This is a genomic window from Achromobacter sp. 1011811831 (genome assembly GCF_059760905.1).
On the sequence record NZ_JCBANG010000003.1, the window covers coordinates 55,816 to 161,975 of the forward strand.

Genomic DNA, 106,160 nt, shown 5'->3' on the forward strand with positions numbered 1-106,160 from the left:
CGTGCCCATGCGCGGCGAGCTGAACCTGTGCATCACGGACTATTTCCGTCCCGGCGATGTGGCGCGCATGCTGCGCCGGCTGAACGAGCAATATCCGCAGTTGCGGCTGTACGTCAGGATCATGAAGAGCGGCGAGATCGAGAGCGCCTATGAGCGCGGCGGCATCGACGTGGGCGTGTCCATGGTCGTCCGGGAGCGCGGCGCGGAGGACGGAATTCCGGCGGGCGAGGTGCTGCGGCGCGAGCCCTTGATGTGGATGGCGGCGCAAGGCGCGCGGCCGGGACGCGACCCGCTGCCGCTGCTGGCATTGCCCGAGACCTGTGCGTTGCGCCAGTACGCCGAGCGCACGCTGACCCGTGGTGGCATCGCGTATGCCGTGGCGCACGTGGCGTCAGGCGTGGCCGGCCTGCAGCTGGCGCTGGCGGCGGGGTTGGGCGTGGCCTGCCTGAACGAGTCGGCGCTGGCGCCGGGCATCGCGCGGCTGGACGCGCCGGACCTGCCGGCGTTGCCGCAGGCGGCGTTCCGGGTGCTGCCCGCCCGGCCCGGCGAGGATGCGTTCGTCGCCAGGGCGCGCGAGGTGATCGCGCAGGCCCTGCGCTGACAGGACGCCGAAGCGGCGTCGAAGGGGCAGGCAATGCCGCCGCGAGCGGCGGCATTCGCGTACGTCAGGCCGGCAGCGAGGGCGCGTAGCGCGCGTCGGCGTTGCTGACCTGGGCGTGGAATTCCGCCACCTTGCGCACGACCTTTTGCGGATCGTCCTCGATGATGAACAGGTTCAGGTCGTGGGCGCCGATCATGCCGTTGCTCAGCAACTGCGCGCCCAGCCAGTCGACCAGGCCGGACCAGTATTCGCTGCCCACCAGCACGATGGGCGCGGGCGGCACCTTGCCGGTCTGGATCAGCGTCAACGCTTCGAAGAGCTCGTCCAGGGTGCCAAAGCCGCCTGGCATCGCCACGTAGGCGAAGCTGTGCATGAAAAAGGTGGCCTTGCGCGAGAAAAAGTACTCGAATGACAGGCTGATCGTTTGGTATTCGTTGTTGTGGGCCTCGTGCGGCAGGCTGATGTTCAGCCCGATGCTGGTGCCGCCCACTTCGAACGCGCCCTTGTTGGCCGCTTCCATGATGCCGGGGCCGCCCCCGGCGATGACCGCGAAGCCGGCCTGCGCCAGGGCCTTGGAGATGGCGACGGTGGTTTCATAGTGCGGGGAGTTGCGGCTGACGCGCGCGCTGCCGAAGACACTGACCGCGGGCCCGATGTGCGCGAGCTTTTCGGCCGCTGTCCGTATCTCTGACATAATCAGCGGAATTTGTTTGCCGGCGGGTGTACTCATATCTGCCTTTGTAACCATGAAAAAAACCTTATTGCTGGTCGACGGTTCAAGCTACTTGTACCGCGCTTTCCACGCTATGCCTGATTTGCGCAACGCGCAAGGCGAACCCACGGGGGCGCTCTACGGCGTGGTGAACATGCTGCGCAAGCTTGTATCTGACCATAAGGCAGAGTATGCCGCATGTATTTTCGACGCGCGCGGCAAGACCTTCCGGGACGACCTGTACCCGGACTACAAGTCCCACCGCCCGCCGATGCCCGAAGACCTGGCGGCGCAGATCGAGCCCATCCACCGCGCCGTGCGCGCGCTGGGCTGGCCGGTGCTGGCCATCGAGGGCGTCGAGGCCGACGACATCATTGGCACGCTGGCCTGCCGCGCGGCGGAGCAGGGCGTGGACACCATCGTCTCCACCGGCGACAAGGACCTGGCCCAGCTGGTCAACAGCCAGGTGACGCTGGTCAACACGATGAGCGGCGAAGTGCTGAACGAGGCTGGCGTGCTGAACAAGTTCGGCGTGCCGCCGGATCGTATCGTCGACTACCTGATGCTGGTCGGCGACACCGTCGACAACGTGCCCGGCGTGACCAAGGTCGGTCCCAAGACGGCCGCCAAGTGGATTTCCGAATACGGCTCGATCGACCAGCTGATCGCCGGCGCCGACGGCGTCAAGGGCGTGGCCGGCAATAACCTGCGCGAAGCGATTCCGAACTTCCCGCTCACGCGCGAGCTGTTGACCGTGAAGTGCGACTGCGACCTGACCGGTCATATCGAGAGCATCGAGGACCTGGCGCCGCGCGAGCGCGACGACGCCACGCTGGTCGAACTGTACGAGCGCTACGGTTTCCGCACCTGGCTGCGCGACCTGACCGGCGACGCCGAGCGCGTGCCGGCGGGCGATGCGCGCGTCGCCGCCGCGCCGCCCGTGGCGCCGGCGGAACTGGACTACCGCATCATCGCCGACTGGGACGCCTTCGACGCCTGGATGGCCAAGGTCGCCGAGGCGCCGCTGGTGGCGCTGGACACCGAAACCACCTCGCTGGATGAAATGCAGGCCCGGCTGGTGGGCCTGTCGATGGCGGTCGCGCCCGGCGTGGCCTGCTACATCCCGGTTGCGCATCGTGGACCTGACGGCGCGGAACAATTGCCCAAGGACGAGGTGCTGGCGCGGCTCAAGCCCTGGCTTGAAGACGCCTCGCGGTCCAAGCTGCTGCACCACGCCAAGTACGACGCCCATGTGCTCGAGAACGAAGGCATCAAGCTGGCCGGCATCGCCGAGGACACCATGCTGCAGGCCTATGTGCTGGAATCGCACCGTGGCGTGGGCCTGAACGACCTGGCGCAGCGCTACCTGGGCCGCAGCGGCGTGTCGTACGAAGACCTGTGCGGCAAGGGCGCCAAGCAGATCGGTTTCGACGAAGTGGCGGTCGACAAGGCCGGCCACTATGCCGCCGAGGACGCCGACTTCACGCTGCAGCTGCATCACGCGTTGCGGCCGCAGGTCGAGGCCGACGCCGGGCTGAACCGCATCTACCTGCTGGAAATGCAGGTGTCGGCGGTGCTGACCATCATCGAGCGCAACGGCGTCAAGGTGGACGCGGCCGAGCTGGGCCGGCAGAGCCACAAGCTGGGCCAGGAAATGTTGCTGCTGGAGCAAAAGGCCTATGAACTGGCCGGCCAGCCCTTCAACCTGAATTCCCCCAAGCAGCTGGGCGAGATCCTGTTCGGCCGCATGGCGCTGCCGGTGGTGCGCAAGACCGCCGGCGGCGCGCCGTCCACCGACGAGGAAGTGCTGACCAAGCTGGCGCAGGACTATCCGCTGCCGCAGGTGCTGCTGGAATACCGCGGCCTGTCCAAGCTGAAGTCCACCTATACCGACAAGCTCCCGCGCATGGTCAATCCGGCCACCGGGCGGGTGCACACGCACTATTCGCAGGCCGCGGTCATCACCGGCCGGCTGGCCTCGTCGGATCCCAACCTGCAGAACATCCCGGTGCGCACCGAGGCGGGCCGCCGCGTGCGCGAGGCCTTCATCGCCGAGAACGGCATGCTGCTGTCGGCCGACTATTCGCAGATCGAGCTGCGCATCATGGCGCACGTGTCCGACGACGCGAACCTGCAGCGCGCCTTCGCGGCGGGCGAGGACATCCACCGCGCCACGGCCTCCGAGGTGTTCGGCGTGACGCTGGATCAGGTCAGCTCCGAACAGCGCCGCGCGGCCAAGGCCATCAACTTCGGCCTGATCTACGGCATGGGCGTGTTCGGCCTGGCGTCGAACCTGGGCATCACGCGCGACGCGGCGCAAGCCTATATCGACCGCTACTTCGCGCGCTATCCCGGCGTGGCGATGTACATGGAAGAGACGCGCCGGCTGGCTCGCGAGCAGGGCTATGTGGAAACCGTCTTCGGCCGCCGCCTGCAGCTGCCCGAGATCCGCGGCGCCTCCGGCCCGCGCCGCCAGGGCGCGGAGCGCGCAGCCATCAACGCGCCCATGCAGGGCACGGCGGCGGACCTGATAAAGATGGCCATGGTGGCCGTGCAGGACTGGCTGCAGGCCGAGCGTCTGCAGACGCGCATGATCATGCAGGTCCACGACGAACTGGTGCTGGAAGCGCCCGACGCCGAAATCGAGGTGGTGCGCGAAGCGCTGCCGCGCCTGATGTGCAACGTGGCCGAGTTGCGCGTGCCGTTGGTGGCCGAGGTGGGCGTGGGCAAGAACTGGGAGCAGGCGCACTAGCGCGCTGGCGCATTGCCGTCTCTCGCGCAGGGGAAATGGCCGCCTTGGGCGGCCATTTCCGCTTTTTGGAGTGCAACAATATAATGTTGCGCTTCCTCTCCTTCGATTTCCGTTCCCATGTTGCTGCTCTGGATCCTGCTTGCCACCGTCACCGGCGGACTGCTCGCCGTCGTGGTCGCCAGCTGGCTGGCCTACAAGGTCTTTTCGCAGTATCTGCACCACATGGTCAGCCTGTCGGTCGGCGTGTTGCTGTCGGTGGCGCTGCTGCACCTGCTGCCCGAGGCCTTCGAGTCCGGCGTGGCCGACGCGCACGTCCTGTTCGGGCTGATGCTGGCCGCGCTGATCGGCTTCTTCGTGCTGGAGAAGATCGCGCTGCTGCGCCACAGCCATCATCATGAAGGCGATGGCCATCATCACCACAAGGGCCATGACCGCCACGAGGCGGGCCGGGGCGGCGTGATGATCCTGATCGGCAGCTCGCTGCACAACCTGTGCGACGGCGTGCTGGTGGCGGCGGCCTTTCTCACCGATCCGCTGCTGGGCGTGCTGACGGCGGCCTCCATCATCGTGCACGAGGTGCCGCACAAGCTGGGCGACTTCGTGGTGCTGCTGAACGCCGGACTGGCGCGGCGGCGCGCCTTCTCCCTGATCCTGTTCACCAGCTTGTGTTCAGCCGTGGGCGGCATAATAGGGTTCTTCCTGCTGCAACAGGCCCAAGGCCTGGTGCCGTATGTGCTGGTGGTCGCCGCGAGCAGCTTCCTGTACATCTCGGTGGCCGACCTGATGCCGCAGATGCACGAGCGCGTGTCGCTCGCCGATGCCATCCCGCAACTGCTGCTGGTCGGCGTGGGCGTGGCGCTGATCTACAGCGTCACCACCTTGATGCATCATGGTCATGAGCACGATGCCGCGCCCCAGGGCGCGCCCGTTGTGGAGCACGGCCACCGTCATTGAGGCAGCCCGCGGCCGTCCGGCGGCGCCCTGACAGGAGTACGCCATGAGCTTTTCCGCCGCCGCCGGCAAGGTCGCCCCCACCGTCATCCACACCGACGCCGCAGGGCTGGCCCACGGCGATTTCCAGCTGCCCGTGGATGACGGCGCCATCGCCGCCTACTATGCCGCGCCCGCCGGCAAGCAGAACCTGCCCATCGTGCTGGTGGTGCAGGAGATCTTCGGCGTGCACGAGCACATCAAGGACCTGTGCCGTCGCCTGGCGCACGCCGGCTACCTGGCGGTGGCCGCCAACCTGTACGAGCGCCAGGGCGATGCGTCCGCCTACACCGACATTCCCAAGCTGGTCGCCGATCTGGTCAGCAAGGTGTCCGACGAACAGGTCTACGCCGACCTGGACGCCAGTCTGGCCTGGGCCGCCCGCAATGGCGGCGATCCGGCCCGCGTGGCGGTCACCGGCTTCTGCTGGGGCGGCCGCCTGACCTGGATGTATGCCGCGCACAATCCGGCCGTTAAGGCCGGCGTCGCCTGGTATGGCAAGCTCAGCGTCGGTCACGGCCCGCTCATCAAGCGCTACGCGCTGGACGTGGCGCAAGACCTGCGCGCCCCGGTCCTGGGCCTGTACGGCGGCCGCGACGCCAGCATTCCGCTGGCCGACGTCGACAGGATGAAGGCCAGCCTGGCCGCCGGCAGCGCACCGGCGCGCCGCTCCGAGATCGTGGTCTATCCCGAGGCCGACCACGGCTTCCTGGCCGACTACCGCCCCAACTACAACGCCCAGGCCGCCCAGGACGGCTGGCGCCGCATGCTGGACTGGTTCCAGAACCACCTCTAGAGCCTGCTGGCAAGAACGCCCTTAGCGGGGCCGCGCGGAGCCGGCTTTGCCGGTCCGCAGCGGCGCCCCTTGAGGGGGGCGCGAAGCGCTCGGGGGTGGGCCTACCCCTCAGACTCTCGCAGGCGGCTCGGCAGCAGCTCGCCGTGGCGGGCCAGCAGCGGGTAGGCCGCCGCGCCCACCAGGTGGGAGTTGATGCCCTTCATGTCGCGCAGGATGTCCAGGTACAGCGCGCCCACTTCGGCGGCGTCGACTTCGCCGGCCTTGATCCGTTGCAGGTGCGTGTCCGAGGCCTGGGTCTCGATGCCGCGAAAGCGCGCCTTCTCGCCGGCCAGCGCGCGGGCCTGCCGCAGGTCGTCGTTGACGAACAGCGCGGCGGCCTGGCGCTGGTTGGTGATGAGCTGGCCCAGCGTCTCTTCCAGGCTGGCGCGCTGTTCGGCCGAGAAGACCCAGCCTTGCTTGCGCAGCTTGGCGACGTGGCCGAGCAGGCCGTGGTGGGCGATGTCGCCGGCATGGCCGACGTTGCTGATGAAGGCCAGGATGTCGTCCATGCGCTGCAGGTCTTCGCGCGTCATGTTCTCCTGGTCCAGCGTGGCCAGGTAGGTGGTGATGGCGTTTTCCAGCTTGTCCAGCGCGCCGTCCAGCTGGCGCGCCTGCACCATGCGGTGGCGGTTGTCGCGCTTGAAGCCGGCGCGCGCGTAAAGCAGCAGGGTCTGCAGCATGTCGGCCATGCGCAGCGCCTCGCGCGCCGCGTTGCCCAGGGCCACGGCTGGTACGTCGTGGGCCCATTCGTCCAGGTACTGCGGACGCGACGGATCGTTCGGATCGGCGCGCTTGGGCAGCCAGCGGGTGAGCAGCGCGGCGTAGGGCGCGAGCAGCGGCAGGAACACGAGCGCGATCACGGCGTTGAACAGCGTGTGGAAGTTGGCCACGGCGCGGGCCGGATCGGCTTCCAGCAGGTTCATCAGCGGCTGCACCAGCGGCAGCGCGACCAGCCCGGCCAGCACGCCCAGCGCGCGCGTCAGCAGATTGCCCAGCGGCAGCCGGCGGGCGGCCGGATCATCACCGGTGACGCCCTCGATCATGGGATTGATGGCGGTGCCCAGGTTGGCGCCCAGCACCAGCGCGAAGGCCACGTGCGGCGCCACCATGTGATGGCTGGCCAGCGACATGACCAGCACCACCACGGCCACGCTGGAGTGCGCGGCCCAGGTGAAGATCGCCGACAGCAGCACGGCCACCACCGGCTGGGTAGACAGGGCTTCCAGCACCATGCCCAGCATGGGCGCGTTCTGGAACGGCTCGAACAGCTGCACCAGCTGGTGCAGCGACAGCAGTAGCAGGCCCAGGCCGATGAAGACGCGGCCCAGGTCGCGGGTGCGGCCGGGCGGGTAGCGGCGGAACATCCAGACGCCGGCCAGGATCAGGATGGGCGCCAGCGAAGTCAGGTCGAAGGACAGCAGCTGGACGATCAGGGTGGTGCCGACGTTGGCGCCCAGCATGGCGGCCAGGGCCGGCACCAGGCCGACCACGCCGCCGGCGGCGAAGCCGGTGATCATCAGGCCGGTGGCGGTGCTGCTCTGCAGCGCGGCGGTGATGCCCAGGCCGGCGGCGAAGGCCCGCAGGCGGGTGCCCAGCGCCCGTCCCAGGGCGGCGCCCAGGGCCGCGCCGAAGGCGCGCTGCACGCCGGTCTGGACCATGTGCACGCCCCAGAGCAGCAGGGCGACGTAGCCGGCGAAGTCGAGCAAGGTGATGAGTGCGGACATCCTGGCGTATTCTTTCTATGACAAGTAATAATTTTGTAATGATCGCATGCCCGGAGCCAGCCGGGGCAAACCGTCCCTGATGGAGCATACGCCCGCCAGGGCCATGCTGCCCGCCGGCGGGGCTTGCGCGTATCATTGCCGCATCTTCTAGATTGCATTGGGGTGTGGGGTGGCTGTTTCCGTATTTGATCTGTTCAAGATAGGCATAGGCCCGTCCAGCTCCCACACCGTGGGGCCGATGCGGGCGGCGCTGCTGTTCGCCCAGGGCCTGGAACGCGACGGCCTGATGCCGCGCGTGGCCTCGGTGCGGGCCGAGCTGTACGGTTCGCTGGGCGCCACCGGCAAGGGGCACGGCACCGACAAGGGCGTGCTGCTGGGCCTGATGGGCGAAGCGCCAGACACGGTGGACCCGGCCGCCATTGCCGGCCTGCTGGCCTCGGTGCGCGGCAGCCGCCAGCTGTCGTTGCTCGGACGCCACACCGTGCCCTTCATCGAGAAGGAGCACATGATGTTCTACCGGCGCGAGGCGCTGGCCGAGCATCCCAACGGCATGAAGTTCCACGCCTACGACGCCGAGGGCGAGTCGCTGCGCGAATCGCGCTATCTGTCCGTGGGCGGCGGATTCGTGGTCACCGCCGGCGCGTCCAACAGCCAGGTCATCGCCGCCCATGACCAGCTGCCGTATCCGTTCCGCACCGGCCGCGAGCTGCTGACCATGTGCAAGGAAAGCGGGCTGACGGTGGCCCAGCTGATGATGAAGAACGAGCTGACCTGGCGCGACGAGGCCGAGGTCAACGGCGGCCTGGATCGCATCTGGCAGGTCATGCAGGACTGCGTGGCGCGCGGCTGCGGCATCAATTACCCCGAGGCCGACGGCGAGCTGCCCGGCCCGTTGCGGGTGCGCCGCCGCGCCCCCGAGCTGTACCGCAACCTGACCCAGCGCGCCGAGCGCACGCTGTCGGATCCGCTGTCGGTGATGGACTGGGTCAACCTGTACGCCATGGCCGTCAACGAGGAAAACGCAGCCGGCGGCCGCGTGGTCACGGCGCCGACCAACGGCGCGGCGGGCATCATCCCGGCCGTGCTGCACTATTACGACCGCTTCATTCCCGGTTCCAACCGCGAGGGCGTGCGCGCCTTCCTGCTGACCGCCGCGGCGGTGGGCCTGCTGTACAAGTACAACGCCTCGCTGTCCGGCGCCGAAGTCGGCTGCCAGGGCGAGGTCGGCGTGGCCTGTTCCATGGCGGCGGGCGGCCTGGCCGCGGCGCTGGGCGGCACGGTCGAGCAGGTCGAGAACGCCGCCGAGATCGGCATGGAGCACAACCTGGGCTTGACCTGCGATCCCGTCGGCGGGCTGGTGCAGATTCCCTGTATCGAACGCAATGCCATGGCCTCGGTCAAGGCGGTCAACGCCGCCCGCATGGCGCTGCGCGGCGACGGCCAGCACTACGTGTCGCTGGATTCGGTCATCAAGACCATGCGCGAGACCGGAGCGGACATGAAGACCAAGTACAAGGAAACCGCGCGCGGGGGGCTGGCGGTCAACATCGTCGAGTGCTGAGGCATGGCGAGCGGCAAGGGAACGGGTTCCGTCACGGTCGATGATGTGGCCGCCCAGGCGGGCGTGTCCATCAAGACCGTGTCGCGCGTGCTCAACAACGAGCCCAACACCAGCGAGAAGACGCGCGCCAAGGTCATGGCCGCGATCGAGCTGCTGAAGTACCAGCCCAATCCGTCCGCGCGCCGGCTGGCCAGCAAGCGCTCCGACCTCATCATGCTGGTCTACGACAATCCCAGCGACAACTACCTGATCAACATCCAGCAGGGGGCGCTGGACGCATGCCGGCGTTATTTCTACAGCCTGCTGCTGCAGCCCTGCGACTACCGCGCCGAGGGCCTGGCCGAGCAGATCGCGCAGGCAGCGCGCCAGCGCGCCTGCGCCGGCGTGGTGCTGACGCCGCCGGTGTCCGACGTGCCGGCGCTGATCGACGCGCTGGACCGAGGCGACATGCCCTATGTGCGGCTGGCGCCCAGCTATCCGAGCGTGAAGGGGCTGGAGGTCAGCACCGACGACCGTTCCGCTGCGCGTGACATGACCCGTTATCTGATCGGCCTGGGGCATCGACGGATCGGCTTCGTCGCCGGCCATCCGGACCACGGCGCCGCCCACGAGCGCCAGCGTGGTTATCGCGATGCGCTGGCCGAGGGCGGATTGCAGGTCGACGACAGCCTGGTCGAGCAGGGCCTGCATTCCTTCGATTCCGGCGTGCATTGCGGCGAGCGGCTGCTGGACCGCGCCGACCGGCCCAGCGCCATTTTCGCCGGCAACGACGACATGGCGGCCGGCGTGCTGTACGCGGCGCACGCGCGCGGCATCAAGGTGCCCGACGAATTGTCGGTGGCCGGCTACGACGACACGCCCTTGTCGCGCCAGACCTGGCCCAAGCTGACCACCTTGCGCCAGCCGATTCGCGACATGGCCTACGCGGCCGTGGAACAACTGGTCTCGCGCGAACCGCAGGCGCGGGTGCGCACGCTGGGCTACGAGATCGTCGTGCGCGATTCGACGCGGGCGCTGGGCTGAGTCCGCTGGCGCGCGCCCGACGCGGACCTCAACCCAACGCCAGTTGTCAGGGCGCGGCGCGCAGTCGTTCCTGCACGTCATCCTGGGGGACGTAGCCGATGCTGGCGCGTCCGCCGGCCACATCCCAGGCGCTGCCCTGGTTGGCGGAGACCCCGTTGACGATGACGCTGCCGCCTTCCCAGCCGGATGAATCCGCCGTCAGCGCGGCGATCAGCAGTCGTTCCAGGTCGCCGTTGGACAGCCACATGTCGCGGAACCAGGCCAGCGCGCGGCGGCTGGGTTCGTCCAGCGCGCCGTCCGAAGGCGCGCGCTGGTGCGCCACGCCGGAATAGGTGATGTCGCGCGGGTCGTTGCCGTCGGGCAGGATCCAGCCGATGCGCGCCGCCACCGTCGACAGGCGGCCTTCGGTCACGGCCGAATAGGCGCGGCACAGGCGCTCTCCCATCACCTTGGAGGTGCCGTAGGCCAGCGAATGCACGTCGCGCTGGCCGTCGAACCAGCGCGTGCCGGGCGCCGGCTCGGTCTGCGCGGTGAGCTTGCCGGGGCCCATGCGCGCGGCCAGCGGCTGGTCCTTGTAGCCGCCCATGGCATGGTTCGACGATGAGAACACCAGCCGGCGCGCGCCATGCGTGGCCGCCGCTGTCAGCACGTTCAGCGTCATGTTGTAGGAGCCCAGCGCCTCTTCCCAGCTGGCGTCGGGCGTGGAATGCCGGGCGGCCAGGTGCAGCACGGCATCGACGCCCTCGAAATGGCGGGTCCATGCGCCGTCGGGATCCTCGAGATCGGCGGCGACCAGCGTCAGGCGTTCGCGCAGCTCGGGCCCGAACTGGGCGTCGTCCGCGTGCAGGTCGATGCCGACCAGGTGTTCGCACCAGGCCTGGCGCGCCAGGATGGCCAGGGCCTTGCGGCCGACCTGGCCGGTGGCGCCGGTGACGATGATGCGGGCGGGAGGAAGGGATGCAGTCACGTTGAGGGTTCCCGGTTCAGGGCAGCAGGGGGCACAGGCAGACGGGCGAGCGCAGCGCGAAGGACGCGCCGGCGCGTTCGGGCATGCCGGTGACGGGGTCGATGCGCAATGCGCGAATGAGATGGTCGTCTTGCGAAGCGATCAGCAGGAAGGCGCCGTCGGGCGTGAAGGCGATGTCGCGCGGCGTGCGCCCGCCGGCGGGAAAATGGCCCAGCGGCTCCAGCCAGGGCGCGTCGCGTCGCAGGCGGAAGGCGGCGATGCTGTCGTGGCCTCGGTTGGAGACCATCAGCAGCCTGCCGTTCGGGTGCAGCCGGAGGGCCGCGGCCCAACTGGTGCCGGTCCAGCCGGGCGGCAGCGTGCTGGCGTGCGCCAGTTCGCGGGGCGGGGTTCGCGCATCCTCGGCCTGACCGTAGACGCTGAGCGTATTGGACAGCTCATTGACCGTGACGATCAGCGCGCCGGACAGGACCAGATGGCGCGGTCCCGAGCCGGGCCGCGCTTGCAGCGTCCAGTCGGGCTCCGGCGCCAGGCCGTCGGCCTGCACGCGATGGCGGACGATCGCGTCCGTGCCCAGGTCGCACAGGTATACATGCGCGCCGGAGGCATCGGGCATCGCGAAATGCGCGTGCGGGCCGTCCTGGCGGTCGGCGCGCGGCCCGGAGCCCTGGCGCGTGACGGCCTGCGGCTCGCCGGCGGGCAGGCCCTTGTCGTCCAGCGCGTAGCACAGCAGTTCGCCCGAGCTGTAGTTCGAGACGTACAGCTGGCGCGCCACTGGATTCACGCTGACGTGGCAGGGGTCGGCGCCGGGCACGGCGGCGCGGCCGATGGGCCGCAGGCGCGCGCCGCCGTCCTCGATGGCGCAGATGTCCAGTGCCGCGTCGCGGCTGCGCTCGCTGACGCTGTAGAGCCGGTCGCCCCATGCGCACAGGTATGAGGGATTGACCGGGCCGGCCAGGGCCTGGCGTTCGCGGAACGTGGCGGATTCGCCGTCGAATTCCAGCAGGTGTATGCCCAGGCCGCGCCCCTGCACATGGGGCAGGATTTCGGTATAGGTGCCTACCGCCAGCAGGCAGCTGCCCGGCGCGGAGGAGTGTTGGGGTTTATGCACGTTCGGACCTCGTCGCTACGTCTATCCAGACCGCCAGCACCAGCACGGCGCCCTTGACGATCATTTGCCAGGAAGTATCCACGTTCATCTGCTGCATGCCGTTGTCCAGGCTGGCCATGACCAGCGCGCCGATCAACGCGCCGTACACGGTGCCCGAGCCGCCGCGCATGGACGTGCCGCCGATGAAGCAGGCGGCGATGGCGTCCAGCTCGCCGCCCACGCCGGCCGATGGCGAGCCCGCCGCCGCGCGCGCCGTGGTGACGATGCCGGCGAAGGCGCACATCAGGCCCATCAGCATGAACACCATCAGTTTCACGCGTTTGACGTTCACGCCTGACAGCCGGCTGGCCTCGACGTTGCCGCCCACCGCGTAGACGTGGCGGCCGAACACCGTCTGGCTGGTGATCCATGAGAATACGCCAAGCAGCGCCAGCAGGATGAGCACCGGCAGCGGCACGCCGTGGGCCTGGTTCAGCACCAGCACGAAGCCCGCGGCCGTGGCGGCGATCGCGCCGACCTTGAGTCCGTCGGCCCAGGCCGGCGCCAGCGCCAGCCCGAGCCGGCGGCGCTGACGCCGGCGCGACAGGGCCAGGCCGCAGGCCAGCGCGACGATCAGCGCCACCATCAGCCAGGACAGCGCAGGCGGCACGAAGGCCTGGGCGATGGCGCCCAGGTCGTCGGGCACGGGGGCGATGGTGACGCTGTCCGTGCTCAGCTGCAGCAGTCCGCGATAGGCCAGCATGCCGCCCAGGCCGACGATGAAGGACGGCACGCGCAGCCGCGTCGTGAGGCAGCCGTTGACCAGGCCCAGCGCGGCGCCGGCGGCCAGCACGGTGGCCACCGCCAGCCAGGTGTTCCAGCCCAGGTTCACGGTCAGGATGGCGGCCAGGCCCCCCAGCAGGCCCAGCAGCGATCCCACCGACAGGTCGATCTCGCCGGCGATGATGACCAGCACCATGCCGCAGGCCAGCATGCCGGTGACCGACATCTGCAGGAACAGGTTGGAGATGCTGTTGGGGCGTAGGAAGGTGCCGCCGGTCTGGTGCCAGAAGAACAGCCAGATCAGCGCCAGGGCCAGCACCATCGCCAGCAGCTTGTGGCGGGCGAAGAGCAGGCGCAGGGGCGGGTGCGCGGCCTTGGGACGGGGTTCGGTATAGGAAGAGGCGAGGGTCTGCTTCATGGCGTTCAGGCGGCGTGCCGCAGCGGTTCGGTGTTCAGGGCGGCGGCCAGCACGCGTTCCTGCGTCAGGCCCTGGATGGGGAATTCGGCGGCAACGCGGCCGGCGTTCATGACCAGCACGCGGTCGCTCATGCCCAGGATCTCGGGCAGCTCGGAGGACACCATGACGATGGCCACGCCGCGGTCGGCCAGGTCGAAGATCATCTTGTAGATGTCGTACTTGGCGCCGATGTCCACGCCGCGCGTCGGCTCGTCCAGGATCAGTACCCGGGGATTCTTCAGCGCCATCTTCGCCAGCACCACTTTCTGCTGGTTGCCGCCGGACAGGCTGGCCACGGGCAGGCCGGGGCTGGCGGTCTTGATGCGCAGGCGCGCGATCTCGCGCTCGACCGCGGCCAGTTCCGACTGCGCGTCGACGCGGGTCGCGCGCGCGTGGTCGGCCAGGGTGGCCAGCGTGATGTTCTCGGCCACGCTCATCTGCGGCACGATGCCATGGCGCTTGCGGTCCTCCGGCACCAGGCAGATGCCCTGCGCGATGGCGTCGGCCGGCGAGCCGATGCGCACGGGGCGGCCCTGCACCCAGACCTGCGCCTCACTGCGGCCGGCATAGGCGCCGTAGATGGCGGACACGAGTTCGGTGCGGCCCGCGCCCACCAGGCCGGCGATGCCCAGGATCTCGCCGGCGCGCACCTGCAGGCCGGCGTCCTCCACCCGCTTGCGGCGCGGGTTGGTGACGTCCCAGCAGGTCACGCCGCGCGCTTCCAGCACCACCTCGCCGGGCTGGCGCTCGGTGCGGGGAAAGCGCGAGGTCAGCTCCCGGCCCACCATCAGGCCGATGATGCCGTCCTCGTCCAGCGCCGCGGCCGGCCGGGTGGCGACATGCTCGCCGTCGCGGATCACGGTGATGGTGTCGCAGACCCGCTTGACCTCGTCGAGCTTGTGCGAGATGTAGATGCAGGCCACGCCGGCGCGCTTCAGGTCCTCGATGATCGCCAGCAGCACCTCGATCTCCTTGGCGCTGAGCGAGGACGTGGGCTCGTCGAAGATCAGCAGGCGCGCCTGCTTGGCCAGGGCGCGGGCGATCTCGAACAGCTGCTGGTGGCCGTTGCCGTAGTGCATCACCGGCGCGCCCACGTTGACGTCGTCCAGCTTGAGCTGCGCCAGCAGCTCGGCCGCGCGGCGGTGCATGGCGGGGTAGTCCATGCGCCCGCCGGGCAGCTTCAGCTCGTTGCCGAGGAAGATGTTCTCGGTCACGCTCAGCTGCTGCACCAGCATCAGCTCCTGGTGCAGGATGACGATGCCGGCGCGCTCGCTGTCGCGCGTGGAGCGCGAGCGCAGCTCGCGGCCTTCCCAGAGGATCTGGCCTTCGTAGCTGCCGTGCGGATAGACGCCCGACAGCACTTTCATCAGCGTGGACTTGCCGGCGCCGTTCTCGCCGCACAGGCCCAGGCATTCGCCGGGACGCACGGCCAGGCTGACGCCGGACAGCGCGCGCACGCCCGAGAATTCCTTGACGATGCCGCGCATTTCAAACAGGGGCTGCTGTTCCATCACCCATCTCCTGTCGCGGCTACTTGCCCGCGATCTGTTCCGCCGTATAGAAGCCGTCCTTGACGAGGATGTCCAGGTTGTCGCGCGTCAGCAGCGTGGGCTTGAGCAGGATGCTGTCCACCTGGCCCTTGCCGTTGTCGAGCTTGGCGTTGAACGCGGGCTGCTTGCCCTGCACCAGCTCCACGGCCACCTGCGCGGCGGTGCTGGCAATGCTCTTGAGCGGCTTGTAGATGGTCATGGTCTGCGTGCCCGCCGCGACGCGGCGCACGCCGGCCAGGTCGGCGTCCTGGCCCGACACCGCGACCTTGCCGGCCAGCTTCTGGCTGGTCAGCGCCTGGATCGCGCCGCCGGCCGTGCCGTCGTTCGAGGCGACGATGGCCTGGATGTTGTTGTCGTTGGCGTTCAGCGCGTTCTCGATGATGGCCTGGGCCTTGGACGGATCCCATTCCGGCGTCCATTGCTCGCCGACGATCTTGATGTCGCCCTTGTCGGCCAGCGGCTTGAGCACGTTCATCTGCCCCTCGCGGAACAGGCGCGCGTTGTTGTCGGTGGAGGCGCCGCCCAGCAGGTAGTAATTGCCCTTGGGCACCACGTCGACCACGCCCTGCGCCTGCATCTCGCCGACCTTGACGTTGTCGAACGAGACATAGGCGTCCAGCGGCGCGCCCAGGATCAGGCGGTCGTAGGCGATGACCTTGATGCCGCTCTTGCGTGCCTTGGCGATCACGTTGCTCAGCACCTTGGAATTGAAGGGCACGATCACCAGCGCGTCCACGCCCTCGGCGATCAGGTTCTCCACCTGAGCGATCTGGCGCGCCTCGTTGGCGTTGGCGGATTGCACGCTGACCTTGGCGCCCAGGGCGGTCGCGGCCTGCACGAAGTAGTCGCGGTCGCGGGTCCAGCGCTCGACGCGCAGGTCGTCGATGGAAAAGCCGATCACCGGCGCTTCCTTGCTGGCGTGGGCGGCGGCGCCGGCATACAGGGCGGCGGGCAGCGCCAGGGCGCAGGCCAGCAGGCGGCGGAAAGATAGGGTCATGTCTGTCTCCTCGTTGCGCTCAGAAGGTGATGCCGGTCTTCAGTCCGATGATGAAGGCGTCGTGGTTGTTGGACGTGCCGCCCGGATGTCGGATGTACTGCAGGTTGGGCCGCAGGTAGATCGACGGCACCGGCGACCAGCTGTAGTAGGCCTCGGCCACGTACTCATAGCCGTCGCCCACCGTGGTCCGCGTGTCCAGCCGCTGGTCCTGCTGCCTCGCGTAGCGCGCGTAGCGGCCATTGTTGTGGGTGGCGCCGATGGCCACGCCGACCACGTCGCGCGCCTGCCCGAAAGGCCCTTTGTACTGCAGGCCCAGCGCGAGCTGGTGATCCTGCGCCGCGGTGGCGCGGTCGGCCTGCGAGAAGTTCAGGAACACCGAGGCGCCGCGCGCGCCGGCGGTGCCGCTGACCTGCTGCTCGAAGTTCAGGTAGAAGCCGTACTGGCCGTTGCGTTCGCGCGGCGCCAGCCCGGTGAGGCCACGCGCGTCGCCGTTCACGTCCTGGTACAGGTCCTTGCCCTGCGAGGTGTTGTACCAGGCGCCGAACTTGTAGGAGCCGGGCAGTCCGTTCCAGGACGGCAGCACGCCGAATTCCAGCGGGATCAGGGCGCCGGTGGTGCCGCCGGGATTGTCCAGCGACAAGCCGTGGCGGCGGGCGTAGCCGTCATCCACGTATTTCGGGTTGACCTGGTAGACGCCGGCCTGCAGATAGGTCTGTTCCGACGTGCTGACCTTCAGGCGCGTGGCCCACTGGCTGGTCGGCCAGTTGACCCAGTAGCTGCCCACCAGGTTGCCGGGCTGCGAGCCGCAGAAGGTCAGGTTCTGGAAGTCGCAGGAGAAGCTGGCGAAATCCTCGCCCACCGTCATGCGGCCGAATTTCCACTGCACCCGGTTGTCCAGGAAGGACTGGTTGAGCCAGAACTGCGTCATGTGCCAGGTCTGGCCGCGGCCGTAGACCTCCTGGATCAGCATGTTGTTGCCGATGCCGGCATCGGCGCCCAGGTTGCGGCCGTTGCGGTCGGTGATGGTCATCTGGAAGGTGCCGCCGCGCCAGCCCCAGAGCTTGTCCAGGTTCAGCGTGGCGCCGAAGACCCACTGGTCGGTGTAGCGGGTCAGCTTGTCCTTGCCGCCGCTGAAGTTGTGCGCGGCCTCGCCGGTATAGCCGAGGTTGAGGTCGATGCCGCGCTCGGACAGGCTGGTGCGCAGGCCGCCCCAGTCGCCGAACAGGTGCGGGCTGGTGGTGATGTCATAAGCCTGGGCCGCGCCGGCGCCGGTCAACAGGCCAGCCATGAGCAGCGGTCGCAGGAAGGGCAGGCGCATGAGGGTGCGATGCCGGAGGCGCGCGCCAGCGCCGTCCGCTGCCGGGGGGCAGGGAGGTGTTGCCATGACTTGTCTCCTGTCGCCGCGCGCCGCTGGTGGGCGGGTCGGCTTGTATGTCGTTGGCCGACGGCTTGTCGGCGAAGCTAGTTTCAGTGCAATTGACAGCGCTGTCAATTCACTTGGTACCTAGGGATTTCGCTAGGGGCGGGGCAGGGGGGCATCGGCGCCGCGAGTTCTGGAGGCGGGCGTATCGCAGGCGCGCCGTGGCTTGCGGGCAAGAAAAAAGCCCGCTTGCGCGGGCTTTTCTTGCGGATCGTCAGCGCCCTCGCGGGCGCCGGAATCAGGCCGGACGGGCTTGCTGCAGCGCCGCGATGCGGGCCGGGATCGGCGGGTGCGAGGCGAACATCGCGGCCAGGCCGCCCTTGCCGGTGATGCCCGAGGCCTCGAAGGACTTGGGCAGTTCGCCGGCTTCGATGCCGCCCAGGCGGGCCAGGGCGCGGATCATGGGTTCGCGGGCGCCCATCAGGTGGGCCGAGCCAGCATCGGCGCGGTACTCGCGCTGGCGCGAGAACCAGGCGACGATGATCGACGCCAGGATGCCGAAAATGATCTCACAGACCAGCACGGTCACGTAGTAGCCGATGCCCATGCCGCGCTCGTTCTTGAGCACGACGCGGTCGATGAAGTAGCCGACCACGCGCGCCAGGAACACCACGAAGGTGTTGACCACGCCCTGGATCAGGGTCAGCGTGACCATGTCTCCGTTGGCGATGTGGGCCACTTCGTGGGCCAGCACGGCGGCGACTTCCTCTTCGGTCATGCTTTCCAGCAGGCCGGTGGACACGGCGACCAGCGAGTCGTTCTTGAAGGCGCCGGTGGCGAAGGCGTTCGGCGCGCCTTCGTAGATGGCGACTTCGGGACGGCCGATGCCGGCGCGGTCGGCCAATTGGTGCACGGTATCGAGCAGCCAGGCCTCGCGCTGGTTGCGCGGGGCGTTCGGATCCAGCACTTGCGCGCCGGTGCTCCACTTGGCCATGGGCTTGCTGATGAGCAGCGAGATGATCGCGCCGGTGAAGCCGACGACGACCGAGAACACCAGCAGCGCCTGCAGGTTCAGGCCCTGCGCGGTGATGTATCTGTCCACCCCGAGGATGCGCAGCGTGGCCGACAGGACCAGCATCACAGCCAGGTTGGTGATGACGAACAGGACGATGCGTTTCATGCTTTTTATGTTCCTCTGCGAGCAGGATAGTCCGGCTTGGACTGCAAGGCGGGCCGCCAGTTCCCCGACCGCCGGCGCCGCCTCCGGTGACGGGGAGTATAGTATCGCTTTCCCTCGTTTCCCTTCACTTTTTACCTAGCGCAGGTCCCCATGCAGGCACTCTGGATGTTGGTGGCGTCAGCCATGTTCGCCATCATGGGGTCGTTCGTGAAGCTCGGCACCGAGCACGGCGCGTCGCTGCCGCTGGTGGTGCTGTTTCGCGGCCTGCCCTCGGTCATCCTGCTGCTGATCTGGGCCCGTGCCGGACGCCAGTCCATCGTGCCCACCAGCTGGAAGCTGCACCTGTGGCGCAACCTGTCCGGCGTCACCTCGATGTGGCTGGGCTTCTATGCCATCGCCCACCTGCCGCTGGCCACCGCCACCAGCCTGAACTACACCGCGCCGCTGTTCATCGCCTGCTGGATGCTGGGCTGGGGCGGCGCGCAGCGCGACGCCGTGCGCATCACCGCCGTGGCGCTGGGCTTCCTGGGCGTGATCGCCGTGCTGCGTCCCAGCATCAACGACGACCAGTGGCTGGCCGCGCTGCTGGGACTGACGGCCGGCGCCATGTCGGCCATCGCCATGATGCAGATCCGTCAGCTCGGCCGCATCGGCGAGCCCGAATGGCGCACGGTGCTGTTCTTTTCCGTGGCGGTCTGTCTGTCCAGCGCCGCCGGCCTGGGCTTCGACGGCTGGGGCCAGGCCGACTGGCCAGGCTATGCCGCGCTGGTGGGCGTGGGCGTGGCCGGCCTGTTCGGCCAGCTGGCGATGACGCGGGCCTTCGGCCTGGGCTCGGCGCTGCTGACCGCCGCCCTGCAGTACTCCACCATCATTTTCGCGGCGCTGCTGGGCATGGGCCTGTGGGGCGACCGCCTGGACGGCCTGGCCTGGGCCGGCATGGCGCTGATCATCTTCGCCGGACTGCTGTCGGTCTGGCGCACCATGCGCGATCCCAAGCCGGCCTGAGTCCCGGCCGTCCATCCGAATTCAGCTAGAGGAGTCCGACCGATGACGATGACCCTGATTTCCGCCGCCGAACTGGCCGAGCGCCTGGGTGGCGCCGACCTGCGCGTGTTCGACGTGCGCCACGACCTGATGAACCACGCCGCCGGCCGCCAGGCCTATGGGGCAGGCCATATCGCCGGCGCCCGCTACCTGGACCACGAGACCGAGCTGGCCGCCCCGCGCACGGGCAGGAACGGTCGCCACCCGCTGCCGTCGCGCGCGGAATTCGGCGCGCTGATGGCCGCCCATGGCGTCACGCCGCAAACCCTGGTGGTGGCGTATGACGCCAGCGGCGGCATGTACGCCGCCCATCTGTGGTGGATGCTGCGCTGGCTGGGCCATGAGCGCGTTGCGGTGCTCGACGGCGGCTGGCAGGCCTGGACCGCGGCCGGCCTGCCCGTTTCGACCGAGCCGGGCGTGGCGGTGCGGCCGGGCCAGCCCGTCGAGCCGGGCGCCTCGCTGGCCGCGACGGTGGACGCCGCCACGGTGCTGGCCAACATCGCCCAGCCCGCCTTCACCGTGGTCGACGCGCGCGCCGCCAACCGCTATCGCGGCGAGGTCGAGCCCATGGATCCGGTGGCCGGCCACATCCCGGGCGCGCTGAACCGTCCCAACGGCGAGAACCTGCAGACCGACGGCCGCTTCAAGGCGCCGGAGCAGCTGCGCGCCGAGTTCACGGCGCTGCTGGCGGGCCGCGATCCGGCCGCCATCGTGCACCAGTGCGGCTCGGGCATCACCGCCTGCCACAACCTGCTGTCCATGGAAATCGCCGGCCTGTCCGGTTCCCGCCTGTATCCGGGTTCGTGGAGCGAGTGGTGCAGCGACGCGTCGCGTCCGGTGGCCACGGGCGCCGCGGCCTGAGGGCAGGGCGCCGGCCTTGGCCGGCCGGCTCGAAAGAGAAAAGCCAGGGCGATGCCCTGGCTTTTTTGTTGCGTCCGGCCGGTCTTGGAGAGCGCCGACGCCGATCAGGGACGGGAGTGATCCTAGTGGATCGCCGCCAGCTTCGCCCGCGTCGACACGCTCTCGGCGATCTCCAGGTAGTGCTCCAGCGAGGGCGTGATCAGCCCGGGCACCTTGGCCATGTCGTCCCAGCGCCTCAGCCGAATCGCATCCGGCGCGCCCGGCAGGCTGGCGAAATCCAGCGCCTGGCCCGCATCGAAGCTGCCCCCCTGCAGCGCCAGGCTGCGCTTCGAGTCCTCCGAGAGCGACGCTTCATAGTGGGGTTCCAGATAGCAGAGATAGCGCTTGGCCTCGACGTGCAGCCGGATCGGCTCCAGCACGCCCGGGCCGAACAGGCCGCGCAGGAAGGGCAGCACGAAATACTGGTGCTTGTCGTCCAGGCCGCGCAGCGTGGGCGTGCCGGGCCGGTCTGCGATCAGATGGCCCAGGTCGTGCAGCAGGCAGGCGGTGATCAGTTCGGGGCCGGCATGGTGGCGCTCGGCCAGCGCGGCGGTCTGCAGCGCGTGGCGCAGGTGGCTGACGGACTCGCCGTCGTAGGAGCGGTGTCCGCGTTCAAGGAACAGCTGCTCGATGTCTTGCAAGGTCAAGGCCATGGTTGTCTCCTGAGTGGCCGCAAGGGGGAAGCGCTCGGCGGCCGGGCTCAGCCGGCGGCAGGCGCCATCTCCAGAAAGCGCGCGATCAGCTGCACCGGTTGGCGCTCGCGCAGGCAGTACAGGTATTCGTGCATCACGATCTCGGCGCCCTCGATGTCGAGCGCGGCCAGGTCCGGATGGGAAGGGATTTCGCGCGAGGGGATCAGGCTGATCCCCAGGTCGCACAGGATGGCCTGCCGGATCGACTCGCGGCTGCCGATCTCCAGCGTGCGGCGCACGCTGACGCCGGCCTGTTGCAGCGCTTGCTCGGTGAGCTGGCGCGTCATCGAGCCGGGCTCGCGCAGCAGCAGCGCGTGTTCGGACAGGTCGGACAGCGACACGCGGCCGCGCCGCGCCAGCGGGTGGTCGCGATGCGTGACCACGCGGATGGGATCGGCGGCGATCAGGCGCCGGTACAAATGCTTGTCATCCATCAGAAACGAGGACGTGGCAATCTCGATCTGATAGTCGTGCAGCGCCTGCAGCATGCTCTGCGAGTTGCCGATGACCAGCGTCAGGTCGATGCCCGGATAGCGCTGGTTGTACCGGCGCACCGTGTCCATGATGTAGAACGGCCCGGTGGCGCCGACCCGAAGGTTGCCTTCGCGCAGGTCGCTGGCGTCGCGCAGCCGGAAATCGATCTCGGTTTCCTGCTGCACCAGCTTCTCGACCATCGGCATCAGGCTGTGGCCGGCGTCCGACAGCCGCATGCCGCGCCCTTGCCGATGGAACAGCTCGACGCCGTAGCGCGATTCGAGCTGGCGCAGCTGGCCCGTCACCGTGGGCTGGCTGACGCCCAGCTGAGCGGCGGCCTTGGTGACGGTTCCGCAGCGGGCCACGGCATAGAAGGATTTGAGTTCGGCGACGAGCACGGTACAGGCGAGGGGGGAGTGACGCGGATTTCGCAGGATCGCCAGTACACCAAAATAATTTGATGTTTTTATTACTGCATTTGCGCGAAGTGTCATAAACGCACAATACGCCGCTCCCATACTGCCGCTGTTCCCATACCGGAGGCGTCATGCCCCAACACGACAGCGACTCTATTTCGGCGGCAGCGTCCCCGGAAACGCCGCCCTCGGCGCGCAGCGGCCAGCCCGGCGCGCGTGGCGGCTTCCTGACGGTACGCAACCTGGTCAAGCGCTTCGGCGCCCACACCGCATTGGCCGATGTGTCGCTGGATATCCGGGCCGGCGAGCTGGTCTGCCTGCTGGGCCCCTCGGGCTGCGGCAAGACCACGCTGCTGCGCGCCATCGCCGGGCTGGAGCGCCAGGACAGCGGCGTCATCACGCTGTCCGGTCGTGACATCTCCCATGCCGAGCCGCAGGAGCGCGACTACGGCATCCTGTTCCAGTCCTACGCCCTGTTTCCCAACCTGACCGTGGCGCAGAACGTCGCCTACGGACTGAGCGGCAAGCGCGCGCACCGCAAGCACGTGGCGGGCCGGGTCGAGGAAATGCTGACGCTGGTGGGCCTGGCCGGCGCCGCCAACAAATATCCGGGACAGATTTCCGGCGGCCAGCAGCAGCGCGTGGCCCTGGCGCGCGCGCTGGCGCCGTCGCCGTCCCTGCTGCTGCTGGACGAACCCATGTCGGCGCTGGATGCGCGGGTGCGCGAGCACCTGCGCATCGAGCTGCGCGCGCTGCAGAAGCGCCTGTCCATCACCACGCTGATGGTCACGCATGATCAGGAAGAGGCCATGGTCATGGCCGACCGCATCGCCGTCATGAACGGCGGCGTCATCGAGCAGTTCGGCACGCCGCGCGAACTCTACCGCCAGCCCGGCTCGGCCTTCATCGCCGACTTCGTGGGCGAGGCCAACTGGCTGCCGTTCGAGCGCATCGATGCGCACCGCGCCCGCGTGGGCCGCCAGGAACTGGCCGTGGACGAGGCGCTGGACGCCGCGTCCGGCCGCCTGTTCGTGCGCCCCGAGGCCGTGCGCGTCAGCGCCGTGCGGCCGGTACAGCCCAACGCCATGCTGGCCGACGTGCTCGACGGCGTGTTCCTGGGCCGAGGCTACCGCCTGGCCTTGCGCCTGGAAGGCGTGCCCGGCGCCACCGTGCATTCCATCGTGTCCCCCGAAACCGGAGACGCCCTGCTGGGCCCTCACGCTGCCAGCCGCTGCTGGGTGGAGCTGCCGCGCCATGCGATTCGCGCCTACGCTTGACGCGGGTTCCGCGCCCGACGCCGACGCCGCGCCCGCCGCCGTGAGCCAGCCACCCGTGACGCCCGTCGCCTCGTTTGCCGCGCTGGGCCGCCGCCCGCTGCCGCGCTGGGTCGGCTCCGCCGGCCTGGGCCTGGGGCAGGGCGCGCTGGTGCTGGGGCTGGCGCTGTTCCTGGCGCTGCCGCTGCTGGCCATCCTGATCAAGTCCGTGACCGACGGCGACGACGCCTGGGTCGGGCTGTCCGTGATGACCGGCATCATCGCCGGCGACGGCTTTCTCGCCATGGTCGGGCGCAGCCTGGCCGTGGGCCTGGTCACCACGCTGCTGGTGGTGCCCGTCGCCTATGCCTTCGCCTACGGCCTGACGCGCACGCGCCTGCCCGGCAAGGGCCTCTTGCGCATCACGGCGCTGCTGCCGCTGCTGGCACCGTCGCTGCTGCCCGGCATCGCGCTGGTGTACCTGCTGGGCAACCAGGGCCTGCTCAAGGGCCTGACCGGCGGCGCCACCATCTATGGCTTCTGGGGCATCGTGGTCGGCGAGGCGTTCTATACCTTCCCGCACGCGCTGATGATCCTCCTGACCGGCCTGGCCCTGGCCGACGGCCGGCTCTACGACGCCGCCCGCGCCATGGGCGCCGGACACTGGCGCACCTTCATGACCGTGACCCTGCCCGGCACGCGCTATGCCGTGTTCTCGGCCTGCTGCGTGGTGTTCACGCTGACCGTCACCGACTTCGGCGTGCCCAAGGTGGTGGGCGGCGATTACAACGTGCTGGCCATGGAGGCCTACAAGGCGGTGGTCGGCCAGCAGAACTTCTCCAAGGGCGCGGCCATCGGCCTGATGCTGCTGCTGCCCGCCGTGCTGACCTTCGTGCTGGACCGCCGCCTGCGCGCCCGTCAGGGCGCCCAGATGAGCGGCCGCGCCCAGCCCTACGCGGCGGGCCCGAATCGCCGGCGCGACGCGGCCTTCCTGGCGCTGGCCTGCGTCATGGCGGCGCTGATCCTGCTGATCGTGGGCGTGGCCGTGTGGGCCTCGTTCGTGAAGATGTGGCCGTACAACCTGTCCATGTCGCTGCGTTCCTACGACTTCGACAACATGGACGGCGGCGGCTGGCTGGCCTGGCGCAACAGCCTGGAGCTGGCGTTCTGCACGGCCCTGCTGGGCACGGCGGCGGTGTTCAGCGGCGCCTGGATGATGGAAAAGGTGCCGGCGCGCGGCGCCACCGCCCGCAGCTTGCGCGGCCTGGCCGGCATGCTGGCGCTGATGCCCATGGCGGTGCCGGGGCTGGTGCTGGGCCTGGGCTACATCTTCTTCTTCAACAGCCCGTCCAATCCGCTGAACCTGCTGTACGGCACCATGCCGCTGCTGATCCTGTGCACCATCGTGCACTTCTACACCAGTGCCCACCTGACCGCGACCACGGCGCTCAACGCGCTGGATCCGGAGTTCGAGGCCGCCTCGGCCTCGCTCAAGGTGCCGCGCCTGACCACGTTCCTGCGCGTCACGCTGCCGATGTGCCTGCCCGCGGCGCTGGACGTGGCCCGCTACCTGTTCGTGTCCGCCATGACGACGGTGTCCGCCGTGGTGTTCCTGTACAGCCCCAAGACCGTGCTGGCCGCGGTGGCGGTGCTGAACATGGACGACGCCGGCTTCATCGGCCCGGCCGCCGCCATGTGCGCCGTGATCATGGCCAGTTCGGCGGTCGCCTCGCTGGTGCTGCACCTGGCCAGTCGCGCCATGCTGGCGCGCACGCAGGCCTGGCGCCGCCCGGCCTCCGCCTGACCGCAACGATTCAAGACAAGGATGACTACATGACTGCCAAAACCCTGCCTGTCCGCCTGGAGGCGGTGATCTTCGACTGGGCCGGCACGCTGGTCGACTTCGGTTCCTTCGCGCCCACCAAGGTGTTCGTCGATGCCTTCGCGCAGTTCGGCGTGGAGATGTCGCTGGAAGTGGCCCGCGGCCCCATGGGCATGGGCAAGTGGGACCACATCCGCACGCTGTGCGACCTGCCCGTCATCGCGTCCCAGTACGAGGCGCGCTTCGGCCGCCTGCCGACCGATGACGACGTCACCGCCATCTACGAACGCTTCCTGCCCATGCAGCTGGAAAAAGTGGCGCAGTACTCGGCCGCGATTCCCGGCGCCGCGGAACAGCTGCGCGCGCTGCGCCAGCGCGGCCTGAAGATCGGCTCTTGCTCGGGCTACCCGGCCAGCGTGATGCGCCGTGTGATCGAGCGCGCCGCCACCGAGGGGCTGGAACCCGAATGCATCGTCGCCAGCGACGAGGTGCCGCGCGCGCGCCCCGCGCCGGCCATGGCGCTGAAGAACGTGATCGAACTGGGCCTGTCCGACGTGGCCGCCTGCGTCAAGGTCGACGACACCGCCCCCGGCATCGAGGAAGGCCGCCGCGCCGGCATGTGGACGGTGGGCCTGCTGCTGTCCGGCAACGCCGCCGGCCTGACGCTGGAGGAATACCTGAGCCTGGACGAGGCCGGCCGCGATGCCGCCCGCGTTAAGGCCGACGCCGAGCTGTCCGGCGCCGCGCCGCATTACCTGATCGACACGGTGGCCGACCTGCCGGCCGTGATCTCCGACATCGAACGCCGGCTGGCGGCGGGCCAGCGTCCCTGAGCTGCCCGCCACCATTTTTTTCCCTGCGACGTTTTCGCACGACCTGCGCGGCGGCCATCCGGCCAGCCGCGTGACCTTCATCAGTCTTTTTTCCGCTCATCCACGGAGTACACACATGAATCGCTACAAGCTGCTTGCCCTGGCCGCCGCCCTGTTGGGCGTGATGGGCGCCGCCTCCGCCGAGACCACGCTGACGGTCTACACCGCGCTGGAAGCCGACCAGATCAAGGCCTACCAGGCCGCGTTCGAGAAGGCCAATCCCGACATCAAGATCCAGTGGGTGCGCGATTCCACCGGCATCATCACCGCCAAGCTGCTGGCCGAGAAGAACAACCCCAAGGCCGACGCCATCTGGGGCCTGGCCGGCACCTCGCTGGGCCTGATGGACAAGGAAGGCATGCTGCAGCCCTACGCCCCCAAGGGCCTGGACCAGATCGCCGCCAACATGCGTGACGCCAAGGCCGAGCCCACCTGGGTCGGCATGGACGGCTTCGCCGCCGCCATCTGCTTCAACACCGTCGAGGCCGAAAAGCAGAAGCTGCCCAAGCCCACGTCGTGGCAGGACCTGACCAAGCCCGTGTACGCCGGCAAGATCGTCATGCCGAACCCGGCCTCGTCGGGCACCGGCTTCCTGGACGTCAGCGCCTGGCTGCAGATCTTCGGCGAAGAGAAGGGCTGGGCCTACATGGACGCCCTGCACAAGAACATCGGCTCGTACACGCACTCGGGCTCCAAGCCTTGCAACCTGGCCGCCTCGGGCGAGTTCCCGATCGGCGTCTCGTTCGACTACCGCGCCGCCAAGCTGAAGGCCGACGGCGCGCCGGTCGAAGCCGTGTTCCCGTCGGAAGGCCTGGGCTGGGAAGTCGAAGCCACCGCCATCGTCAAGGGCACCAAGAACCTGGAAGCCGCCCGCAAGCTGGCCGACTTCTCCGCCAGCCGCGAGGCCAACGAGCTGTACAAGGCCAACTTCGCCGTGCTGGCCATCCCGTCGATCGCCACGTCCAACCCGAACCTGCCGGCCGATCTGACCAAGCGCATGATCAAGAACGACTTCACCTGGGCCGCCACCAACCGCGATCGCATCATCGCCGAGTGGACCCGCCGCTACGACGGCAAGTCCGAGCCGAAGAAGAAGTAAGCAGGCCGCTTTTTTATTCAACCTCGCTTTTCAACTTCCGATAGTGCGCACGCGCCATCCCCGATGCTTGCAATAGGCATTGCCCGTGGGGCCGCACGGAGCCGGCTTTGCCGGTCCGTCGCGGCGCCCCCTGGGGGGAAGCGCGTAGCGCTTCGGGGGGGATCCTCTCATGAATTTTGACGTAATCGTGGTGGGCGCGGGCATGCTTGGCATCGCGCACGCCTGGGCGGCCGCCAAGCGCGGCCTGTCGGTGGCCGTGATCGAGCGCAGCCGTCAGGCGCACGGCGCCACGATCCGCAATTTCGGCCAGGTCATCGTGACCGGCCAGGCGCCCGGCATGATGCTGTCGCATGCGCAGCAGGCGCGCGAGCTGTGGCTGGACCTGGCCGCCAAGGCGGGTTTCCATGTGCGCGCCAACGGCGCCCTGGTGCTGGCGCGCAATACCGACGAAGCCGACGTGCTGCAGGAATTCGCCGACATCCGCCTGCAACAGGAAGGCTATCGCGCCGAGCTGCTGTCGGGCCGCGAGGTCGCCGGCCTGTACGACGGCCGCCTGGCGCATCACTGCGCCGCGCTGCGCGGCCTGGACGACCTGCAGATCTATTCGCGCGAGGCGTTGCCCGCGATCACGCGCTATCTGGCGGAATCGCTAGGCGTGACCTTCATCACCGGCACACTGGCGCGCGCGGTGGAGCAGGGCGTGGTGGCGACCAGCGCCGGCGAGTTCCGCGGCAACCACGTGTTCGTCTGCCCCGGCCATGATTACCTGACGCTGCTGCCGGAACGCTTCGCGCCGCTGAACCTGGAGGTCACGCGCCTGCAGATGCTGCGCGCGGCCTTCGAGTCGGCGCCGTTCGCGCTGGACCGGCCGCTGTTGACGGGCCTGTCCTGCGTGCATTACGGCGCGTTCTCGGACCTGCCGTCCGCGCAGGCGCTGCGCGAGGTGATCCAGGCCCGCACGCCCATGCTGCTGGACAACGGCATCCACCTGCTGGTCAGCCCCACGCCCTACGGCGAGCTGATCATCGGCGATTCGCACCAGTACGGCCAGGACGCGCCGCCGTTCAACGACGAGGCGGTCGACAACGCCATGCTGGACCTGGCTTCGCAGGCGCTGGGCGCGCGGCTGCGCGTGGTCGAGCGCTGGCAGGGCGTGTACGGCGCGCACGGCCCGGCGCCGTTCTCGGTCATGCCGGTGGACGACGCGACCACGGTCGCCGTGATGCATTCGGGCGTGGGCATGACGGTGGGCCTGGCGATCGGCGAGCGCACGGTCGCTGGCGTCACCGGACGCTGATGCCGGCTGCGGGCTGTAAAACGGGCTGCAATTCGGGCTGAAAACCGGGCCGGAAAAGACAAGGGCCTCGCGGATATCCGCGAGGCCCTTGTGCGTGAGGCGGCTCGGAAGCAGGCTTGGGGGCGGGCTTCAGGGCTCTCCCATGGTGCGCCGGTACCATTCGTGGAAGTGCTGCATGCCGTCTTCCATGGGCGACTGGTACGGGCCGGTCTCGTTCACGCCGCGCAGCATCAGGGCCTTGCGGCCGGCGTCCATGCGTTCGGCGATCTCGTCGTCCTCGATCGCCGTTTCCATGTAGGCCGCGCGCTGCGCCTCGACGAATTCGCGCTCGAAGGCGGCGATTTCCTCGGGGTAGTAGAACTCGACCACGTTCACCGTTTCCTGCGGGCTCTTCGGGTACAGCGTGGACAGCACCAGGACGTGCGGATACAGCTCGATCATGTGGGTCGGGAAATACGTGACCCAGACCGCGCCGAAATCGGGCGCGTCGCCCTCGCGGAACGACAGCAGCCGGTCATGCCACTGCTTGTACACCTCGGAACCCGGCTGGGCCAGCGCGTTGTGCACGCCGACCTTCTGCAGGCTGTACCAGTCGTTGAACTCCCAGGTCAGGTCGTCGCAGGTGACGAAGCGGCCCAGGCCCGGATGGAACGGGCCGACGTGGTAGTCCTCCAGATAGACCTCGATGAAGGTCTTCCAGTTGTAGTTGCACTGGTGCACTTCCACGTGGTCCAGCACGTAGTCGCCAAAGTCGAACTCCGGCCGCGCAAACAGCGGCGCCATGTCCGAGGCGGGATCGCGCGGGCCTTCGAACAGCAGGCCGTGGCAATCGCGCAGGCGGAACTTCTGCAGGTTCATGCAGGGCGTGGTGTCGAACTGCGGCGCGCCCAGCAGCTCGCCCTGGTTGTTGTAGGTCCAGCGGTGCAGGGGGCAGACGATGTTGCCCCCGGTGGCCTTCAGGCTGCCGTGCGTATTGCAGTTGCCGGCCACGTTGCCGGTTTCTCCGCCAAGCATCAGCGCCTGACGGTGGCGGCAGACATTTGAGATGAGATCGACGCCTTGCTGGTTGCGAACCAGCACACGCCCTCCGTTTTCCTGGACCAAGGTACGCCAATCCCCCACTTCGGGCACCAGCTTCTGGTGGCCGACGTACTGCGAGGATTGCTTGAAAATGAGTTCTTGCTCGCGGGCAAAGAGGGCTTCGTCAAAATACGCGCTGACGGGTAGCTGGGTGCGAGCTGGCACGACATGTGCCATCCGACCGATGTCGGTCATGATTCCCTCCGCTCGGGTAAAAAAGCCAGGCGGGCTGAGCTTTGCCTGCAGCCCTGGCCGTATCCCACCTTGGGATCGCCCCGGGCCTCGCGGGTTCCCCTGAGGTTCCGGGGAAGCGGCGGATGCCGTCGTTGCTGCCGACGCTTACCGCCGATGTTTCCGCTATCAGGGTCCGCTATGTGCCCGTTCTGGCGCGAAGAAAAATCGGTGTCTGGCCGATCAAATAAGGCGTGAATTGTACCCCAACCCTTTTTCCCGCGCCCATGATGACAGGAGGGACTTGGCGGGGCGAGGCGGGGTTGCGCTTGACCGGGCGCAAACGGGCTCGTCCTGGGCGCCTGGGGGCGGGCGCCGGTTCATTCGATCTACGCCTTTCAGACCAGCCTGCGGGTCGCGGGATGACGCCGCAACAGCCAGCTGCTCGCGGCCGACAGGGCGAACACGGCCGCGGTCAGCAAGGGCAGCGTCCAGGCCGTGCCGTGGCCGCCGCGCAGCAGGCCCGCGCGCTGCGCCAGGTCCAGGAACGCCGGATGGATCAGGTAGATGCCGAAGGTCAGCGGCGCCAGCCGCGCGAGCCGGGGCAGGCGTGGCGCGTCCACGATCAGCTGGAACGCGGCCAGCGACATGAACGGCACGGTCAGGCTGAAATAATCGTAGAAATAGGTGTTGAGCGTTCGCGAGCTCGACAGCAGGTAGACGCCCAGGGCCGTGGCCGCCACGCTGGCCGCCAGCATCAGGCCGGGTCGGGGGATGCGCAGCTCGCCCGCGTGGATCATGCGCCCGGCGACGAAATACCCCAGATAGGGCAGGAACCAGGTCAGGAAGAAGCCCGGCGGGGCGTCCAGCGCGCGGCGGTACAGCGCGTCCAGGATCGCCAGGCCGAGGATGCCCACGACCCACAGGGCGCGGGCCTGGCGTGAGCTGCGCGCCGCCAGCGTGCGCACCAGCGGCGCGAACAGGTACAGGCCCACGATCATGTACAGGTACCACAGGTGATAGTAGGGCTCGCCCTGGGCCAGCTTGCGCGGCCAGAAGGACAGGTCCAGCCTGCCGTCGTCGAACCAGTCCAGCGCCGTGCGCCAGAGCAGGTAGAACAGCGTCCAGAACAGCAGCGGCGCGCAGATCCGCGCCATGCGGCGGCTGTAGAAGCGGCGCGCGTCCTGCGGCCGTTCCGGGTCCAGCAGCAGGGCGCCGCTGATCATCACGAACACCGGCACGCACCAGCGGGCCGCCGAGTCGTACAAGTTGGCCGCCAGCCAGGCGCCGCTGCCGTAGGCGGCCGGGTCGCTGACCACGGTCGCGGCGCCATGCAGCATCACCACGGCCACGGCGGCCAGCCAGCGGGCAGCGTCCAGGCGGGCGTATCGATCGTCGGATTCGGGCATCGGGCTCCTTGCGCGGACCGGGAAAGGCGTCCGCTCGCGGGGCCGCGGCGCGGGCCGCAGCCTGCCTACACCCTAGCAGCCGGCGGCGCGCGCGTGCTGTATCGAGGCGTTAGCCCGCGCGTCAGGGTGTTCCTATTGCAGGGCGACGCCGGCCTGCTTGATGAGCTGCGAGACGATGGGCTGCTCGTTGCGGATCTGGGCCTGCAGCTCGGCGGGCGTGCCCGAGCGCGGATCGATGCCCATGCCCAGCAGGCGCTGCTTGACGGCATCGTCGGCCAGCGCGTCCGCCAGCGCCTTGCGCAGCCGTTCCAGCACCGGCTCGGGCGTGCCGCGCGGCGCCACGAAGCTGAACCAGGCCGTCATGTCGAAGCCCTGGTAGCCCTGTTCGGCCAGCGTGGGCAGGGCAGGCTCGGTCGCCAGTCGCCCGGGGCTGGTGATGGCGAAGACCTTGACCTTGCCGGCCGTGGCCTGCGGCATGCCGGTGGCGACCATGTCGAAGAACAGGTCCACGTCGCCGCTGATCAGCGCGGGCAGCGCCTGGGTCGCGCCCTTGAACGGCACGTGCAGGATGTCGATGCCGGCGCGCTGCTTGAACAGCTCGCCGGCCAGGTGCGACGAGGTGCCGGGGCCGAAGGTGGCGAAGGTCAGCTTGCCCGGGTTCTGCTTGGCGTAGTCGACCAGGTCCCTGGTGCTGGCGAAGGGCCGCTTGGGGCTGGACAGCAGCACCAGCGGGCCGACGCCGACCATGCCGATCGGCGCGAAGCCGTCCGGGTCGTAGGGCAGTTCCTTGTACAGGTAGCGGTTGGTGACCAGTGTGGAGTTGGTCGCCATCAATATGGTGTAGCCGTCCGGCGCCTCGCGCGACACGAAGGCCGCGCCGATGGAGGTGCCGGCGCCGGCCTTGTTCTCGACGATCATGGGCTGGCCCAGGTCCTTGGCCATGCGTTCGGCCAGCACCCGGGTCAGCACATCGGTGGCGCCGCCCGCCGGGAACGGCGAGACCACCTTGATCGGACGAGACGGATAGGTGTCGGCCTGCGCGCTCAGCGCGGCCGCGCCGAGCAGGGCGGCGGCGAGCAGTTTGATGCCAGTGCGAATCATGTTTTCCCCATGAGGTCAGTCGGACGGATCCTGGCGGCGAGGCCGGGCCGGCGACCGGACGCGCCATGTGCTGGGGCGTTGCGGATGGCTTGCCAGATCTCTCGCGCCGTACTAAATTTCGCTTACTGAATTTCGAATAACGGAATTATGTTTTGTTATTCGAAATAAACTATAAAAACGAAGCGCACGAAAATGCAATCCTTTTCTGACCGCAAGCGCATCCCCCATCCCGCGTCCAAGCCCGACGAGAAGCTCGCGCTCAGCCAGCCCGCGCGGCGCAAGCGCGCGGCCGCGACGGGCGAGGGCGGGGCCTCGCCGGACTTCATCACCGCGCTGGCGCGCGGGCTGGACGTGCTGCGCTGCTTCCGCCACGGCGTGAACGCGCTGGGCAACCTGGACCTGGCCCGCCTCACAGGCCTGCCCAAGCCCACCATCAGCCGCATCACCTACACGCTGACCGAGCTGGGCTATCTGCGCTATCACCCGGACACCGGCAAGTACTCGCCGGGCTATGGCGTGCTGGCGCTGGGCTATGGCCTGCTGGCCGGGCTCGAGGTGCGCGAACTGGCCAAGGCGTCGATGACCCAGCTGGCCCGCCAGACTGGCGGCGCCGTGGCGCTGGGCGCCTTCGATGGCGACGCCATGACCTATGTCGAGGCCGTCCATGGCTCGTCCGCGCTGTACCTGCGCCTGCCGGTGGGCTACCGCGCCAGCCTGGACAGCGCCATGGGGCGTGCCTACCTGGCCAGCCTGCCGGAAGACGAGTGCGCGGCGCTCGCGGCGCGCATGGGCGAGGCCGCCCCCGACGATGCCGTCATCTGCCGCGCGCGCGCCGAGCTGCGCGAGACAGGCTGCTGTTTCGCCATCGGCGAATGGCAGTCGGACATCAACGCGGTGGCGGTGCCGTTCGCCTCGCTCACGGGCGAGGGCGTGTTCGTGATGAGCTGTGGCGGTCCCGCCAGCCTGCTCAGCGAGGCCGAGCTGCGCGGGCGCGTCGCGCAATCGCTGGCCGATGCCGTGGAAGGGCTGGCCGGCGGCGCCTGAGGCGCGCGCGGCCGTCGCCGCGCGGGGCCGGCCCGCAAGCGCTGCGGCCGGCGGTGGGTATCTCGTACAATCCACGGATTGATCCACCCGATTGCGTTCCCGGAGGCCCTTTTGGCCAAACCTTCACAAGCCGATCCGCAGGTCGACGACCGCCCCTTGCCCCAGGATTTCGAAACGGCGCTGGCCGAGCTGGAGTCGCTGGTCGCGGCCATGGAAGACGGCTCGCTGCCGCTGGAGCAGTCGCTGGCGGCCTACCGCCGCGGCGTCGAACTCACACGCGTCTGTCAGGACCGCCTGGCGCAGGCCGAGCAGCAGGTGAAGGTGCTGGAGGGCGACTTGCTGCGCCCGCTGGATCCGGCGGCGCTGGACGACGAATAAGACTCGGATGAAGCAGACTCAACTCGCATTTCCGGAATGGCTGCAGGGCCGTGTCCGCCACGTCGAAGACGTCCTGGACGACCTGCTGCCCCCGGCCGACGCGCTGCCCGCGCGCCTGCACGAAGCCATGCGCTACGCCACGCTGGGCGGCGGCAAGCGCGTGCGCGCGGCGATGGTCTACGCGGCCGGCCAGGCCTGCCCCGTCAGCGGCAGCGTGCTCGCCATCGAGGCCTCGCTGGACCGCGCGGCCGCGGCCGTGGAACTGATCCACGCCTATTCGCTGGTGCACGACGACCTGCCCTGCATGGACGACGACACGCTGCGCCGCGGCCGTCCCACCGCCCATGTGCAGTTCGACGAAGCCACCGCCATGCTGGCCGGCGACGCCCTGCAGCCGCTGGCGTTTGAATTGCTGGCGTCGATGCCGATCGCGCCCGCGCTGATCGTGCAGGCCACGCAGTCGCTGGCGCGCGCCGCCGGCAGCCAGGGCATGGCCGGCGGCCAGGCCATCGACCTGTTCAGCGTCGGCCGCGCGCTGTCGCGCGACGAACTGCAGACCATGCACAGCATGAAGACCGGCGCGATGCTGGCCTGCAGCGTGGCGCTGGGCGGCATCGTGGCCGGCGCCAGCTCGGCCTCGCGCCAGGCGCTGGACGTGTACGCGCAGGCCATGGGTCTGGCCTTCCAGGTGGTGGACGACATCCTGGACGTGACGGCGGACAGCGCCAGCCTGGGCAAGACGCCGGGCAAGGACGCCGCCGAGAACAAGCCCACCTACGTATCCCTGCTGGGCCTGGACGAGGCGCGCGCCTTCGCCGAGGAGCTGCGCTCGACCGCGCTGGCGGCGCTGGAACCGCTGGGCGACGCGGGCTTGCGCCTGGCCCAGCTGGCCGATTTCATCGTACTTCGGGATCGCTGATCCCTGACATGCCCGGCCTGGCTGCAGACCGGGGCAACGAACCGCAACAACAGCATGACGACAGGCATGACGACAGAACTTCTGGACAGCATCCAATCCCCGGCCGACCTCAGGCGCCTGGACCGCCGCGAGCTGAAACGGCTGGCCGAGGAGCTGCGCGGGTTCGTGCTGGAATCGGTCTCCAAGACCGGCGGGCACCTGTCGTCCAACCTGGGCACGGTGGAACTGACGCTGGCCCTGCATCAGGTGTTCGACACGCCGCATGACCGCATCGTCTGGGACGTGGGCCACCAGTCCTACCCGCACAAGATCCTGACCGGCCGCCGCGCCGGCATGGCCAAGCTGCGCCAGCTGGGCGGCATCTCCGGCTTTCCCAAGCGCAGCGAATCGGAATACGACGCCTTCGGCACCGCGCACTCGTCCACCTCGATCTCGGCCGCGCTGGGCATGGCGGTGGCCTCGCGCAACGCCGGCGTGCAGCGCCAGCACATCGCCGTGATCGGCGACGGCGCGATGTCCGCCGGCATGGCGTTCGAGGCCATGAACAACGCCGGCGTCACGCCCAACATCAACCTGCTGGTGATCCTGAACGACAACGACATGTCGATCTCGCCGCCGGTGGGGGCGCTGAACCGCTACCTGGCGCGGCTGATGTCGGGCCGCTTCTACGCCGCCGCCAAGAACGTCGGCCGCGCCGTGCTGCAGCACGTGCCGCCGGTGCTGGAGCTGGCGCGCCGCTTCGAGGAACACGCCAAGGGCATGGTCACGCCGGCCACGCTGTTCGAGGAATTCGGCTTCAACTACGTGGGTCCGATCGACGGCCATGACCTGGACGCGCTGGTGCCCACGCTGCAGAACCTGAAGGCGCTGCAAGGCCTGCAGTTCCTGCACGTCGTCACCAAGAAAGGCCACGGCTACAAGCTGGCCGAGGCCGATCCGGTGCTGTATCACGGCCCGGGCAAGTTCGATCCGGCCGTCGGCATCCTGCAGGCCAAGGGTCCGGGCAAGCGCGGCTTCACCCAGGTCTTCGGCCAGTGGCTGTGCGACACGGCCGAGGCCGATTCGCGCCTGGTCGCGATCACGCCCGCCATGCGCGAGGGCAGCGGCCTGGTCGAGTTCGAGCAGCGTTTCCCGCAGCGCTATTTCGACGTGGGCATCGCCGAGCAGCACGCCGTGACCTTCGCCGCCGGCATCGCCTGCGAGGGCCAGAAGCCGGTGGTCGCCATCTATTCCACCTTCCTGCAGCGCGGCTACGACCAGCTGATCCACGACGTGGCGCTGCAGAACCTGGACGTCACCTTCGCGCTGGACCGCGCCGGCCTGGTGGGCGCCGACGGCGCCACCCACGCGGGCAACTACGACATCGCCTTCCTGCGCTGCATTCCCAACATGGTGGTGGCCACGCCGTCCGACGAGGCCGAGGCGCGGCTGCTGCTGTCCACCTGTTATCAGCATCCCGGCCCGGCCTCGGTGCGCTATCCGCGCGGCGCCGGCCGTGGCGCCGCCGAGGCGCCTGGCCTGGAGACGGTCGAGCTGGGCCGCGGCGTGGTGCGCCGCGAGGGCCGCAAGATCGCCATCCTGGGCTTCGGCACGCTGCTGCCGGCCGGGCAGGCCGCGGCCGAGGCGCTGGACGCCACGGTGGCCGACATGCGCTTCGTCAAGCCGATCGACCGCGAGCTGATCCTGGATCTGGCCAGCCGCCACGACGCCCTGGTCACGCTGGAAGAGGCCTGCATCATGGGCGGCGCCGGCAGCGCCGTGCTGGAAGTGCTGAGCGCGGCCGGCGTGCAGATCCCGGTGTTGCAGCTGGGCCTGCCCGACGAGTTCATCGACCACGGCGAACAAGCCGCCTTGCTGGCCGGCGTCGGCCTGGACGCTTCCGGCATCGAGCAGTCGATCCGCACCCGGTTTTCCAGCCTGCTGGGCTGAGGCTGGGGAGGTTGTGCGGCCGGCTGGAACAGTCTGTTCCGGCCCCGCCAACCTATAAAGAGAAGGGTTTTCCCGGGCGCTTGCCGGTGTATGGGCGATAATGGCTCCCTTCCAAAAGACTCCTGGGCCGGGCACGGCAGCGCCGCCCCGCCTCCCAGACAGGTAAGCCGAAATGAATTCTCCGATTGATCCCGCCATCGTGATGCCCGATGTCCAGAGCTCCACGGACACGCGTCACATCCCGATCCAGCGCGTCGGCATCCGCGGCGTGCGCCACCCCATGCTGGTCGAAAGCGCCGACGGTTCGCCCCAGGGCACCGTGGCCAACTGGACCCTCACGGTCGCCCTGCCGCCCGAGGAGAAGGGCACCCACATGTCGCGCTTCGTGGCGCTGCTGGAAAAGTACCGCAGCACGCCCATGACGCCCAGGCTGTTCCGCCAGATGGCGGCCGACATGCTGCCGCTGCTGCACGCCGAACGCGGCGACATCACCGCGGCCTTCCCGTACTTCATCAACAAGTCCGCCCCCATCTCGGGCGTGCAGAGCCTGCTGGACTACGAAGTGCAGTGGATCGCGCGGGCCCAGGGCGACAGTGTTGAATTCGAACTGATCGTGCAGGTGCCGGTCACCAGCCTCTGTCCGTGCTCGAAGGCCATCTCCGAATACGGCGCGCACAACCAGCGCTCGCACGTCACGGTCTCGGCCATCCTGGGTTCGGACATCAGCATGGATGGCGTCATCCGCCTGATCGAGGACGAAGGCTCCTGCGAGCTGTGGGGCCTGCTCAAGCGTCCGGACGAGAAGTACGTCACCGAGCGCGCCTACGACAATCCCAAGTTCGTCGAGGACCTGGTGCGCGACGTGGCCGCCCGCCTGAACGCGCACCCCGGCATCGCCCGCTACCGCGTCGAGGCCGAGAACTTCGAATCCATCCACAACCACTCGGCCTACGCCGTGGTCGAAGGCTGATTCCTCCATGACGCATCCGGCGGCCTCCGACTGGCCGCTCATCGCAGGATTGCAGCAATGGGAAGCGCGGCTGGCCGGGAAACTGGCCGGCCGCGGCCGTTTTGGCGTCGCGCTCTACGAATTCTTCCGCTTCGGCGCGAAGCAGGCCTGGGCCTGCCTGTTCGGCGGCCTGATGTGCGCGCTGCTGCTGGGCACGCACTGGTGGTACCCCAAGGACGCGCTGCTGGCGCGTTACGACTTCCTGACGCTGGCCGCGCTGGGCATCCAGGCCGCGCTGTTGCTGTTGCGCATGGAGACCTGGGCCGAGGCCAAGGTGATCCTGATGTTCCATGCGGTCGGCACCGTCATGGAGATCTTCAAGACCTCGGCCGGCTCCTGGATCTATCCCGAGGCCAATCTGCTGCGCATCGGCGGCGTGCCGCTGTTCACCGGCTTCATGTACGCGGCGGTGGGCAGCTACCTGGCGCGGGTCTGGCGGCTGTTCGATTTCCGCTTCCGCGCCCATCCGCCGCTGGCGGCCACGCTGGCGCTGTCGGTGCTGATCTACGTGAATTTCTTCGCGCACCACTTCATCGCCGACTTCCGCCTGCTGCTGTTCGCGCTGACCGCGCTGCTGTTCGGCCGCGCCTGGGTCTATTTCCGCATCTGGCGCGAATACCGCCGCATGCCGCTGCTGCTGGGTTTCGTGCTGGTGGCGCTGTTCATCTGGTTCGCCGAGAACATCGGCACCTTCGCCAATGCCTGGCGCTATCCCAATCAGTCCGGCGGCTGGGAAATGGTGTCCATCGCCAAGCTGGGCTCCTGGTTCCTGCTGATGATCATCAGCTACGTGATGGTCAGCGTGGTGAACCGCCCCGAGGACATCTCGGCCGCCCCTGTTGCCGAAATGCCGCGCGAGGGCGGGGAATCGGGCGGATCTGGCGCGTCCCTTATTTCTTAAGGCCGCCTGGCTTGCGTCTGACAGGCCAATAGGCGATAATCGAGAGCTTTCTTGCTCGACCGCTCATGTTTTTTGAGCAGCGGGCTGCCCCTTGCAAGCTTGGCGTTTCACTTTCAGGCGCGTTGAAAAGCGTGCTGAATGGCGAGGCCAGGCGAGCAGGACATCCTCAAGGAGTTTTACTCATGCGTCACTACGAAGTGGTGTTTATCGTTCACCCCGACCAAAGCGAGCAAGTGCCCGCCATGGTCGAGCGTTACCAAGCGCTGGTCACGGGCCAAGGCGGCTCGATCCACCGCCTGGAAGACTGGGGCCGCCGTCAACTGGCCTACCCGATCCAGAAGCTCGTCAAGGCTCACTACGTCTGCCTGAACATCGAGTGCGGCCAAGCCACGCTGGATGAGCTGGAGCACTCGTTCCGCTACAACGACGCCGTGCTGCGCCACCTGGTCATCAAGACCAAGAAGGCCCAGACCACCCCCTCGATCATGATGAAGTCGGTCGAGCGCGAGGAAGCCCGCAAGGCGTCGGCTGAAGCCGCTGCCGCCCAGGCTGAGTAAGCAGGGCTAGCGCGACCGCACCCGCGCAAGTCCGACAGGCACCGGCAGGATGAACAGACTGGAACTCAGCGCCCGCGTTCTCGAATGCGAGCCTTTGCGCCACACTCCCGCTGGATTGCCCGCGCTGGAATTGCTGCTGGCGCACGAGTCCGAAGTGATCGAGGCTGGCCTTCCGCGCCGCGTCGAACTCACGCTTCAGGCCGTTGCGCTGGGCGACCTGGCACTGATGCTCAAGGGCATCGCGCTGGGCACCGAACTGCAGGTAGTGGGCTTTCTGGCCCCGGCCCGCAAGGACTCGGTGAAGGTCAAGCTGCATTTGCAGCAGGCGCGCAAGACCGGCGGCAGTGCAGGGCACGATCCGCTGGTGGCATGACGGGACAGGAACGGGGCGCATAGCGCCTTCTGATAAACGGATAGGTTATGGGGCCGACGGCATGGCCAGGCCCCTCAAACATAGAGGTACACATCATGGCTTTCTTCGGAAAACGCAAGGAAAAACGCAAGTTCACGCAGCAGAACCCGCTGTTCAAGCGTCGCAAGTTCTGCCGCTTCACCGCCGCCGGCGTCGAAGAGATCGATTACAAGGATCTGGACACCCTGCGCGACTTCGTGCAAGAAAACGGCAAGATCATCCCGGCTCGTCTGACCGGCACCAAGGCTATCTACCAGCGCCAGCTGGACACCGCCATCAAGCGCGCGCGCTTCCTGGCCCTGTTGCCTTACACCGACAACCACAACTAATCCGGGGCACTGAAAATGCAAGTCATTCTGCTCGAAAAAGTCGTCAACCTGGGTAACCTGGGCGAAGTCGTGCGCGTGCGCGACGGCTATGCCCGCAACTTCCTGATCCCCCAGAAGAAGGCCCGTCGTGCCACCGACGCCGCCCTGAAGGAATTCGAAGCCCGCCGCGCCGAGCTGGAAAAGCTGCAAGCCGAGAAGCTGGCCGCTGCCCAAGCCCTGGGCGAGCGCCTGAACGGCTACCAGCTGAAGATCGTCCAGAAGGCTGGCGTCGACGGCCGTCTGTTCGGTTCCGTGACCAACGCTGACATCGCCGAAGGCCTGAAGAAGGCTGACTTCGCGGTCGAGAAGATCCAGGTCCGCCTGCCCAATGGCCACCTCAAGGCCATCGGCGAGTATCCGGTCCAGATCGCTCTGCACGCCGACGTCGTGTCCGACGTGACCGTGCTGATCGAAGGCGACCTGTCCTGATTCCAGGACGGCTTCGCTGAAAAAAAGCCGGCCCGCGCGCCGGCTTTTTTTCTGTTCGCAATTTTGCCAAAGCGTGTAGCCTGTCGGGCTTCGCCCGCTCGCCGCATGCGCGCCCAGGCCTTTCTTCCCGCCGTTGCACTTCGAGGATCCATTGACACAGCCGCCCGTTCACCACAACGCGCCGCCCGGCCTGCGCGCCTGGCTAGACAGCGTGGACGCGTCGCGCGAACCCTCGGTGCGGGAAGTGGCCATAGACGGCGTGCGCTGTGTCATCAAGCGGCGCCGGCCCAGCCTGGGCGGCGGCCTGTCGTACGCGCTGCGCTACACGCGCGCCCTGTTCCTGGGCCTGGGCTGCAAGCTGTTCCTGGGCGAATTTCCCCGCCCCGGCGTGGTGCTTCGGAACGGCCTGGAGCACGAGGCAGAGCGGCTGTCGGCGCTACTGCAGGCCGGCTGCCGTGTGCCGGAAGTCTGGTGGCAGGAGCGCGGCCTGCTGGTGCTGGAGTACGTGGGCGAAGACCTGGCGGACCTGATCCGCAACGAGGATTCCACCACGCGCCTGTGGCTGGCCCGGGCCGCCGCGGCGGACCTGGCGGCCTTCCACGCGCGCGGGCTGTGGCACGGCGGCGCGCAGATCCGCAACATCACGCTGCGCGAGGGCGAGCTGTGGCGCATCGATTTCGAAGAGAACATCGGTTCGGCGCTGTCGCGTCCGCTGACCCAGGCTTATGATCTGTTCCAGATGCTGGCCTCGATCACGTCGCTGCGCACGCTGCCCGATGACGTGGGCCGGACGCTGGGTAAACTGGCGCTGGACGTCTATTTCGAGCATCACCCCGACGCCGAAGTCAAAAAATGCCTGGCGCGGCTGGCGCGCGTGCTGCGCGTCATCGCCGCGCCGCTGCGCCCCCTGCTGGGCCGGCTGCCGTCGCGCGACGTGCAGGGCTTTTTCCGCGTCGCGGATATCTTGCAGCCTTTACTTTTGAAGCCATGACCAATCCTGCCGATTCCCAGCTCGAATACCTGCGCGTTCCTCCCCATTCGATCGAGGCGGAGCAGTCGGTGCTGGGCGGCCTGTTGCTGGACAACAGCGCCTGGGACCGCATCGCCGACGTCCTGATCGAGGAAGACTTCTACCGCCACGACCACCGCCTCATCTGGCATCACATCGCGCGCCTGATCGGCCTGGCCCGTCCGGCCGACGTGATCACGGTGAACGAGTCGCTGGTCAGCGCCGGCAAGGCCGAGGACGCGGGCGGGCTGGCCTACCTGAACGCCCTGGCGCACAACACGCCGTCGGCCGCGAACATCCGCCGCTATGGCGAGATCGTGCGCGAGCGCGCCATGCTGCGCAAGCTGGTGTCGATCGCCGACGAGATCTCGTCGGCGGCCATGAACCCGCAGGGCAAGGAAGCGCGCCAGCTGCTGGACGAAGCCGAATCCAAGGTCTTCCAGATCGCGCAGGAAGGCGCGCGCGGCGCGGCCGGTTTCCAGGAAATCCAGCCGCTGCTGACGCAGGTGGTCGAGCGCATCGACGAGCTCTATCACCGCGAAGGCAGTTCCGACGTGACCGGCGTGCCCACGGGCTTCACCGACCTGGACAAGATGACGTCCGGCATGCAGGGCGGCGACCTGATCATCGTCGCGGGCCGTCCCTCGATGGGCAAGACCTCGTTCTCGATGAACATCGGCGAGCACGTCGCCATCGAGCAGGGCCTGCCCGTGGCCGTGTTCTCCATGGAAATGGGCGCGGTGCAGCTGGCCATGCGCATGCTGGGTTCGGTCGGCCTGCTGGACCAGCACCGCATGCGTACCGGCAAGCTGATCGCCGAGGACTGGCCGCGCGTGACCCACGCGGTGCAGCTGATGCAGGACGCACAGGTCTACATCGACGAATCGCCCGCGCTCAGCCCCATGGAAGTGCGCGCCCGCGCGCGACGCCTGGCGCGCCAGTGCGGCCAGCTCGGCCTGATCATCATCGACTACCTGCAGCTGATGTCGGGCAATGGCTCGGGCGAGAACCGGGCCACCGAAGTGTCGGAAATCAGCCGTTCGCTCAAGGGCCTGGCCAAGGAGCTGAACTGCCCGCTGATCGCGCTGTCGCAGCTGAACCGCAGCCTGGAACAACGCCCTAACAAGCGTCCCGTGATGAGCGACCTGCGCGAATCGGGCGCCATCGAACAGGATGCCGACGTGATCCTGTTCATCTATCGCGACGAGGTCTACAACCCCGATTCGCCGGACAAGGGCACGGCCGAGATCATCATCGGCAAGCAGCGTAACGGTCCCATCGGCACCGTGCGCCTGACCTTCCAGGGCTCGAGCACGCGCTTCCTGAACTTCTCCGGCGCGCAGCCGAAGGATATGTACTGAGCGCGTTGCGTCAGCGCCTGCTCACCTGAACAAAAAACCACGCCGCGGCGTGGTTTTTTGTTGGCGGATGGCGACCGCCAGGTTGTCGCGGGCAGCGCGGGCGCGCTGCCGCGACTTGCGCTTGCCGCCATCAGGCCGGCTGGTTTTCCGTCAGCGTCGGATAGTCGGTGTAGAACTGGGCCGCGCCGCCATAGAAGCCTTCCTGGCGCGGCGCGTTCAGCGGCGCATTGGTCTTGATCCGCTCGACAAAATCAGGGTTGGCCAGGACCATCGTGCCGTAGGCTTCCAGATCGGCCACGCCGGACGCGACATCCGCGCCCACCTGATCGCGCGGCCGGCCCGGGCGATTGACGATCAGCGCGTTCTTCCAGAGCCTGCGCAGATCAGCGAGCAGGGGATCGTTGCCCAGATGCATGATGTGCAGGTAGGCCAGCCCCAACTTGTCCAGCTCGCCGACCAGGTATCGGTACAGGTCCGGTCCTTCGGGGCCTTCGTCGATTCCCCACATCGTGTTGCCGGGCGACAGGCGGATGGCCGTGCGGTCGGCGCCGATCTCGGCGGCGACCGCCTGGGCGACCTCGATGGCGAAGCGGGCGCGGTTGGCGATGGCGCCGCCGTATGCGTCGGCGCGGCTGTTGGCGCTGGGCGCAAGGAATTGCTGGACCAGATAGGCGTTCGCGCCGTGGATTTCAATGCCGTCCGCGCCCGCTTCAACGGCGCGGCGCGCGGCCAGGGCGAAGTCGGCGACTGTCTGGCGGATTTCCGGGACGGTCAGCGCGCGCGGCGCCGGAATGGCCTGCATGCCCTTGGCGGTGTACATGTCCGTGCCGGGAGCGATGGCCGATGGCGCAACGCCTTGGCGCTGGTGCGGCGTGTTTTCCGGATGCGACATGCGGCCGACATGCATGAGCTGGATGAAAATGCGGCCGCCCTCGGCGTGCACGGCGTCCGCCGTGTCTTGCCAGCCCGCGACATGCGCGTCGGTGTAGATGCCGGGCGTGGCCAGATAGCCCTGGCCGTCGGCCGAAGGCTGCGTGCCTTCGGTGATGATCAGGCCCACGCTGGCCCGCTGCGCGTAGTAGGTCGCCGAGAGCGCGCCCGGCGTTCCGTCGAACTGGGCGCGGGAGCGGGTCATCGGCGCCATGACCAGGCGGTTTGCCAGGCGATAGCGACCGACCTGAATGGAATCGAACAATGTGCTCATGATGAAATCCTCATGGTTGCCAAGTGAGTAGCGGCTTGGCCTGATGCTTGAAGCCGCTCGTGGAATGCCCGCCCATGCCGCCAGTGATCAGGACGCGGCCATGGAGGCTGCCGGGGCTGTCAGCGGAATACCGGGATCGTCCCGGATGCCGTGCGCCGATCCCCGGCTTGCTTGAGCCTGAGCCCGAGTTCGGCAATGCGGCGCTCACCCATTTCCAGCGCCTGCGCCGAGGTATGCACCGAGTAATAGCCCAGGTGCAGGGGGTGCGGATGCGGTACCGCGGAGCCCAGGACGAAGACGGCCCCATCCGTGCCCGAGGCCGTGAGCGCGATGGGATCTTCCCCGGGTTCGAATACTGCCATTTCGCCCGCCGTGAGCGCGTCGCCCGCATCGACGGCGCCTTTGGCGAGCGCCAGCCAGGCGACGGAATGTCCGGCGGGAGGCTGGTAGGTCCAGCGCTCGCCTGGACGCAGCGTGACGAGCAGGTAATTGATGCCTGGCGGCGCAGGCACCGGGCTTTGCATGCCTTCGTACTGGCCGACAATAATCCGGGCGGGGCCGCTCTGGGGCGTGTGCGCGGCTTCCAGATAGCGGCTCTCGGGCTCGCCGTTCTCAAGCTCGGCGGGCAGGGCCAGCCAGAGCTGGAAGCCCAGGATCCGGGGCGAGCCCGCTGCGGAGAGTTCCTTGCCGTGCCAGATGCCGTTGCCGGCGCGCATCCATTCCACGCCGCCGTATCCGAGCGTGCCGGAGGCGCCGCTGGCGGGTTCGTCGTAGTGGAACTCGCCTTCGACCGGCACCGTCACGGTGGCGATGCCCGAATGCGGGTGCAGGGGCATGTCGGCCATGGCGCGCACGGTGTCCCGGCTTGCGTCGAACAGGTCGAGGAATACGAAAGGCTTGACCAGCTGGCCCGCGTCCGACGGGCTCATCAGGCGGGTGATCGGCCCATGGCCACGGCCGCGGGTGCGCAGCGCGATCGGCCGGACGATGGGGGCGATCGTCGGGGTATCGGTAGCGGCATGAAGTAGTGCCATTGCCAGACCTCGCAGTATAAAATTGTGACTGAGGCTAGCAATGTAACTACCCCTTCAAGGGCTGACAATAAGGCACAAGAATGGAACGCGGTATAGAAAATGTGACCCGCCCACCCCACGATCTACAGGATGCGGACTGTCAGAAGATCAGCCAGGTACTGGCGCGGGTCGGTGAGAAGTGGAGCGTCCTCATCATCATGCTCCTGGCCGACGGCCCCCGCCGTTTCACTGAAATCAAGCGCGCCATCAACGGCATATCGCAGCGGATGCTGACCCTGTGCCTGCGCGGACTTGAGCGTGACGGCCTGATCAAGCGCACGGTCATCGCGGTGATGCCGCCGCATGTGGAATATGAGCTGACGCCACTGGGCTGCTCCCTCACCGAGCCGGTGACGGCGCTGGGAATGTGGGCAAGCAAGCACCTTGCGGACATCGACGCTGCCAGGGAGGCGTTCGATGAGCGCGAGCGCAACCAGGGTGTTGCGGCAAGCCGAAAGGGCAGATAGGGCCATGCGCGGCGGCGGCGCCGCGCACAGTCGGCCGACCGGCCCTTGCGGTCAGGCGCGATGATCGGATGCGATGGTCAGGCCGAGGTTTCCGGCCGCTTGCCGTAGCGCGCGGCCAGCACGCCGCAGACCATCAGCTGGATCTGGTGGAACAGCATCAGCGGCAGCACGATGGCGCCCACCGCATGACCCGCGAACAGCACCTGGGCCATCGGGATGCCGCTGGCCAGGCTTTTCTTGGAGCCGCAGAAGAGCAGGGTGATGCGGTCTTCGATGTTGAAACCCAGCGCCTTGCCGGCCAGCGCCGACAGGCCCAGCGCCAGCGCCAGGATCAGCGCGCAGGCCGCCACCAGCCCGGCCAGCGCCGGCAGCGGCGTGCTGCTCCACAGGCCTTCGTTGATGGCTTCGGAGAAGGCGGTGTACACCACCAGCAGGATCGAGCCCTGGTCCACGAACTTCAGCATGGCCTTGCGTCGGTGCACCCAGGCGCCGATCCAGCGGCGCGAGAACTGGCCCAGCACGAAAGGCAGCAGCAGCTGCAGCATGATCTTGATCACAGCGTCGAACGAGATCGGCGCGCTGCCGGCCTTGGCCACCACCGTGCCCACCAGCAGCGGCGTGAGGAAGATGCCCAGCAGGCTCGATGCCGACGCGCTGCACACGGCCGCCGGCACATTGCCGCGCGCCATCGACGTGAACGCGATCGCCGATTGCACCGTGGCGGGCAGGCAGCACAGGAACAGGATGCCCAGGTACAGCTCGGGCGTGACCAGCGGCTCCAGCACAGGCTTGAGCGCCAGGCCCAGCAGCGGAAACATCAGGAACGTGGCCGAGAAGATGGTCAGGTGCAGCTTCCAGTGCGTCAGCCCGGCGATGACCGCCTCGCGCGACAGGCGCGCGCCGTGCAGGAAGAACAGCAGGCCGACCGCGATGTTGGTGATCCAGCCGAACACGACCACGCCCTTGCCGTGCGCGGGCACGATGCTGGCGATGATGACGGCGCAGATCAGGTACAGGGTGAAGCGGTCGGGCAGGAGGCGTGCGAGGCGTTGCATGGGGACGTGACGGGGGAAAAAGGCCGGCGGCCACAGGGGCCGCCGCGAGGTCCGTATTGTAGTCCCGCAAGGCGGGGCGTCGGCGGCGCCGGCCCCGCCGGTGTCCACGGGGCGAGGCGCCGGCGCGCCGTTACGGCGTCATGGCCAGGGCCAGGTCGAAGGCGGCGACCAGCGAGGCGTGGTCGGCCACGCCCTTGCCGGCGATGTCGAACGCCGTGCCATGGTCCACGCTGGTGCGCACGAAGGGCAGGCCCACCGTGACGTTGACGCCATGGTCCAGGCCCAGGTACTTCACGGGGATCAGGCCCTGGTCGTGGTATTGCGCCACCACGATGTCGAACTCGCCGCGCCGCGCGCGCATGAAGATGGTGTCGCCCGGCCAGGGGCCGCTGGCGTTGATGCCTTCGGCGCGGGCCTGGGCGATGGCCGGCTCGATGACCTGGATTTCCTCGCGGCCGAACTTGCCGCCTTCGCCGGCGTGCGGATTCAGGCCCGCGACCGCCACGCGCGGTTGCGCGATGCCCATCTGGCGACAGGCCCGGTCGGCCAGGCGCAGCGCGCTCAGCTCGGCCTGCGGCGTGATGCGCGCGATGACGTCGGCCAGCGCCACGTGGATGGTCACCAGCAGCACGCGCAGCTCGTCATTGGCCAGCATCATGGCGAAGTCCGTCGTGCCGGAACGTTCGGCCAGGATCTCGGTATGGCCGGGATAGTCGATGCCGGCCAGGTGCATGGAATGCTTGTTCAGCGGCGCGGTGACGATGGCGCGGATGGCACCCGCCTGGGCGTCGTCGATGGCGGCGCAGACATAGTCGTAGGCGCCGCGTCCGGCCAGGGCGCTGAGTTGCCCCGGCGGCAGGTCGGCGGGCAGGGCGGGGCCGGGGCTGATGACCTCGATCAGGCCGGCGCGCAGGCTGGCCTGGCCGGGCGAAGTGATCTCGACCACGTCCAGGCGCGCGCCCAGCGCGGCGGCCGCGCGGCGCAGCGCGCCGGCGTCGCCGTACACCACATGCGGCGCGCGCAGGCCCTGCGCACAGGCTTTGACGACGATTTCAGGGCCGATGCCGGCGGCATCGCCCATGGTGATGCCCACGGGCAGCATGGTGTTCACGATATGCGTAGGGAAAGGCTTGCTTGGGCAAATGCTACACCCGGGAACGCCGGCGGCTTACTTCTGCGGCTTCCCGTTGCCGTCGTCCTTGGGTTCGACGGCGGTGCATTCGAAGGTCACGGTGGCGCGCTTGGGCGTCAGGCCGGTGGCGCTGTTGGACGTGATCTTGGGTTTGACCAGCTTGCTGTTGATCGACTGGCAATACTCATCGGCGCGTTGCAGGGTCTGGTTCTTCAGCTCGACCCAGGTCAGCCACCGCGCGCCCGCGCTGTTGGTGACGCTGTAGGTGTGCTTGTCGACCTGCGTCACTTCGCCCATGCCCGCGCAGGCGGACAGCAGGACGAGCAGGGCGGCGGCGGGGGCGAGGCGTGCGAGCATGGGGATGGAATGTCCGGTTGGGATGTTTCCCAGATTACAACACGGCGCGGGCCGCGCCGCGCGGCGTCCGGCGCGGCCAATGACCGCGTCGATGGCCTCAGGGCGCGGCCACGGCGCTGCGGCGGTCGACCTTGCGGCTCAGCACGATGGACGTCTGCGTCTGCTTGACGCCGTCGATCAGGCCGATGCGGTCCAGCAGCGCGTCGAGCTGTTCATGCGTTTCGCAGCGCAGGAAGATCAGATAGTCGTAGGGGCCGCTGACCGAGGATACTTCCTCGACCTCGGGCATGCGCTCCAGCTCGCGGATCACGGCGGCGGGCGTCTTGGGCAGCACGCTGATGAAGCAATAGGCGCGCACCGCGGCCTCTTCGAGCAGGCGGCCCAGCCGCACGCCGTATCCCGCGACCACATGCTCGCGTTCCAGCCGCGCGATGCGCGCCACCACGGTGGTGCGGGCCAGCCCGAGCTTGCGCGCGAGGATCGCGGCGGGTTCGCGCGCGTTGGCCTGCAGCAGGCTGAGCAGTTGCCGGTCTATGGCGTCGAGTCGTTCGTTCATGCGCGGAAACGTCGCTGGCGGCCGGCCGGTGCCGGGCGGAGTGACGAACTTACAGGGCGGGCCGGCGCGCGTCAATGCGCCCGACGGGCATGCGAGCCTGGCCGTCCGGAGAGGCCCAGGCGTCGCGGGGCGGCTTCGATGCGCCCGATTCAGCCATCCGATTCCGGCGGGATGCCGCCTTGGTAAATGCGGCCGCCGAATTCGAAGCGGGTGATGGTCTTGCGCGCGGCATCGAAGATGCGATCGCGCGCCGCCTCGTCGGCCTCGGGGCCGTCGGCCAGCGTGAAGCGGCACAGGTCGATGCCGCTGTCATAGTAGGCCCGGCGCACCAGGGCGCTGACGCCGGCCTCGTGGGCGAAGTGCGCGAACTCGCGCAGCTGCTCCATTTCATGGAAGGCGCCGGCGCCGCTGACCAGCAGCATGCCGAACTTGTGTTCCTCGGCGGTCTCGGCCGGCGCGGAATTGTTGGGCGCCGTCGCGCCAGCGGGCGCGGGGTCGTCGTAGTCGAATCGCGCGCCGGCCTCGCGCATCGCCGCCAGCACGCGCTGCCATTGCGCTTCGTCCAGCACCTGGCGAGCCATCATGTAGAACAGCCGCTGGCGGCCCAGGGCGCGCGGCTCGGGGCCGCCGATGTAGCTGCTCCAGGGGGCGGCCGCGTCCAGTCCGGCCAGTTCGGCCATGCGCGCGTCGCCGTGGCCCAGCCTGTCCTGCAGGCGCCGCAGCGCCTGGGCATCCGGGGGAAGATAGTTCTGGATCGTCTTCATGCGCGCCTCCATGCCTAGTGTGCTGTCCCGCAGGATGAATTTCGTCATGCGGACGTACGGGACAGCACACTAGCCTTGCGGCCGCTGCGGGCCCGGCCGCGCCGTGTTCATGCTAGCGCCGCATCGCGGCCTTGCCCAGGGGGCCGGCCCGCGCCGGGCGCCGTGCTAGGATTTGCGCCGACCCCAATACCGCCAGGAGCAAGCGCCATGGATATCCAGGAACAAATCGCCGTCATCGTCCACACCATTTCCCATCAGGGCGGACGTATCGACGCCTTGAACGCGACGCTGCTGTCGATGCTGCATCTGGCCAAGTCCTCGCCCGGCCTGCGCGAGGCCATCGAGGCGCAGCTGGAGCAGAACTACTCCAGCCTGCTGGCCCGTTCCGAGAACCCGCAGTACGTGGCTGGCTTCGAGAGCGTGCGCGACCAGATCGTGGCCGCGCTCAAGTGATGGCGCGGCGCGCCGGACCCACGGCCGCTGTCCATGGCCCGGCCCGTCCGCAGCCATGCGGCATAGTTACCCACATCTTTTGTGGACAAGCCTTGGGATAGCGGGGGTACAGCCTGGAAAAATCCTTTGATTACAAGGGCTTGTTCGCGCTGCTCAAGAACGGCGTCGGCCGGGCGCCAGAAGGAGCCGCCATGCGGGCCCCAAGCCGGGTAATATGCGCCCCCATGCGGAATCAGTATCGATTGGAAACACCGGGCCGGGCGTCGTACGCCAGGATCTCGGAAGCGGCAAAGCTGGCGGCGTTCGACCCCGGCAAACTTTCACCCGAGGCGCGCCAGAGCTGGGAGCGTCTGGGGCATGACTTCAAGGCCTGGCATGACTTCGATCAGCGTCATCCCGTCCTGCGCCGCCTGGCGCTGCTGCCCGTGATCGGCGGCTGGTATCGCAAGGCCCGCCGCCGCCATGTGCTGCGGGTCGGCGGCAGGCTGCTGGTGTGACGGGGCGCGCCTGAGCCGCCCTGGACGGTCACGGCAAGGCGCCTTCCGGCGCCTCAGCGGCGGCGTTTCGCCAGCCAGCGATGGACCAGCCACACCACCGCCGCCACCGCCAGCGCGGCCGCGAGCTTGGTTTCGACGCCATGCAGCCGCCCCAGCAGCGACTCGATGGTCTGCCCGAACAGGTAGCCCAGCAGGCTGAAACACACGGCCCAGATGGCCGCCGCCACGACGTTGAGCAGCAGGAAGCGCGGCGCCGGCACGTTCGACACGCCCAGCGCGATCGGCCCCACCGTGCGCAGCCCGTACAGGAAGCGCAGGCTGAGGATGAAGCCGTCAGGATGCCGGTCCACCGCCTCCAGCGCCTTGGCGAAAGCCGGCTTGGCGCGCAGCCGCAGCACCAGCCTGTGATCGCGCCAGCGCCGGCCCAGGTAGAACAGCGCCTGGTCGGCGATCAGCGAGCCGGCGAAGGCGCACAGCATCACGCCCGGCAGGCGCAGCAGGTGCTGGTGCGCCAGGAATCCGGCGAACACCACCACGCTCTCGCCCTCGAGCAGCGTGCCCCCCAGCACCGCCCACAGGCCGTAGCTGGCGATGAACTCGTGCAGCGCCGGGCTCATGGCGCGGGCCTCCCACGGCCGCGCGTCACGCCTGCCCCGCTTCGACGATGCGCGCCAGCGTTAGCAGGGCGCGGTCGATCTCGGGCGTGTGGCGCTGGCCGCAGCTGATGCGCAGGAAGTGTTCGTAGCGGCCGCTGTTGGAGAACATCGCTCCCGGCGCCACGCGTATGCCCTGGCGCAATGCTTCTTCGAACACGCGCATGCCGGAGCGGCCGCCGGGCATCTCGACCCACAGCAGCATGCCGCCGCGCGGCATGCTCAGGCGCGTGCCAGGCGGAAAGTGGGAGGCGATGAGTTCGGCGCCGCGGTCGCGCTGCGTCTTCAGTTCGCGCCGCAGCCGGATCAGGTGCCGGTCATAGGCGCGCGATCCCAAGTAGTCGGCCACGGCGATCTGCGCCAGCGGTTCGTTGGGGCGGCTTTGCGCGAACTTCAGCATGGCGATGCGCGCCTTCCAGCGCCCGCCCAGCAGCCAGCCCAGCCGCATGCCCGGCGCCAGCGTCTTGTGCATGGACGCGCAATAGATCACGTTGCCGGTGGGGTCCCAGGACTTGGCCGCGGGTAGCGGCGCGTCGTCGTCGGTCAGCGCGCCGTAGGTGTCGTCCTCGATCAGCGGCACCTGCTGGCGTTCGCACAACGCCACCAGCCGGGCTTTTTCCGCGTCCGGCATCACGCAGCCCAGCGGGTTCTGGAAGTTCGGCACGACCACCACGGCGCGGATGTTGCCGTGGGTCTGGAAGGCCAGGTCCAGCGCCTCGATCGACAGGCCGTGCTGCGGGCTGGTGGGGATCTCCAGCGCGCGCATGCCCAGGCTTTCGAGGATCTGCAGCAGGCCGAAGTAGCAGGGCGATTCCACCGCGATCGTGTCGCCGGGCCGCGCCACGGCCCGCAGCGCCAGGTTCAGCGCCTCGATGCAGCCATGCGTGACGATGACATCGTCGGCGCTGGCGTTGATGCCGTTGGCCAGCGCGCGGCGGGCCAGCACCGCGCGCAGTTCGGGATGGCCCTGCGGCGGCACCGGGCTGACCAGCGTCTGCGGCGATTGCCGCAGCACGCGGATCATCGCCTGTTTCAGCTCTTCCATGGGGTAGGCCTCGGGCACGGCCGCCGCCAGCGCGAAGTTGGCGCTGACCGGATGGGCCTCGCATTTGGCGATGAAGTCCGAGACGCGGTCATGGATGCCCACGTACTGGGCGGCGCCCAGCGCCTGCCGGATGTCCGGCTCGGCCACCGGCGGTATGCCGTTGCGCCGCGGCTTGAGCACGAAATAGCCGGAACGCGGCCGCGCCTCGATCAGGCCGTCGTCCTCCAGCAGGCGGCAGGCCTGCAGCGCCGTGGACAGGCTGACATGGTGGGTGCGGACCAGGGCGCGGACCGAGGGCATGCGCTGGTCCGGGGCGAGCACGCCGTTCTGGATGGCGCGCCGGTAATGATTGGCCAGGCGGAGATAGAGCGGTTGCGATTCCATGCGCCGATCATGCTCCCCGTGTGTGGATGGCGGCTAGGCACAGATGCAGCCAAAGTACACCATAACAGCAGGGAAATCGAGCCTCTGCATCGGTACAGAAAGCTGGGATGTGTGGCTGTTGCGCATAGCAGGGCCCGCGTAGCCTGTCAGCATCGACAGGAGATGATCATGAACCCCAATTCCCCGCCCGGGCCGCACACGACGCGCCTGGATCTGGCCGGCGGCGCCTCGCGGACATTCCTGCTGCGGGCCGGCGCCAACATCGTCTGCCTGAGCGGCAGCCTGCTCATCGACGCGCCGCGCCTGCCCGAAAACGGCGCGCCGTGCCCGCCGCTGCGCCTGAATGCAGGCGAGGCGCAGGGCGTGGGGCACGGCGGCGTGCTGCGCGTCACCGCCATTGGCGCCGCCCAGCTGGTCTGCCTGAATCCGCCGGGCTGGACAGCCCGCCTGGGGCACTTGCTGCGGGGTGGGCTGGCGCTGCTGGCGGGCGTCGCGGCGCGTCAAAAAACCGGGGGCGGAGTCGATGCGCTGCACAACATTTCAAAATGATGTATGATTCACACATCAGACGCGGGGTGGAGCAGTCTGGCAGCTCGTCGGGCTCATAACCCGAAGGTCGTAGGTTCAAATCCTGCCCCCGCAACCAGTTTCAGCAGCGTCGCCATCTGATGGTGACGCGATAAAAAGCCCCGAATGCGCAAGCGTCGGGGCTTTTTGCTATCCGGTCTCTTCGCAAGACGCCGGCTGGCACGCGTGCATCGGAAGCGGGACGGCTTCCAGGGCGTGCATGCCTGTCAGGCTGTCAGCCGTTTCTCGAACCAGTGATGGGCGTAGGGCTCGTCGCTGAAGGCAGCGACTTCCACATAGCCGGCCTGCCGGTAGAGCCGGATCGCCTCGCTCAGCGCCCGGTTGGTTTCCAGGCGCACGCTGCGCGCGCCGTGCTGGCGCGCCTGGGTTTCGGCCTGGGCGATCAGGCGCCGCCCCAGGCCCAGTCCTCGGGCGGACGGGCTGACCCACATCCTCTTGAGCTCGCAAGGCGCTGGACCATGGAATTTGAGCGCCACGCATCCCGCCGGCTCGCCATGCAGCCGGGCCATGATCAAGGCGCCTTGCGGATGCCTGAGCTCGCGGGCATCGGCCGGCAGGCTGTTGTCCGGATCGAAACCGGCATCGAAGCGGGCGTTCAGCTCGGCAAAATACTGCATGAAACACCCGCGCGCGTCATCGCTGTCCGGATCCTCGACGGCAAAGCTCACCAGCGATGCCTGCAGCAGGCGTTCGACTTCGGCCATTGCCTCGACCAGCCGCTGGCGTTGCCCGTCGCTCAGTGGTTCCAGCACGCGGGAGGCGACCGAGTCCGACAGCTTCTCCAGTTCGTTTCTTTCGTCCAGGCCGGCAGGGGTCAGCCTGGCCCGGCGCACCCGGCGGTCGTCCGGGCGCGCTTCAACCAGGACGAGTCCCTGCCGTTCGAGCGAGACCAGGGTGCGGCTGAGGTAGCCGGAATCCAGGTTCAGGCGCGCCCGCAGCGTGCGCAGATCGGCGCCCTCGGCGCCGATTTCCCATAGCAGCCGGGATTCGCCCATCGGCCGGCCGCGTCCCAGGAAGCGGTCGTCGATCGCGCCGATGCCTGCGGCGACGACGCGGTTGAAGCTGCGGACCTGCTGGATGTCGGATGGGTTCATATCTCTGACTTTAGTCAGAGATATGGGCACCATCAATGCCCGCGCGGCTCGCCCGTCATTCCGAGTACTCGCCGTCGGCGACGCGATTCATGTGCAGGGCGGGCGCCGCCATGAAATCCTGGAATGTGGCGATATCGCCGTACTCCTCGTGTTCGATATCCCAGTAGCCGATGCGTCGGGTCTTGGGATTCCAGACCAGCACCGTGTCGGAATAATCGCCGGACGAGCGGCTCAGGCGCAGCACCTTCTTGCGGCCGGCCTTCATCGGCACCGTATCCGTCAGCGCGAAGAACTCCACGAAACCGAAATCGCAGTCGGGCAGTTCGATGCGTCGCTGCGCGCCTTGCAGGAAGTCGAGCAGGTCCGGCGCCAGCTTGTAGGGCTTGAGTTCATGCAGCCGGTTGGCCAGGCTGTGCAATTCCGGAGGTTCCAGCGACTTGAAATACGCCGCCAGCGCCGCGTCGTCCTGTTCGACCGCGACGGTATAGGGACGGTCGCCGTCGCGATTGGTCAGCGAGACGTCCGCGCCATGCTCCACCAGCAGGCGGCACAGGTTCAGGTCGCGATTGCGGGCGGCCACCAGCAGGGGCGTCGCGCTGTCCGAGAACACCTGGTCGCGGGCGTGGAAATTGATGTCCACGCCATGCGCGAGAAAGAAATCCACCGCCTGCCGGTTGCGACTGAATACCGCCGAGCGGAAGGCTTCCCCGCCATGTCTGGCGGCGGTGTGCCCGAGCGCCTCGATGACGGGCAGGTGCTTGAGCTTCCTGCCATACAGCGCCTGCTGGTAGGCGTCGCCGCCGACCTTGCGCCGGGCATGGATGTCGGCGCCATGGGCCGCCAGATGCCGCATCAGGTCCGGCGTGCCGTAGCGGGCGGCCAGCGCAAAGGCGGGCGCGTCCGCGCGGTTCAGGTCGGCGCCGCGCTCGACCAGCCAGTGCACGGACGCGGCGGCATTGGCGGCCAGCGCCAGCAAGAGCGGCGGCTCCTGGGTGTGCGGGCCCAGCACGATGGCGGCCTCGATATCGCAGCCTTCGGCCAAGGCGCGGTCCAGCGCGGCGACGTCGCCTGCCAGCAGCGCCGCCACGAACGGCGGCACGGTCTCGAAATTGCCGATGTCGGCGATCTTCACCATCAGATGGAACTCCAGCCACGGACGGACCCTGGCTCCGGATTGCGTGAGGCGCATGATGCGCGCGGGCCATCCTAGCATGCGTGCCAGGCCGTACCGCGCCGGGGCGTGCCGGGCAACTTCGCCCATATCCCTGTGCAGCATGGTCTTGACTTCAAGTCGACTTGAAGCGCCAGACTGGCGCCATTCCGCTGCCCGGGGCAAAGCGCGTCCGGGCCGGGAGGAATCGAAGGAGAAGAGCATGAGCGTGTGGGACGAGATGTACGCCGACGAGGCCTACGTATATGGAACCGAGCCGAACGCCTTCCTGGCGCAATATGCGGCGCTGCTGGCCGGGCCGGTGCTGAGCGTGGCCGAGGGGGAAGGGCGCAACGCCGTCTATCTGGCCACGCAGGGCCTGGATGTGCTGGGTGTGGACCAATCCGAAACCGGCCTGGCGAAGGCGCGCCGGCTGGCGGCGGCCAGGGGCGTGCGGATCCGCACGGAGGCCGCCGATCTGGCCGCCTATGCGCCACCGCCAGCCACGTTTGGCTCGCTGGTATCGATATACGCGCATATGCCCAGCCGGATACGCAAGCGCTTGCACCACGCGGCCGAGTCCGCGTTGAGGCCGGGCGGCATCGTCCTGCTCGAGGCCTATCGCCATGAACAACTGGGAAGAGGCACGGGCGGGCCGGACGATCCGGACATGTTCATGGCGCTTGCCGACCTGGAACGCGAGTTTCCCCATTGCGACATCCTGCTGTCGCGCGAAATCGAGCGCGACGTGACCGAGGGCGTGTTTCACACCGGCATGGCCTGCGTCGTACAGTTCATTGCCCGCAAGCGCTCCGAGGGCTGAGGCGAAGCGGCGGCGGGTCCCCGGCGGCCCGGCCATGACGTTTGCATCCGGTTGTTTCCCTGTCGGACTGCCCCGCCGCTTGCGCCAGGTCAAGCGCAAGCGTGGTCCGGAGTTTCCCCGATAGCTTGCGGGCGCACGACAGGGCGGTGCTGAGCTACCATGGTTCCAGCCTGCGGCTTGGCCGCGAACAAGGAGGGTGCATGGGTACAGCAAAATACGATCATCCCGGTTATGTCGCCGACACGGGCGATGCAGGCAAGTATCACGTGGGCATCTGGTGCCCGCACGGCTATCCCGCCCATATCCATATCGGCAGGCCAGCCGATGGCGGCGATCCCCTGGCGCTGCTGCGCCTGCGCATACCGGACGGCGTGTTCCAGTCGCTGGCCGACGATCCCGAGACGCTGTGCCGTCGGGCGCTGGGGCAGGCGCTGGGCGCGGGCCTGCTGCGCACCGTGTCGGTGGACGGCGACTACCAGGAGATCCGCTTCGAACTCGATGCCGAGCCCTGGGGCGGCCCCATGCTGGCGGCGCGGGCCTGATGAGTTGCCCACAGCGGCTGTGGAAAAGCCTTGGGATAGCCGCTGTGCATGTGTAAATAGTGACGCAATAACAAGGGCTTGGCGCCGGCGCTCAATAAGTGTCCGATCCGGCGCCCGGCCCCTGTTCACCACCCCCATGCGACAATCGCAGCCGCCGCGCCGCCCGCGGCGCTTTTTTTTTGTTTTTCCCACGCCATGATTCCGCCACGTTGCTCCGCATTTCCGTGCCTGTTCCGCCATGACTGCTCGCGCGCGTCCGTCGCTCGCGACGGACGCCCGGGGAAGGGACGATGAGCGCAGTGAAGGGCGACGCCAGGCCCTGGCGCGTGGCCGTGATCGGCGGTGGTCCCGCCGGCCTGATGGCGGCCGAGGGCCTGGGCGCCCGGGGATACAGCGTGGATGTGTATGACGCCATGCCGTCGGTCGGCCGGAAGTTCCTGATGGCGGGCCGGGGGGGATTGAACCTGACGCACAGCGAGCCGGCCGGGCCGTTCCTGGCCCGTTACGGCGATCGCGCCGCGCAGGTCGCGCCATGGCTGGCACGGATGGATGCCGCCGCCTTGCGCGACTGGGCGCAGGGCCTGGGCGTGCGCACCTTCGTCGGCACGTCGGGTCGCGTGTTCCCCGAGGAAATGAAGGCCGCGCCGCTGCTGCGCGCCTGGCTGGCGCGCCTGCGCGCGGCCGGCCTGCGCTTTCACATGCGGCATCGCTGGCTGGGCTGGCCCGAGGATGCGGCGGGCGGCGCCGCGGATCTGCGTTTCGATACGCCCGAGGGCGAGCGCCGCGCCTCGGCCGATGCCGTCGTGCTGGCCCTGGGCGGCGGCAGCTGGGCCCGCCTCGGTTCGGACGGCGCCTGGGCGCCGGGCCTGCGCGCGCGCGGCGTCGCCGTGGCGCCGTTGCGGCCGGCCAATTGCGGTTTCGACGTGGAATGGTCGGAACATTTCCGCGAGCGCTACGCGGGGCAGCCGGTCAAGCCGGTGTCCATGCGCTGCGGCGACGACGCGAAGGCCCGGCAGGGCGAATTCGTGGTTACGCGCAGCGGCATCGAGGGCAGCCTGGTCTATGCGCTGTCGGCGGCGTTGCGCGATCGCCTGCAGGCCGATGGCCGCGCGACCGCGGTGCTGGATCTGCTGCCCGACTGGCCGCAGGAAAAAGTGATGGCGGCGGTGACGCATCCGCGCGGCTCGCGTTCGCTGTCCAGCCATCTGCAGAGCCGGCTGGGCCTGACCGGCGTGAAGGCGGGCTTGCTGCGCGAATGCGCCGGTGAACAGGCGCTGCGCGATCCCGCCCTGCTGGGCGTGCGCATCAAGGCGCTGCCGGTGCCGTTGCAGCGCGCGCGTCCGATCGACGAGGCGATCAGCACGGCGGGGGGCGTGAGCTTCGACGCGCTGACGCCGGGTCTGATGCTGCGCGCCATGCCCGGCGTGTTCTGCGTAGGCGAAATGCTGGATTGGGAAGCGCCCACCGGCGGCTATCTGCTGACCGCCTGCATGGCGGGCGGGCTGGCGGTGGCGGAAGGCGTGGCGGCCTACCTGGACGCGCCACGCGGGGATTGAGGCTTCAGGAGCTGGTGAGGATGGATGGGCTCGCCGGCGCGGCGCGCGGGGCCAGGTCGCTGACCACCTGGCCGACCACGGGCGGCGCGCCGTCCTGGGCCAGGATGCCGATGACCCGGGTAACCGAGCCGGCTTCCACGCGGGAACCCTGGCCCGGATCCTGAACCAGCTGCCAGATCACCGCGTCCGCGGCGTCGATGTCGGTCAGGCTGGCGTTGGATTCGTCCAGGCAGCCACGGGTGAATGCGGACCAGTCGGCCGCGCTGCAAGGCAGCCCGTGCGCCGTGGCCAGGCGCGCCAGCGCCAGCGGCGCGTCGCGCTGGCTCGCGGCCTGCTGGGCGGCGGCGCCCAGCGACACGTCCAGCGACAGCTGGCGCAGAAATTCCACGACGTTATCCGTATTCATCTTGCGGTCTCCCTCTCAAGCCGTTCAGGTTGGCGGGCGCGGTGGTGTCAGCCGGGCTTGCCGCCCAGCATCGACACCAGCGATTGCTTCAGGCGCGGCGAAAAAATGGGCACGGTGTGGGACACGCCGCTGCGGTCCACGCCTTCTTTCAGTTCGACGGACTGGCCCTGGAACACTTCCGGCGCGCGGGCGACGTCGTTGTAGCGCGCGAGCAGCGCGTCCACCTGGGACTGGGCGTCCGCCAGCGTGCTGCACGAAGCCAGCTTGCCGGCCGTGTGTTCTTGCAGGATGCGATGCAGGTCGTCGATGAAAAGGGCCAGCGCCGCCGGACCCCGGCAGCCGGGCTGTTCCCAGCCCCAGCTTTTCGGGGCCGTAGCGCCGGCCGTCGATGCGTATGTCTTGGTCATTCGTGCATCCTAATGCATTGCCGTGAAATGCGCGACAAGGGCAAGCGAGCGCCGGCCGGGGGCGCTGCGGCCGGCGGCGGCGAGCCCGTTTTCGCGGGCCGATGGCCGATGCTCAAGACGCGGGCTTTGCGGTATGCTGGGCTCGGTTTTCAAGCCAGGAAAGGAGAACTCCATGAAGAACAAAGTCTTTCTCGTCATGCTGCTTTCGATCGCCGCGCTTTCGGCGGGCTGCAATACCGTCGCGGGCGCGGGCAAGGATATACAGCGCGGCGGAGAAAAGATCGAGGACGCCGCCAAGAAGTAGGCAGCCTCGCCAGCGTCTGTTCGCGCGGCGCAGGGCCGCGTTCGGGATGCCCAGGCATGCCGGACGCGGCTTTTTTTATCGCCGGGCCGCTGCTGGAGGGCGCGTCGCCTTGACGGCCGCAAGCGGGCGTCGCGCGTTTGTGCCCGGCCGGTCACGAATGCGGGGCTGGCATAATCGCGGGAATCCGAAAGTCTGAAACGGGAACGATGATGCGCAAGTCTGTATGGATGGTGGGCGCGATGCTGGCGGCGTCGCTGGGCGGGTGCGCGAGCACCGGTGTGTACGAGGCCGAAACCGCGCTGCACGAAACCTTCATCGTCGACACGAATTCGCAGGCCGCGTTCCGACGCGCGGGCGAATACGTGCGCGCCTGCCACGTGAATGTCGCCCATCCCTACAACGTCGCCTATGCCTGGAAGCCCAAGCTGGGCGAGAAGGGCGCGCCCGACGAGGTGCAGGTCTACAAGGTGGGCGAGCAGGCCAAGGTGCTGGAACTGATCACGTCCGAAGCCGAAAGCCCGAGCAAGGCCAAGGTGACGATCACCGTGGTGGGCGAGGGCCGCTGGGACAAGGCCGAGATCGCCGCCGCCCGCGCCTCGATCGAGAGCGCCACGCCGGCCTGCCGCCAGGGCGGCTGATCATGGAGCCGCGCTCGGGGCAGGGGCGGGCAGGCGCGATGGCGTTCGCGCTGTTCGCCGGCGCGTTCCGCCTGCTGGCCTGGATCAACGGCGGCGCGGCGCTGGTGCTGGTGTTCTTCATGCTGGGCGTGATCGGCTCGGACGTGGCCGCGCCCGATCTGCAGGCGCCGCTGGCGCTGTACCTGGCGGGTTTCCTGGGCGCCTGCGGCGGCCTGCTGTTCGGCTGGCTGGCGCAGGCCAGCCTGTTGCGGCAGGGCGACACCCTGCGGCCCGGCCGACGGCACTGGCCGGCCCAGGCGCTGGCCGTGCTTTTCTATGTGGCGAGCGCGCTGTGCTTCTGCGCCGCCTGCTGGCTGGCCGCCGGTTCCGCCACCACGGCCGATGCCTCGGTGACGACGGGCTACACCGGCGTCTAGAGAAAATCACGGGTAAACCCGTGTGCGCAAAAGTGTTGGACTTGCATTTGCGTTGAGAATAATATGCGCAGTGCGTATATAAATCCTCTTCCTCGGGGCCTGTCATGACCATCTCCCAGCAAGCTTTCCTGCGCGACGCCATGCGACGCCTGAACCTGACGCGCGACGTCTTCGCCACCCGCATCGGCGTCAAGCGCCGGGCGCTGGACACCTGGCTGCTGCCCGAGGGCTCGCAGGAATTCCGCGCCATGCCGGAAGTGGTGCAGCGCTTCGTCAGCGAAATCGTGCAGAACGGTGTGCTGCTGGAAAAATATACGCAAAGCGTACAAGATGGCCCGCTGCGTGACCGCATCGCCATCGAAGGCAAGCATCAGCTGGTGTCGGTGGACCAGTTCACGCGTGAATCGGTGGAAGACCTGTTCCGCGTGGCCGACATGATGCAGCCCATCGCGCGCCGCCAGAAGATCTCGCGCGTGCTCGAAGGCGCGGTGCTGGGCAACCTGTTCTTCGAGGCCAGCACCCGTACCCGCGTCAGCTTCGGCTCGGCCTTCTGCCGTCTGGGCGGCTCGGTCTGCGACACCACCGGCTTCACGTTCTCGTCCATGGCCAAGGGCGAATCCATCTACGACACCAGCCGCGTCATGAGCGGCTATGTCGACGCGATGGTGATCCGTCATCCGGACCAGGGCTCGGTGGCCGAATTCGCGCGCGCCACCAACATTCCGGTGGTCAACGGCGGCGACGGTCCTGGCGAACACCCCAGCCAGGCGCTGCTGGACCTGTACACGATCCTGACCGAGTTCTCGCGCCTGGGCAAGCTGCTGGACGGCGCGCACATCGCCATGGTCGGCGACCTGAAGTATGGCCGCACCGTGCACTCGCTGATCAAGCTGCTGGCGCTGTACAAGGGTGTGAAGTTCTCGCTGGTGTCGCCGCGCGGCCTGGAGATGCCTTCCTACATCATCGAACAGGCCAGCCGCAACGGCAACGTCATCGAGCAGAAGAGCTCGCTGGGCGAGGGCCTGGCGGGCGCCGACGTGATCTACGCCACGCGCGTGCAGAAAGAGCGCTTCGCCAACGAAGAGAACGAAGGCTACACGCCCGACTTCCAGATCAACCGCGCCATCATCGATGAATACTGCGGTCCGGACACCATCGTGATGCACCCGCTGCCGCGCGACAGCCGTCCCGGCGCCAACGACCTGAGCGTGGACCTGAACCACGATCCGCGCCTGGCGATCTTCCGCCAGACCGACAACGGCATCCCCATCCGCATGGCGATCTTCGCGGTGCTGCTGGGCGTGGAAGGGCTGGTGCAGCACTCGATGCGCGACGTGACGTGGCAGCATCCCACCCACATCGGCCCCGACGACTCGGCCTTCCACGGCCTGGACTGATCCGCGCCGTTCCGATTTTCCCCACGCGGCGGCCGCGCTTGCGGCCCGCCCCGGGCGATTTGAAGCATAATCCGCGCTGGTTTTGCCGTCGGGATGTCCTGGCGGCGAGTTTGTGTCGCGCGCCGCTGCCGGGCGCGCTTCGGGGCTAGCGGCCCTGATCCGGTCGGATGGTCCCCTATGTCTTCGAGCAGCAGCGCAATCCCCGTCACTCCCGCCGTTGCCGGCCAGGCCTGCTATCTGAGCGCATCGAATGCACAGGCCTGGCAGGCGGTCTACCAGTCCGTGGACGCCTACACCCGGGGGCAGGTCGCCGCCGTGGTGTCCGACAGCGCCACCGCGCTGGTCGACGCCTTCTATTCCACGCTGCTGTCCGACGCCGAGGCGGGGCCGCGCCTGTCGCACGAGATCGTCTCGACCCGCCTGAGCAGCGCCATGAAGGGCTGGCTCAAGGGCCTGCTCTGCGTGCGCGACCAGGGCGACATCGCGGCGCTGATGGCGACTCAGAAAAAGGTCGGCGAGGTCCATGCGCGCGTGCACATCCCCATCCATCTGGTGATGGCCGGCGCGCGCATCCTGAAGAACGAGATCGCGCTGCGCCTGCGCGCCAGCGACCTGGACGGCATGGCCGCGTCGGTGGCCACGCAGTACGTCTGTAATCTGTTCGACCTGGCGATCGAGCAGATGAGCCGCGCCTTCATGCGCGACGTCAACCGTGGCGCGCGCAACGACGAGGCCTACCGCTTGTTCGCGCTGGGGCAGAACATCTCCACCGAGCGCGAGCGGCAGCGCGCCGCGCTGCTCGAATGGAGCCAGGCCGTGCTGATCGGCCTGCACTACCGCGCCCCCGAGCAGGTGCTGCCGCGCCTGGCGGCCTCGGAGTTCGGCCTGTGGCTGCACCACAAGGGCGGCGTGCTGTTCGAAAGCGCGCCCGCGCTGCGGCAGATCATGGAAGCGGTGGCGCGCCTGGACGACGTGGTGCTGCCTAGCCTGATGCGCGGCGCCGAGGGGCAGGGCGCCATGCCGGACCTGGTGCGCGAGCTGCAGGAACTGGTGGCGCGCATCAAGCACCTGCTCAACGGTCTGTTCGACATGGTGGCGGAAATCGAGAGCGGCAGCGATCCGCTCACCAACGTGTTGAACCGGCGCTTCCTGCCCTCGGTCATCGGCCGCGAGATCGCCATCGCCACGCGTCAGCATTCCGCGTTTTCCGTGCTGCTGCTGGACATCGATCACTTCAAGTCCATCAACGACCAGTACGGGCACAGCGGCGGCGATCAGGTGCTGCGCCAGTTCGCCGAAGTCGTGCACCAGGCCTGCCGTTCGAGCGACTTCGTGTTCCGCTACGGCGGCGAGGAATTCCTGGTGGTGCTGGTGGACACGGGGCCGGAGGCCGCGATGCTGGTCGCGCAGAAGCTGGGCGCGGAAATCCGCCGCCACGCCTTCTCGGTGTCGGAGGCCGGCAATCTGAAGATCACGGCCAGCATCGGCGTGGCCTCGTTCGACGGCCATCCCGACTACGCCTACCTGATCGAGCGGGCCGACAAGGCGCTGTACCGCGCCAAGCAGGCCGGACGCGACCAGGCCGTCGCGGCCTGAGCGGCGAGGGGCCGCCGAGCCCCTGGACCGCCGTGTATCCAGGCCTTGGCAACCGTGCTGTTCCGGCGCGCGCCGGATTTCGGATCGCATGATGCAAAACCCCCGGAAGGCTGGATCGGAATCCAGCTTCCCGGGGGTTTTGGCATTCAGGCTTCGGCTATCCCGGGCGGCGCGGGCAGTCCCGGGATGCGGCGTTCAGACGCGCTTCTCGCCGCCCAGCGCCTCGACCAGCTCGGCCATCAGCTTGGCCAGCTCGCCCGTCATCAGCATCATGTCGGAGTCGAACTTCTCGTCGTCGTTGGCGGCGATGGCTTCGTTGCCTTCCTTGAGCACGTCCAGCGGCGCGACGCGCTTGACGTCCAGGTTCTCGGTCAGCACGAAGGAGATGCGGTCGGCCCAGGTCATGGCCAGGCGCGTGCACTGCTTGCCGGACTGGATGTGGCGGCGCACGTCGTCAGCGTCGATGGAGTGCTTGACGTATCGGATCGCCGCGCCGCTTTCGCCGGACGAGCGCAGCTCGGTGTCCTGGTCGATGGTGAAGTTGGACGGCGCCTCGTCCTCGGCCAGCCAGCCGGTCATGGCCGAGGCGGGCGACTGGGCCACGTACAGGTTTTCCAGCGGGAACGGATCGATGCACTTGGCCAGCAGGCCGATCACTTCATCGGCCTTGGCCGAGGCTGCGGCGTCGATGACCAGCCAGTGGTTCTGCGGGTCGATCCAGACGCGGGTGTCGCGGTACACGCTGAAGGCGCGCGGCAGCAGCTCGTCGGTGACGCGCTCCTTGATTTCCTTCATCTGCTTGCGGCCCGGCTTGTAGCCTTGCTGCTCTTCGATTTCCTGGGCGCGCGCCTTGGCGACCTGGTTGACCACGGTGCCGGGCAGCAGCTTCTTCTCGGCGCGCAGCGTCAGCAGGATCTGTCCGCCCACCACGTGCGCCAGTCCGCCGTTCTCGCGCGGCGGCACCCAGCCCAGGCTCTGCATTTCGAGATTGTTGGCGCCGGCGCTGCCGCTGGCCTGATAGGCATGCCGCGCGAGCGTTTCTTCCAGCTGCTCGCCCACGAGCGTCCACGGCGAGGAAAGGCGGTAGATCTTAAGGTTCTTGAACCACATGTGCGTCGGCCAAAAGGGTTGATTCTATACGACCCGGCCCACCCGGATCGACCTTGCGCTGCGCGCGCGCGACGCGACACGATCTGTCACTGACAGCCCGTGGCGCATGCGGTAACGTCCGCCGCAACGCTCATCGACACAAGGAGAACAGCATGAAATTGTCGACAATCATTGGCGCAGTGCTGATCGTGCTGGGCGTGGCCGCGCTGGCGTACAAGGGCTTCAACTACAAGTCCGAAGAGACTGTGCTGCAGATCGGCTCGGTCAAGGCCACCGCGGAAACCGAGAAGTCCGTGGCCATCCCGTCGTGGGCGGGCATCGCCGCCATCGTGGTCGGCGTGCTGGTGGTTGGCGTGGGCATGCGCCGCTGATACGACGCCAAGGCATTTCCCGAGGGCCCGCGCTTGCGCGGGCCTGCTCGCGCGCGCAAAAAAAAGCGGCCCGGCGCTATGCAGGCCGGGCCGGTACGGGAGCACGCAATGCCGCGTCATAAAAGGCTCGCGGGGAACGCGACATTGGTGTCAGAGGAGCAGCCCTGCAAATCGTCTGGCAGGGGGATCAATCGCCAGGTGATTTGGCGCAAGGCCGTAATCTGAGGCGCCAGTCTAAGGGCAGGGGTCTGACAGCGTCCTGAATCGAACAGGGCGCGCGCGGAACACAGAATTCCATGTGCGGCATGGCGAAGCGACATGTCTCGCGACGCGCCTGCCGGCGCGGGTCCGCCGCGTGTGGGCTGGCCTTGCCGGTTCGACGCGGACAGGGCAAAAAAAAAGCTCCCGAGGGAGCTTTGTGAAAGGCCGGGCAGGCGCAGCAGTCCCGCCCGGCGGGGGATGGATGGTTTAGTCGTTGATGTCGTTGTCCTTGGTCTCGCGCACGAACAGCGTGCCGATGACCAACGTCATCACGGCGATGATGATCGGGTACCACAGGCCGTCGTAGATGTTGCCGGTGGCGGCCACCACGGCGAAGGCGACCGGGGGCAGGAAGCCGCCGAACCAGCCGTTGCCGATGTGGTACGGCAGGCTCATCGAGGTGTAGCGGATGCGGGTCGGGAACATTTCCACCAGCATGGCCGCGATCGGGCCGTACACCATGGTCACGTAGATCACCAGGATGGTCAGCAGCAGCACGACCATGACGTTGTTGCTCTGGGCCGGATCCGCCTTGGCGGGATAGCCGTGCGTGCGGATCGCGGTGGTCAGGGCCTTGTCCAGCTCGGCGGCCTTGGCCTTGAACTCGGCCGGCGCCAGCGTCTTGCCGTCGAACGAGGCGAACTCGTCGCTGCCGATCTTGACCTTGGCGACCGAACCGGCGGGCGCCGCTTCGTTCTTGTAGTTCACCGAGTTGCGGGCCATGAAGGACTTGACCACGTCGCAGGAGCTGGTGAACGAGGCCGTGCCCACTGGGTTGAACTGGAACGAGCAGGTCGCCGGATCCGCGATCACCGTCACCGGGGCCGAGGCCTGGGCCTTTTCCAGCGCCGGGTTGGCGAAGTGGGTGAGGCCCTGGAAGATCGGGAAGTAGGTCAGCGCGGCGATCAGGCAGCCGGCCATGATGATGGGCTTGCGGCCGATCTTGTCCGACAGCGCGCCGAACACGACGAAGAACGGGGTGCCGATCAGCAGCGCCACGGCGATCATGATGTTGGCGGTGTTGGCGTCGACCTTCAGCGTCTGCGTCAGGAAGAACAGCGCGTAGAACTGGCCCGTGTACCAGACCACGGCCTGGCCGGCGGTCAGGCCCAGCAGCGCCAGCAGCACGACCTTCAGGTTCTTCCACTGGCCGAACGATTCGGCGATCGGCGCCTTCGAACCCTTGCCTTCTTCCTTCATGCGCTGGAAGGTCGGCGATTCATTGAGCTGCATCCGGATCCACACCGAGATGCCCAGCAGCACCACCGAGATCAGGAACGGAATGCGCCAGCCCCAGGCCTTGAAGTCGTCTTCGCCCATGAACGTGCGGATGCCCAGGATCACCAGCAGCGACAGGAACAGGCCCAGCGTGGCGGTGGTCTGGATCCACGACGTGTAGAAGCCGCGGCGGCCATGCGGCGCGTGCTCGGCCACGTAGGTGGCCGCGCCGCCGTACTCGCCGCCCAGCGCCAGGCCTTGCAGCAGGCGCAGCACGATCAGGATCGCGGGAGCGGCCAGGCCGATGCTGGCGTAGCTGGGCAGCACGCCCACCAGGAAGGTGGACAGGCCCATGATCACGATGGTGACCAGGAACGTGTACTTGCGGCCGACCAGGTCGCCCAGGCGGCCGAACACCAGCGCGCCGAACGGACGCACGGCGAAGCCCGCCGCGAACGCCAGCAGGGCGAAGATGAAGCCCGCGGTGGGGTTCACGCCGGAGAAGAAGTGTTGCGCGATGATGGCCGCGAGCGAGCCATACAGATAGAAGTCATACCATTCGAAAACCGTGCCCAGCGAGGACGCGAAGATGACGCGGCGTTCATCCTTGGTCATCGGGCGCGGATCCGCGGAGGGACCGCGGCCTGCCACAGTGGTTGTGCTCATGATGTCTCCTCGTTTTTGTCGCCGGCGGTTTCTCCGCCGTGCCTGACCCTCCGCCGGCGAGGCCGACATCGAGCTATACGCAAGGTAGGGAACGAGACTGACTCGGTTCTGACGTAACCCTTACCTGAGGCTTAAATTTGCAACAAAAAGAAACCGCCTCATAGAGAGGCTAGGGATAGCACTTAGGAACCAAAAGCGTGGGCGTCGCGCTGTTTTGGGCTTTCGGCAAGCCGCCGCGGCCATTGGAAGGGATGCATGCGCGGGCATATCCGCGCAGCGACGCGCTAGGCGTCGGCGGACGGGTCCGGTTCCGCGTACAGCGGGAAGGCGACGCGGATGCGGGTGCCCGGCAGGTCGGAATAGGGGCTTGGATGGTCGCTGATGACGACCGTGGCCTGGTGGGTCTGCGCGATCTCGCGCACGATCGCCAGGCCCAGGCCGCTGCCGTCGGACAGCGTGCCCAGCACGCGGTAGAAGCGGTCGAAGACGCGCTCGCGTTCTTCCGGCGCGATGCCGGGGCCCGAGTCCTCGACCTCCAGCACGCCTTGCTCGCCCTGGCTCTGCACCCGCACTGTGATGTGGCCGCCCCGCGGCGTATAGCGCAGTGCGTTGTCCACCAGGTTGTTCAGCAGCTCGGCCAGCAGCAGCGGGTTGCCGTTGATCTCGACCGGCGTCTCGGCGCCCTCGAAACCCAGGTCGGTGCTGAGCGACAGCGCGTGCGGCACCCAGTGCATGGCCTGCTCGTAGGCGATGGCGTTCAGGTCGGTGCGGGCCAGGCCGATGGCGGCGGGGTTCTCGGCGCGCGCCAGCAGCAGCAACTGGTTCACCAGGCGGGTGGCGCGCTCCGATCCGGTGACCAACTGGCGCAGGCTGGATTGCATTTCCTCGGGACTGGCGTCGCGCAGCGCCAGCTCGGCCTGCGTGCGCAGCCCGGCCAGCGGCGTCTTCAGCTGGTGCGCGGCGTCTGCCACGAAGCGGCGCTGCGCCTGCACGTTGGACGACAGCCGGTCCAGCAGGTCGTTCATGGCTGCCAGCAGCGGCGCGATCTCGGACGGCGCGGCGCGCTCGTCGATCGGCGACAGGTCGTCGGGCCGGCGCGCGCGCAGCCGCTGTTGCAGCGCGTTCAGCGGCGCCACGCCGCGCGACAGCCCGAACCACACCAGCAGCACCGCCACGGGCAGCACCACGAACTGCGGGATGATCACGCCCTTGATGATGTCGTTGGCGAGCTGGGTGCGCTTTTCCACCGTCTCGGCCACGATCAGCAGCGCCGGCTGCGTGCCGGGCAGGTTCAGGTCGACCCAGGTGTAGGCCATGCGCACGCCGAAGCCGCGCAGCGTGTCATCCTCGTACAGCACCTGGCCGGGGCTGGGCTGGCCCACGCTGGCCGGCAGCGGCAGGGCGCGGTCGCCCCCCAGGTACTCGCCGCGGCTGCCCAGCGCCAGCCAGAATACGCTGTCGGTCTCGTCGGCGCGCAGCACGTCGCGCGCGGCGTCGGTCATCCTCAGCGTCGCGCGGCCTTCCTGCGCGTAGACCTGGCGCGTCAGCACGTGCAGATTGTTGGCCAGCGCGCGGTCGTAAGGCACGTTGGCGATGTTCTGGGCGACCACATAGGTGATGGCCACGCTCATGGGCCACAGCAGGAACAGCGGCGCCAGCATCCAGTCCAGGATCTCGCCCAGCAGCGACCTTTGCGGCGGCGCGAAGCTGGGGCCCTTGGCCCCCGCCCGCATGACATCCAGTGCCTCTTGATTGAGCGTTTCGGGATGCTGCGGGGAATCAGCTGGCGAGGTAGGCCGCACCCTGGTCCCGTTCAAGGCAATATCCCAGGCCGCGCACGGTCACGATCTTCACGCCGCTGGGTTCGAGTTTCTTGCGCAGGCGGTGCACATAGACCTCGATCGCGTTGGTGCTGACTTCCTCGCCCCATTCGCACAGGTGGTCGACCAGCTGGGTCTTGCTGACCATGCGGCCGCTGCGCGTGAGCAGGATCTCGAGCAGGCTGACCTCGCGCGCGGACAGGTCCAGCGTCTGCTCGTCGACCATGGCCACCCGGCCGGTCTGGTCGAACACCAGGCGGCCATGCTTGAGCAGCGTGGCGCCGCCGCCGGCGCCGCGGCGGGTCAGCGCGCGCACGCGCGCCTCCAGCTCGGACAGCGCGAAGGGCTTGGCCATGTAGTCGTCGGCGCCCAGGTCCAGGCCCTTGACGCGCTGCTCGATGCTGTCGGCGGCGGTCAGGATCAGGACGGGCAGGGAGGAATTGCGCGCGCGCAGGCGCCGCAGCACTTCCAGGCCCGCCAGATGGGGCAGGCCGAGGTCCAGGATGAGCAGGTCGAAGGCCTGGGCGGCCAGCGCGGAATCGGCCGCCAGGCCGTCGCGCACCGCGTCGACCGCGTAGCCGTTGTGCCGTAGCGAGCGGGACAGGCCGTCTGCCAGGATACTGTCGTCTTCGGCGATCAGGATACGCATGGGCTGCTGCTAGTGTTGTTGTACGTCCCCCGCGCGATGCCGGTTGCCTGCCCTGTCGCCCGCGCGGGTTTTTCTTCTGTCGCGGGCCGTCCGGCGGCGCAATGGGGACGAATCACCGGGGGCGTCTGGGATTCTGTCACAGGGCGTGGCGCTTGCCACTCAGGGTATACGTGGAAAACTCTGGCACACTGTTTTTTTGTACAGTACAATCCGATGCCATAATCTCGACCGACAGAAATCCAGGCCGTTGACGATTCCGATCCCCCGCCCTGGACTGAGCAGCAAGATTGTTAACCCCCGTGTTAGCCCGGGGCGCAAGCCCGAACCCGACCCGCAACCCGATACGTTACACAGACAGGACTTCACATGGACGACAAAACCACCAAGGCCGCTGCCGCGGAAAAGGCCAAGGCGCTCGCCGCCGCGCTTTCGCAGATCGAAAAGCAGTTCGGCAAGGGCTCGATCATGCGCTACGGCGACAACGAAGTCTCCCACGACATCCAGGTGGTTTCCACGGGTTCGCTGGGCCTGGACATCGCGCTGGGCGTCGGCGGCCTGCCGCGCGGCCGCGTGGTCGAGATCTACGGTCCGGAATCGTCGGGCAAGACCACGCTGACGCTGCAGGTGGTCGCTGAAATGCAGAAGCTGGGCGGCACCTGCGCCTTCGTCGACGCCGAACACGCGCTGGACGTGCAGTACGCGTCCAAGCTGGGCGTGAACCTGGCCGACCTGCTGATCTCGCAGCCGGACACGGGCGAGCAAGCGCTGGAAATCGCCGACGCGCTGGTGCGTTCGGGTTCCGTCGACCTGATCGTGATCGACTCGGTCGCCGCGCTGGTGCCCAAGGCCGAAATCGAAGGCGAGATGGGCGATTCGCTGCCCGGCCTGCAGGCCCGCCTGATGAGCCAGGCGCTGCGCAAGCTGACCGCCACCATCAAGAAGACCAACTGCATGGTCATCTTCATCAACCAGATCCGCATGAAGATCGGCGTGATGTTCGGCAACCCCGAAACCACCACCGGCGGCAACGCGCTCAAGTTCTACGCCTCGGTGCGCCTGGACATCCGCCGCATCGGCTCCATCAAGAAGGGCGATGAGGTCGTCGGCAACGAAACCCGCGTCAAGGTCGTCAAGAACAAGGTCGCGCCGCCGTTCAAGCAGGCCGAGTTCGACATCATGTACGGCGCCGGCATCTCGCGCGAAGGCGAAATCATCGACCTGGGCGTGGCCGCCAACGTGGTGGACAAGTCCGGCGCCTGGTACAGCTACAACGGCAACCGCATCGGCCAGGGCAAGGACAATGTCCGCGAATACCTGAAAGAGCACCGCGAACTGGCGTTCGAGATCGAAAACCGCGTGCGCGAGAACCAGGGCGTGGTCAGCCGCGCCGCCGAGTTCGTGCCCACGGCCGAGGACACCAGCGAAGACTGATCGTCCTCGTTTCGCCCGGGTTCGCGTCAGCGGACGCCGGGCGTGTACGGCAGTCGGGCGACGGCAGGTTCCTGGTTCGGGAACCTGCCGTTGTCGTTTTCCTGTCTACACTTCATCCCATGAGCTGGAAACCTTCCGCCAAATCCTCCGAGCATCTGCGCGCCAAGCTGGATGACGAGTTCGAGACCGTGGCCAAGCCGCAAGGGCTGCGCCGCAGTTCCGACGCGCGCCGCGCCGCCGAGCCCGCCGCCGCACCGGACGAATGGCAGCGCAGTTCCGAGCTGCGCGCCCGCGCCAGCGCGCGCCGGACCCGGGCGGATCGCGAAGGCGCCCGCGACGGTGTGCGGGACGATGATGGAACGGACAGCGATCGGACGGGCCGCGACAGGAAGGATGGCGGTGCGCAGGCTGATGGCGGCAAGCCCGAACGCAAGGGCCCGTCGCTGAAGATGCGCGCTGTGGGCTATCTGTCGCGCCGCGAGCATGCGCGCGCCGAGCTGGCCCGCAAGCTGGCGCCTCATGCCGAGGACCCGGCCGAAATCGAGACGGTGCTGGACGCGCTGGAAAAGGAAGGCTGGCTGTCCACCGAGCGCTTCGCGCAGAGCCTGGTGCATCGGCGCGCGTCGCGCCAGGGGGCGGCGCGCATCGTGCAGGAACTGCGCCAGCACGGCGTGGACGATGGCCAGGTGGCCGAGCTGCGCGACCAGCTTCGTTCCACCGAGCACGAGCGCGCGCTGGAGGTCTGGCGCAAGCGCTTCGGCGAAAAGCCGGCCGACCGCGCGGCCTATGCCAAGCAGGCGCGCTTCCTGGCCAGCCGCGGCTTCGCGCAGGACGTCATTCGCCGCATATTGGGCGCGGGCGACGAAGACTAGACCAGGCCGGTGAATCGGGTGGGAACAGGAAGCGTCGGGCCCTCAAGCATCAAGTCCCAAGCCCCAAGCCCAAGCCCAAGCCCAAGCCCGGGCGCCAGGCATATTGCAATCAGCCATCCCGACCCTGACGGCCCGCACGCGCGGGCCGTCGCCGTCTTCCCGCCTATTTCGCCGACTTGATCCCGCTCAGCGTCTTGAAGCAGACGTCGCGCGTGATGGTCAGGAATTCATCGATGTACGAGGCGTCCGTGTCCTCGCTGCGCACCGTGGCGTATAGCGTGCGCCACACCCCCTGCGGCCCCAGCCGGCACTGCCGCAGCCAGCCCTGGTTCATGTATTCCGTCAGCGCCCAGTTCGGCAGCGCCGCCACGCCGCGGTTGCTGGCGACCAGCTGCGCGATGATGGGCGTGAGTTCGGCCTTGCGTATCGCGGCCGGTTCCACGTCGGCCGGGTCCAGGAACGCGGTGAAGACGTCCAGGCGCTGCTTGTCCACCGGGTAGGTGATGAGCGTCTGGTCCGCCAGCTGGTCGGGCATGACGAACTTGCTGCCGGCCAGCGGATTGGATTCCGACACCGCCAGCACCAGTTCGTACTTGAACAGGGGCAGGTAGTCGACCGCGTCCAGCGGCTGCGGATCGGAGGTGATAACCAGGTCCAGGTCGCCGCGCACCAGCGCGGGCAGCGGTGCGAAGGAGAACGCCGCCGACAGGTCCAACGCCACGTCCGGCCATTGCGCGCGGAAGGCATCCAGCGCCGGCATCAGCCACTGGAAGCAGGAGTGGCAATCGATGGCCAGGTGCAGCCGGCCGCTACGGCCCGCCGCCAGGCGCTGCAATTCCCTTTCGGTGGCGCGCATGCGCGGCAGCACTTCGTCGGCCAGCGCCAGCACGCGCAAACCGGCGGTGGTCAGGCGGGCAGGGCGCGTGCGCCGGTTCAGCAGCGGCGTGCCCAGCCGGGTTTCCAGGTCGCGCAGCTGGTGCGACAGGGCGGATTGGGTCAGGTGCAGCCGTTCGGCGGCTTCCTGCAGGCTGCCTCCATCGCGGATGGCGGTCAGGGTTTCCAGGTGACGAATTTCCAGCATGGGGGACGTTCAGACCAAAAAAAGGCGCGGAAAGAAGGCGCGGGAGACGGGCGGACGGGCGCCGGAACCGCCTATCCCACGGATGGCTCATGAGCTTATTTTTTATGAGATTCTCTCATATTATGAATGTAGACATTGATTTTGACTCAAATTGATTGTGCGCCAGAATAGTCGTCACTTGAACAAATTTTGTCTTCGGACCTTATCGACATGACGACTATTCATAATCTGGGATTCCCCCGCATTGGCGCCCATCGTGAACTGAAGCGCGCGGTCGAGGCCTACTGGGCCGGCAAGCAGACCGCCGAAGCACTGGAGCAGACCGGCCGCGAACTGCGCGCCCGCCACTGGCAGCTGCAGGCCGCCAACAGCCTGGCCTTCGTGCCGGTCGGCGATTTCGCCTGGTATGACCAGATCCTGGAATGGACCACGCTGCTGGGCGCGGTGCCCGCGCGCTTCGGCCAGAAGGACAACGAACCCGTATCGCTGGACACGCTGTTCCGCATGGGCCGCGGCCGCGCGCCCAGCGGCAAGCCCGCCGCCGCCTGCGAAATGACCAAGTGGTTCGATACCAACTACCACTACATCGTCCCCGAGCTGACGCCGGGCCAGACCTTCCGCATCGCCCGCGAATCGCTGTTCGAGCAGGTCAAGGAAGCGCAGGCGCTGGGCCTGGCCGTCAAGCCCGTGATCCCGGGGCCGCTGACCTGGCTGTACCTGGGCAAGGGCGATGCCTATGCCGACGGCGCCGCCGACGCCAGCAAGCTCAAGCTGCTGGAAAACCTGCTGCCGGTCTACCAGGCCGTGCTGGCCCGTTTCGCCCAGCAGGGCGTGCAATGGGTGCAGATCGACGAGCCCATCCTGGCGCTGGACCTGCCGCAAGCCTGGCGCGACGCGTTCAAGCAGGTTTACGCCACGCTGTCGTCCAGCCCGGTGAAGCTGCTGGTCGCGACCTATTTCGACGGCCTGAAGGACAACCTGCCCACCACGCTGGCCCTGCCCGTGGCCGGCCTGCACGTAGACCTGGTGCGCGCGCCGGAACAGCTGGCCGAGGTCGTTGCCGGCCTGCGCGCCGACCAAGTGCTGTCGGCGGGCGTGATCAATGGCCGCAACATCTGGCGCACCGACCTGGACGCTGCCGTCGCGACACTGGCGCCGGTCAGCAAGCAGCTGGGCGAGCGCCTGTGGCTGGCGCCGTCGTGCTCGTTGCTGCACGTGCCGGTGGACCTGGACAACGAAACCGAACTCGATGCCGAGCTGAAGAGCTGGCTGTCCTTCGCCGCGCAGAAGCTGCAGGAACTGAACCTGCTGGGCCGCGCCCTGGACGGCGCCACCGACGCCGCCACCCAGGACGCGCTGGGCAGGCAGCGCGCCGCGCTGGCCGCGCGCCGTTCCTCGACCCGCATCCACAACCCGGCCGTGGCCGCCCGCATGGCCGCCGCCGGCGGCGTGTCGCGCGACCGCGCCCCCTTCGCCGGCCGCATCGCTCGCCAGCAGGAAGAGCTGGGCCTGCCCGCCTATCCCACCACCACCATCGGTTCCTTCCCGCAAACCGCCGAAATCCGCGCGCTGCGCCGTGATTGGAAATCTGGCGCGTTGACCGACTCGGCCTACGAGACCGCGATCCGCAAGGAAATCGAGGAAGTCATCCGCTTCCAGGAAAAGGTCGGCCTGGACGTGCTGGTGCACGGCGAACCCGAGCGCAACGACATGGTGGAGTACTTCGGCGAGCTGCTGGCCGGCTTCGCCTTCACCAAGAACGGCTGGGTGCAGAGCTACGGCTCGCGCTGCGTCAAGCCGCCGGTCATCTTCGGCGACGTGGCCCGTCCCGCGCCGATGACGGTGGGCTGGTCGTCCTATGCCCAGTCGCTGACCGACAAGCCGGTCAAGGGCATGCTGACCGGACCGGTCACGATCCTGCAGTGGTCCTTCGTGCGCGATGACCAGCCGCGCGAACAGACCTGCCGCCAGCTGGCGCTGGCGCTGCGCGATGAAGTGGTGGACCTGGAAACCGCCGGCATCAGCGTGATCCAGATCGATGAGCCCGCCATCCGCGAAGGACTGCCGCTGCGCCGCGCCGACTGGCAGGCCTACCTGGACTGGGCCGTGGACTGCTTCCGCCTGTCGACCGCCGGCGTGCGCGACGAGACGCAGATCCACACGCACATGTGCTATTCGGAGTTCAACGACATCATCGAATCCATCGCCGCGATGGATGCCGACGTCATCACCATCGAGACCTCGCGCTCCAACATGGAACTGCTCAAGGCCTTCGAGGACTTCCGCTATCCGAACGACATCGGTCCGGGCGTGTACGACATCCACTCGCCCAACGTGCCCGAAGTCGACTGGATGGTCGGCCTGATGCAGAAGGCCGCCGCGCGCCTGCCCAGGGAACGTCTGTGGGTCAACCCTGACTGCGGCCTGAAGACCCGCGCCTGGCCCGAGACCGAGGCCGCGCTGATCGGCATGGTGCAGGCTGCCCGCGCGCTGCGCGACGCCGCCTGAGCAGGCCGGCGGCCGGCGCGTCCGGCAACGCCCGTCCCCGGCTTGGCCCGCGCATGCGATGCAGGCGCGGGTTTTTTGTTTTTCGGGGTACGCCCGCGTGAAATTGTCGTGAAGCCGCCGCCGCGCGCACGCCCGCGCGGCATGGGTACAACGCGCGCGACGTCTTTGCGATGTTTTTGTCCGCGGTCCTTGAACGAATCCCGCCGGTATGGGTCAATAAGCGAAAAATCCCCCTTGCCGGATTGTCGCCTTACCTATGATTCTCCATGGCTCTGACCGGCCGGATCTGCTGATCGCGGAAACGCTGCCGGATATTCTCGAAGCCACGATCCTGCGTCATCCCGACGCCGTCGCCATCCATTGGCAGGATCAGTCCATTACCTATGAAACGCTGGGCCGGCGCGCCGATCTGGCCGCGCACCACCTGATCGAGGCCGGCGTGCGGCCGGGGCATATCGTCGGCCTGTGCCTGGCGCGCGGCGACGAGCTGCTGCTGATGCAGGCCGCCATCGCCAAGGCCGGCGCGGCCTGGCTGCCGTTCGAATCGGATACGCCGCCCGAGCGCATGCAGGCCTGCCTGCAGGACGCCGGCGCGCAGTACATCGTCGCCGGCGGCGAGGTCCAGCTCGACGGCATCGCCACCTGTACGCCCTGGCAGCTGTCGCAGCCGGCGGCCGACTTGGCGCCGCTGCGCCAGCGCGCAGGGCTGTTGCCCGAGCATCCGGCCTACGTCATCTACACCTCCGGCTCCACCGGCAAGCCCAAGGGCGTTCCCATCACCCAGGCCAGCATCTGTCACTTCCTGCGCAGCGAGAACGAAGTGCTGGGCGTGCGCCATGGCGACAAGGTCTACCAGGGCTTCTCGGTGGCCTTCGACATGTCGTTCGAGGAAATCTGGATCAGCTACCTGGTCGGCGCCTCGCTGTGGGTCGCGCCCAAGATGCTGACCACCGACCCGGAGGGGTTGCCCGAGGCGCTGGCGCGCGAAGGCGTGACGGTGCTGCACGCCGTGCCCACGCTGCTGGCCCTGTTCAGCCGCGACGTGCCCAGCCTGCGCATCATCAACCTGGGCGGCGAGATGTGCCCGGAGTTCCTGGCGGCGCGCTGGGCCGCGCCGGGGCGGCGCATGTACAACACCTACGGCCCCACCGAGACAACGGTTTCGGCCAGCCTGGCCGAGCTGCTGCCCGGCCAGCCCGTCACCATCGGCACGCCGCTGCCCAACTACGGCATGCTGATCCGTGGCGAGGACGGCGCGGTGCTGCCGCAAGGGCAGGTGGGCGAGCTGTGCATCACCGGGCCGGGCGTGGCGGCCGGCTACCTGGGGCGGCCCGAGCTGACGGCCGAGAAGTTCCTGGCCAACCCGCGTCCGCGCGGCGAGCACGATACGCGCATGTACCGCAGCGGCGATCTGGCGCGCATCGACGAGCAGGGCCAGATCCAGTGCCTGGGCCGCAGCGACGACCAGGTCAAGGTGCGCGGTTTCCGCGTCGAGCTGGGCGAGATCGAGGCGGCGCTCTATCGCCAGCCGGGCGTGGGCGCGGCCGCCGTCGTGCTGCGCGACCTGGCAGGCATCGAGCAGCTGGTGGCCTTCCTGGCGCCCGAGGGCGAGGCGCGGCCCGATCCGCACGCGTTGCGCGCCGGGCTGGCGCAGGAACTGCCGGCCTATATGATCCCGGCCCGCTTCGAGCTGGTGGCCGAGGTGCCGCGCCTGACGTCCGGCAAGATCGACCGCAAGGCGCTCAAGGCGCGCGAGCTGGCCACGGCGGCAGAACCCAGCGGCGAGGACGACCAGCCGGCCACCGCCGGCGAGCAGGCGCTGTTCGAGGCGCTGCGTCCGCTGTTTCCCGGCCAGCCGTTGCGGCTGGCCAGCGATTTCTTCCGTGACCTGGGCGGCCATTCGCTGCTGGCCGCGCGGCTGGTGTCCTCGCTGCGCAAGCATCCGCATCTTTCCGCGCTGACCATGCACGAGCTGTACCAGCATTCCACGCTGACGGCGCTGGCGGGGCGGCTGGACGCGCTGGCGGCCGAGGCGGCAGTGGCCGGCGCCAGCGCGGCGCGCGAGGCGGCGCCGGAACGCGCGCCCGAGTGGCGCCGCTGGACTTGCGGCCTGGCGCAGCTTGCGGTGTTGCCCATCCTGATCGGCGTGCGCATGCTGATCTGGCTGACGCCGTTCTTCACCTATCACTACTTCACCGGCGACGAGGGCGATTCGGTCTGGCTCGCGGTGACGCTGTCGATCAGCAGCTACCTGGCCTGCAACCTGCTCAGCTTCGGCGTGGCCGTGGCCTGCAAGTGGGGCATCCTGGGCAGGCTCAAGGCCGGTCGCTACCCGCTGTATGGTTGGATGTTCTATCGCTGGTGGCTGGTCGACCGCATCATGGATATACCGCCGGCGCACCTGCTGGCCGGCTCGCCGCTGCAGGCCTGGTACCTGCGGGCGCTGGGCGCGCGGATCGGGCAGGACACCGCCATCAGCCGCATCTCGGTGCGCGCTCCGGACCTGCTGTCCGTGGGCGACGGCGCCAGCATCGGCGCGGCGGTGAATCTGGAGAACTTCGAGGTGCGCGGCGGCGTCTGGGAAGTATCGCCGATCCGCGTCGGCGTCAATGCCTACATCGGTTCCTACGCGGTGCTGCAGGGCGATGTCGAGATGGGCGATGACGCGCGCCTGGACGGCCTGTCGTCGCTGGCGCGCGGCGCGCGCATTCCGGCGGGGCAGATCTGGAGCGGCGCGCCCGCGCGTCACGATCCGCAGGCGCGCGCTCCCGAGCTGCCGCCCTGGCCCGAGCGCCACGGCCGCTGGCGGCGCCTGGACATGTTGGCCTATGCGCTGGGCGGCGCGGCCATCGCCGGCCTGTTCTTCATGCCGGTGTTCCCCAGCTTCGTGCTGATCGACTGGATCGACGCGCGCTGGCTGGACCTGATGGGCGCGCGCGCGTCCTGGCCCTATGCCTTCCTCTGCTACCTGTTGCTGGCGCTGCCGGCCAGCGCGCTGCTGCTGATGCTGACCATCCTGGTGTCGGCCCTGCTGCGCTGGGCGCTGCTGCCGCGCCTGTCGGGCGGACGCTGGCCGGTGTATGGCCAGATCTACCTGCGGCGCTGGCTGACCAACCAGATCCAGGAATCCAGCCTGAGCGTGCTGCACGGGCTGTACGCCTCGATCTACGCCGGCACCTGGTACCGCCTGCTGGGCGCCAAGGTCGGTCCCGGCACCGAGATCTCGACCGCCATGGGCATCGTGCCGGACATGCTGACGCTGGGCCGCGACAGCTTCATCGCCGACGGCGTGATGCTGGGCGACGAGGAAGTCGACCGGGGCTGGATGACCATGCGCCCGACGGTGATCGGCAACCGCAGCTTCGTCGGCAACGGCGCCTACGTGCCGGACGGCTCCGAGCTGCCCGACGACGTGCTGATCGGCGTGCAGAGCCGCGCCCCGGCCAATGCCCGCATGGCCAGCGGCCAGACCTGGCTGGGCAATCCGCCGCTGGCCCTGCCGGCGCGCGAGCAGACCGCCGGCTTTCCCGAGCACCTGACCTTCCGCCCCAGCCTGGGCCGCAAGCTGGCGCGCGGCGCGGTCGAGGGCATGCGCATGATCCTGCCGCTGGCGGTGGTCATCGCCGTGGGCTACCTGACGGTGATGAAAGTGATCCCGATGGCGGTCAAGCACGGCTTCGTGGCCGCCTTCGACGAGCTGATGCTGGCCGGCGTGCTGTACGGCATCGGCGCCTTCCTGTTCCTGGTGCTGCTCAAGTGGACGCTGATCGGCCGCTACAGGCCGCGCGCCGAGCCGATGTGGACGCCCTTCGTCTGGAAGAGCGAGGCCGTGACCAGCCTGTACGAGTCCATCGCGGTGCCGAACTTCTTCAATTTCCTGCGGGCCACGCCCTGGCTGCCGCTGGCGCTGCGCTGCATGGGGGCGCGCATCGGCAAGCGCGTGTTCATGGACACCACCGACGTCACCGAGTATGACTGCGTGTCCATTGGCGACGACGCCGTGCTGCATGCCTGGTCCGGCCCGCAGACCCATCTGTTCGAGGACCGGGTCATGAAGATCGGCCAGGTCCGGATCGGCGCCGGGGTCAGCGTCGGGCCGCGCACCACCATCCTCTATGACACGCGGGTGGAGCAGGGCGCCGTGCTGGGGCCGCTGACGCTGGTGCTCAAGGGCGAGACCATCCCGGCCGGCCAGGCCTGGATGGGCAGTCCGGCCACGCCGTGGACGGGGCGCTGAGGCCGGCAGGGCCGCCCCCGGCCTGTCACCGACCCCTGCCGCGGGGCCTTTGCGGCCCCGTTTCTCCCTGCCGCCAGTGGGGGCGGGGGGGCTTGAGCGGAGGCCGCCTGCGCTATACTTTGAAGGTTTTGTTGCCGCGCACAAGTTTTCCACGCCGTGCGCCGGCCATCTTCGCCCCGCAGGCCCCAGCATGCCCTTGCCACCGCCGGATTACCCTCGCCAGCCGCTGCACACGCGTTCCATACGCGTGCAGTCCTATGCGCGCGACGGCGGCCTTTGGGATCTGGAAGCCGAGCTGATCGACGTCAAGGCGTACGATTTTCCCAAGCGCGACGGCGAAGTGTTCAAGGCCGGAGACCCCATCCATCACATGCACCTGCGCATCACCATCGATGGCAATTTCACCATCGTGGCGGCGCAGGCCGTCTATGACGCGGCCCCTTACGGCGGTCATTGCATGGCCATCGAACCCGCTTACACTGATCTGATCGGCATGAACCTGCTCAAGGGGTTCCGCCGCCAGGTCAAGGAGCGCTTCGGGCACGTGGCGGGCTGTACGCACATGACCGAGCTGTCGCAGGTGCTTCCCACCGCGGCGGTCCAGACCATGGCCAACCAGCGGCGGCAGGAAAGCAACCCCAACCGGCGTCCGTTCCAGCTCGACGGCTGTCATGCCCTGAGCACCGACGGCCCCGTGGTGGCTGAGCACTATCCCAAGTGGTACACCGGGGATAGCGCTGAGGCATCCGCCGGTTCGGCCTCCGATTCACCTTCTTTTTCTCATACGTCCTGACAGGTAACACATGAAAATCCACGAGTATCAAGGCAAGGAACTGCTGAAGCAATTTGGCGTCCCCGTGCCGCGCGGTATTCCCGCTCTTTCCGTCGACGAGGCCGTGGCTGCCGCTGAAAAGCTGGGTGGACCGGTTTGGGTCGTCAAGGCGCAGATCCACGCTGGCGGCCGCGGCAAGGGCGGCGGCGTGAAGCTGGCGCGCTCGCTGGATGATGTGCGCAAGCTGGCCTCGGAAATCCTGGGCATGCAGCTGATCACGCACCAGACCGGTCCGGAAGGCCAGAAGGTTCGTCGCCTGTACATCGAAGACGGCGCTGACATCCAGAAGGAATACTACGTGTCGCTGGTCACCGACCGCGCCACCCAGAAGGTCGCCTTCATCGCCTCCAGCGAAGGCGGCATGGACATCGAGGAAGTGGCCCATTCCACGCCCGAGAAGATCATCACCGAATACATCGACCCGCTGACCGGCCTGTCCGCCGAGCAGGCCACCAAGATCGCCAACGCGATCGGCCTGCCCGCCGACTCGACCGCCCAGGCCGTGGACGTGTTCCAGAAGCTCTACACCTGCTACATGGACACCGACGCCTCGCTGGTCGAAATCAACCCGCTGAACCGCGACAGCAAGGGCAACATCATCGCCCTGGACGCCAAGTTCAACTTCGACTCGAACGCCCTGTTCCGCCACCCGGAAATCGTCGCCTACCGCGACCTGGACGAAGAAGATCCCGCTGAAATCGAAGCCAGCAAGTTCGACCTGGCCTACATCCAGCTCGACGGCAACATCGGCTGCCTGGTGAACGGCGCCGGCCTGGCCATGGCCACCATGGACACCATCAAGCTGTTCGGCGGCGAGCCGGCCAACTTCCTGGACGTCGGCGGCGGCGCCACGGCCGAGAAGGTCACGGAAGCCTTCAAGATCATGCTCAAGAACAAGAGCGTGAAGGCCATCCTGGTCAACATCTTCGGCGGCATCATGCGCTGCGACGTCATCGCCGAAGGCGTGATCGCGGCTTGCAAGGCCGTCAACCTGAACGTGCCGCTGGTCGTCCGCATGAAGGGCACCAACGAAGAACTCGGCAAGAAGATGCTGGCCGAATCCGGTCTGCCGATCATCAGCGCCGACACGATGGCCGAAGCCGCCACCCGCGTCGTAGCCGCCGTCAAGTAAAGAAAAAATCAAGGATTCACAATGTCGATTCTGATCAACAAGGACACCAAGGTCATCACCCAGGGCATCACGGGCAAGACGGGCCAGTTCCACACCCGCATGTGCCGTGAGTACGCCAATGGCAAGGCCGCCTTCGTGGCCGGCGTGAACCCGAAGAAGGCGGGCGAGGACTTCGAAGGCGTGCCGATCTTCGCGTCGGTCAAGGACGCCAAGGCCGACACCGGCGCCACCGTGTCCGTCATCTACGTGCCGCCCGCGGGCGCCGCCGCCGCCATCTGGGAAGCCGTCGAGGCCGAACTGGATCTGGTGATCTGCATCACCGAAGGCATCCCGGTCCGTGACATGCTGGAAGTCAAGAACCGCATGAAGGCCAAGGGCAGCAAGACGCTGCTGCTGGGCCCGAACTGCCCCGGCCTGATCACCCCGGACGAAATCAAGATCGGCATCATGCCGGGCCACATCCACCGCAAGGGCCGCATCGGCATCGTCAGCCGCTCGGGCACCCTGACGTACGAAGCCGTGGCGCAAGTCACCGAACTGGGCCTGGGCCAATCCAGCGCCGTGGGCATCGGTGGCGACCCCATCAACGGCCTGAAGCACGTCGACGTCCTGAAGATGTTCAATGACGATCCCGACACCGACGCCGTCATCATGATCGGCGAAATCGGCGGTCCGGACGAAGTGAACGCCGCCCAGTGGGCCAAGGACAACATGAAGAAGCCGGTCGTCGGCTTCATCGCCGGTGTCACCGCTCCTCCCGGAAAGCGCATGGGCCACGCCGGCGCGCTGATCTCCGGCGGCGCCGACACCGCCGACGCCAAGCTGGAAGTCATGGAAGCCTGCGGCATCCGCACCACGCGCAACCCCTCCGAAATGGGCAAGCTGCTCAAGTCGGTGCTGTAAGCCTCTTACCGCCGCGCGTAGAAAGAAAGCCCGCCTCGGCGGGCTTTTTTTCGTCCGTTCGCCGCGTGAAAAGGCGCGTTGCCTAGGGAAATCCCCCGTTCAAACCGCGTTCACCCAAACATACGGAAAGCTGAACGAAACTATAATGAAAGAAATCCTTTGCGTACCCAGCAAGAATGCCGTCGGGCTCGCGCCGAGACGGTCAGTGCGCTCTGTTTGTCTACATTCATCCATTCATTTGGTTTGTCCTAGGGGGATCACGTCTAGGAAAGAGAGGGTATGGAACTCAGTTCAGCGGCATTCTGGATAGCGCTGCTCCAGATCATTTGGGTCAACATCCTGCTGTCGGGCGACAACGCCGTGGTGATCGCGCTGGCCGCGCGCTCGCTGCCTCCGCAGCAGCAGAAAAAAGCGATCGTGATCGGCTCGGCCGCCGCGATCATCATGCGTATCGTGCTGACCCTGGTCGCCGCGAAACTGCTGCTGCTGCCGTGGCTCAAGCTGATCGGCGCGCTGCTGCTGGTCTACATCGGCGTCTCGCTGCTGTTGCCGGAAGGCGAGGACGAGGGCGGCGGCCATGCGCAAGGCAATCTGCTGACCGCGATCCGCACCATCATGATCGCCGACCTGGTGATGAGCCTGGACAACGTGGTGGCCGTGGCCGCCGCGGCCATGGGCGACACCACCTTGCTGGTGCTGGGGCTGGCCATCAGCATTCCGCTGGTCATCTTCGGCAGCACGCTGCTGCTCAAGGTCATCGAGCGCTTCCCGGTCATCGTCTGGGTGGGCGCCGCGCTGCTGGGCTTCATCGCGGGCGAGCTGCTGGTTGGCGATCCGGCGCTGCAGGAACCCGTGGCGCGCATCGACAGCGCACTGGGCGTCACGCAACACAGCTTCGAGCTGATGGCGGGCGTGCTGGGGGCCTTGCTGGTGCTGGCCATCGGCAAAATCATGCTGGCGCGGCGGCAAGCTGAATGAAAGCTGAATTACAATAATCTGTTGTTTTGAATTTTCCCGCCGCGCGATCGACGCGGCGGGCTCAGCCGGACCGGGACCGGCTATTCTTTTGTCTGCAAATAATCCTTCGGGGGTTCAAAGTGCTTGAGTTTTTCCAGACGCTGAGTTGGGCAGCGGTATTCCAGATCATCCTCATCGACATCCTGCTCGGCGGCGACAACGCCGTGGTCATCGCGCTGGCGTGCCGCAACCTGGAACCCAAGCAACGCATGCAGGGCATCTTGTGGGGCACCGCGGGCGCCATCATCCTGCGCGTCGTGCTGATCGCCTTCGCCCTCACGCTGCTGGCTGTTCCCTTCCTGAAGGTCGTCGGCGGCCTGCTGCTGGTCTGGATCGGCGTCAAGCTGCTGGTCCCCGAGGATGACGCGCATGGCAACATCAAGGGCGGCACCTCCATCGCCGCCGCCGTCAAGACCATCATCATCGCGGACTTCGTGATGAGCCTGGACAACGTCATCGCCATCGCCGGCGCCGCCCAGAACGCGCACGCCGACCACCAGATCGGCCTGGTCGTGTTCGGCCTGATCGTCAGCGTGCCCATCATCATCTGGGGCAGCACCCTGGTGCTCAAGCTCATCGACCGCTATCCGCTGGTCGTTACCTTCGGCGCCGCGCTGCTGGGCTGGATCGCCGGTGGCATGCTGATCACGGACGTGGTTGTCGTAAATCAATTCGGCGAGCAGCCGACTGCGGTTAAAATCGCGGCTGAAATCATCGGCGCGCTGGTCGTGGTCGGCCTTGGCCGCTGGCTGGCCAGCCGCAAAACCGCAAGCAAGGAATCCGCACATGAGTCTGCGTAGGACTGTCGACCCCCAGCAATCCGAATCGGGCCTGAGCCTGCTTCAGGGCCTGTTCGTGCTGGCCATCATCGGCGTGGTTGCGACGGTCATCGTCTCCAATTTCGTTTGATGACTCGTGTCCCAACCGCAACGCCTGGTCATTGCGACCCGCGCCAGCCGGCTTGCCCTGTGGCAAGCCGAGCATGTGCGCGACCGGCTGCGCACGCTGTATCCGGCGTGCGCGGTTGAACTCCTCACCCTGACGACCCGGGGCGACCAGATCCTGGACCGCACGCTGTCCAAGGTGGGCGGCAAGGGCCTGTTCGTCAAGGAACTCGAAACCGCCTTGCTCGACGGCCGCGCCGATCTGGCCGTGCACTCCCTGAAGGACGTGCCGGTCGATCTGCAGGCCCCGTTCGAGCTGTGCGCCGTGCTCGAGCGCGCCGACCCGCGCGACGCCTTCGTCTCCAACACCTACGCCACGCTGGCCGAGCTGCCGGCGGGCGCCGTCGTCGGCACGTCCAGCCTGCGTCGCGAGGCGCAGATCCGCGCGCGCCATCCGCAGTTGGTCGTCAAGCCGCTGCGCGGCAACCTCGACACCCGACTCGGCAAGCTCGACCGCGGCGATTACGACGCCATCGTGCTGGCCGCCGCCGGCCTGGAACGCCTGGGCCTGGGCGGGCGCATCCGCAGCCTGCTCGATCCGGCCGACAGCCTGCCGGCCGCGGGCCAGGGCGCGCTGGGCATCGAGATCCGCGACGACCGCGACGACATGCGCGCCTGGCTGGCGCCGCTGGTCAGCGCGGGCACGCGCGCCTGCGTGCTGGCCGAACGCGCGGTGTCGCGCGAGCTGGGCGGCTCCTGTCAGGTGCCGCTGGCCGCCTTCGCCGAACTGAACGGCGATGCGCTGTCGCTGCGCGCGCTGGTGGCTTCGCCGGATGGCGTGCGCATGGTGCGCGCCGAACGTAGCGGCCCGGCGGTCGAGGCCGAGGCGATCGGCGTGGCGGCCGCCCGCGAACTGCTGGACGCGGGCGCGGCCGCCATCCTCCAAGAACTGCTGCAAGACGACCGGCCCGAGTGATGGCCGCCCCCAGCGCCGCCATGCCGCCGCTCGCGGTGCTGACGCGGCCCTCGGGGCGCAACGAGGCCCTGGCCGCGCGCCTGCGGGCGGCCGGCTGGGAAGCCTGCGTGCTGCCTGCGCTGGAGATCCATCCGCTGGACTGCCTGGACGGGCTGCCCGTCCCGGAAGACTACGACATGGTGGTCTTCGTCAGCGGCAACGCGGCGCGCCTGTACCTGGACCAGCTGGCGCGCGCGCGCGGCGGCTTCTCGTGGCCCCAGGCCGTGATCGCCGCCACCGTCGGCCCGGCCAGCGCGCAAGGCTTGCGCGAGCTGTCCGGCTTTGGCGCGAATACAACAGTCCTGCATCCGCCGGCCGACGCGCCCAGCCATGATTCCGAAGCCCTGTGGGCCGTGCTGCAGGGCCTGCCCGCGCTGCCCGCGCGCACCTTGCTGGTGCGCGGCACGCAGGGGCGCGACTGGCTGGGCGACACCCTGGCCGCGCATGGCGTGCGGGTGGCGCGCCACGCGGCCTATGATCGGCAGCCCGCGGTCTGGGAGGCGCGGTCGCTGGCGCCGCTCAAGCGCAGGGCCGAAGCCGGCCTTCCCGCCACCTGGCTCATCACCAGCGGGGAGGGCGCCGACGCCGCGCTTGCCAATCTGCGGGCCGCCGGCCTGGAAGCCTGGTGGGCGGCCTGCGGTTTCGTGCTGACGCATCCGTCGTTGGCCAGGCGCGTCGGCCGCCCTGGTCATGACGAGGGCGGCGCGACGATGGTAAAAATCTGCTTGCCCAACGACGACTCGATTTTCCAGGCATTTGTTGCCGCTTGATTCGTTGCTTCGGACCAACACCGAATACAATCGCGTCATGACAGAGAAGACTCCCGCTACCGATCCGGCCGTCCAGGCGGCCCCCCAGGGCGCCGGCGCGCCCGCGTCGGCTCCGGCCAGTTCCGCACCGGCTGGTTCCACCACGGCAGGTTCCACCGCCTCCGCCGTCCGTCCGGCCAAGCGCGGCAACGGCCCCATGCTCACCGCCCTGACCATCGCCATCGCGCTGGCCGCCGGCCTGGGCTATGCGCTGTGGCAGCAACGCACGCAATTCATGAGCGCCGGGCGCGAAGTCGCCCAGCGCATCGACACCCTGTCCTCCGATCTGGCGCAGGCGCGCCGCGACACGCGCGAAGCGCTGGCCCTGGCGCAAGCCCAGGCCGGCCGCCTGGGCGAGCTGGAAGACACGGTGCGCGAGACCCAGAGCCAGTATCACGCGCTGCAGCAGGCCTGGCAGAACTTCAACGACAGCGCCAGCGACGAACTGCTGGCTAACGACGTCGAACGCCTGCTGACGCTGGCCAACCAGCAGCTGCGCCTGGCCGGCAACGTCTCCAACGCCATCGTCGCGCTGGAAACCGCCCAGTCGCGCCTGGCGCGCGCCGACCGTCCGCGTTTCTCCAGCCTGCAACAGGCCATCAACGGCGACCTGGACCGCCTGCGTGCGGTCTCCACCGTCGACATTCCCGCCCAGGCCGCCCGCATCGAGCGCCTGAGCGTGCTGATCAGCAAGGCGCCGCTGCTGGTGCCGGACGTGGCCGCGCAAGCCGTGGTGCCCGCCGGCCAGCCCGTGGCCGCTTCGGCGCCCGCCGTCGATCCGCAGGCCGGCCTGCCGGCCGACGCGCCCTGGTGGCAGCGCTGGCGCGCCGAGATTGCCTCCTGGCCCGGCCGCGCCGGCTCGGCCCTGGCGCATGAGCTGGGCGGCCTGATCACCATCCAGCGCGTGGACGAACCCGCCGCGCTGCTGCTGTCGACCGAACAGGCCGACCAATTGCGCGGCACGCTGCGCCAGCGCCTCTTGACCGTGCAACTGGCCATGCTGATGCGCCAGCCCGCCGTCTGGAAGGGCGAGCTCGACCATGTCGGCAGCGCGCTGGCCAAGTATTTCGATGGCCGCTCGCCCGATACCGTCGCCGCCCAGAACGTGGCGCGCGAACTGGCCCAGACCGACATCGCCGTGCGCATGCCCGACGTGGCCGACAGCCTGAACGCCGTGGCCGCCCTGCGCGCCGCCGGCTTCAAGACCAGCGGGCAGGACTGAGGCCTATGCGTACCTGGTTCTGGACCCTGCTGCTCGCCGTCGTCGCCGTTGCCCTGGCGGTGGTGCTGCGCTCGCATTCGGGCAATGTGCTGCTGCTGGTATGGCCGTGGCGCATCGAGATGTCGCTGACGCTGGCGGTGCTGTTGATCGTCGCCGGCTTCGTCGTGCTGTACGTGGGCCTGCGCGTGCTGGCCTGGCTGCTGGCCATTCCCGACCGCGTGCGGGTCTGGCGCGGCAAGCGCGCCCAGGCGCGCGACCACGAACTGCTTGAGCGCGGCTGGATCAGCCTGCTGGAAGGCCGCTATTCCCAAGCCGAGAAAGACCTGACCCGCCTGCTCGACCAGACCAAGGTGCAGGCGCGCCGCGTGCTGGCCGCCTTGTCGTCGGCGCGCGCGGCGCATGGCTTGAGCGAGTTTGACCGCCGTGATCGTTTCCTGGCCAGTGCCCAGGAACACGCCGGCACCGACCCCGGCCTGCTTGAAGCCACCGCCACCGTGTCCGCCGACATGTTGCTGGATCAGGGCCGCGCCGAGCGCGCGCTGGCCGTGCTGGCGCCGCTGGCCGATGGCGGGGCCCGCCATCTGCACACCATGCGCCTGCTGCTGCGCGCGCATGCGGCGCTGAATCATCATGACCAGATGTTCTCGCTGGCGCGCGCGCTGGTGCGCCGCAATGCCTTGCCGCGCCAGGAAGCCGATCAGCTGATCGACGCCTCCGGCGCCGCCAGGCTGCGCGCCGCGGCCGCCAACGACGGCTGGCGCGCGATCTGGAAGGACCTGAAGGCCGAAGAGCGCCTGCTGCCCGAGATCGCGCTGGCTGGCGCCGCCGCCTTCGAAGCGGCGGGCGAGGCGGGCGAGGCCGCCCGCGTGCTGGAAGCCGCGATCGCCGTGAAGTTCAATCCCGCGCTGGTCGCCGCGTATGCCCGCTGCGACGGCTCGCAGGTGTCGCGCCGCCTGGCGCGCGCCGAGACCTGGCTGCAATCGCGCCCGACCGATCCCGAGCTGCTGACGGCCCTGGGCATGCTGTGCCTGAACGGCCAGCTGTGGGGCCAGGCCGAGCGTTATCTGCTGCGCAGCGTCAGCCGCCGCAACGACGCGCAGACCCACGCGCTGCTGGGCAGCCTGTACGACCGCCTCGAGCGTCCGGCCGACGCCGTGCGCCATTGGCGCCTGGCGACGGCGGCCAGCATGGCGCTGCCGGTGCTGGCCACCGACGCCGCGCTGCCGGCCGCCGATACGGGTTCCGATCCTTACCGCGTGGACGCCGAGGGCGGCTATGCGGTGGGCCTCGCCGACCTGGACGACGACACCGGCCCGGTCTCCGGCTACGCGGCCCTGCCGCCCGCCGCGGTCGCCGCCGACTATGTGCTGGATCCCGACGCCCGCGTCAGCAAGGAACAGCGCGACCGCGCGCTGGCGCCCGAAGACGCGCCGCTCGCAGGCGGCACCAGCGACTTCGACGAGTATTTCGACAGCGCGCCGCTGCCGGCGGCCGCTTTCGAGGACCCGGTGCCCACATACGCGCCGGCGCCGCCAGTGGCCGCCAAGCCCGCGGCCGCCCCGGCTGCTCCCGTGCCCGACACCAAGCCGCCGTTCAAGAACGACGGCGCGCATTGATCATTTTCTCAGACACTCACAAGGTTGAACCATGAGCCTCGATCGCGTCTCCCCTGGCAAGAAGCTGCCGGAAGACTTCAACGTCATCATCGAAATCCCCATGAACGCCGACCCGGTCAAGTACGAGGTTGACAAGGAAACGGGCGCGATCTTCGTTGACCGCTTCATGCTGACGGCCATGCACTACCCGTGCAACTACGGCTACATCCCGCAGACCCTGTCGGAAGACGGCGACCCCGCCGACGTGCTGGTCGTGACCCCGTTCCCGATCCAGATCGGCGCCGTGGTGCGCTGCCGCGCCATCGGCGTGCTGGAAATGGACGACGAGTCGGGCGGCGACGCCAAGCTGCTGGCCGTGCCGATCGAAAAGCTCTACCCCCCGTACCGCAACATCAAGTCCTACGAAGATCTGCCGACGGAAGACATCTCCCGCATCCAGCACTTCTTCGAGCACTACAAGGACCTGGAAAAGGGCAAGTGGGTCAAGGTCAAGGGCTGGAAGGGCGTAGCAGCCGCTCACGAGGAAATCCTCAAGAGCGCCGAGCGCCACAACAAGGCCTGATCAGGGTTTGGTCCGGGCCGGCGTCGCGCCGGTCCGTGTCCGCATGCGGCGCGGCCGCGACGGCATGATGCCGATCGCCGCCGCGCCGTTGCTTTGCGGGGCCAGCAGATTCTCGGACACCTGGGCGGCCGCCGCCTGGATGCGGGTCTTGAGCGCTTCCAGCCGCTGCGCCGTGGTGCGCGCCTGCGAGGCGATGAACACCAGGCTGCCGACCACCTTCTGGTCGGGACTGAAGATCGCCGCGCCGATGCCCATCAGGCCGCGGTCGACCTCGCCGTGCGAGACGCACACGCCGGCGGCGCGCAGCTGCTTCAGGTTGGCGCGGAATTCATCCCAGTCCTCGCCCAGGCCGGCCTCGCGGATCTCGGCCGCGTGCCACAGCATCAGGTTGCGCAATTGGTAGGGCGGCAGGTTGGCCAGGATGGGCTTGGCCGTGGCGCCTCGGAACATCGGGAAGGGCCGGCCGCGCGCGTAGCTCGATTCGATGGAGTCGTCGGTCCAGTAGCGGTCCACGCACATGACCTTGTCGCCGTAGTAGCTGCACAGCATCAGGTTGGCGTGCAGCTCGTCGCCGGCGGCGCGCATCACGTCGCGGGCCGCGCGCATCAGCGGATCGTGCTGGCGCAGGTGGCGGTCCAGCTCGATGATGCGCGAGCCCAGCACATAGGCGCCGCCCGAGGTCGGCGCCAGCAGTCCGCTTTCGGTCAGCGACTTCAGGTAGCGGTACGCGGTCGCGCGCGAGCACTCCAGATGCTCCATGACGTCTTCCTGGAATGCGGCGGTGGTGTCGTCGCGGAACAGGTCGAGGATGGACAACATGCGATCTGGAGTGCTCATTGCTGCGCGCGCCTAGTGAATGTGGAAGCCGCCATTGACGTCGACCACGATGCCGGTGGAATACGAGGACAGGTCCGATGCCAGGAAGAGAATGGCCTGGGCGACTTCGGCGGGTGAGCCGAAGCGTTGTAGCGGAATGCCTTGTTTGAGTTCTGTTTCCCAATTTTCGCCGAATTTGCCCAGCGTCATGTCCGTCTCGATGATGCCGGGCGCGACGCAGTTGGCGCGCACCCCGCGCGGGCCCAGTTCGCGGGCCAGCGCCTTGGTGAAACTGATGACTCCGCCCTTGGACGCGGCGTAGTGCGAGCCGCCCAGCAAGCCGCCGCCGCGCAGCGCGGCGGTGGAACCCAGGTTGACGATGGCCGGCTTGCGATCGCTGGCCAGCAGGGCGGGCAGGGCGGCGCGGGTGACGTTGTAGGTGCCGGTCAGGTTCACGTCCACCATGCGCCGGAACTCGTCCTCGGGCAGGTCCCAGATGCGGGTGGCGGCGACGATGCCGGCGTTGTTGACCAGCACGTCGATGCCGCCCAGCGCGTCTTGCGCGCGCGCCATCGCCGCCTCGCAGGACGCGCCGCTGGACACGTCGCAATGCAACGTCACGGGGCCGCCGCCTTGCGGGCGGCCGGCGTCATCGTCCGGATAGTCGCGGTCCAGCACGGCCACCGTCGCGCCATGCTCGATGAAGAGTCGGACGATGGCCGCGCCGATGCCACGGGGGTTGGCGCCCCCCGTGACGACGGCGCGCTTGCCGGCCAGCAGTTGCGGGACGCCCCCGCTCATTGCTTCACCAGTGGGCAGTTGCCCTGCGCCAGCGGACGGAAGGCCTGCTCGGCGGGGATCTTGCGCACCAGGTTGTAGTAGTCCCAGTCGCGCTTGGACTCGGCCGGCGACTTCACCTTGAACAGGTACAGGTCGCGCATCACGCGGCCGTCTTCGCGGATGCGGCCATTCTCGGTCATGAAGTCGTTGATGGGCGTGTCGTGCATTTTCTTGAGCACGGCTTCGGACGCGTCCGTGCCCGCTGCCTTGACCGCGTTCAGGTAGTGCATGGCGGCGCTGTAGTTGCTGGCCTGCACCATCGACGGCATGCGGCCGGTGCGCTTGAAGTAGCGCTCGGACCAGACGCGCGTCTGGTCGTTCAGGTCCCAGTAGAACGGCTCGACCAGGTTCAGCCCCTGGGCGTACTCCAGGCCCACGCTGCGCACGTCGACGATGCTCATGAACAGCGCGGCCACGCGCTGCTTGCCGCCCATGATGCCGAACTCGAAGGCCTGCTTGATGCTGTTGATGGTGTCGCCGCTGCCGTTGGCCAGGCCGATCACCTCGGCCTTGGAGGCTTGCGCCTGCAACAGGAAGGACGAGAAGTCGGCATTGGCGATGGGATGGCGCACGCTGCCCAGCACCTGGCCGCCCTTGCTCTTGACCACCGCCATCGCGTCGCGTTCCAGCGAGTGGCCGAAGGCGTAGTCGGACGTGATGAAGAACCAGCTCTTGCCGCCGTCGTCCATGACGCCGCTGGCCACGCCGGTGGCGTAGGCATAGGTGTCGTAGGTCCAGTGCATGCCGTTGGGCGAGCAGGCCTTGCCGGTCAGGTCGGCCGAGCCGGCGCTGGTGAAGATCACCACGCGTTTCATCTGCCGCGTCAGGTCCTGCACCGCCAGCGCGATGGCGGAGTTGGGCACGTCCAGGATCAGGTCGACCTTGTCGTTCTCGTACCACCGGCGGGCCGTGGCCACGCCGATGTCCACCTTGTTCTGGTGGTCGGCCGAGATCACCTCGATCGGCTTGCCCAGCACGGTGCCGCCGAAATCCTCGACCGCCATCTTCACGGCCTCGACGCCGTACTTGCCGGACAGGTCGGCCATCATGCCGGACTGGTCGCCCAGCACGCCGATCTTGACCACGTCGTCCGATACCTGGGCCTGGGCGGACCAGGCCAGCGCGCCCAGCGCGCAAGCGGCCAGGGTCTGTTTGAAAGCTTGCTTCATGTTTGTCTCCTCTTGGGGGTGCGATGCCTTGTGGCCGTCGCGCGTCTTGCCTGTCGCGGAAAACGATGGCGGCAAGCCCGCGCGCCGGCCGGTCATGGCCGGATCCGCCGCCCTGTGCCGGGCGGTCGGAACAACAAGGGTTACTCCAGCGTCTGGCCGGCGTAGCCCTCGATGAACAGATTGGGTTTCAGGAAAAAGCTCAGCACCAGCGCGCCCTGCGGCGCGCGCGCCACGTGGCGGTTGCCGCGCGGGCGCCACACGTAGTTGCCGGCGCTGACCTCGCCCTCGGCGTCCACGATCGCGCCTTCCAGCACATAGGTCTGCTCGACCTCGACGTGCTCGTGCAGCGGCAGCTCGGTGCCGGGCTGCCAGCGGAACAGGGCGGTCAGGAGACCGCTTTCCTTGTCCTGCATCAGCACCTTCATGTCGATGCCTTCGACCTGCGTGGGCTTCCAGGGTAGTTCATCGACTTTCAGGAAGCGCGAGGCCAGTGGCGGCAGCGCGTTGGCTGCCGGGCAGCCGGGGGTTTCGAGGGCCATGTTGTCTCCTAGCCAGAACTCGTTATGGAAGATAAACCAAAAATCTTGTTATTGAGTGTTTAAAAATAGTCGCGTATATTGAGATTTATGTCAACGCCGATTTGTCGAAGAACAGACGGCAGGCATGACCGGACACGGCAGGAATAAAGATCCGGCGAACAATGCTCATCCTCGGGCAGCAGCGTCACAGGTGTTGGGCGCCGCTCCATCGGGGCCGCGCGGAGCCGGCTTGGCCGGTCCGCTGTCGCGCCCCCTGGGGCAAGCGCGTAGCGCTTCGAGGGTGGGCTCCATACAAGGAGACATAGCTTGAAGAATGACTATCTGGACCAGGCTTTCGGGCTGGGGGGGCGCGTGGCGCTGGTGACGGGCGCGGCGCGGGGACTGGGGTACGCCATTGCCCAGGCGCTGGGCCAGGCCGGGGCGAAAGTGGTCGTCAACGACCTGTCCGCGCAGGCCTGCGACGCGGCCTGCGAACGCTTGAGGGCGGCGGGCATTCAGGCGCAGGGCGCGCCGTTCGACGTGGCCGACGGCGAGGCCGTCGCGGCCGCGCTGCGCGAGCTGGAGGCGGCCGGATGGGCGCCCGACGTGCTGGTCAGCAACGCCGGCAACCAGAACCGCAAGCCCGTGGTCGAGATGACGCCGGCCGAATGGCAGGCGCTGCAGAACGTGCACGTCAACGGCGCCTTCAACTGCGCCCGCGCGGCGCTGCCAGGCATGGTCCGGCGCGGCTTCGGCCGCATCGTGCTGATGTCGTCCGTGGCCGGGCAGGCCACCATGCCCAACATCGCCGCCTACGCGACGGCCAAGGGCGCCATCGCCGCCTTCGCGCGAGCGCTGGCCGTGGAATACGGCGGCAGCGGCATCACCTGCAACGCGCTGGCGCCAGGCTTCGTGCGCACCGACTTCACGCAGGGGCTGCAGGACAATCCGCAGTTCCAGTCCTTCCTGTCCACGGCGGTGCCGGCCGGACGCTGGGCCGAGCCGGACGATATCGCGCCGGCGGTGGTGTACCTGGCCTCGCCGGGCGCGGCCTTCGTCAACGGCCAGGTGCTGGCGATCGACGGCGGCCTGCTGGCGCGCATGTAGGGGAGGCCGCCATGAGCGAACAAAACGTGCTGTCCGCCCAGGGGCTGGTCAAGCGCTTCGGCGGCTTTCGCGCCGTCGACGGCGTGTCGCTGGCCCTGCGGGAAGGCTCCATCCATGCCTTGATCGGCCCGAACGGCGCCGGCAAGACCACCTGTTTCAACCTGCTGACCAAGTTCCTCTCGCCGGACGAGGGCGAGATCCGCTACCGGGGCCGCGACATCACGTCGCTGGCGCCCGAGCAGATCGCCCGGCTGGGCATCGTGCGCTCGTTCCAGATCTCGGCCGTGTTCCTGGGCCTGACCGTGCTGCAGAACATGCGCGTGGCGCTGATGCGCCAGCATGGCGACGGCATGCGCTTCTGGCGCAGCCGCCGCAGCGTGGACCGCTTCAACGCGCGCGCGCTGGAACTGCTGGCCGCCGTCGGGCTGGATGACCAGGCCGACACCATCGCCGCGCTGCTGCCCTATGGCCGCAAGCGCGCGCTGGAGATCGCCATGACGCTGGCGCTGGACCCGGAGATCATGCTGCTGGACGAGCCCATGGCCGGCCTGGGCCAGGAGGACGTAGCGCGCATCGCGGCGCTGATCCGGCGCGTGTCGGCCAAGCGCAGCATCCTCATGGTGGAACACAACCTGTCCGTGGTCGCGGACCTGTCCGACACCATCACCGTGCTGGCGCGCGGCGCCGTGCTGGCCCAGGGCGACTACGCCGCCGTGTCGCGCGACGAGCGCGTCATCACCGCCTACATGGGCGCGCAAGAGGAGGCGCACTGATGCTGTCCATCAACAAGCTCAACGCCTGGTACGGCGAATCGCATGTGCTGCACGGCGTGGACATCGAGGTCCGGCGCGGCGAGCTGGTCACCATCCTGGGCCGCAACGGCGCCGGCAAGACCACCACGCTGCGCGCCATCATGGGCATCCTGGACAAGCGCAGCGGCTCGATCCGCCTGAACGACCAGGAAACCATCGCCATGGCGCCGCACCGCATCCCGCGCCTGGGCGTGGTGTATTGCCCGGAAGAGCGGGCCGTGTTCCGCAGCCTGAACGTGACCGAGAACCTGATGCTGCCGCCCAGGCTGGCCGACGGCGGCATGACGCTGGACGAGATCTACGCGCTGTTCCCGAACCTGCGCGAACGCAGCGCCAGCTCGGGCGGCAACCTGTCCGGCGGCGAGCAGCAGATGCTGGCCATCGCCCGCATCCTGCGCACCGGCGCCCAGCTGATCCTGCTGGACGAGCCGACCGAGGGCCTGGCCCCGGTCATCGTGCAGCAGATCGGGCAGGCCATCCGCACGCTCAAGCAGCGCGGCTTCACCATCGTGCTGGTCGAGCAGAACTTCCGCTTCGCGACCAAGGTGGCCGACCGCCATTACGTGATGGAGCATGGCCGCGTGGTCGACCAGATGTCGGCCGACGAGGCGCGCAACGATCCGGACCGGATCGCGCGCCGCCTGGGTGTCTGAGGGGAGATTTCCGTGTTCGAAATATTTGGCGTGCCATCCACGGCACTCTTCGGCCAGCTGTTGCTCGGCCTCATCAATGGTTCCTTCTACGCCTTGCTGTCGATCGGCCTGGCGGTGATCTTCGGCTTGCTGAACATCATCAACTTCGCCCACGGCGCGCAGTACACCGCGGGCGCCTTTCTGGCCTGGATGCTGCTGAACTACGTGGGCGTGAACTACTGGGCGGCGCTGGTGCTGGTGCCGCTCATCATGGCCGTCTTCGCCGTCGTGACGGAACGGCTGCTGATCTCGCGCACCTACCGCATGGATCACCTGTACGGGCTGCTGCTGACCTTCGGCATCGCGCTGCTGATCGAAGGCGGGCTGCGGCAGGCCTATGGCGTGTCTGGCCTGCCGTACACCATCCCCAAGGCGCTGACCGGCGGCATCAACCTGGGCTTCATGTTCCTGCCCTGGTATCGCGGCTGGGCCGTGCTGGTGTCGCTGGCGCTGTGCCTGCTGGTCTGGGCGCTGATGGAAAAGACCCGCATCGGCGCGATGCTGCGCGCGGCCACCGAGAATCCGGTGGTGGTGCGCTCGTTCGGCATCAACGTGCCGCTGCTCATCACGCTGACCTATGCGCTGGGCGTGGCGCTGGCCTCGGTGGCCGGCGTGATCGCGGCGCCCATCTACCAGGTCAGTCCGATGATGGGCTCGAACCTGGTGGTGGTCGTGTTCGCGGTGGTGGTGATCGGCGGCATGGGCTCCATCATGGGCGCCATCGTCAGCGGCTTCGGCCTGGGCGTGATCGAGGGGCTGACCAAGGTGTTCTACCCCGAGGCCGCCAACCTGGCGATCTTCATCATCATGGTGCTGGTGCTGCTGTGCAAGCCGGCGGGCCTGTTCGGCAAGCCCTTGCAGGTGCAGAACGTGCTGGCCGCCGAGGCCACGCGCGAACCGGTGCAGCTGGGCCGGCGCGCCATGCGCCTGGCCATGGCGGCGCTGGCGGTGCTGGCGCTGGCCGCGCCCTGGTTCGTCTATCCCACGTTCCTGATGAAGGTGCTGTGCTTCGCGCTGTTCGCGGCGGCGTTCAATCTGCTGGTGGGCTATGTGGGGCTGCTGTCCTTTGGCCACGCGGCCTTCTTCGGCGCGGCGGCCTACGCCACCGGCATCGTCATGAAGCTGCTGGGCGCCACGCCCGAGCTGGGGCTGCTGGCGGGGGCGCTGACCGGCGGGCTGCTGGGGCTGGCCTTCGGCGCCATCGCCATCCGCCGGCAAGGCATCTACTTCGCCATGATCACGCTGGCCCTGTCGCAGCTGGTGTACTTCATCGCCGTGCAGGCCGGCTTCACCGGCGGCGAGGACGGCCTGCAAAGCGTGCCGCGCGGCAAGCTGTTCGGGATCTGGGACCTGGACGGCGTCATGCCCATGTACTACTTCACGCTGGCCGTGTTCGCGCTGGGCTACGCCTTCGTGCTGCGGGTGCTGAACTCGCCCTTTGGCGAGGTCATACGCTCGGTGCGCGACAACGAGCAGCGCGCGCGCTCGCTGGGCTATTCCACGTCGCGCTACAAGCTGCTGGCCTTCACCTTGTCCGCCTCGCTGGCCGGGCTGGCCGGCGGCCTGAAGGTGCTGGTGTTCGGCGTGGCCTCGCTGACCGATGTGCACTGGCACGCCAACGGCGAAGTGGTGCTGATGGCGCTGCTGGGCGGCATCGGCACCGTCTTCGGCCCGCTGGCCGGCGCCTTCACCTTCGTGTCCCTGCAGAACTACCTGGCGCCGCTGGGGTCCTGGGTGCTGATCGTGCAGGGCGCCATCTTCGTGCTGTGCGTGCTGCTGTTGCGCGACGGCATCATGGGCCTGGTCTCGCGCCTGTGGCTGGCCGCAACCCGATCCAGAAAGGAGTCCTGATGTTTCTTCATGTCGTCATGCTGAGCCTGTCCGCCGACGCGGACGCGCGCTTCCACGAACGGGTGCAGGGCTATTGCCGCCGCGTCCTGGCCGAATGCGATGGCGTCGCGGCCTATGCCTTCCGCGCCAACGAGGCCTCGCGCGCCGACGGGCTGACGCATGCGGTGGTCGCCGCGTTTCCCGACAGCGCGGCGCACGACCGCTACCAGGTCTCGCCCGCGCACCAGGAAATGAAGGCCTACATGGCCGGTTTCATCGATCGGCTGGTGGTGTTCGATGGGGATATCCCTGGGTTCAAGCCGCCCGCATGAGCGCTTCCGCCATGGCCGGAAAGGGATAAACTTCCGGATGTTTCGCGCGCCGCCCCGCTGTAGCCCAAGAGCGGGGCGGCGGCCATTTCCTCAGGTTCCGTCACCCGCGCGCCGATACCCGGCCGCGCGCTCGTCATAGGTTGAGTCAGCATGGACTACGTATTGCCTCCTTCCCCGCAGACCTCGGTTCCCGTCGTCGGCAGCAACGCGCGCTTTCCGGTGCGCCGTGTCTATTGCGTCGGCCGCAACTACGCCGAGCACGCCAAGGAAATGGGCTTCACCGGCCGCGAAGACCCGTTCTTTTTCTGCAAGCCCGCTGACGCCGTGCTGAACGTGGCTGACGGCGAAACCGGCAAGATGCCTTACCCGCCCAAGACCTCCAACCTGCATTACGAGATGGAGCTTGTCGTGGTGCTGGGCAAGGGCGGCCGCGATATCCCGGTCGAGCAGGCCAACGACTGCGTCTGGGGCTATGCGCTGGGCCTGGACATGACGCGCCGTGACCTGCAGGGCGAAATGAAGAAGCAGGGCCGTCCCTGGGAAGTGGGCAAGGCCTTCGACCAGTCCGCGCCGCTGGGTCCGATCCATCCGCGCAGCGCCGTGGGCACGCTGGACAAGGGCGCCATCTGGCTGGACGTGAACGGCCAGCGCAAGCAATCCAGCGACATCTCGCAGATGATCTGGAACGTGCCGGAAAGCATTGCCTACCTGTCGGGCCTGTTCGAGCTGCAGCCGGGCGACATCATCTTCACCGGCACGCCCGAGGGCGTGGGCGCCGTCGTGAAGGGCGATGTCATCACGGGCGGCATCGAGGGCCTGGGCGAACTGCGCGTGCAGATCGTTTAAGCTGGGCGCCGTTTCCCTTTTATTTGATCAGGAGTTCCAGCATGCGCGGGAAGATCGTGTTGACCGCCTTCGTGGTGTTCGGTTTCGTGCTCGCCGGGTGCAACACCATGGCGGGCATGGGCAAGGACGTGTCGCGGGCCGGCAGCGCCATCACCAACGCCGCCGAGAAGTAAGCCGGCGGCCGCCGCGCCCGTTCTCCGGGACGCGGCCCCAAAGAAAAAGCCCCTTGATCGCTCAAGGGGCTTTTTTGTTGCCAGGCGGAACGCGAGGTCAGAGCACGTCGCCCGCGTAGTCCGCCAGCCGCGAGCGCTCGCCGCGCTGCAGCGTGACGTGGCCCGCGTGCGGCCAGCCCTTGAAGCGGTCGACCACGAAGGTCAGGCCCGAGCTGCCCTCGGTGAGGTAGGGCGTGTCGATCTGGGCGATGTTGCCCAGGCAGATCACCTTGGTGCCGGGGCCGGCGCGCGTGACCAGCGTCTTCATCTGCTTGGGCGTCAGGTTCTGCGCCTCGTCGATGATGAGGTACTTGTTGAGGAAGGTGCGGCCGCGCATGAAGTTCAGCGACTTGACCTTGATGCGCGAGCGGATCAGGTCCATGGTGGCGGCCCGCCCCCAATCGCCGTTGCCTTCGCCTTCGCCCATGTTCAGCACGTCCAGGTTGTCTTCCAGGGCGCCCATCCAGGGCAGCATCTTTTCCTCTTCGGTGCCCGGCAGGAAGCCGATGTCCTCGCCCACCGGCACCGTGACGCGGGTCATGATGATCTCGGTGTAGCGCTTGGTCTCCAGCACCTGGGTGATGCCGGCGGCCAGCGCCAGCAGCGTCTTGCCCGTGCCCGCCTGGCCCAGCAGCGACACGAAGTCGCATTCCGGGTTCATCAGCAGGTTCATGGCGAAGTTCTGCTCGCGGTTGCGCGCGGTGATGCCCCAGACATTGTTCTTGCCGTGGGTGTAGTCGCGCAGCGTGGCCAGCACCGCCGTCTTGCCGCTGACCTCGCGCACCTGCGCGTACAGCGGCATCTGGCCTTCGAAGTAGACGAACTGGTTGACCACGAACTGCGCGCACAGCGGGCCGTTGATGCGGTAGAACGTGGTGCCGCCCTGTTGCCAGGATTCGACGTTCTTGCCGTGCTTGTTCCAGAAGTCTTCGGGCAGCTGCATCACGCCCGAGTACATCAGGTCCGAGTCTTCCAGGACGTGGTCGTTGTAGTAGTCCTCGGCCGCCATGCCCAGCGCGCGGGCCTTCAGGCGCATGTTGATGTCTTTCGACACCAGCACGACCTCGCGCTGCGGGTACTTTTCCTGCAGCGCCCGCACCACGCCCAGGATCTGGTTGTCGGCCTTGCCCATGGGCAGGTCCGAGGGCAGGGTGCTGTGGATGGCCGTGGTCTGGAACATCAGGCGGCCGGTGGCGTCCTTGTTGCCCAGCGCCGACAGCTCCAGCCCGTCGTCCAGCTGCTTGGCGTCCTGCACCAGCGCGTCCAGCGAGCGGCTGACCTGGCGCGCGTTGCGCGCCACTTCGGGCATGCCCTTCTTTTGGTGGTCCAGCTCTTCCAGCGTCATCATCGGCAGGAAGATGTCGTGCTCTTCGAAGCGGAACAGCGAGCTGGGATCGTGCAGCAGCACGTTGGTGTCCAGCACGAACAGCTTGCTCGGCGCGTTCTGCGCGCGCGGCTTGGCGCGCTTGGCCGGCGCCGGGGCGGCCTTGACGGGGCGCTCGGCGCGGGCGGCCGGCGCCGCGGGGGCGGGCGGCGGCACCTGGCGGGCGGGCGCGGGAATCTGGGACTTGCCGCGGGCGGCCGGGGCGGCCATGCCGTCCAGCTCGGGCTGGACCAGCAGGTCGTCGTCGTCCTCGGCAAGGGCGGCTTGCGTGTTGGACCGCGCAGCGGCGGTCTTGGGGCTGCGGGCCTGCGCCCGGGCGTTCTCGCCCGAGGGGAAGGTCAGGATAGCTGCGGGGCGGGTAGGCAACTTCGGAAGCGGCATATGAGTCACTCTCCAGTGTGGGCCGGCTGGCTATGGCGCCTGACGGGTCTTGCTCGCACGGCTAACCGATGCTTTTGGCGGCTTGCAGGACTTCCTTGGCGTGGCCCGGGACCTTCACCCCGCGCCACTCCTGCACCAGCACGCCATAGGCGTCGATCAGAAAGGTGCTGCGCTCGATGCCGCGCACCTGCTTGCCGTACATGTTCTTCTGCTTGATGACGCCGTACAGGTTGCAGACGGTTTCGTCGGCGTCGGAGATCAACGGGAAAGGAAGCTCGTACTTGGCCTTGAAATTCTCGTGCGACTTCAGCGAGTCGCGCGAGATGCCGACCACGACCGCGCTGGCCGACAGGAACTCGGCGTGCAGGTCGCGGAAATCCTGGCTCTCGGTGGTGCAGCCAGGGGTGTTGTCCTTGGGGTAGAAATACAGGACCACGGCGCGGCCCTGGCATTGCTCCAGGCTGATCGGGCCGATGGTGCTCTCGGCAGTGAACAGCGGGGCGGGTTTGCCTATGCTCGGCGTCATTCGGGGGAATCTCCGTTCGGGGGGATGAGGGCGACGACCACGCGCCGGCCCTCCGCCATCAGGATGTTGTAGGTGCGCGAGGCCGCGTGGGTGTCCATCACTTCCACGCCGACGCCGATGGCCAACAGGGGACGCAAGACCTCGGGACGCAGGAAACGCTGGCGCGCGCCCGTGCCCACCAGCAGCACCTCGGGCGCGTTGGCCGGGCGGCCGGGGGCGGCTTCGGGTTCGTCCAGGAAGGCCAGCGGGTCGCGCACGGGCTCGACCATTCCGGCGGCCTGGTGCAGCAGGGCTGAGGTGATGTCGGCCGGCGACTGCACGGGCCAGGTGGTGACTTCGCCTTCGGGTCCGAAAGCGACCGAGGAGGAAAAACGTACCTGGTTGACCTCGATGTAGCCATCACCGTAAGCGGTGACGGTATTCAGGGCGGCCGTCGCAGGATCGGTATGCAGCTTCAATAAAAACTCCGGCTTGGTGTACCCGATGATAGCGCATCGGAATGACTGCATGTTGCAGGGTATCCACGGTCGCCGGACCGGATCGGGATGGGTCGGCCGGGGCCGGCGGTTCCCTGGGAAAAACGGGGGAGCAGGCCCCGTTTTTGCGCCATTTGCCGCCTGGGCGCGCTTGCGCTAGATTACAGGGTTTTGCTGCGCTGCAATCGTGTCCGCGCGCGGCCTGCGGTCCCGTTTTCACCCAAGCGCATCCGCGCCCTGGATTTTTTCGCCCCCTCGCCCCCTAAGGATTCCCATCATGAGGAAGTTCTCCCGCATTGAGCGCCTGCCCCCGTACGTTTTCAACATTACCGGCGAGCTCAAGATGGCGGCCCGGCGGCGCGGCGAAGACATCATCGACATGTCCATGGGCAATCCGGACGGCGCGACCCCCAAGCACATCGTCGACAAGCTGGTGGAAGCGTCCACCCGCCCGACCACGCACGGCTACTCGGTGTCCAAGGGCATCCCGCGCCTGCGCAAGGCCATCTGTGACTGGTACCAGCGCCGCTACGCGGTGGAGCTGGATCCGGATTCCGAGGCCATCGTCACCATCGGCTCCAAGGAAGGCCTGGCCCACCTGATGCTGGCCACGCTGGACCGCGGCGACACCGTGCTGGTGCCCAATCCCAGCTACCCCATCCACATCTACGGCGCGGTCATCGCCGGCGCCAACATCCGTTCGGTGCGCATGACGCCGGGCGTGGATTTCTTCGAGGAACTGGAGCGCGCCGTGCGCGAGTCCATTCCCAAGCCCAAGATGATGGTGCTGGGCTTTCCCAGCAACCCCACCGCGCAGTGCGTGGACCTGTCGTTCTTCGAGCGCGTGGTGGCGCTGGCCAAGGAACACGACATCCTGGTCGTGCATGACCTGGCCTACGCCGACATCACCTTCGACGGCTACGTGGCGCCGTCCATCATGCAGGTGCCCGGCGCGCGCGATGTCGCCGTCGAGTTCTTCACGATGAGCAAGAGCTACAACATGGCGGGCTGGCGCATTGGCTACATGGTCGGCAACCGCGAGCTGGTCGGCGCGCTGGCGCGCATCAAGAGCTATCACGACTACGGCACGTTCACGCCGATCCAGGTGGCGTCCATCGCCGCGCTGGACGGCCCGCAGGACTGCGTCAACGAGATCGTGGCCCAATACCAAAGCCGCCGCGACGTGCTCGTGCGCGGTCTGCATGAAGCAGGTTGGAATGTGGAGATTCCCAAGGCGTCCATGTACATCTGGGCGCAGATCCCCGAACCCTACAGGGCGATGGGCTCTTTGGAATTCTCCAAGCGTGTCCTGTCGGATGCGAAGGTGGCCGTTTCCCCCGGGATCGGCTTCGGCGAGTACGGCGACGAATACGTGCGCTTCGCTCTTATCGAAAACGAGCAGCGCACCCGCCAGGCGGTGCGCGGCATCAAGGACATGTTCCGTAAAGACGGACTGCTGAAGTAGGGCCCCCCCGAAGCGCTGCGCGCTTTCCCCCAGGGGCATGCCTGCGGACCGGCAAAGCCGGCTCCGCGGCATCCCGATCTTGGAGGGACGGCTGCTGCCAGTCGCGACGTGGGTCTTGGTCTGCTGAGCATATTGGAGAAATACAATGAATTCCCCTCAACGCCCGCCCGCCGAAGGCGCCGCGATGAATCCCATGAGAGTCGGCCTGCTGGGCCTGGGCGTGGTCGGTGGCGGCACCTGGACGGTGCTGTCGCGCAACGCCGAGGAAATCGCGCGCCGCGCCGGCCGCCGCATTGAAGTGACCCGCGCCGCCGTGCGCGACGTGGCCAAGGCGCGCTCGCGCGTGGGCGATACGCTGCCGGTGGATACCGATGTGCACGCGCTGGTGCGCGACCCGGCCATCGACATCGTGGTCGAGCTGATCGGCGGCGACACGCTGGCCCGCGAGCTGGTGCTCGAGGCCATCGCCAATGGCAAGCACGTGGTCACCGCCAACAAGGCGCTGCTGGCCAAGCATGGCAACGAGATCTTCGCCGCCGCGCACGAGCGCGGCGTGATGGTGGCCTTCGAGGCCGCCGTGGCTGGCGGCATCCCCATCATCAAGGCCATCCGCGAAGGCCTGACCGCCAACCGCATCCAGTGGGTCGCCGGCATCATCAACGGCACCACCAATTTCATCCTGTCCGAGATGCGCACGCGCGGCCTGCCTTTCGCCGACGTGCTGGCCGAGGCGCAGCGCCTGGGCTACGCCGAAGCCGACCCGACCTTCGATGTCGAGGGCGTGGACGCGGCGCACAAGCTGACCCTGCTGGCCTCGCTGGCCTTCGGCGTGCCGGTGCAGTTCGACCGCGCCTACATCGAAGGCATCTCGCAGCTGGCCGCCGAGGACATCGAGCTGGCCGAGCGCCTGGGCTACCGCATCAAGCTGCTGGGCATCACCAAGCGCCGCGCCGAGGGCATCGAGCTGCGCGTGCATCCCGCGCTGGTGCCGGCCGAGCGCCTGCTGGCCAATGTCGAGGGCGCGATGAACGCCGTGCTGGTCAAGGGCGACGCCGTGGGCCCGACGCTGTACTACGGCCAGGGCGCGGGCGAAGAGCCCACCGCCTCGGCCGTGGTGGCCGACCTGGTCGACGTGACCCGCCTGCATACGGCCGACCCGGGCAACCGCGTGCCGCACCTGGCCTTCCAACCCGACGCCATGTCCGACACGCCGATCCTGCCGATCGAGCAGGTCAGCACCTCGTACTACCTGCGCCTGCGCGTGGACGACCAGCCGGGCGTGCTGGCCGACATCGCGCGCCTGCTGGCCGACCGTTCGATCTCGATCGGTTCGATGATCCAGCAGCCGTCCAGCATCGGCGGCGCCGACATCATCTTCCTGACGCACGAGGCGCTGGAAGGCAATGTCAACCAGGCCATCGAACGCATCGAGTCGCTGCCATTCGTGCGCTCGAAGGTGACGCGCCTGCGCGTGGAGCACCTGATATGAAATATATCTCCACACGTGGCGGCATGGCCGCGCTGGAATTCTCGGACATCCTGCTCGAAGGCCTGGCGCCGGACGGCGGGCTGGCCGTGCCCGAGCAACTGCCGCAGGTGTCGGCGCAGACGCTGGAGTCCTGGCGCGGCCTGTCGTACGCCGACCTGGCGTTCGAGGTGCTGTCGCTGTTCGCGACCGACATCCCCGTCGAGGACCTGCGCCGCCTGACGCGCGCGGCCTACAACACGCAGGTGTTCAGCAGCGAGGACATCGTGCCGCTGCGCCCGCTGGCCGGCGGCCTGTCGCTGCTGGGCCTGTCGGAAGGCCCGACGCTGGCGTTCAAGGACATGGCCATGCAGTTCCTGGGCCAGGTCTTCGAATACGTGCTGGGCAAGCGCGGCGCCACGCTGAACATCCTGGGCGCCACCTCCGGCGATACCGGTTCGGCGGCCGAGTACGCGCTGCGCGGCAAGCGCGGCGTGTCGGTGTTCATGCTGTCGCCGCACGGCCGCATGAGCGCCTTCCAGCGCGCGCAGATGTATTCGCTGCAGGACGAGAACATCCACAACATCGCCGTGCGCGGCGTGTTCGACCAGGCCCAGGACATCGTCAAGGCCCTGGCCGGCGACCTGGACTTCAAGACCCGCTACCGCCTGGGCGCCGTGAACTCCATCAACTGGGCGCGCATCGCCGCCCAGGTGGTGTACTACTTCCACGGCTGGCTGCGCGCCACGTCCAAGGCCGGCGACCAGGTCTCGTTCGCGGTGCCCTCGGGCAATTTCGGCAACATCCTGTCGGGCCACATCGCCCGCAGCATGGGGCTGCCGGTGCGCCGCCTGGTGCTGGCCACGAACGAGAACAACGTGCTGGAAGAGTTCTTCCGCACCGGCGTCTACCGTCCGCGTCCGGCCGAGCAGACCTACGCCACGTCCAGCCCGTCCATGGACATCTCGCGCGCGTCCAACTTCGAGCGCTTCGTGTTCGATCTGGTGGGCCGCGACCCGGCCCGCGTGCAGGCGCTGTGGGCCGGCCTGGCGCGCGACGGCTCGTTCGACCTGTCGGCGCTCAAGCCCGAGTTCGAATCGCGCTACGGCTTCGTGTCGGGCGCCAGCACCCACGCCGACCGCCTGGCCACCATCCGCTCGGTGTACGACGAGTCCGGCGTGCTGGTCGATCCGCACACCGCCGACGGCGTCAAGGTCGCGCGCGAGTTCGTCGAGCCGGGCGTGCCGATGCTGGTGCTGGAAACCGCCTTGCCGGCCAAGTTCTCCGAGACCATCGAGGAAGCGCTGGGCCGTCCGGCCCCGCCGCCGGGCAATCTGGCGGACCTGGAATCGCTGCCGCAGCGCGTCGAGGTCATGGACTGCGACGCGGCCGCCGTGCGGCGCTACCTCGAGGCCCACGCCAAGATGTGATGCCCGATGCTGCCGGTCCTGTAATGGCTGCTTGCGGCATGTAAGTCCTTGAAAACCCCTCCCGGGCGCGTCCCGCGAGGGGTTTTTTCTGGCGTTTCCCCTGGGGAAATGCAAGGAAACGCGGTAGTCCCGGGGCGTCGAACGGGTATTACGTTCGTATGCATTTTCGCCACATCCCGTCACCGGCGGAGCGCGTTCGGGACGTTAGAGTGAATGTTCTAGCCATTCTCGGAGAACACGCTCATGAAGATCAAGAACATGGCCCTGGCTCTGGCGATGACCGGATTCGCGGTGTTGGCCGGCTGCTCCTCGCCTTCGGTGATCAACCAGCGAGACGGCAGCTCGACCGTGACGTCCGACAAGCCCGAATACGACAAGAAGACGGGCACCTACGAGTATGAGAAGGACGGCCGCAAGGTGCAGATCAACAAGGACGACGTGAAGTCGATCGAGGAAGTGAAGTAGGCATGGACGCCGTTCGCGCCTCGATGGCCTGGCCTTGACCGGCCCGTCTCGATGACGCAGCCCCAATGACAAAGCCCCGGCCAGGCCGGGGCTTTG

At 68.0% G+C, this 106,160-nt stretch carries 103 protein-coding genes and 1 tRNA gene (1 of these 104 running past the window's edge); 65 read left to right on the forward strand and 39 right to left on the reverse strand.

The genetic code is table 11. The annotated features are described in order from the left end of the window. On the forward strand, window positions 1-601 hold the 3' portion of the coding sequence (locus AC6LJ9_RS02050) for a LysR family transcriptional regulator (RefSeq protein ID WP_212318351.1). 260 nt of this gene lie to the left of the window's left edge; only the last 601 of its 861 coding nucleotides appear in the window; the start codon falls outside the window, past its left edge; it ends in the stop codon at window positions 599-601. Between the two features lie 64 nt (window positions 602-665). On the opposite strand, the gene AC6LJ9_RS02055 is transcribed toward AC6LJ9_RS02050, so the two are convergent. Next, window positions 666-1,349: an LOG family protein gene (locus AC6LJ9_RS02055; RefSeq protein ID WP_498146266.1), complete on the reverse strand. Its 684-nt coding sequence runs from the start codon at window positions 1,347-1,349 to the stop codon at window positions 666-668. On the opposite strand from AC6LJ9_RS02055, the gene polA reads away from it, so the two are divergent. The 3 genes from polA to AC6LJ9_RS02070 all read left to right on the forward strand — a co-directional run bounded on the left by polA (window position 1,348) and on the right by AC6LJ9_RS02070 (window position 5,851). Further along, complete coding sequence (polA, locus tag AC6LJ9_RS02060; RefSeq protein ID WP_498146267.1) at window positions 1,348-4,065, forward strand: DNA polymerase I; 2,718 nt, start codon at window positions 1,348-1,350, stop codon at window positions 4,063-4,065. The two genes, AC6LJ9_RS02055 and polA, sit on opposite strands and share 2 nt — an antisense overlap. Before the next feature lie 117 nt (window positions 4,066-4,182). Next, a complete protein-coding gene (locus AC6LJ9_RS02065; RefSeq protein ID WP_103273406.1) occupies window positions 4,183-5,019 on the forward strand; it encodes a ZIP family metal transporter in 837 nt (278 codons plus the stop codon). Between the two features lie 43 nt (window positions 5,020-5,062). Next, the gene (locus AC6LJ9_RS02070; protein WP_498146268.1) at window positions 5,063-5,851 is read left to right on the forward strand and encodes a dienelactone hydrolase family protein; all 789 of its coding nucleotides are present in this window, start codon (window positions 5,063-5,065) and stop codon (window positions 5,849-5,851) included. 101 nt (window positions 5,852-5,952) lie between these two features. On the opposite strand, the gene AC6LJ9_RS02075 is transcribed toward AC6LJ9_RS02070, so the two are convergent. Next, complete coding sequence (locus AC6LJ9_RS02075) at window positions 5,953-7,614, reverse strand: Na/Pi cotransporter family protein (protein WP_498146269.1); 1,662 nt, start codon at window positions 7,612-7,614, stop codon at window positions 5,953-5,955. 169 nt (window positions 7,615-7,783) lie between these two features. Between AC6LJ9_RS02075 and AC6LJ9_RS02080 the strand changes: the two genes are divergently transcribed. Then, the gene (locus AC6LJ9_RS02080; RefSeq protein ID WP_498146270.1) at window positions 7,784-9,175 is read left to right on the forward strand and encodes an L-serine ammonia-lyase; all 1,392 of its coding nucleotides are present in this window, start codon (window positions 7,784-7,786) and stop codon (window positions 9,173-9,175) included. A gap of 3 nt (window positions 9,176-9,178) precedes the next feature. Beyond that, a complete protein-coding gene (locus tag AC6LJ9_RS02085) occupies window positions 9,179-10,198 on the forward strand; it encodes a LacI family DNA-binding transcriptional regulator (RefSeq protein WP_498146271.1) in 1,020 nt (339 codons plus the stop codon). A gap of 46 nt (window positions 10,199-10,244) precedes the next feature. Here AC6LJ9_RS02085 and AC6LJ9_RS02090 read toward each other — a convergent pair whose 3' ends face one another. The 7 genes from AC6LJ9_RS02090 to htpX all read right to left on the reverse strand — a co-directional run bounded on the left by AC6LJ9_RS02090 (window position 10,245) and on the right by htpX (window position 18,579). Continuing rightward, window positions 10,245-11,165 carry an NAD-dependent epimerase/dehydratase family protein gene (locus AC6LJ9_RS02090; RefSeq protein ID WP_498146272.1) on the reverse strand — a complete coding sequence of 307 codons (921 nt, stop codon included), beginning with the start codon at window positions 11,163-11,165 and terminating at the stop codon, window positions 10,245-10,247. 16 nt (window positions 11,166-11,181) lie between these two features. After that, window positions 11,182-12,273, reverse strand: coding sequence for a lactonase family protein (locus tag AC6LJ9_RS02095; protein WP_498146273.1), 1,092 nt, complete (start codon window positions 12,271-12,273; stop codon window positions 11,182-11,184). Further along, entirely contained in the window at window positions 12,266-13,453 is a 1,188-nt protein-coding gene (locus tag AC6LJ9_RS02100; protein WP_498146274.1) for a sugar ABC transporter permease, read from the reverse strand. Before AC6LJ9_RS02100 ends, AC6LJ9_RS02095 begins: the two co-directional genes overlap by 8 nt. Window positions 13,454-13,458: 5 nt before the next feature. Beyond that, entirely contained in the window at window positions 13,459-15,003 is a 1,545-nt protein-coding gene (locus AC6LJ9_RS02105; RefSeq protein WP_498146275.1) for a xylose ABC transporter ATP-binding protein, read from the reverse strand. 19 nt (window positions 15,004-15,022) lie between these two features. Then, entirely contained in the window at window positions 15,023-16,039 is a 1,017-nt protein-coding gene (xylF, locus tag AC6LJ9_RS02110; RefSeq protein WP_498146276.1) for a D-xylose ABC transporter substrate-binding protein, read from the reverse strand. 19 nt (window positions 16,040-16,058) lie between these two features. Beyond that, entirely contained in the window at window positions 16,059-17,327 is a 1,269-nt protein-coding gene (locus AC6LJ9_RS02115; protein ID WP_498146326.1) for a carbohydrate porin, read from the reverse strand. Window positions 17,328-17,697: 370 nt separating this feature from the next. Then, the gene (gene htpX, locus AC6LJ9_RS02120) at window positions 17,698-18,579 is read right to left on the reverse strand and encodes a protease HtpX (RefSeq protein WP_212313211.1); all 882 of its coding nucleotides are present in this window, start codon (window positions 18,577-18,579) and stop codon (window positions 17,698-17,700) included. A gap of 150 nt (window positions 18,580-18,729) precedes the next feature. Between htpX and AC6LJ9_RS02125 the strand changes: the two genes are divergently transcribed. Continuing rightward, entirely contained in the window at window positions 18,730-19,584 is an 855-nt protein-coding gene (locus AC6LJ9_RS02125; protein ID WP_212313213.1) for a DMT family transporter, read from the forward strand. Window positions 19,585-19,626: 42 nt separating this feature from the next. Then, the gene (locus AC6LJ9_RS02130; RefSeq protein WP_498146277.1) at window positions 19,627-20,484 is read left to right on the forward strand and encodes a sulfurtransferase; all 858 of its coding nucleotides are present in this window, start codon (window positions 19,627-19,629) and stop codon (window positions 20,482-20,484) included. Between the two features lie 122 nt (window positions 20,485-20,606). Here AC6LJ9_RS02130 and AC6LJ9_RS02135 read toward each other — a convergent pair whose 3' ends face one another. Then, window positions 20,607-21,176: a phosphonate degradation HD-domain oxygenase gene (locus tag AC6LJ9_RS02135; protein ID WP_103273420.1), complete on the reverse strand. Its 570-nt coding sequence runs from the start codon at window positions 21,174-21,176 to the stop codon at window positions 20,607-20,609. 47 nt (window positions 21,177-21,223) lie between these two features. Beyond that, complete coding sequence (locus AC6LJ9_RS02140; protein WP_212313216.1) at window positions 21,224-22,087, reverse strand: LysR family transcriptional regulator; 864 nt, start codon at window positions 22,085-22,087, stop codon at window positions 21,224-21,226. A 149-nt stretch (window positions 22,088-22,236) separates the two neighbouring features. On the opposite strand from AC6LJ9_RS02140, the gene AC6LJ9_RS02145 reads away from it, so the two are divergent. The 5 genes from AC6LJ9_RS02145 to AC6LJ9_RS02165 all read left to right on the forward strand — a co-directional run bounded on the left by AC6LJ9_RS02145 (window position 22,237) and on the right by AC6LJ9_RS02165 (window position 28,448). Continuing rightward, window positions 22,237-23,382: a putative 2-aminoethylphosphonate ABC transporter ATP-binding protein gene (locus AC6LJ9_RS02145; RefSeq protein WP_498146278.1), complete on the forward strand. Its 1,146-nt coding sequence runs from the start codon at window positions 22,237-22,239 to the stop codon at window positions 23,380-23,382. Next, on the forward strand, window positions 23,360-25,162 hold the full coding sequence (locus AC6LJ9_RS02150; RefSeq protein ID WP_498146279.1) for a putative 2-aminoethylphosphonate ABC transporter permease subunit: 1,803 nt from the start codon (window positions 23,360-23,362) through the stop codon (window positions 25,160-25,162). Before AC6LJ9_RS02145 ends, AC6LJ9_RS02150 begins: the two co-directional genes overlap by 23 nt. A gap of 29 nt (window positions 25,163-25,191) precedes the next feature. Then, window positions 25,192-26,013 (forward strand): phosphonoacetaldehyde hydrolase, encoded by an 822-nt coding sequence (gene phnX, locus AC6LJ9_RS02155; RefSeq protein WP_498146280.1) that lies wholly within the window; start codon window positions 25,192-25,194, stop codon window positions 26,011-26,013. 115 nt (window positions 26,014-26,128) lie between these two features. Continuing rightward, window positions 26,129-27,151 (forward strand): putative 2-aminoethylphosphonate ABC transporter substrate-binding protein, encoded by a 1,023-nt coding sequence (locus tag AC6LJ9_RS02160; protein ID WP_498146281.1) that lies wholly within the window; start codon window positions 26,129-26,131, stop codon window positions 27,149-27,151. Between the two features lie 169 nt (window positions 27,152-27,320). Next, the gene (locus tag AC6LJ9_RS02165; RefSeq protein ID WP_498146282.1) at window positions 27,321-28,448 is read left to right on the forward strand and encodes a TIGR03364 family FAD-dependent oxidoreductase; all 1,128 of its coding nucleotides are present in this window, start codon (window positions 27,321-27,323) and stop codon (window positions 28,446-28,448) included. A 129-nt stretch (window positions 28,449-28,577) separates the two neighbouring features. On the opposite strand, the gene AC6LJ9_RS02170 is transcribed toward AC6LJ9_RS02165, so the two are convergent. The 3 genes from AC6LJ9_RS02170 to AC6LJ9_RS02180 form a co-directional block, all read right to left on the reverse strand. Further along, window positions 28,578-29,723 carry an aromatic ring-hydroxylating oxygenase subunit alpha gene (locus AC6LJ9_RS02170; RefSeq protein WP_103273425.1) on the reverse strand — a complete coding sequence of 382 codons (1,146 nt, stop codon included), beginning with the start codon at window positions 29,721-29,723 and terminating at the stop codon, window positions 28,578-28,580. Between the two features lie 374 nt (window positions 29,724-30,097). Further along, on the reverse strand, window positions 30,098-31,108 hold the full coding sequence (locus AC6LJ9_RS02175) for an acyltransferase (RefSeq protein WP_498146283.1): 1,011 nt from the start codon (window positions 31,106-31,108) through the stop codon (window positions 30,098-30,100). A gap of 132 nt (window positions 31,109-31,240) precedes the next feature. Then, on the reverse strand, window positions 31,241-32,209 hold the full coding sequence (locus tag AC6LJ9_RS02180) for a Bug family tripartite tricarboxylate transporter substrate binding protein (protein ID WP_212313225.1): 969 nt from the start codon (window positions 32,207-32,209) through the stop codon (window positions 31,241-31,243). Between the two features lie 192 nt (window positions 32,210-32,401). Here AC6LJ9_RS02180 and AC6LJ9_RS02185 point away from each other — a divergent pair, with 192 nt between their 5' ends. From AC6LJ9_RS02185 to AC6LJ9_RS02240, 12 genes are all read left to right on the forward strand, one after another. After that, window positions 32,402-33,253, forward strand: coding sequence for an IclR family transcriptional regulator (locus AC6LJ9_RS02185; RefSeq protein ID WP_498146284.1), 852 nt, complete (start codon window positions 32,402-32,404; stop codon window positions 33,251-33,253). A 111-nt stretch (window positions 33,254-33,364) separates the two neighbouring features. After that, window positions 33,365-33,631 carry an exodeoxyribonuclease VII small subunit gene (locus AC6LJ9_RS02190; protein ID WP_103273429.1) on the forward strand — a complete coding sequence of 89 codons (267 nt, stop codon included), beginning with the start codon at window positions 33,365-33,367 and terminating at the stop codon, window positions 33,629-33,631. A 7-nt stretch (window positions 33,632-33,638) separates the two neighbouring features. Next, entirely contained in the window at window positions 33,639-34,550 is a 912-nt protein-coding gene (locus tag AC6LJ9_RS02195) for a polyprenyl synthetase family protein (protein ID WP_498146285.1), read from the forward strand. A 66-nt stretch (window positions 34,551-34,616) separates the two neighbouring features. After that, window positions 34,617-36,479 (forward strand): 1-deoxy-D-xylulose-5-phosphate synthase, encoded by a 1,863-nt coding sequence (dxs, locus tag AC6LJ9_RS02200; protein WP_498146286.1) that lies wholly within the window; start codon window positions 34,617-34,619, stop codon window positions 36,477-36,479. Window positions 36,480-36,651: 172 nt separating this feature from the next. Then, entirely contained in the window at window positions 36,652-37,449 is a 798-nt protein-coding gene (gene folE2 / locus AC6LJ9_RS02205; RefSeq protein WP_212313229.1) for a GTP cyclohydrolase FolE2, read from the forward strand. Window positions 37,450-37,456: 7 nt separating this feature from the next. Beyond that, entirely contained in the window at window positions 37,457-38,389 is a 933-nt protein-coding gene (locus tag AC6LJ9_RS02210) for a DUF817 domain-containing protein (RefSeq protein WP_498146287.1), read from the forward strand. A gap of 182 nt (window positions 38,390-38,571) precedes the next feature. Then, window positions 38,572-38,946, forward strand: a complete 375-nt coding sequence (rpsF, locus tag AC6LJ9_RS02215; protein ID WP_063952835.1) for a 30S ribosomal protein S6 — start codon at window positions 38,572-38,574, stop codon at window positions 38,944-38,946. Window positions 38,947-38,995: 49 nt separating this feature from the next. Continuing rightward, window positions 38,996-39,319, forward strand: a complete 324-nt coding sequence (gene priB, locus AC6LJ9_RS02220; RefSeq protein ID WP_498146288.1) for a primosomal replication protein N — start codon at window positions 38,996-38,998, stop codon at window positions 39,317-39,319. Between the two features lie 95 nt (window positions 39,320-39,414). Next, entirely contained in the window at window positions 39,415-39,687 is a 273-nt protein-coding gene (rpsR, locus tag AC6LJ9_RS02225) for a 30S ribosomal protein S18 (protein WP_006218308.1), read from the forward strand. Window positions 39,688-39,702: 15 nt separating this feature from the next. Further along, a complete protein-coding gene (gene rplI / locus AC6LJ9_RS02230; protein ID WP_212313235.1) occupies window positions 39,703-40,155 on the forward strand; it encodes a 50S ribosomal protein L9 in 453 nt (150 codons plus the stop codon). A 151-nt stretch (window positions 40,156-40,306) separates the two neighbouring features. Further along, window positions 40,307-41,146 (forward strand): RIO1 family regulatory kinase/ATPase domain-containing protein, encoded by an 840-nt coding sequence (locus tag AC6LJ9_RS02235; protein ID WP_498146289.1) that lies wholly within the window; start codon window positions 40,307-40,309, stop codon window positions 41,144-41,146. Continuing rightward, window positions 41,143-42,525 carry a replicative DNA helicase gene (locus tag AC6LJ9_RS02240; RefSeq protein WP_103273437.1) on the forward strand — a complete coding sequence of 461 codons (1,383 nt, stop codon included), beginning with the start codon at window positions 41,143-41,145 and terminating at the stop codon, window positions 42,523-42,525. The genes AC6LJ9_RS02235 and AC6LJ9_RS02240 overlap by 4 nt, the downstream gene beginning before the upstream one ends. Window positions 42,526-42,655: 130 nt before the next feature. On the opposite strand, the gene AC6LJ9_RS02245 is transcribed toward AC6LJ9_RS02240, so the two are convergent. Next, window positions 42,656-43,729, reverse strand: a complete 1,074-nt coding sequence (locus AC6LJ9_RS02245) for an alkene reductase (RefSeq protein ID WP_498146290.1) — start codon at window positions 43,727-43,729, stop codon at window positions 42,656-42,658. 119 nt (window positions 43,730-43,848) lie between these two features. Next, entirely contained in the window at window positions 43,849-44,763 is a 915-nt protein-coding gene (locus AC6LJ9_RS02250) for a pirin family protein (RefSeq protein WP_498146291.1), read from the reverse strand. Window positions 44,764-44,843: 80 nt separating this feature from the next. On the opposite strand from AC6LJ9_RS02250, the gene AC6LJ9_RS02255 reads away from it, so the two are divergent. Next, complete coding sequence (locus AC6LJ9_RS02255) at window positions 44,844-45,269, forward strand: winged helix-turn-helix transcriptional regulator (protein WP_498146292.1); 426 nt, start codon at window positions 44,844-44,846, stop codon at window positions 45,267-45,269. 77 nt (window positions 45,270-45,346) lie between these two features. Here the strand turns inward: AC6LJ9_RS02255 and AC6LJ9_RS02260 are convergent, their stop codons facing one another. The 5 genes from AC6LJ9_RS02260 to AC6LJ9_RS02280 all read right to left on the reverse strand — a co-directional run bounded on the left by AC6LJ9_RS02260 (window position 45,347) and on the right by AC6LJ9_RS02280 (window position 49,133). Then, window positions 45,347-46,324, reverse strand: coding sequence for a bile acid:sodium symporter family protein (locus AC6LJ9_RS02260; protein WP_498146293.1), 978 nt, complete (start codon window positions 46,322-46,324; stop codon window positions 45,347-45,349). Window positions 46,325-46,454: 130 nt separating this feature from the next. Further along, window positions 46,455-47,435 carry a 4-hydroxythreonine-4-phosphate dehydrogenase PdxA gene (pdxA, locus tag AC6LJ9_RS02265; protein WP_498146294.1) on the reverse strand — a complete coding sequence of 327 codons (981 nt, stop codon included), beginning with the start codon at window positions 47,433-47,435 and terminating at the stop codon, window positions 46,455-46,457. A gap of 57 nt (window positions 47,436-47,492) precedes the next feature. Then, on the reverse strand, window positions 47,493-47,813 hold the full coding sequence (locus AC6LJ9_RS02270) for a hypothetical protein (protein ID WP_212313246.1): 321 nt from the start codon (window positions 47,811-47,813) through the stop codon (window positions 47,493-47,495). Window positions 47,814-47,910: 97 nt separating this feature from the next. Then, a complete protein-coding gene (locus AC6LJ9_RS02275; protein ID WP_103273441.1) occupies window positions 47,911-48,369 on the reverse strand; it encodes an Lrp/AsnC family transcriptional regulator in 459 nt (152 codons plus the stop codon). Between the two features lie 149 nt (window positions 48,370-48,518). Continuing rightward, the gene (locus AC6LJ9_RS02280) at window positions 48,519-49,133 is read right to left on the reverse strand and encodes a hypothetical protein (protein WP_498146295.1); all 615 of its coding nucleotides are present in this window, start codon (window positions 49,131-49,133) and stop codon (window positions 48,519-48,521) included. Window positions 49,134-49,340: 207 nt separating this feature from the next. Here AC6LJ9_RS02280 and AC6LJ9_RS02285 point away from each other — a divergent pair, with 207 nt between their 5' ends. Together AC6LJ9_RS02285 and AC6LJ9_RS02290 are read left to right on the forward strand one after the other, a co-directional pair. Further along, window positions 49,341-49,586, forward strand: a complete 246-nt coding sequence (locus AC6LJ9_RS02285) for a hypothetical protein (protein WP_103273442.1) — start codon at window positions 49,341-49,343, stop codon at window positions 49,584-49,586. A gap of 140 nt (window positions 49,587-49,726) precedes the next feature. Then, on the forward strand, window positions 49,727-50,083 hold the full coding sequence (locus AC6LJ9_RS02290; RefSeq protein WP_498146296.1) for a hypothetical protein: 357 nt from the start codon (window positions 49,727-49,729) through the stop codon (window positions 50,081-50,083). 53 nt (window positions 50,084-50,136) lie between these two features. On the opposite strand, the gene AC6LJ9_RS02295 is transcribed toward AC6LJ9_RS02290, so the two are convergent. Both AC6LJ9_RS02295 and AC6LJ9_RS02300 read right to left on the reverse strand, forming a co-directional pair. After that, entirely contained in the window at window positions 50,137-50,700 is a 564-nt protein-coding gene (locus tag AC6LJ9_RS02295) for a DedA family protein (protein ID WP_498146297.1), read from the reverse strand. Between the two features lie 25 nt (window positions 50,701-50,725). Further along, complete coding sequence (locus AC6LJ9_RS02300; protein ID WP_498146298.1) at window positions 50,726-52,165, reverse strand: aminotransferase-like domain-containing protein; 1,440 nt, start codon at window positions 52,163-52,165, stop codon at window positions 50,726-50,728. Window positions 52,166-52,333: 168 nt separating this feature from the next. Here AC6LJ9_RS02300 and AC6LJ9_RS02305 point away from each other — a divergent pair, with 168 nt between their 5' ends. Together AC6LJ9_RS02305 and AC6LJ9_RS02310 are read left to right on the forward strand one after the other, a co-directional pair. After that, on the forward strand, window positions 52,334-52,714 hold the full coding sequence (locus tag AC6LJ9_RS02305; protein ID WP_498146299.1) for a hypothetical protein: 381 nt from the start codon (window positions 52,334-52,336) through the stop codon (window positions 52,712-52,714). Between the two features lie 20 nt (window positions 52,715-52,734). After that, window positions 52,735-52,811 (forward strand) — tRNA-Met (locus tag AC6LJ9_RS02310). 148 nt (window positions 52,812-52,959) lie between these two features. Here AC6LJ9_RS02310 and AC6LJ9_RS02315 read toward each other — a convergent pair. Both AC6LJ9_RS02315 and AC6LJ9_RS02320 read right to left on the reverse strand, forming a co-directional pair. Beyond that, window positions 52,960-53,847 carry a bifunctional helix-turn-helix transcriptional regulator/GNAT family N-acetyltransferase gene (locus AC6LJ9_RS02315; RefSeq protein WP_498146300.1) on the reverse strand — a complete coding sequence of 296 codons (888 nt, stop codon included), beginning with the start codon at window positions 53,845-53,847 and terminating at the stop codon, window positions 52,960-52,962. A 55-nt stretch (window positions 53,848-53,902) separates the two neighbouring features. Then, window positions 53,903-55,036, reverse strand: coding sequence for an ankyrin repeat domain-containing protein (locus AC6LJ9_RS02320; RefSeq protein WP_498146301.1), 1,134 nt, complete (start codon window positions 55,034-55,036; stop codon window positions 53,903-53,905). 184 nt (window positions 55,037-55,220) lie between these two features. Between AC6LJ9_RS02320 and AC6LJ9_RS02325 the strand changes: the two genes are divergently transcribed. The 3 genes from AC6LJ9_RS02325 to AC6LJ9_RS02335 all read left to right on the forward strand — a co-directional run bounded on the left by AC6LJ9_RS02325 (window position 55,221) and on the right by AC6LJ9_RS02335 (window position 57,918). Next, the gene (locus tag AC6LJ9_RS02325) at window positions 55,221-55,820 is read left to right on the forward strand and encodes a class I SAM-dependent methyltransferase (protein ID WP_498146302.1); all 600 of its coding nucleotides are present in this window, start codon (window positions 55,221-55,223) and stop codon (window positions 55,818-55,820) included. Window positions 55,821-56,020: 200 nt separating this feature from the next. Beyond that, entirely contained in the window at window positions 56,021-56,362 is a 342-nt protein-coding gene (locus AC6LJ9_RS02330; RefSeq protein ID WP_212313262.1) for a hypothetical protein, read from the forward strand. A gap of 290 nt (window positions 56,363-56,652) precedes the next feature. Next, entirely contained in the window at window positions 56,653-57,918 is a 1,266-nt protein-coding gene (locus AC6LJ9_RS02335) for a TIGR03862 family flavoprotein (RefSeq protein WP_498146303.1), read from the forward strand. A gap of 4 nt (window positions 57,919-57,922) precedes the next feature. Here the strand turns inward: AC6LJ9_RS02335 and AC6LJ9_RS02340 are convergent, their stop codons facing one another. Together AC6LJ9_RS02340 and AC6LJ9_RS02345 are read right to left on the reverse strand one after the other, a co-directional pair. After that, the gene (locus AC6LJ9_RS02340) at window positions 57,923-58,324 is read right to left on the reverse strand and encodes a hypothetical protein (protein WP_212313264.1); all 402 of its coding nucleotides are present in this window, start codon (window positions 58,322-58,324) and stop codon (window positions 57,923-57,925) included. Window positions 58,325-58,371: 47 nt separating this feature from the next. Then, window positions 58,372-58,731: a hypothetical protein gene (locus tag AC6LJ9_RS02345; RefSeq protein WP_498146304.1), complete on the reverse strand. Its 360-nt coding sequence runs from the start codon at window positions 58,729-58,731 to the stop codon at window positions 58,372-58,374. A 172-nt stretch (window positions 58,732-58,903) separates the two neighbouring features. Here AC6LJ9_RS02345 and AC6LJ9_RS02350 point away from each other — a divergent pair, with 172 nt between their 5' ends. From AC6LJ9_RS02350 to AC6LJ9_RS02370, 5 genes are all read left to right on the forward strand, one after another. Continuing rightward, the gene (locus tag AC6LJ9_RS02350) at window positions 58,904-59,035 is read left to right on the forward strand and encodes an entericidin A/B family lipoprotein (RefSeq protein WP_103273452.1); all 132 of its coding nucleotides are present in this window, start codon (window positions 58,904-58,906) and stop codon (window positions 59,033-59,035) included. A 209-nt stretch (window positions 59,036-59,244) separates the two neighbouring features. Continuing rightward, window positions 59,245-59,673, forward strand: a complete 429-nt coding sequence (locus AC6LJ9_RS02355) for a BPTD_2524 family lipoprotein (protein ID WP_103276379.1) — start codon at window positions 59,245-59,247, stop codon at window positions 59,671-59,673. Between the two features lie 2 nt (window positions 59,674-59,675). Continuing rightward, the gene (locus tag AC6LJ9_RS02360) at window positions 59,676-60,089 is read left to right on the forward strand and encodes a hypothetical protein (protein WP_498146305.1); all 414 of its coding nucleotides are present in this window, start codon (window positions 59,676-59,678) and stop codon (window positions 60,087-60,089) included. A gap of 104 nt (window positions 60,090-60,193) precedes the next feature. Beyond that, window positions 60,194-61,486: an aspartate carbamoyltransferase gene (locus AC6LJ9_RS02365; RefSeq protein ID WP_212313268.1), complete on the forward strand. Its 1,293-nt coding sequence runs from the start codon at window positions 60,194-60,196 to the stop codon at window positions 61,484-61,486. 177 nt (window positions 61,487-61,663) lie between these two features. Next, window positions 61,664-63,082 carry a diguanylate cyclase gene (locus tag AC6LJ9_RS02370; protein ID WP_498146306.1) on the forward strand — a complete coding sequence of 473 codons (1,419 nt, stop codon included), beginning with the start codon at window positions 61,664-61,666 and terminating at the stop codon, window positions 63,080-63,082. 195 nt (window positions 63,083-63,277) lie between these two features. On the opposite strand, the gene AC6LJ9_RS02375 is transcribed toward AC6LJ9_RS02370, so the two are convergent. After that, window positions 63,278-64,192 (reverse strand): recombination-associated protein RdgC, encoded by a 915-nt coding sequence (locus AC6LJ9_RS02375; RefSeq protein ID WP_103273456.1) that lies wholly within the window; start codon window positions 64,190-64,192, stop codon window positions 63,278-63,280. Between the two features lie 152 nt (window positions 64,193-64,344). Between AC6LJ9_RS02375 and AC6LJ9_RS02380 the strand changes: the two genes are divergently transcribed. Beyond that, the gene (locus AC6LJ9_RS02380; protein WP_212313271.1) at window positions 64,345-64,563 is read left to right on the forward strand and encodes a hypothetical protein; all 219 of its coding nucleotides are present in this window, start codon (window positions 64,345-64,347) and stop codon (window positions 64,561-64,563) included. Between the two features lie 468 nt (window positions 64,564-65,031). On the opposite strand, the gene AC6LJ9_RS02385 is transcribed toward AC6LJ9_RS02380, so the two are convergent. The 3 genes from AC6LJ9_RS02385 to AC6LJ9_RS02395 all read right to left on the reverse strand — a co-directional run bounded on the left by AC6LJ9_RS02385 (window position 65,032) and on the right by AC6LJ9_RS02395 (window position 69,177). Further along, window positions 65,032-66,708 (reverse strand): MFS transporter, encoded by a 1,677-nt coding sequence (locus tag AC6LJ9_RS02385; RefSeq protein ID WP_498146307.1) that lies wholly within the window; start codon window positions 66,706-66,708, stop codon window positions 65,032-65,034. 284 nt (window positions 66,709-66,992) lie between these two features. Further along, window positions 66,993-68,369, reverse strand: a complete 1,377-nt coding sequence (locus AC6LJ9_RS02390) for a sensor histidine kinase (protein ID WP_498146327.1) — start codon at window positions 68,367-68,369, stop codon at window positions 66,993-66,995. A 118-nt stretch (window positions 68,370-68,487) separates the two neighbouring features. Further along, on the reverse strand, window positions 68,488-69,177 hold the full coding sequence (locus AC6LJ9_RS02395; RefSeq protein ID WP_103273459.1) for a response regulator: 690 nt from the start codon (window positions 69,175-69,177) through the stop codon (window positions 68,488-68,490). A 366-nt stretch (window positions 69,178-69,543) separates the two neighbouring features. On the opposite strand from AC6LJ9_RS02395, the gene recA reads away from it, so the two are divergent. Continuing rightward, window positions 69,544-70,608, forward strand: a complete 1,065-nt coding sequence (recA, locus tag AC6LJ9_RS02400) for a recombinase RecA (RefSeq protein ID WP_498146308.1) — start codon at window positions 69,544-69,546, stop codon at window positions 70,606-70,608. A gap of 119 nt (window positions 70,609-70,727) precedes the next feature. Further along, complete coding sequence (gene recX, locus AC6LJ9_RS02405; RefSeq protein ID WP_498146309.1) at window positions 70,728-71,480, forward strand: recombination regulator RecX; 753 nt, start codon at window positions 70,728-70,730, stop codon at window positions 71,478-71,480. A gap of 163 nt (window positions 71,481-71,643) precedes the next feature. Here recX and AC6LJ9_RS02410 read toward each other — a convergent pair whose 3' ends face one another. Continuing rightward, window positions 71,644-72,561 (reverse strand): LysR family transcriptional regulator, encoded by a 918-nt coding sequence (locus AC6LJ9_RS02410; protein WP_103273462.1) that lies wholly within the window; start codon window positions 72,559-72,561, stop codon window positions 71,644-71,646. Window positions 72,562-72,771: 210 nt separating this feature from the next. Between AC6LJ9_RS02410 and metE the strand changes: the two genes are divergently transcribed. The 13 genes from metE to ppa all read left to right on the forward strand — a co-directional run bounded on the left by metE (window position 72,772) and on the right by ppa (window position 89,298). After that, window positions 72,772-75,069 carry a 5-methyltetrahydropteroyltriglutamate--homocysteine S-methyltransferase gene (gene metE, locus AC6LJ9_RS02415; protein ID WP_498146310.1) on the forward strand — a complete coding sequence of 766 codons (2,298 nt, stop codon included), beginning with the start codon at window positions 72,772-72,774 and terminating at the stop codon, window positions 75,067-75,069. 256 nt (window positions 75,070-75,325) lie between these two features. Further along, on the forward strand, window positions 75,326-79,306 hold the full coding sequence (locus AC6LJ9_RS02420; protein WP_498146311.1) for a Pls/PosA family non-ribosomal peptide synthetase: 3,981 nt from the start codon (window positions 75,326-75,328) through the stop codon (window positions 79,304-79,306). A gap of 190 nt (window positions 79,307-79,496) precedes the next feature. After that, window positions 79,497-80,099, forward strand: coding sequence for a DUF2889 domain-containing protein (locus AC6LJ9_RS02425; protein WP_212319064.1), 603 nt, complete (start codon window positions 79,497-79,499; stop codon window positions 80,097-80,099). A 10-nt stretch (window positions 80,100-80,109) separates the two neighbouring features. After that, window positions 80,110-81,270 (forward strand): ADP-forming succinate--CoA ligase subunit beta, encoded by a 1,161-nt coding sequence (gene sucC / locus AC6LJ9_RS02430; RefSeq protein ID WP_103273466.1) that lies wholly within the window; start codon window positions 80,110-80,112, stop codon window positions 81,268-81,270. Window positions 81,271-81,291: 21 nt separating this feature from the next. Further along, window positions 81,292-82,173: a succinate--CoA ligase subunit alpha gene (gene sucD / locus AC6LJ9_RS02435; RefSeq protein ID WP_006388410.1), complete on the forward strand. Its 882-nt coding sequence runs from the start codon at window positions 81,292-81,294 to the stop codon at window positions 82,171-82,173. A gap of 279 nt (window positions 82,174-82,452) precedes the next feature. Next, complete coding sequence (locus tag AC6LJ9_RS02440) at window positions 82,453-83,151, forward strand: TerC family protein (protein ID WP_498146312.1); 699 nt, start codon at window positions 82,453-82,455, stop codon at window positions 83,149-83,151. 119 nt (window positions 83,152-83,270) lie between these two features. Beyond that, a complete protein-coding gene (locus AC6LJ9_RS02445; protein WP_103273468.1) occupies window positions 83,271-83,990 on the forward strand; it encodes a TerC family protein in 720 nt (239 codons plus the stop codon). Further along, window positions 83,977-84,099 carry a hypothetical protein gene (locus AC6LJ9_RS02450; protein ID WP_255414623.1) on the forward strand — a complete coding sequence of 41 codons (123 nt, stop codon included), beginning with the start codon at window positions 83,977-83,979 and terminating at the stop codon, window positions 84,097-84,099. Before AC6LJ9_RS02445 ends, AC6LJ9_RS02450 begins: the two co-directional genes overlap by 14 nt. Before the next feature lie 6 nt (window positions 84,100-84,105). After that, window positions 84,106-85,050 (forward strand): hydroxymethylbilane synthase, encoded by a 945-nt coding sequence (hemC, locus tag AC6LJ9_RS02455; RefSeq protein WP_498146313.1) that lies wholly within the window; start codon window positions 84,106-84,108, stop codon window positions 85,048-85,050. Beyond that, entirely contained in the window at window positions 85,050-85,859 is an 810-nt protein-coding gene (locus AC6LJ9_RS02460; protein WP_498146314.1) for a uroporphyrinogen-III synthase, read from the forward strand. The genes hemC and AC6LJ9_RS02460 overlap by 1 nt, the downstream gene beginning before the upstream one ends. 37 nt (window positions 85,860-85,896) lie before the next feature. Further along, window positions 85,897-87,120, forward strand: a complete 1,224-nt coding sequence (locus AC6LJ9_RS02465) for a uroporphyrinogen-III C-methyltransferase (protein ID WP_498146315.1) — start codon at window positions 85,897-85,899, stop codon at window positions 87,118-87,120. Between the two features lie 5 nt (window positions 87,121-87,125). Further along, complete coding sequence (locus tag AC6LJ9_RS02470) at window positions 87,126-88,736, forward strand: heme biosynthesis HemY N-terminal domain-containing protein (protein ID WP_498146316.1); 1,611 nt, start codon at window positions 87,126-87,128, stop codon at window positions 88,734-88,736. Window positions 88,737-88,767: 31 nt separating this feature from the next. Next, entirely contained in the window at window positions 88,768-89,298 is a 531-nt protein-coding gene (gene ppa / locus AC6LJ9_RS02475) for an inorganic diphosphatase (protein WP_103273472.1), read from the forward strand. On the opposite strand, the gene AC6LJ9_RS02480 is transcribed toward ppa, so the two are convergent. The 4 genes from AC6LJ9_RS02480 to AC6LJ9_RS02495 all read right to left on the reverse strand — a co-directional run bounded on the left by AC6LJ9_RS02480 (window position 89,299) and on the right by AC6LJ9_RS02495 (window position 92,662). Further along, window positions 89,299-90,135: an IclR family transcriptional regulator gene (locus tag AC6LJ9_RS02480; RefSeq protein ID WP_212319042.1), complete on the reverse strand. Its 837-nt coding sequence runs from the start codon at window positions 90,133-90,135 to the stop codon at window positions 89,299-89,301. 12 nt (window positions 90,136-90,147) lie between these two features. Continuing rightward, window positions 90,148-90,915: an SDR family NAD(P)-dependent oxidoreductase gene (locus tag AC6LJ9_RS02485; RefSeq protein WP_498146317.1), complete on the reverse strand. Its 768-nt coding sequence runs from the start codon at window positions 90,913-90,915 to the stop codon at window positions 90,148-90,150. Next, window positions 90,912-92,123: an ABC transporter substrate-binding protein gene (locus AC6LJ9_RS02490; protein WP_498146318.1), complete on the reverse strand. Its 1,212-nt coding sequence runs from the start codon at window positions 92,121-92,123 to the stop codon at window positions 90,912-90,914. The genes AC6LJ9_RS02485 and AC6LJ9_RS02490 overlap by 4 nt, the downstream gene beginning before the upstream one ends. Before the next feature lie 140 nt (window positions 92,124-92,263). Beyond that, window positions 92,264-92,662 carry a cupin domain-containing protein gene (locus AC6LJ9_RS02495; protein WP_212319047.1) on the reverse strand — a complete coding sequence of 133 codons (399 nt, stop codon included), beginning with the start codon at window positions 92,660-92,662 and terminating at the stop codon, window positions 92,264-92,266. Between the two features lie 306 nt (window positions 92,663-92,968). Here AC6LJ9_RS02495 and AC6LJ9_RS02500 point away from each other — a divergent pair, with 306 nt between their 5' ends. The 7 genes from AC6LJ9_RS02500 to AC6LJ9_RS02530 all read left to right on the forward strand — a co-directional run bounded on the left by AC6LJ9_RS02500 (window position 92,969) and on the right by AC6LJ9_RS02530 (window position 98,433). After that, a complete protein-coding gene (locus tag AC6LJ9_RS02500) occupies window positions 92,969-93,748 on the forward strand; it encodes an SDR family NAD(P)-dependent oxidoreductase (protein WP_212319049.1) in 780 nt (259 codons plus the stop codon). A gap of 11 nt (window positions 93,749-93,759) precedes the next feature. Next, the gene (locus tag AC6LJ9_RS02505) at window positions 93,760-94,521 is read left to right on the forward strand and encodes an ABC transporter ATP-binding protein (RefSeq protein WP_498141808.1); all 762 of its coding nucleotides are present in this window, start codon (window positions 93,760-93,762) and stop codon (window positions 94,519-94,521) included. After that, window positions 94,521-95,213: an ABC transporter ATP-binding protein gene (locus AC6LJ9_RS02510; RefSeq protein WP_212319053.1), complete on the forward strand. Its 693-nt coding sequence runs from the start codon at window positions 94,521-94,523 to the stop codon at window positions 95,211-95,213. The genes AC6LJ9_RS02505 and AC6LJ9_RS02510 overlap by 1 nt, the downstream gene beginning before the upstream one ends. A 12-nt stretch (window positions 95,214-95,225) precedes the next feature. Then, window positions 95,226-97,103, forward strand: coding sequence for an ABC transporter permease (locus AC6LJ9_RS02515; RefSeq protein ID WP_498146319.1), 1,878 nt, complete (start codon window positions 95,226-95,228; stop codon window positions 97,101-97,103). Next, window positions 97,103-97,414 (forward strand): Dabb family protein, encoded by a 312-nt coding sequence (locus AC6LJ9_RS02520; RefSeq protein WP_498146320.1) that lies wholly within the window; start codon window positions 97,103-97,105, stop codon window positions 97,412-97,414. Before AC6LJ9_RS02515 ends, AC6LJ9_RS02520 begins: the two co-directional genes overlap by 1 nt. Window positions 97,415-97,564: 150 nt before the next feature. Further along, complete coding sequence (locus tag AC6LJ9_RS02525; RefSeq protein WP_498146321.1) at window positions 97,565-98,260, forward strand: fumarylacetoacetate hydrolase family protein; 696 nt, start codon at window positions 97,565-97,567, stop codon at window positions 98,258-98,260. 41 nt (window positions 98,261-98,301) lie between these two features. Further along, the gene (locus AC6LJ9_RS02530) at window positions 98,302-98,433 is read left to right on the forward strand and encodes an entericidin A/B family lipoprotein (RefSeq protein WP_212319062.1); all 132 of its coding nucleotides are present in this window, start codon (window positions 98,302-98,304) and stop codon (window positions 98,431-98,433) included. A 97-nt stretch (window positions 98,434-98,530) separates the two neighbouring features. Here the strand turns inward: AC6LJ9_RS02530 and AC6LJ9_RS02535 are convergent, their stop codons facing one another. The 3 genes from AC6LJ9_RS02535 to AC6LJ9_RS02545 form a co-directional block, all read right to left on the reverse strand. Beyond that, on the reverse strand, window positions 98,531-100,237 hold the full coding sequence (locus tag AC6LJ9_RS02535) for a PhoH family protein (protein ID WP_498146322.1): 1,707 nt from the start codon (window positions 100,235-100,237) through the stop codon (window positions 98,531-98,533). 61 nt (window positions 100,238-100,298) lie between these two features. Then, on the reverse strand, window positions 100,299-100,763 hold the full coding sequence (locus AC6LJ9_RS02540) for a peroxiredoxin (protein WP_103273485.1): 465 nt from the start codon (window positions 100,761-100,763) through the stop codon (window positions 100,299-100,301). Beyond that, window positions 100,760-101,221 carry an Mth938-like domain-containing protein gene (locus tag AC6LJ9_RS02545; RefSeq protein WP_103273486.1) on the reverse strand — a complete coding sequence of 154 codons (462 nt, stop codon included), beginning with the start codon at window positions 101,219-101,221 and terminating at the stop codon, window positions 100,760-100,762. The genes AC6LJ9_RS02540 and AC6LJ9_RS02545 overlap by 4 nt, the downstream gene beginning before the upstream one ends. 295 nt (window positions 101,222-101,516) lie before the next feature. Here AC6LJ9_RS02545 and alaC point away from each other — a divergent pair, with 295 nt between their 5' ends. The 4 genes from alaC to AC6LJ9_RS02565 all read left to right on the forward strand — a co-directional run bounded on the left by alaC (window position 101,517) and on the right by AC6LJ9_RS02565 (window position 106,064). Further along, window positions 101,517-102,704 (forward strand): alanine transaminase, encoded by a 1,188-nt coding sequence (gene alaC / locus AC6LJ9_RS02550; protein ID WP_212318115.1) that lies wholly within the window; start codon window positions 101,517-101,519, stop codon window positions 102,702-102,704. Between the two features lie 184 nt (window positions 102,705-102,888). Continuing rightward, a complete protein-coding gene (locus tag AC6LJ9_RS02555) occupies window positions 102,889-104,193 on the forward strand; it encodes a homoserine dehydrogenase (protein WP_498146328.1) in 1,305 nt (434 codons plus the stop codon). Next, window positions 104,190-105,599 (forward strand): threonine synthase, encoded by a 1,410-nt coding sequence (gene thrC / locus AC6LJ9_RS02560; protein ID WP_498146323.1) that lies wholly within the window; start codon window positions 104,190-104,192, stop codon window positions 105,597-105,599. The genes AC6LJ9_RS02555 and thrC overlap by 4 nt, the downstream gene beginning before the upstream one ends. Before the next feature lie 243 nt (window positions 105,600-105,842). Further along, window positions 105,843-106,064 carry a YgdI/YgdR family lipoprotein gene (locus AC6LJ9_RS02565; RefSeq protein ID WP_212318111.1) on the forward strand — a complete coding sequence of 74 codons (222 nt, stop codon included), beginning with the start codon at window positions 105,843-105,845 and terminating at the stop codon, window positions 106,062-106,064. Window positions 106,065-106,160 lie beyond the last annotated feature (96 nt).

Bases quoted from the DNA above. Each gene is read 5' to 3' on its own strand.
- polA (WP_498146267.1), top strand. From the start codon at position 1,348: ATGAAAAAAACCTTATTGCTGGTCGACGGTTCAAGCTACTTGTACCGC.
- AC6LJ9_RS02055 (WP_498146266.1), bottom strand. From the start codon at position 1,349: ATGGTTACAAAGGCAGATATGAGTACACCCGCCGGCAAACAAATTCCG.
- AC6LJ9_RS02065 (WP_103273406.1), top strand. From the start codon at position 4,183: ATGTTGCTGCTCTGGATCCTGCTTGCCACCGTCACCGGCGGACTGCTC.
- AC6LJ9_RS02070 (WP_498146268.1), top strand. From the start codon at position 5,063: ATGAGCTTTTCCGCCGCCGCCGGCAAGGTCGCCCCCACCGTCATCCAC.
- AC6LJ9_RS02075 (WP_498146269.1), bottom strand. From the start codon at position 7,614: ATGTCCGCACTCATCACCTTGCTCGACTTCGCCGGCTACGTCGCCCTG.
- AC6LJ9_RS02085 (WP_498146271.1), top strand. From the start codon at position 9,179: ATGGCGAGCGGCAAGGGAACGGGTTCCGTCACGGTCGATGATGTGGCC.
- AC6LJ9_RS02100 (WP_498146274.1), bottom strand. From the start codon at position 13,453: ATGAAGCAGACCCTCGCCTCTTCCTATACCGAACCCCGTCCCAAGGCC.
- AC6LJ9_RS02105 (WP_498146275.1), bottom strand. From the start codon at position 15,003: ATGGAACAGCAGCCCCTGTTTGAAATGCGCGGCATCGTCAAGGAATTC.
- xylF (WP_498146276.1), bottom strand. From the start codon at position 16,039: ATGACCCTATCTTTCCGCCGCCTGCTGGCCTGCGCCCTGGCGCTGCCC.
- AC6LJ9_RS02115 (WP_498146326.1), bottom strand. From the start codon at position 17,327: ATGGCTGGCCTGTTGACCGGCGCCGGCGCGGCCCAGGCTTATGACATC.
- htpX (WP_212313211.1), bottom strand. From the start codon at position 18,579: ATGAAACGCATCGTCCTGTTCGTCATCACCAACCTGGCTGTGATGCTG.
- AC6LJ9_RS02125 (WP_212313213.1), top strand. From the start codon at position 18,730: ATGCAGGCACTCTGGATGTTGGTGGCGTCAGCCATGTTCGCCATCATG.
- AC6LJ9_RS02130 (WP_498146277.1), top strand. From the start codon at position 19,627: ATGACGATGACCCTGATTTCCGCCGCCGAACTGGCCGAGCGCCTGGGT.
- AC6LJ9_RS02135 (WP_103273420.1), bottom strand. From the start codon at position 21,176: ATGGCCTTGACCTTGCAAGACATCGAGCAGCTGTTCCTTGAACGCGGA.
- AC6LJ9_RS02145 (WP_498146278.1), top strand. From the start codon at position 22,237: ATGCCCCAACACGACAGCGACTCTATTTCGGCGGCAGCGTCCCCGGAA.
- AC6LJ9_RS02150 (WP_498146279.1), top strand. From the start codon at position 23,360: ATGCGATTCGCGCCTACGCTTGACGCGGGTTCCGCGCCCGACGCCGAC.
- phnX (WP_498146280.1), top strand. From the start codon at position 25,192: ATGACTGCCAAAACCCTGCCTGTCCGCCTGGAGGCGGTGATCTTCGAC.
- AC6LJ9_RS02160 (WP_498146281.1), top strand. From the start codon at position 26,129: ATGAATCGCTACAAGCTGCTTGCCCTGGCCGCCGCCCTGTTGGGCGTG.
- AC6LJ9_RS02165 (WP_498146282.1), top strand. From the start codon at position 27,321: ATGAATTTTGACGTAATCGTGGTGGGCGCGGGCATGCTTGGCATCGCG.
- AC6LJ9_RS02170 (WP_103273425.1), bottom strand. From the start codon at position 29,723: ATGACCGACATCGGTCGGATGGCACATGTCGTGCCAGCTCGCACCCAG.
- AC6LJ9_RS02175 (WP_498146283.1), bottom strand. From the start codon at position 31,108: ATGCCCGAATCCGACGATCGATACGCCCGCCTGGACGCTGCCCGCTGG.
- AC6LJ9_RS02180 (WP_212313225.1), bottom strand. From the start codon at position 32,209: ATGATTCGCACTGGCATCAAACTGCTCGCCGCCGCCCTGCTCGGCGCG.
- AC6LJ9_RS02185 (WP_498146284.1), top strand. From the start codon at position 32,402: ATGCAATCCTTTTCTGACCGCAAGCGCATCCCCCATCCCGCGTCCAAG.
- AC6LJ9_RS02195 (WP_498146285.1), top strand. From the start codon at position 33,639: ATGAAGCAGACTCAACTCGCATTTCCGGAATGGCTGCAGGGCCGTGTC.
- dxs (WP_498146286.1), top strand. From the start codon at position 34,617: ATGACGACAGAACTTCTGGACAGCATCCAATCCCCGGCCGACCTCAGG.
- folE2 (WP_212313229.1), top strand. From the start codon at position 36,652: ATGAATTCTCCGATTGATCCCGCCATCGTGATGCCCGATGTCCAGAGC.
- AC6LJ9_RS02210 (WP_498146287.1), top strand. From the start codon at position 37,457: ATGACGCATCCGGCGGCCTCCGACTGGCCGCTCATCGCAGGATTGCAG.
- rpsF (WP_063952835.1), top strand. From the start codon at position 38,572: ATGCGTCACTACGAAGTGGTGTTTATCGTTCACCCCGACCAAAGCGAG.
- priB (WP_498146288.1), top strand. From the start codon at position 38,996: ATGAACAGACTGGAACTCAGCGCCCGCGTTCTCGAATGCGAGCCTTTG.
- rpsR (WP_006218308.1), top strand. From the start codon at position 39,415: ATGGCTTTCTTCGGAAAACGCAAGGAAAAACGCAAGTTCACGCAGCAG.
- rplI (WP_212313235.1), top strand. From the start codon at position 39,703: ATGCAAGTCATTCTGCTCGAAAAAGTCGTCAACCTGGGTAACCTGGGC.
- AC6LJ9_RS02240 (WP_103273437.1), top strand. From the start codon at position 41,143: ATGACCAATCCTGCCGATTCCCAGCTCGAATACCTGCGCGTTCCTCCC.
- AC6LJ9_RS02245 (WP_498146290.1), bottom strand. From the start codon at position 43,729: ATGAGCACATTGTTCGATTCCATTCAGGTCGGTCGCTATCGCCTGGCA.
- AC6LJ9_RS02250 (WP_498146291.1), bottom strand. From the start codon at position 44,763: ATGGCACTACTTCATGCCGCTACCGATACCCCGACGATCGCCCCCATC.
- AC6LJ9_RS02255 (WP_498146292.1), top strand. From the start codon at position 44,844: ATGGAACGCGGTATAGAAAATGTGACCCGCCCACCCCACGATCTACAG.
- AC6LJ9_RS02260 (WP_498146293.1), bottom strand. From the start codon at position 46,324: ATGCAACGCCTCGCACGCCTCCTGCCCGACCGCTTCACCCTGTACCTG.
- AC6LJ9_RS02270 (WP_212313246.1), bottom strand. From the start codon at position 47,813: ATGCTCGCACGCCTCGCCCCCGCCGCCGCCCTGCTCGTCCTGCTGTCC.
- AC6LJ9_RS02275 (WP_103273441.1), bottom strand. From the start codon at position 48,369: ATGAACGAACGACTCGACGCCATAGACCGGCAACTGCTCAGCCTGCTG.
- AC6LJ9_RS02280 (WP_498146295.1), bottom strand. From the start codon at position 49,133: ATGAAGACGATCCAGAACTATCTTCCCCCGGATGCCCAGGCGCTGCGG.
- AC6LJ9_RS02285 (WP_103273442.1), top strand. From the start codon at position 49,341: ATGGATATCCAGGAACAAATCGCCGTCATCGTCCACACCATTTCCCAT.
- AC6LJ9_RS02295 (WP_498146297.1), bottom strand. From the start codon at position 50,700: ATGAGCCCGGCGCTGCACGAGTTCATCGCCAGCTACGGCCTGTGGGCG.
- AC6LJ9_RS02300 (WP_498146298.1), bottom strand. From the start codon at position 52,165: ATGGAATCGCAACCGCTCTATCTCCGCCTGGCCAATCATTACCGGCGC.
- AC6LJ9_RS02305 (WP_498146299.1), top strand. From the start codon at position 52,334: ATGAACCCCAATTCCCCGCCCGGGCCGCACACGACGCGCCTGGATCTG.
- AC6LJ9_RS02315 (WP_498146300.1), bottom strand. From the start codon at position 53,847: ATGAACCCATCCGACATCCAGCAGGTCCGCAGCTTCAACCGCGTCGTC.
- AC6LJ9_RS02320 (WP_498146301.1), bottom strand. From the start codon at position 55,036: ATGCGCCTCACGCAATCCGGAGCCAGGGTCCGTCCGTGGCTGGAGTTC.
- AC6LJ9_RS02325 (WP_498146302.1), top strand. From the start codon at position 55,221: ATGAGCGTGTGGGACGAGATGTACGCCGACGAGGCCTACGTATATGGA.
- AC6LJ9_RS02330 (WP_212313262.1), top strand. From the start codon at position 56,021: ATGGGTACAGCAAAATACGATCATCCCGGTTATGTCGCCGACACGGGC.
- AC6LJ9_RS02335 (WP_498146303.1), top strand. From the start codon at position 56,653: ATGAGCGCAGTGAAGGGCGACGCCAGGCCCTGGCGCGTGGCCGTGATC.
- AC6LJ9_RS02340 (WP_212313264.1), bottom strand. From the start codon at position 58,324: ATGAATACGGATAACGTCGTGGAATTTCTGCGCCAGCTGTCGCTGGAC.
- AC6LJ9_RS02345 (WP_498146304.1), bottom strand. From the start codon at position 58,731: ATGACCAAGACATACGCATCGACGGCCGGCGCTACGGCCCCGAAAAGC.
- AC6LJ9_RS02350 (WP_103273452.1), top strand. From the start codon at position 58,904: ATGAAGAACAAAGTCTTTCTCGTCATGCTGCTTTCGATCGCCGCGCTT.
- AC6LJ9_RS02355 (WP_103276379.1), top strand. From the start codon at position 59,245: ATGCGCAAGTCTGTATGGATGGTGGGCGCGATGCTGGCGGCGTCGCTG.
- AC6LJ9_RS02360 (WP_498146305.1), top strand. From the start codon at position 59,676: ATGGAGCCGCGCTCGGGGCAGGGGCGGGCAGGCGCGATGGCGTTCGCG.
- AC6LJ9_RS02365 (WP_212313268.1), top strand. From the start codon at position 60,194: ATGACCATCTCCCAGCAAGCTTTCCTGCGCGACGCCATGCGACGCCTG.
- AC6LJ9_RS02370 (WP_498146306.1), top strand. From the start codon at position 61,664: ATGTCTTCGAGCAGCAGCGCAATCCCCGTCACTCCCGCCGTTGCCGGC.
- AC6LJ9_RS02375 (WP_103273456.1), bottom strand. From the start codon at position 64,192: ATGTGGTTCAAGAACCTTAAGATCTACCGCCTTTCCTCGCCGTGGACG.
- AC6LJ9_RS02380 (WP_212313271.1), top strand. From the start codon at position 64,345: ATGAAATTGTCGACAATCATTGGCGCAGTGCTGATCGTGCTGGGCGTG.
- AC6LJ9_RS02385 (WP_498146307.1), bottom strand. From the start codon at position 66,708: ATGAGCACAACCACTGTGGCAGGCCGCGGTCCCTCCGCGGATCCGCGC.
- AC6LJ9_RS02390 (WP_498146327.1), bottom strand. From the start codon at position 68,369: ATGCTGGCGCCGCTGTTCCTGCTGTGGCCCATGAGCGTGGCCATCACC.
- AC6LJ9_RS02395 (WP_103273459.1), bottom strand. From the start codon at position 69,177: ATGCGTATCCTGATCGCCGAAGACGACAGTATCCTGGCAGACGGCCTG.
- recA (WP_498146308.1), top strand. From the start codon at position 69,544: ATGGACGACAAAACCACCAAGGCCGCTGCCGCGGAAAAGGCCAAGGCG.
- recX (WP_498146309.1), top strand. From the start codon at position 70,728: ATGAGCTGGAAACCTTCCGCCAAATCCTCCGAGCATCTGCGCGCCAAG.
- AC6LJ9_RS02410 (WP_103273462.1), bottom strand. From the start codon at position 72,561: ATGCTGGAAATTCGTCACCTGGAAACCCTGACCGCCATCCGCGATGGA.
- metE (WP_498146310.1), top strand. From the start codon at position 72,772: ATGACGACTATTCATAATCTGGGATTCCCCCGCATTGGCGCCCATCGT.
- AC6LJ9_RS02420 (WP_498146311.1), top strand. From the start codon at position 75,326: ATGATTCTCCATGGCTCTGACCGGCCGGATCTGCTGATCGCGGAAACG.
- AC6LJ9_RS02425 (WP_212319064.1), top strand. From the start codon at position 79,497: ATGCCCTTGCCACCGCCGGATTACCCTCGCCAGCCGCTGCACACGCGT.
- sucC (WP_103273466.1), top strand. From the start codon at position 80,110: ATGAAAATCCACGAGTATCAAGGCAAGGAACTGCTGAAGCAATTTGGC.
- sucD (WP_006388410.1), top strand. From the start codon at position 81,292: ATGTCGATTCTGATCAACAAGGACACCAAGGTCATCACCCAGGGCATC.
- AC6LJ9_RS02440 (WP_498146312.1), top strand. From the start codon at position 82,453: ATGGAACTCAGTTCAGCGGCATTCTGGATAGCGCTGCTCCAGATCATT.
- AC6LJ9_RS02450 (WP_255414623.1), top strand. From the start codon at position 83,977: ATGAGTCTGCGTAGGACTGTCGACCCCCAGCAATCCGAATCGGGCCTG.
- AC6LJ9_RS02460 (WP_498146314.1), top strand. From the start codon at position 85,050: ATGGCCGCCCCCAGCGCCGCCATGCCGCCGCTCGCGGTGCTGACGCGG.
- AC6LJ9_RS02465 (WP_498146315.1), top strand. From the start codon at position 85,897: ATGACAGAGAAGACTCCCGCTACCGATCCGGCCGTCCAGGCGGCCCCC.
- AC6LJ9_RS02470 (WP_498146316.1), top strand. From the start codon at position 87,126: ATGCGTACCTGGTTCTGGACCCTGCTGCTCGCCGTCGTCGCCGTTGCC.
- ppa (WP_103273472.1), top strand. From the start codon at position 88,768: ATGAGCCTCGATCGCGTCTCCCCTGGCAAGAAGCTGCCGGAAGACTTC.
- AC6LJ9_RS02480 (WP_212319042.1), bottom strand. From the start codon at position 90,135: ATGAGCACTCCAGATCGCATGTTGTCCATCCTCGACCTGTTCCGCGAC.
- AC6LJ9_RS02485 (WP_498146317.1), bottom strand. From the start codon at position 90,915: ATGAGCGGGGGCGTCCCGCAACTGCTGGCCGGCAAGCGCGCCGTCGTC.
- AC6LJ9_RS02490 (WP_498146318.1), bottom strand. From the start codon at position 92,123: ATGAAGCAAGCTTTCAAACAGACCCTGGCCGCTTGCGCGCTGGGCGCG.
- AC6LJ9_RS02495 (WP_212319047.1), bottom strand. From the start codon at position 92,662: ATGGCCCTCGAAACCCCCGGCTGCCCGGCAGCCAACGCGCTGCCGCCA.
- AC6LJ9_RS02505 (WP_498141808.1), top strand. From the start codon at position 93,760: ATGAGCGAACAAAACGTGCTGTCCGCCCAGGGGCTGGTCAAGCGCTTC.
- AC6LJ9_RS02510 (WP_212319053.1), top strand. From the start codon at position 94,521: ATGCTGTCCATCAACAAGCTCAACGCCTGGTACGGCGAATCGCATGTG.
- AC6LJ9_RS02520 (WP_498146320.1), top strand. From the start codon at position 97,103: ATGTTTCTTCATGTCGTCATGCTGAGCCTGTCCGCCGACGCGGACGCG.
- AC6LJ9_RS02525 (WP_498146321.1), top strand. From the start codon at position 97,565: ATGGACTACGTATTGCCTCCTTCCCCGCAGACCTCGGTTCCCGTCGTC.
- AC6LJ9_RS02530 (WP_212319062.1), top strand. From the start codon at position 98,302: ATGCGCGGGAAGATCGTGTTGACCGCCTTCGTGGTGTTCGGTTTCGTG.
- AC6LJ9_RS02535 (WP_498146322.1), bottom strand. From the start codon at position 100,237: ATGCCGCTTCCGAAGTTGCCTACCCGCCCCGCAGCTATCCTGACCTTC.
- AC6LJ9_RS02540 (WP_103273485.1), bottom strand. From the start codon at position 100,763: ATGACGCCGAGCATAGGCAAACCCGCCCCGCTGTTCACTGCCGAGAGC.
- alaC (WP_212318115.1), top strand. From the start codon at position 101,517: ATGAGGAAGTTCTCCCGCATTGAGCGCCTGCCCCCGTACGTTTTCAAC.
- AC6LJ9_RS02555 (WP_498146328.1), top strand. From the start codon at position 102,889: ATGAATCCCATGAGAGTCGGCCTGCTGGGCCTGGGCGTGGTCGGTGGC.
- thrC (WP_498146323.1), top strand. From the start codon at position 104,190: ATGAAATATATCTCCACACGTGGCGGCATGGCCGCGCTGGAATTCTCG.
- AC6LJ9_RS02565 (WP_212318111.1), top strand. From the start codon at position 105,843: ATGAAGATCAAGAACATGGCCCTGGCTCTGGCGATGACCGGATTCGCG.